79 protein-coding genes and 1 riboswitch are annotated in these 81,105 nt (G+C 38.5%); of the genes, 16 read left to right on the top strand and 63 right to left on the bottom strand.

Going from position 1 to position 81,105, the window contains the following annotated elements; all coding sequences use genetic code 11:
• Nucleotides 1–106: 106 nt before the first annotated feature.
• From ACFSFW_RS07105 to ACFSFW_RS07015, 19 genes are all read right to left on the bottom strand, one after another.
• Nucleotides 107–553 carry a DUF6376 family protein gene (locus ACFSFW_RS07105; RefSeq protein WP_388036576.1) on the bottom strand — a complete coding sequence of 149 codons (447 nt, stop codon included), beginning with the start codon at nucleotides 551–553 and terminating at the stop codon, nucleotides 107–109.
• Nucleotides 554–652: 99 nt separating this feature from the next.
• Entirely contained in the window at nucleotides 653–940 is a 288-nt protein-coding gene (locus ACFSFW_RS07100; RefSeq protein ID WP_388036573.1) for a nucleotidyltransferase domain-containing protein, read from the bottom strand.
• Between the two features lie 252 nt (nucleotides 941–1,192).
• Nucleotides 1,193–1,366 (bottom strand): XapX domain-containing protein, encoded by a 174-nt coding sequence (locus ACFSFW_RS07095; RefSeq protein WP_099353743.1) that lies wholly within the window; start codon nucleotides 1,364–1,366, stop codon nucleotides 1,193–1,195.
• A gap of 39 nt (nucleotides 1,367–1,405) precedes the next feature.
• Nucleotides 1,406–1,996 carry a class II aldolase/adducin family protein gene (locus ACFSFW_RS07090; protein WP_304212445.1) on the bottom strand — a complete coding sequence of 197 codons (591 nt, stop codon included), beginning with the start codon at nucleotides 1,994–1,996 and terminating at the stop codon, nucleotides 1,406–1,408.
• 16 nt (nucleotides 1,997–2,012) lie between these two features.
• Nucleotides 2,013–3,248 (bottom strand): 3-oxo-tetronate kinase, encoded by a 1,236-nt coding sequence (gene otnK / locus ACFSFW_RS07085; RefSeq protein ID WP_388036569.1) that lies wholly within the window; start codon nucleotides 3,246–3,248, stop codon nucleotides 2,013–2,015.
• A gap of 52 nt (nucleotides 3,249–3,300) precedes the next feature.
• Nucleotides 3,301–4,224, bottom strand: a complete 924-nt coding sequence (locus ACFSFW_RS07080; protein WP_304212449.1) for an NAD(P)-dependent oxidoreductase — start codon at nucleotides 4,222–4,224, stop codon at nucleotides 3,301–3,303.
• 77 nt (nucleotides 4,225–4,301) lie between these two features.
• Nucleotides 4,302–4,970 (bottom strand): aspartate/glutamate racemase family protein, encoded by a 669-nt coding sequence (locus ACFSFW_RS07075; protein WP_388036566.1) that lies wholly within the window; start codon nucleotides 4,968–4,970, stop codon nucleotides 4,302–4,304.
• Nucleotides 4,971–5,033: 63 nt separating this feature from the next.
• Entirely contained in the window at nucleotides 5,034–5,846 is an 813-nt protein-coding gene (locus ACFSFW_RS07070) for an energy-coupling factor ABC transporter ATP-binding protein (protein ID WP_388036563.1), read from the bottom strand.
• Nucleotides 5,843–6,706 carry an energy-coupling factor ABC transporter ATP-binding protein gene (locus ACFSFW_RS07065; protein WP_388036560.1) on the bottom strand — a complete coding sequence of 288 codons (864 nt, stop codon included), beginning with the start codon at nucleotides 6,704–6,706 and terminating at the stop codon, nucleotides 5,843–5,845. Before ACFSFW_RS07065 ends, ACFSFW_RS07070 begins: the two co-directional genes overlap by 4 nt.
• Nucleotides 6,703–7,452: an energy-coupling factor transporter transmembrane component T family protein gene (locus ACFSFW_RS07060; protein WP_304212462.1), complete on the bottom strand. Its 750-nt coding sequence runs from the start codon at nucleotides 7,450–7,452 to the stop codon at nucleotides 6,703–6,705. The genes ACFSFW_RS07065 and ACFSFW_RS07060 overlap by 4 nt, the downstream gene beginning before the upstream one ends.
• A 190-nt stretch (nucleotides 7,453–7,642) precedes the next feature.
• Nucleotides 7,643–8,254 (bottom strand): ECF transporter S component, encoded by a 612-nt coding sequence (locus tag ACFSFW_RS07055; RefSeq protein WP_304212465.1) that lies wholly within the window; start codon nucleotides 8,252–8,254, stop codon nucleotides 7,643–7,645.
• A 15-nt stretch (nucleotides 8,255–8,269) separates the two neighbouring features.
• On the bottom strand, nucleotides 8,270–9,802 hold the full coding sequence (locus tag ACFSFW_RS07050; protein ID WP_388036556.1) for an amidohydrolase family protein: 1,533 nt from the start codon (nucleotides 9,800–9,802) through the stop codon (nucleotides 8,270–8,272).
• Between the two features lie 90 nt (nucleotides 9,803–9,892).
• Complete coding sequence (locus tag ACFSFW_RS07045) at nucleotides 9,893–10,867, bottom strand: nucleoside hydrolase (RefSeq protein WP_388036554.1); 975 nt, start codon at nucleotides 10,865–10,867, stop codon at nucleotides 9,893–9,895.
• A 153-nt stretch (nucleotides 10,868–11,020) separates the two neighbouring features.
• Nucleotides 11,021–11,845, bottom strand: a complete 825-nt coding sequence (locus tag ACFSFW_RS07040; RefSeq protein WP_388036551.1) for a BtpA/SgcQ family protein — start codon at nucleotides 11,843–11,845, stop codon at nucleotides 11,021–11,023.
• An 81-nt stretch (nucleotides 11,846–11,926) separates the two neighbouring features.
• Complete coding sequence (locus ACFSFW_RS07035) at nucleotides 11,927–12,754, bottom strand: BtpA/SgcQ family protein (protein WP_388036548.1); 828 nt, start codon at nucleotides 12,752–12,754, stop codon at nucleotides 11,927–11,929.
• Nucleotides 12,755–12,895: 141 nt separating this feature from the next.
• Complete coding sequence (locus ACFSFW_RS07030; protein ID WP_388036545.1) at nucleotides 12,896–13,735, bottom strand: SDR family NAD(P)-dependent oxidoreductase; 840 nt, start codon at nucleotides 13,733–13,735, stop codon at nucleotides 12,896–12,898.
• Nucleotides 13,736–13,941: 206 nt separating this feature from the next.
• Complete coding sequence (locus ACFSFW_RS07025) at nucleotides 13,942–14,712, bottom strand: MBL fold metallo-hydrolase (RefSeq protein WP_388036542.1); 771 nt, start codon at nucleotides 14,710–14,712, stop codon at nucleotides 13,942–13,944.
• Nucleotides 14,713–15,269: 557 nt separating this feature from the next.
• Nucleotides 15,270–16,283: a LacI family DNA-binding transcriptional regulator gene (locus ACFSFW_RS07020; protein ID WP_388036539.1), complete on the bottom strand. Its 1,014-nt coding sequence runs from the start codon at nucleotides 16,281–16,283 to the stop codon at nucleotides 15,270–15,272.
• Between the two features lie 153 nt (nucleotides 16,284–16,436).
• Nucleotides 16,437–17,135 (bottom strand): polysaccharide deacetylase family protein, encoded by a 699-nt coding sequence (locus ACFSFW_RS07015; RefSeq protein WP_388036536.1) that lies wholly within the window; start codon nucleotides 17,133–17,135, stop codon nucleotides 16,437–16,439.
• 88 nt (nucleotides 17,136–17,223) lie between these two features.
• Here ACFSFW_RS07015 and ACFSFW_RS07010 point away from each other — a divergent pair, with 88 nt between their 5' ends.
• Nucleotides 17,224–17,508, top strand: coding sequence for a hypothetical protein (locus ACFSFW_RS07010; RefSeq protein ID WP_388036534.1), 285 nt, complete (start codon nucleotides 17,224–17,226; stop codon nucleotides 17,506–17,508).
• 148 nt (nucleotides 17,509–17,656) lie between these two features.
• Here ACFSFW_RS07010 and ACFSFW_RS07005 read toward each other — a convergent pair whose 3' ends face one another.
• The 12 genes from ACFSFW_RS07005 to ACFSFW_RS06950 form a co-directional block, all read right to left on the bottom strand.
• A complete protein-coding gene (locus ACFSFW_RS07005; RefSeq protein WP_099353760.1) occupies nucleotides 17,657–17,857 on the bottom strand; it encodes a cold-shock protein in 201 nt (66 codons plus the stop codon).
• Nucleotides 17,858–18,112: 255 nt separating this feature from the next.
• Nucleotides 18,113–19,114: a biotin synthase BioB gene (gene bioB, locus ACFSFW_RS07000; protein WP_388036532.1), complete on the bottom strand. Its 1,002-nt coding sequence runs from the start codon at nucleotides 19,112–19,114 to the stop codon at nucleotides 18,113–18,115.
• 20 nt (nucleotides 19,115–19,134) lie between these two features.
• On the bottom strand, nucleotides 19,135–19,734 hold the full coding sequence (locus tag ACFSFW_RS06995; protein ID WP_388036530.1) for a biotin transporter BioY: 600 nt from the start codon (nucleotides 19,732–19,734) through the stop codon (nucleotides 19,135–19,137).
• A 153-nt stretch (nucleotides 19,735–19,887) separates the two neighbouring features.
• On the bottom strand, nucleotides 19,888–21,525 hold the full coding sequence (locus ACFSFW_RS06990) for a S8 family peptidase (protein WP_388036527.1): 1,638 nt from the start codon (nucleotides 21,523–21,525) through the stop codon (nucleotides 19,888–19,890).
• 587 nt (nucleotides 21,526–22,112) lie between these two features.
• Nucleotides 22,113–23,678 carry an FAD-dependent oxidoreductase gene (locus tag ACFSFW_RS06985; RefSeq protein ID WP_388036525.1) on the bottom strand — a complete coding sequence of 522 codons (1,566 nt, stop codon included), beginning with the start codon at nucleotides 23,676–23,678 and terminating at the stop codon, nucleotides 22,113–22,115.
• A 621-nt stretch (nucleotides 23,679–24,299) separates the two neighbouring features.
• Nucleotides 24,300–25,577, bottom strand: a complete 1,278-nt coding sequence (locus ACFSFW_RS06980) for a plasmid pRiA4b ORF-3 family protein (protein WP_388036523.1) — start codon at nucleotides 25,575–25,577, stop codon at nucleotides 24,300–24,302.
• Between the two features lie 112 nt (nucleotides 25,578–25,689).
• On the bottom strand, nucleotides 25,690–26,586 hold the full coding sequence (locus ACFSFW_RS06975) for an Rpn family recombination-promoting nuclease/putative transposase (RefSeq protein WP_388036520.1): 897 nt from the start codon (nucleotides 26,584–26,586) through the stop codon (nucleotides 25,690–25,692).
• 128 nt (nucleotides 26,587–26,714) lie between these two features.
• Nucleotides 26,715–27,815: an ABC transporter permease gene (locus ACFSFW_RS06970; protein WP_388036517.1), complete on the bottom strand. Its 1,101-nt coding sequence runs from the start codon at nucleotides 27,813–27,815 to the stop codon at nucleotides 26,715–26,717.
• Nucleotides 27,816–28,688: an ABC transporter ATP-binding protein gene (locus ACFSFW_RS06965; RefSeq protein ID WP_388036515.1), complete on the bottom strand. Its 873-nt coding sequence runs from the start codon at nucleotides 28,686–28,688 to the stop codon at nucleotides 27,816–27,818. It abuts the gene before it with no gap.
• Nucleotides 28,672–29,484, bottom strand: coding sequence for a hypothetical protein (locus ACFSFW_RS06960; RefSeq protein ID WP_388036512.1), 813 nt, complete (start codon nucleotides 29,482–29,484; stop codon nucleotides 28,672–28,674). The genes ACFSFW_RS06965 and ACFSFW_RS06960 overlap by 17 nt, the downstream gene beginning before the upstream one ends.
• Nucleotides 29,456–30,028, bottom strand: coding sequence for an RNA polymerase sigma factor (locus tag ACFSFW_RS06955; protein WP_388036509.1), 573 nt, complete (start codon nucleotides 30,026–30,028; stop codon nucleotides 29,456–29,458). The genes ACFSFW_RS06960 and ACFSFW_RS06955 overlap by 29 nt, the downstream gene beginning before the upstream one ends.
• 171 nt (nucleotides 30,029–30,199) lie before the next feature.
• Nucleotides 30,200–30,511 carry a hypothetical protein gene (locus ACFSFW_RS06950; RefSeq protein WP_388036506.1) on the bottom strand — a complete coding sequence of 104 codons (312 nt, stop codon included), beginning with the start codon at nucleotides 30,509–30,511 and terminating at the stop codon, nucleotides 30,200–30,202.
• Between the two features lie 276 nt (nucleotides 30,512–30,787).
• On the opposite strand from ACFSFW_RS06950, the gene aspA reads away from it, so the two are divergent.
• Entirely contained in the window at nucleotides 30,788–32,206 is a 1,419-nt protein-coding gene (gene aspA / locus ACFSFW_RS06945; RefSeq protein WP_388036503.1) for an aspartate ammonia-lyase, read from the top strand.
• 34 nt (nucleotides 32,207–32,240) lie between these two features.
• Here the strand turns inward: aspA and ACFSFW_RS06940 are convergent, their stop codons facing one another.
• The gene (locus ACFSFW_RS06940; RefSeq protein ID WP_388036500.1) at nucleotides 32,241–33,026 is read right to left on the bottom strand and encodes an SDR family oxidoreductase; all 786 of its coding nucleotides are present in this window, start codon (nucleotides 33,024–33,026) and stop codon (nucleotides 32,241–32,243) included.
• A gap of 424 nt (nucleotides 33,027–33,450) precedes the next feature.
• Between ACFSFW_RS06940 and ACFSFW_RS06935 the strand changes: the two genes are divergently transcribed.
• Nucleotides 33,451–34,128 (top strand): hypothetical protein, encoded by a 678-nt coding sequence (locus ACFSFW_RS06935; protein WP_388036497.1) that lies wholly within the window; start codon nucleotides 33,451–33,453, stop codon nucleotides 34,126–34,128.
• A 213-nt stretch (nucleotides 34,129–34,341) separates the two neighbouring features.
• Here ACFSFW_RS06935 and ACFSFW_RS06930 read toward each other — a convergent pair whose 3' ends face one another.
• The 4 genes from ACFSFW_RS06930 to ACFSFW_RS06915 form a co-directional block, all read right to left on the bottom strand.
• Nucleotides 34,342–35,265 (bottom strand): DMT family transporter, encoded by a 924-nt coding sequence (locus ACFSFW_RS06930; RefSeq protein ID WP_388036494.1) that lies wholly within the window; start codon nucleotides 35,263–35,265, stop codon nucleotides 34,342–34,344.
• A gap of 119 nt (nucleotides 35,266–35,384) precedes the next feature.
• A complete protein-coding gene (locus ACFSFW_RS06925) occupies nucleotides 35,385–35,990 on the bottom strand; it encodes a TetR/AcrR family transcriptional regulator (protein WP_304212520.1) in 606 nt (201 codons plus the stop codon).
• Between the two features lie 12 nt (nucleotides 35,991–36,002).
• On the bottom strand, nucleotides 36,003–36,719 hold the full coding sequence (locus ACFSFW_RS06920; RefSeq protein WP_388036490.1) for a GTP pyrophosphokinase: 717 nt from the start codon (nucleotides 36,717–36,719) through the stop codon (nucleotides 36,003–36,005).
• A gap of 262 nt (nucleotides 36,720–36,981) precedes the next feature.
• Nucleotides 36,982–38,283 (bottom strand): MFS transporter, encoded by a 1,302-nt coding sequence (locus tag ACFSFW_RS06915; protein WP_304212526.1) that lies wholly within the window; start codon nucleotides 38,281–38,283, stop codon nucleotides 36,982–36,984.
• Between the two features lie 257 nt (nucleotides 38,284–38,540).
• On the opposite strand from ACFSFW_RS06915, the gene ACFSFW_RS06910 reads away from it, so the two are divergent.
• Both ACFSFW_RS06910 and trhO read left to right on the top strand, forming a co-directional pair.
• Entirely contained in the window at nucleotides 38,541–39,773 is a 1,233-nt protein-coding gene (locus tag ACFSFW_RS06910) for a helix-turn-helix domain-containing protein (protein WP_388036487.1), read from the top strand.
• Between the two features lie 109 nt (nucleotides 39,774–39,882).
• Complete coding sequence (trhO, locus tag ACFSFW_RS06905) at nucleotides 39,883–40,788, top strand: oxygen-dependent tRNA uridine(34) hydroxylase TrhO (RefSeq protein WP_388036484.1); 906 nt, start codon at nucleotides 39,883–39,885, stop codon at nucleotides 40,786–40,788.
• 82 nt (nucleotides 40,789–40,870) lie between these two features.
• Here trhO and ACFSFW_RS06900 read toward each other — a convergent pair whose 3' ends face one another.
• A complete protein-coding gene (locus ACFSFW_RS06900; RefSeq protein ID WP_388036482.1) occupies nucleotides 40,871–41,416 on the bottom strand; it encodes a histidine phosphatase family protein in 546 nt (181 codons plus the stop codon).
• Between the two features lie 136 nt (nucleotides 41,417–41,552).
• Entirely contained in the window at nucleotides 41,553–42,218 is a 666-nt protein-coding gene (locus tag ACFSFW_RS06895; protein WP_388036479.1) for an oxidoreductase, read from the bottom strand.
• Between the two features lie 298 nt (nucleotides 42,219–42,516).
• Between ACFSFW_RS06895 and ACFSFW_RS06890 the strand changes: the two genes are divergently transcribed.
• On the top strand, nucleotides 42,517–43,779 hold the full coding sequence (locus ACFSFW_RS06890) for an ATP-binding protein (RefSeq protein WP_388036476.1): 1,263 nt from the start codon (nucleotides 42,517–42,519) through the stop codon (nucleotides 43,777–43,779).
• A gap of 15 nt (nucleotides 43,780–43,794) precedes the next feature.
• Here ACFSFW_RS06890 and ACFSFW_RS06885 read toward each other — a convergent pair whose 3' ends face one another.
• A complete protein-coding gene (locus ACFSFW_RS06885; RefSeq protein ID WP_388036473.1) occupies nucleotides 43,795–44,286 on the bottom strand; it encodes a hypothetical protein in 492 nt (163 codons plus the stop codon).
• 17 nt (nucleotides 44,287–44,303) lie between these two features.
• Nucleotides 44,304–45,221, bottom strand: coding sequence for a ParA family protein (locus tag ACFSFW_RS06880; protein ID WP_388036470.1), 918 nt, complete (start codon nucleotides 45,219–45,221; stop codon nucleotides 44,304–44,306).
• A 170-nt stretch (nucleotides 45,222–45,391) separates the two neighbouring features.
• On the opposite strand from ACFSFW_RS06880, the gene ACFSFW_RS06875 reads away from it, so the two are divergent.
• Nucleotides 45,392–46,162, top strand: coding sequence for a class I SAM-dependent methyltransferase (locus ACFSFW_RS06875; RefSeq protein WP_304212550.1), 771 nt, complete (start codon nucleotides 45,392–45,394; stop codon nucleotides 46,160–46,162).
• A gap of 51 nt (nucleotides 46,163–46,213) precedes the next feature.
• Nucleotides 46,214–47,287 carry an NAD(P)H-dependent flavin oxidoreductase gene (locus ACFSFW_RS06870; protein WP_388036466.1) on the top strand — a complete coding sequence of 358 codons (1,074 nt, stop codon included), beginning with the start codon at nucleotides 46,214–46,216 and terminating at the stop codon, nucleotides 47,285–47,287.
• An 88-nt stretch (nucleotides 47,288–47,375) separates the two neighbouring features.
• Here ACFSFW_RS06870 and thiD read toward each other — a convergent pair whose 3' ends face one another.
• The 4 genes from thiD to ACFSFW_RS06850 form a co-directional block, all read right to left on the bottom strand.
• Nucleotides 47,376–48,161: a bifunctional hydroxymethylpyrimidine kinase/phosphomethylpyrimidine kinase gene (thiD, locus tag ACFSFW_RS06865; protein ID WP_388036463.1), complete on the bottom strand. Its 786-nt coding sequence runs from the start codon at nucleotides 48,159–48,161 to the stop codon at nucleotides 47,376–47,378.
• A complete protein-coding gene (gene thiE, locus ACFSFW_RS06860; RefSeq protein ID WP_388036460.1) occupies nucleotides 48,161–48,808 on the bottom strand; it encodes a thiamine phosphate synthase in 648 nt (215 codons plus the stop codon). Before thiE ends, thiD begins: the two co-directional genes overlap by 1 nt.
• Nucleotides 48,795–49,619: a hydroxyethylthiazole kinase gene (thiM, locus tag ACFSFW_RS06855; protein ID WP_388036457.1), complete on the bottom strand. Its 825-nt coding sequence runs from the start codon at nucleotides 49,617–49,619 to the stop codon at nucleotides 48,795–48,797. The genes thiE and thiM overlap by 14 nt, the downstream gene beginning before the upstream one ends.
• 61 nt (nucleotides 49,620–49,680) lie before the next feature.
• Nucleotides 49,681–49,790, bottom strand: a riboswitch (TPP riboswitch).
• An 87-nt stretch (nucleotides 49,791–49,877) separates the two neighbouring features.
• Nucleotides 49,878–50,576, bottom strand: coding sequence for a YetF domain-containing protein (locus ACFSFW_RS06850; RefSeq protein WP_388036454.1), 699 nt, complete (start codon nucleotides 50,574–50,576; stop codon nucleotides 49,878–49,880).
• A gap of 171 nt (nucleotides 50,577–50,747) precedes the next feature.
• Between ACFSFW_RS06850 and ACFSFW_RS06845 the strand changes: the two genes are divergently transcribed.
• The 3 genes from ACFSFW_RS06845 (at nucleotide 50,748) to ACFSFW_RS06835 (ending at nucleotide 52,507) form a co-directional block, all read left to right on the top strand.
• Complete coding sequence (locus tag ACFSFW_RS06845) at nucleotides 50,748–51,095, top strand: PadR family transcriptional regulator (RefSeq protein ID WP_099353797.1); 348 nt, start codon at nucleotides 50,748–50,750, stop codon at nucleotides 51,093–51,095.
• A complete protein-coding gene (locus ACFSFW_RS06840) occupies nucleotides 51,082–52,083 on the top strand; it encodes an HAAS signaling domain-containing protein (protein WP_388036451.1) in 1,002 nt (333 codons plus the stop codon). The genes ACFSFW_RS06845 and ACFSFW_RS06840 overlap by 14 nt, the downstream gene beginning before the upstream one ends.
• A gap of 100 nt (nucleotides 52,084–52,183) precedes the next feature.
• Nucleotides 52,184–52,507 (top strand): hypothetical protein, encoded by a 324-nt coding sequence (locus ACFSFW_RS06835; RefSeq protein WP_388036449.1) that lies wholly within the window; start codon nucleotides 52,184–52,186, stop codon nucleotides 52,505–52,507.
• A 46-nt stretch (nucleotides 52,508–52,553) separates the two neighbouring features.
• On the opposite strand, the gene ACFSFW_RS06830 is transcribed toward ACFSFW_RS06835, so the two are convergent.
• Both ACFSFW_RS06830 and ACFSFW_RS06825 read right to left on the bottom strand, forming a co-directional pair.
• Complete coding sequence (locus tag ACFSFW_RS06830; protein WP_388036446.1) at nucleotides 52,554–53,255, bottom strand: gamma-glutamyl-gamma-aminobutyrate hydrolase family protein; 702 nt, start codon at nucleotides 53,253–53,255, stop codon at nucleotides 52,554–52,556.
• A gap of 15 nt (nucleotides 53,256–53,270) precedes the next feature.
• Nucleotides 53,271–54,320: a DmpA family aminopeptidase gene (locus tag ACFSFW_RS06825; protein WP_388036443.1), complete on the bottom strand. Its 1,050-nt coding sequence runs from the start codon at nucleotides 54,318–54,320 to the stop codon at nucleotides 53,271–53,273.
• 789 nt (nucleotides 54,321–55,109) lie between these two features.
• Between ACFSFW_RS06825 and ACFSFW_RS06820 the strand changes: the two genes are divergently transcribed.
• A complete protein-coding gene (locus ACFSFW_RS06820; RefSeq protein ID WP_388036441.1) occupies nucleotides 55,110–56,105 on the top strand; it encodes a zinc-binding dehydrogenase in 996 nt (331 codons plus the stop codon).
• A gap of 66 nt (nucleotides 56,106–56,171) precedes the next feature.
• Here ACFSFW_RS06820 and ACFSFW_RS06815 read toward each other — a convergent pair whose 3' ends face one another.
• The 4 genes from ACFSFW_RS06815 to ACFSFW_RS06800 are packed head-to-tail and all read right to left on the bottom strand — an operon-like array spanning nucleotide 56,172 to nucleotide 59,650.
• Nucleotides 56,172–56,915 (bottom strand): hypothetical protein, encoded by a 744-nt coding sequence (locus tag ACFSFW_RS06815; RefSeq protein WP_388036438.1) that lies wholly within the window; start codon nucleotides 56,913–56,915, stop codon nucleotides 56,172–56,174.
• A 48-nt stretch (nucleotides 56,916–56,963) separates the two neighbouring features.
• Nucleotides 56,964–58,232 carry a kynureninase gene (gene kynU, locus ACFSFW_RS06810; protein WP_388036435.1) on the bottom strand — a complete coding sequence of 423 codons (1,269 nt, stop codon included), beginning with the start codon at nucleotides 58,230–58,232 and terminating at the stop codon, nucleotides 56,964–56,966.
• A gap of 13 nt (nucleotides 58,233–58,245) precedes the next feature.
• Complete coding sequence (locus ACFSFW_RS06805) at nucleotides 58,246–59,391, bottom strand: GNAT family N-acetyltransferase (RefSeq protein WP_304212591.1); 1,146 nt, start codon at nucleotides 59,389–59,391, stop codon at nucleotides 58,246–58,248.
• Nucleotides 59,392–59,449: 58 nt separating this feature from the next.
• Entirely contained in the window at nucleotides 59,450–59,650 is a 201-nt protein-coding gene (locus tag ACFSFW_RS06800; protein ID WP_304212593.1) for a hypothetical protein, read from the bottom strand.
• Between the two features lie 147 nt (nucleotides 59,651–59,797).
• Between ACFSFW_RS06800 and ACFSFW_RS06795 the strand changes: the two genes are divergently transcribed.
• Nucleotides 59,798–60,115: a hypothetical protein gene (locus tag ACFSFW_RS06795; RefSeq protein ID WP_388036431.1), complete on the top strand. Its 318-nt coding sequence runs from the start codon at nucleotides 59,798–59,800 to the stop codon at nucleotides 60,113–60,115.
• Between the two features lie 202 nt (nucleotides 60,116–60,317).
• On the opposite strand, the gene ACFSFW_RS06790 is transcribed toward ACFSFW_RS06795, so the two are convergent.
• The 13 genes from ACFSFW_RS06790 to mnmH all read right to left on the bottom strand — a co-directional run bounded on the left by ACFSFW_RS06790 (nucleotide 60,318) and on the right by mnmH (nucleotide 76,953).
• Entirely contained in the window at nucleotides 60,318–61,568 is a 1,251-nt protein-coding gene (locus ACFSFW_RS06790; protein WP_388036428.1) for a M20 family metallo-hydrolase, read from the bottom strand.
• Nucleotides 61,569–61,588: 20 nt separating this feature from the next.
• The gene (gene ald / locus ACFSFW_RS06785; protein WP_388036425.1) at nucleotides 61,589–62,692 is read right to left on the bottom strand and encodes an alanine dehydrogenase; all 1,104 of its coding nucleotides are present in this window, start codon (nucleotides 62,690–62,692) and stop codon (nucleotides 61,589–61,591) included.
• A gap of 90 nt (nucleotides 62,693–62,782) precedes the next feature.
• Entirely contained in the window at nucleotides 62,783–64,135 is a 1,353-nt protein-coding gene (locus tag ACFSFW_RS06780) for an aspartate aminotransferase family protein (RefSeq protein ID WP_388036422.1), read from the bottom strand.
• A 212-nt stretch (nucleotides 64,136–64,347) separates the two neighbouring features.
• The gene (locus ACFSFW_RS06775; RefSeq protein ID WP_388036419.1) at nucleotides 64,348–65,814 is read right to left on the bottom strand and encodes a CoA-acylating methylmalonate-semialdehyde dehydrogenase; all 1,467 of its coding nucleotides are present in this window, start codon (nucleotides 65,812–65,814) and stop codon (nucleotides 64,348–64,350) included.
• A 171-nt stretch (nucleotides 65,815–65,985) separates the two neighbouring features.
• Complete coding sequence (locus ACFSFW_RS06770) at nucleotides 65,986–67,593, bottom strand: PucR family transcriptional regulator (RefSeq protein ID WP_304212609.1); 1,608 nt, start codon at nucleotides 67,591–67,593, stop codon at nucleotides 65,986–65,988.
• A 174-nt stretch (nucleotides 67,594–67,767) separates the two neighbouring features.
• Nucleotides 67,768–67,980, bottom strand: coding sequence for a hypothetical protein (locus ACFSFW_RS06765; protein WP_304212611.1), 213 nt, complete (start codon nucleotides 67,978–67,980; stop codon nucleotides 67,768–67,770).
• Nucleotides 67,981–68,013: 33 nt separating this feature from the next.
• Nucleotides 68,014–69,330 carry a solute carrier family 23 protein gene (locus ACFSFW_RS06760; protein ID WP_304212615.1) on the bottom strand — a complete coding sequence of 439 codons (1,317 nt, stop codon included), beginning with the start codon at nucleotides 69,328–69,330 and terminating at the stop codon, nucleotides 68,014–68,016.
• 137 nt (nucleotides 69,331–69,467) lie between these two features.
• Nucleotides 69,468–70,886: a dihydropyrimidinase gene (hydA, locus tag ACFSFW_RS06755; RefSeq protein ID WP_388036416.1), complete on the bottom strand. Its 1,419-nt coding sequence runs from the start codon at nucleotides 70,884–70,886 to the stop codon at nucleotides 69,468–69,470.
• Between the two features lie 31 nt (nucleotides 70,887–70,917).
• A complete protein-coding gene (preA, locus tag ACFSFW_RS06750; protein WP_388036413.1) occupies nucleotides 70,918–72,201 on the bottom strand; it encodes an NAD-dependent dihydropyrimidine dehydrogenase subunit PreA in 1,284 nt (427 codons plus the stop codon).
• A gap of 30 nt (nucleotides 72,202–72,231) precedes the next feature.
• A complete protein-coding gene (locus tag ACFSFW_RS06745) occupies nucleotides 72,232–73,602 on the bottom strand; it encodes an NAD(P)-dependent oxidoreductase (RefSeq protein WP_388036410.1) in 1,371 nt (456 codons plus the stop codon).
• A gap of 325 nt (nucleotides 73,603–73,927) precedes the next feature.
• The gene (locus ACFSFW_RS06740; RefSeq protein WP_388036408.1) at nucleotides 73,928–74,287 is read right to left on the bottom strand and encodes a hypothetical protein; all 360 of its coding nucleotides are present in this window, start codon (nucleotides 74,285–74,287) and stop codon (nucleotides 73,928–73,930) included.
• A 147-nt stretch (nucleotides 74,288–74,434) separates the two neighbouring features.
• Nucleotides 74,435–75,721, bottom strand: coding sequence for a DUF5667 domain-containing protein (locus ACFSFW_RS06735; RefSeq protein ID WP_388036406.1), 1,287 nt, complete (start codon nucleotides 75,719–75,721; stop codon nucleotides 74,435–74,437).
• Nucleotides 75,722–75,888: 167 nt separating this feature from the next.
• On the bottom strand, nucleotides 75,889–76,953 hold the full coding sequence (mnmH, locus tag ACFSFW_RS06730; protein WP_388036403.1) for a tRNA 2-selenouridine(34) synthase MnmH: 1,065 nt from the start codon (nucleotides 76,951–76,953) through the stop codon (nucleotides 75,889–75,891).
• Between the two features lie 155 nt (nucleotides 76,954–77,108).
• On the opposite strand from mnmH, the gene ACFSFW_RS06725 reads away from it, so the two are divergent.
• The 3 genes from ACFSFW_RS06725 to ACFSFW_RS06715 all read left to right on the top strand — a co-directional run bounded on the left by ACFSFW_RS06725 (nucleotide 77,109) and on the right by ACFSFW_RS06715 (nucleotide 81,038).
• Nucleotides 77,109–78,218 carry a CdaR family transcriptional regulator gene (locus tag ACFSFW_RS06725; RefSeq protein WP_388036400.1) on the top strand — a complete coding sequence of 370 codons (1,110 nt, stop codon included), beginning with the start codon at nucleotides 77,109–77,111 and terminating at the stop codon, nucleotides 78,216–78,218.
• Between the two features lie 88 nt (nucleotides 78,219–78,306).
• Nucleotides 78,307–79,719 carry a glycolate oxidase subunit GlcD gene (glcD, locus tag ACFSFW_RS06720; protein ID WP_304212644.1) on the top strand — a complete coding sequence of 471 codons (1,413 nt, stop codon included), beginning with the start codon at nucleotides 78,307–78,309 and terminating at the stop codon, nucleotides 79,717–79,719.
• A complete protein-coding gene (locus ACFSFW_RS06715) occupies nucleotides 79,716–81,038 on the top strand; it encodes a (Fe-S)-binding protein (protein WP_388036397.1) in 1,323 nt (440 codons plus the stop codon). Before glcD ends, ACFSFW_RS06715 begins: the two co-directional genes overlap by 4 nt.
• Nucleotides 81,039–81,105 lie beyond the last annotated feature (67 nt).

Below are 81,105 nucleotides of genomic sequence, written 5' to 3'. Positions count from 1 at the left end.
TGGTACGACTCTATAAGTTTCGTTTGCACACACGCAGAGCGTGTGGTTTAAAAAGACTAATAAAAACAGGCGCTACCTCTATTAAAAGAGCTGCGCCTGTTTATGTTTAATTACCTAATTGTTGGATCTGATCAATTGTTTTTGTTACGTTCTGCAACGTTTGGAATAACTCACTATTTTCAAGAAGAGCTGGGTCAAATTGTCCATTCTCGATATTATCAAGATACAAATTAACGCCTTCTTCTGCCTGTTGGTTATAATCAACTATTTGCTGATGAAGGTCCTCTGCGACTCCTGGTGGTTGAAGCGCGTTAAATGAATTCATGTCTTCCTGCATTTCAGTTAACATCGTTTCAAGATCCGCTCTTGCTTGTTCATCGGTAACAGCCTGTTCTGCTAGGCTGGGAGCCTCGTTAACAAATGTACTTACTTCATTGACATAATCCGTTGCCTCATTCACATACGTTAATGTATTATTAACATCCTCAAGGACGGAACAAGCCCCAAGAAATAGTAACCCAATTAAAGAAAAAACTAAAAATCGTTTCTTCACTATATCCCCTCCTGTTTTGTAAGCATACTTTATATACGATACAAAACAAGAAAGGTTTCAATGTTCTTACTGACCCCTTGTATTCAACCTTCAATTATACTATTGAAATGAATCTTCAAAAAGAACAATATGCTTGCGATTCCCAATTCCCTCACCATTCAAATCCCAATACGGTAAGAAATCAACTTTGATATGGTCGATATAAAAAGGCTCCTCCATAAGATTATGAAAAACATCGTCTTCTCGTTCAGTTCCACTGTATTCGATGACAATATCTAAATCACTTTCTTCATGAACATTACTGTATAGACGACTCCCGATAATGGCAATCTTTTTCACTTCAATATCAAAATCAGCAAGTGTCTCGTCAATATGAGACATGATCATTGATGTTAGTTCACCCTTGGAATATTGACTTAACCCGTACACCTCAACAGTACCCAGAATGACACCTCTATTCTTCTTTTAAATAATGTATACACCTTTAGTATTAACCGTGTGTCCCAATATTTAAAAGAATGTCATTATGGGTGACTGTCATTATCCAAATTTTCTTCTTTACAATAGTTGTTCGGGGAATCATCATCATGCAATTTAATGGAAAAAGACCTTGCGGAACATCCGACAAGGTCTTTTTGCTTATAACTTTGTTATTACAGGTAAGATAGATAAATAGATTTTATATCCTAAATAAATACCTAGAATTCCTCCAATACCAGATAAAGTTGGTGGTGCTGGAATCGGAAGTTTCGTCAGTCCAAATAAAAAACCAATCAGTAAACCAGCAAAAACAGCTAATATAATATGCAACATTATCTTCACCTTCTTCTAAAGTGTGACAAAATTTTTTAGTCACTCTGTATTAAGTTTTTGAAGCTCCCAAGCAATGTGCGCACTTTCCTCTAATTCTTCTAATGCAAAAAATGCTTCCATGATATCTTTACCTGGTACAACCGGGCCGTGATGGCTCAACAGCCAGCCATCACTAGCATTTACGCGTTTTTCAAATACGTTAAACAATTCTTGACTGCCGGGTTTTTCATATGGAATTAAGCCCACAGTTCCCAATTTCATTTTCAAATATGGAGTATGATCCGGCATACAATCTGATTCATTTAGATCAGGTAGACAACTCCAAAGCACACTATAAGTGCTATGCACATGAAGAACTGCTCCAGTATCTGGTTTAGCTTTGTATACGGACAAATGTAACGGCCATTCCTTGCTTGGTTTTATTTCATCATATTGAATTCCATCCAAGTCCATAACAGCAAACTCTTCTGGTTTCAGAGTTCCAAAGCATGTTCCGGTCGCAGTCACATAAATTTTATCTTCATGTAGAAAGCTTAGATTCGCAACACTTCCACTTGCTTTACCCCGCTGAAAGAGACTTTTGGCAACCCAAATAGCATCTTCAATCTTCTTATCTAATGTTTGATCCATTTTTACCACTTCTCTCTTATGTTAAAAATAAGGCTTGAAGGAAAAAATCAGATTTTCCAAAGTTTCCACTTTTAAACACCATTCGAATTCGATTATCTTCTATTGGTATCATGATGGGTACTCCAGGCGCGATACTATCTCCAATATGGTATCCATTATACCCAAGCCTTTTTGCTACAGCTCCACTCGTTTCTCCACCTGCAACAATGATTCTATGAAACCCAGCTTGAACAGCAAGTTCTGCTAAATCTGCAGTTGCCTTTTCTAATTTCCCAGCAACATCTTCTTTGCCTTGTTGCTGAATCCGTTTCACATTCTCAGGTGTATCGCTGCTATATACTAAGATTGATTCTTCTTTGTTTTTAGAAATCACATTCCAAATCTTCTCGACCGTTTCTTCACCTGAAATCAATTTAAGTGGATCCAAAAAATAGGTTTTACCACCTGATTTTTGATATTCAACAATCTGGCTTCGAGTCACTTCACTGCAACTTCCCGCTAATAGTAACGCTGGTGAATTAGATCGTTCAAATCCATCCGCTTTCGCATTTTCCTTATACATTTTCGCCAATGGGTATGCAAGGCCACTACCACCAGTTATAAGTTTGAGTCCTCCAAATAACTGAACCAGCTTTTCCGCATCTTCTTCTATCTCGTAATCTGGCACGATATAAAAATGTGAATGAGGACTTTGTGTTGTTATTCTTGTAATTAGTTCATCTACTTCTTCCTTGTATAAAGCATCTGACATTTTCACACTTGGAAATCTGCTTTGTGCATCCATTAAACGAACTAGATCACAATCCCACATTGGTGTAAGCGGATGATCCTTCATCGGACTCTTATGCAATGGAACTCCATTTACATATAAACATCCTTCTTTTACAGTACGTCCATTTACGGGAAGTGCAGGACAAAGAATCGTATAAGGAACTCCTAGCTCTTCCATTACAGAATCACAAATAGGTCCAATATTACCCTCAGGTGTAGAATCAAATGTGGAGCAATATTTTATATAAAACTGTTGTGCACCTTGCTCTTTTAACCAGCCTATCGCCTCGAGTGAATCTTTGACAGCTTCATTACGCTCTTGAGTACGTGTTTTTAACGCTATGACACAGACCTCTGCCTGGGGAGCCTCCTCCCCTTTTGGTACTCCATTGTATAAAACCGTACTCAGTCCACCTTTTACAAAAAAGGAAGCGATATCACTTCCTCCGGTAAAATCATCTGCAATAACTCCAAACCGCATTTAGATTCACCCCTTTTTATTTATTCCAAGATGATTTTTCTAATCATGACTGTTATTTAACCAATTGTGCCTCTTCAATATTCTTTTTACGTACTTCCACGCCCAACATATCTTCAAAGTAACGAATCATTGCATGCTTGTAGTAATCACCGTGTCCGTTTTGTAATGCAAGTTGATATGTTTGCATGGTTCCACTCAAGGTTGGTAGTGGAATTTGGTATTTCATTAATACTTCGTTCATACTTTCCATATCCTTATATGCTCTCTCTAGTGAAAAACTATGTTCAAAATTTCCTTCTAATATTTTAGGGATCAATGTTTTTGAAGCAAAACTTGATCCTGTTGCCGTCATTAAAACGTCACCAAGTTTTTCCGGGTCTAAACCAAGCTTTACACCAACAGGTAATAGTTCACTAAAGCTAGCACAACAAATATTTAATACACAGTTATTAATCATTTTCGTCAGTTGTCCTGCCCCGATTTCACCCATATAGAGAATTTGTTTTCCCATACGATCAAGCATAGGTTTTATTTTGTTAAATAATTCTTCGTTACCACCACACATGATACTAAGCGTTCCATCTACAGTTGTTCTCGGATGTCCAGAAATAGGACAATCCATATATTCAATTCCGTTCTCTTTACAGGTTTCTGCAATTTCGATGGCTCCTAAATAACTAATCGTGCTAAAGTCAACAATCTTCTGACCTGGTTCCATATATTTTAATAAGCCGTTTTCGCCTAATACAACACTTTTTACAATCTCTAAGTCTGGTAGACAGAGAAATACATAATCACTATCTGCTGTATCCATCACATTCGTTGTGGTTTTAATCTCTTGAGCCTTGAATTGCTCTAATGCATTTGGATTTGCATCACACACTAGATAATCATACTCACCTTCTTTTTCACCTTTTGCAAGATTAAATGCCATTCCTGTACCCATTACGCCTAATCCTATAAAACTTACTTTCATTGAAAATCTCTCCTTTTACTTGAAGTTTTTGCAGTTCTATGATGAAACTCGGATGGTATTGCATAAGTTCGTACTCACTAACTATTTACTTCTTCTCGCTCTAAAGCACCCATAACTGCATTTACTGCTTCTTTCGGACTTGTCAACACTGGAAGTCCTAATGTACTAGTTTCAGACTCTGCACATGCCTGTGTAATCTGAGCAAGAATAATCACTTCGCATCCTCTTTTTTTCAATTCGTCTGCCGCAAGACGATTAAGATGATTATGTTCTTCCTCATTACCAGCTTTTAATTCTGTCATAGCTTGCGTACTAATTTGTGTATCTACTACAACTTCTTTACCCAATTCGTTGGCAAGCTTCTCTAATTGTGCTTTTGTTGCTGGTCCCGATGGCGCAGTCGTTGCAACAACGCCTATTTTTTCGTAATGAGTAACTGCCTTTTCTAACATCGGTCGATCCACCGCAAAGATAGGTACAGATATGAATGGCTTAACCGTATCCACTACAGGGGTCAGTACGGTGCATGCTACAATAATCGCATCTACTCCCGCTTCTTGTGCTTTATTTGCCATATTGACAAAATCTCGAAATAATTTGTCATCGAGTCCATTAATTTGGTTTGCATGGTACTGAATATTTTCATCAACAAAGTTTAAAACCGTTACTTCTGGTGCTAATTGTTTGAATGCTGCATTTAAAGGTGGTACAGCATTACACGTTGCATGAATAATACCAATTTTCATCTCTATTCACCTCAATTTTTAGTAGTTAAAGTGTTTCATAAAGTCTACTCTATTGAGCAACCTCTACCTTACCTGATGTTTTTTTAGTACATCTATCATTTGATTTATATCTAATACTTTTTCATTAAGATTTAATGTATTACTTAATCGACTGATATGAGGCTGTTTTAACATCGCTTCTTCCAAAACACCAAGATTCCAGAAAATTTCTTGCTTATGATTATCCTCAACTACTCTTTTATTTGCCATCACGATGACACGTTCAAAGTTATTAACGACAAATTCCATATCATGTGTAATGGTAATAATTGTTTTCCCTTCTCGAACTAATGAATCAATAATGAACCCTAATCTTTCAATGGCTAATGAGTCTTGACCAGCTGTTGGCTCATCTAAGATAATGGTGTCTGTATCCATCGCAATTACCGAGGCAATCGTGACAAATTTCTTCAGAGAATAAGGTAAGTTATACGGATGTATATTTAAGAATGGCACAATTCCTGTCAATTCTGCAGCCTTCATTACGTTTTCTTCAATTTTCTGCTCCGAAAACCCAAGGTTTTTAGGTCCGAACCTGATCTCGCTTTTTACATCTTCATGAAAAATTTGATCATCAGGGTTTTGAAAAACATATCCTACCTTTTTAGAGATTTGAGCAGTAGTATAATCTTTTGTATTCAAGCCATCTATGATGACATCACCTTGTGTGGGCTTAATTAATCCATTCATCATTTTCACTGTTGTTGTTTTCCCAGCCCCATTTTGTCCAATTATGGCTACCGATTCGCCTTTTTCAAAAGACATGCTGACATTTTCAACAGCTTTAAAACCATTTGGATAACAATAGGTAACGTCATTTAAAGTTAAAAAGCTCATGATCTCACCCCTTGTAATTCCATCCATTGTTTCATCACTTGAACGGAGTCTCTTTCAGTAATAGGAATTCTTTCTGTATTCATATTATGTTTTCTCATTTGTAAATCTAATAGTGTATACTGGGTTAATCCTACACCATAGTCCTGTGTATCTTCTTCAGAAAGCACATCTTCCGTTCTTCCTTGTCTCTTAATATGTCCATCCTGAAGAACGACTACATAGTCTGCATACTCAGCAATTAATTCGATTTTGTGCTCTACTAATATAATTGTTTTTCCTTTTTTCTTCATAATATCGATTGTTTTAAATATTTCCTCTGTACCTTGTGGATCCAATTGTGATGTCGGTTCATCAAATATGAGAATATCTGGCTCCATAACGATAATCGATGCAAGGGCCACTCTCTGTTTTTGTCCACCTGATAGCTCATTCGGGTTTTTGTGTTGGATATACTCAATACCCAGCAAGCTAATGATGTCTTGAACTTTCTGTTTAATAACGCTAACTTCAACCCCTAGATTCTCCAGTCCAAAAGCGATCTCATCAAAAACAGTTTCCTTCACACCACAGATTTGGGTAAAAGGATTTTGGAAGACAAAACCAACCTTCTGCGCAAGATCACTTGTATCCCAATCACTAACATCCTTACCGTCAATCAGCACTTCTCCGCTTCTATCTCCCTTAAAAAAATGTGGAATAAAACCTCGAATAACATTACAAAGTGTTGTCTTTCCCCCGCCATTCACACCAATGAAGGCATAAAACTTTCCGCTTTCTATTGAAAGATTAATATCATGCAAGACCTTTTCACTTCCAGTAGGGTACTTGTAAGATAGATTTCGGATCTCTATTCCACTCATAAGAAAAACCTCCAGATTAAAATGGAAACAAATACAATCAATAATATTGCCCTTACTAAATTATCACTCTTTGTTTTTTCTAATTTGTGTAAACTTGTCTTTTTGGTCCGGGCTGTAAAAGCCCTAGATTCTAGAGTAATAGCTTTCTCATCTGTGCTTGAAAATGATGATAATATCAGTGGGGTTAATGCAGGGATAAATGCTTTCATTCGTATACTTAGATTCCCTTCCGTTTCCACACCGCGAGTTCTTTGTGCATCCATAATTCGTAATAAATGCAGCCTCATCTCTGGAATAATATTAAGTGCGGATGAAAGTACATATGTAGCTTTTGGCGAAACTCCTAATATTTCTAAAGAACGGGATAAATCATTAATTTTTGTAATCTGAAAAAATAAAACAATTGCTGATCCAACCGCTAATATTTTGGATGTTAGTTGTAAACTGAAATCAATTCCTTCTTGTTTAATGGAGAATATGCTCCATGACCATAATATGGTATCTCCTGGATAGAAAAATGATTGCAGAAGAAAAATCATAACAACAATCGATATCAATCCCTTAAAGACGATGTCTACATATAGTTTTGTTTTTCCAGCTACCATCGCAATAATTAAGCACAACACGGGGGCCAAATATGAATATATATAACCTGGTAAAAGTAATGGAGTTATCATCAAAAAGACGGCAAAAAAGAATTTAGTAGTTGGATAAAGATTTAGAATAAAGCTTCTTAGTTTTTTCATATGTGTATCTCCCCTTTCATATTAATGTTCATTTTTTCGCTGATTCATTGCAAAAAATTGGGTTAATACTCTCAAGCCCTCTTATATTCCTAAAATATATAAGGATAGTAGAAACACGACATAATGGGGTGAGTGGTGCAATGACCGTAGATTTATAGACATTTTCACCCCATGCTCTTATGAAATTCTTTTAAGCTCCAAGTTTATTATTATTGTTGTTATTAATGTATAAGTGACCATAGTTTTGTTTAGATAGATATTGATCTGACATCTTCCGAACAATCATATAGGCAACCATTATCGAAAGTATTTTATCAATACTTTCAACAAATATCTTTTGAGTAATAACTGCTGTCCATATTTCTTTGCCTGAAGCTAAAAGTACGGCAGTGATCGTATCTGATCCAGTTCCAGATGCTCCACCAAATACAATAACCGTTGTCGGAGTCGCAATTAAAATTGCAACAATTGCTACAATGAAACCTGTAATAGCAACCTTCCAAACATTTTTTGTCATCCCCTTTTTTGCCATGAGACCCACAACAATTCCTGAAGCCATAGCAACCGGCATAAACGCCAACTGAGTAGGGTTGAATATCCCAAATATTAGTTTTGAGACCCCACCTGTTACTGCACCAACCCAAGGACCAGCTACCATCGCAACAATCATCGTGCCAATTTGATTTAAGAAGAGAGGAATTTTTAGTAATTCAACCAATTCCCCTGCAACTACATTGACTGCAACACCAATGGGAATGAGCAAAATGGCAATAAGTGTAAAATCTTTTTTTATACTTTTCATATTTCGTCCTCCTTTTTATATGGGTTTTACAGAGTTATTTTCTTCAAGAATTCCATGCTCATTAGTAGAATCCAATCTACTACTAGCTTTTTTCTTCTCACCCAAGTTATGATGAATTTTTTCATACATTTTAGTGAAGTAAGGTTCATATTCATTCGCCAATTGAAGGCTTGCTCTACTTTTTTCAACAAGGGATTCATATTTTTCTTTTACTGATTGCAGGACCGCCTCTTCATCAAATGAAGTAATTTTACGATTCTTAAGGACCCATTCTCCCTTGACCATTACCGATTCTATTGAACTTCCATTCTCGTAATACACAAGCTGAGAAATGAGATCTGCATTCATTGCCAAAGCAGGTGATTGTTTGGTTAATAGCACTAGATCCGCTTCATAACCTTGTTTAATTTTCCCTCGCTTTTTCTCTTCACCTAGTAAGTATGCTCCGCCAGTTGTAGCCATTTTAAGCACATCTATTGGTTTTAGCCATTCGTTGAAGTTAGATTGTTCTTGTCGACTATGCATAACAGCTATCCTCATTGCTTCAAAAAGGTTATGAGAGATCCCACAATTGGAGGAATCTGTTCCCAAGGCTACATTAATCCCTTTTTGTAGATAGGATGAGACTTTTGCTCTCCCACTTCCAAGCATCATATTACTAACCGGATTATGAACAAGAGAAACACCATGCTTCGCTAAAATGTTTAGCTCATCATCTTCAAGCCAGATAGAATGGGGAGTGGACAGTCGTTTTGAGAGCAATTGCTGCTCTTGTAGTCTGCCTACTATTCCACCCGAAAACTTAGCATCCCCGATTTCCTTTTGAATTCTCGTTTCCAAAAGATGAGTATGAACATATGCTCCATGTTGATCACTTAATTCTTTACTTAACGCAAGCATTTCCTCCGAACATCGCTGCGGTGCATTTGGACCTATTAAAATTTGAATTCTATTATTCTTATCTTGCCACTTGTTAATTAGAGATATATAAAACGCTCTCATTACTTCGACTGATATTGGTGGCGTTTCATCAAGTTTCCTCTTCATTTCTATTGGTAACTCAACTGGAAGAAAATGATGATCTGGTACATCATGCATCATTGGTGCAAATCCAACTCTGATTGATGAAGCCTCATATGCTTTAAGTGCTGCTTCTGATCTTTTTATATGTGGAAAATGGTCAATACAACTAGTAACACCACTTTTGATCATGTCTATTAAACCTAAAAGCACCGCATTGTATATATCTTCATCATCAAGCGAATAGCCATATGCCGTTGTATATAGAGACCATATTTCTAATGGAAAATCGCTAGTTGTCCCTCTCAATAGATTCGAATAGGAGTGATAATGTGCATTTGTCATACCAGGCATTACAATCATTTCAGACCCATCAATTGTTTTATTGACCTGGATTGTTGGTTCACTCCCAAAGTCGTGTGGGATAACTTCTTTTATGAAGCCATCTTCCACCAAAATGCTGCCCTGGATGATATTGGCATGATCGTCCATCGTAATAATTGTGGCGTTTTTAATGAGAGTCGACATTATGCCACCCCTTTTAAGAACTTATCTAATAAAATGAATAAAGACGAAAATTTAGGTTTGTGACTGCTTTTTGAAAATTTTAAGATCAATTTACTTATAAGGCTCAACATATTGTGTTTCTAAAGTAGATATACGTTCGGCAAAACGTTTCGCCACACTCTCTCCGTCAACATCCATTAGGATCGAGGTATTGTGTTCTGAATGACCCCACTGTCCCGTAAACTCAACAACAGTCTGACCAGCTGTACGTTCCCCCGCTGTCTCAATCGAAACAAAAGCCGACTGTACTTCGAAGAGTTCAGGCCAAAGCGCATAGGCAACTGCTGGTACGTCATTAAAATAAACACCTGTCTCCGTTTCTGAAGATTGTTTGGCGGCAATGTATGCCTTACGTCGGAATTCAGCCGCCTCTAGGAGGAAAGCTCCTGGACGAGTATTCGTAACTCTAATGCGATCAAGATTTTCTTGTGAAATTCGCACCTTTGTACATACATCAAGACCTACCTGAACGATTGGCGCACCGGATTCATACATTACTCTTGCAGCCTCAGGATCACTTGCTAGGTTAAAGGACGCTACAGGGGAATAGTTTCCGGCAACACGGACTGCACCACCCATAACAATGATTCTTTTCACCTTCTCTGCAAGACTAGGGTCTATTGACAGAGCAAGAGCAACATTAGTTACTGGCCCCAACGCTAAAATTGTAATTTCATTTGGTGCTTCATTACAGCGCCTTACAATCTCCATTGCTGCAAACTCACTCGCCTCGGAAACAGTAGGGCTCGGGGCCTCTACGCCACCAAATCCATTGTTGCCGTGAATGTGCTTGGCGAAGTATGGTTGACGTATGAGAGGTTTGCTAGCTCCGCGGTAAACGGGAATATCAGTTCTTCCGGCTAATTCAAGTAATGAAAGTGCATTATGCGTTGCGGTTCCCACCTCAATATTTCCATACACTGTTGTCAAAGCTTCAACACGTAGCTCCGGAGACGCGAGCGCAAGATAGATTGCGGCAAGGTCGTCAACACCCGGATCAGTGTCGATAATTACTCGTTCCACCATAATTTTTAATCCTCCTTCTCTATTTTTTATAGAAGAATACCGAGAGGACACACATTAGCACTAATCCACCATTGGAAAGAGGTTTTGGTGTGTATCAGGGGCCTAATCGGCCCCGAACCTTCGATACTCTGTTTCTATTAAAATTGCGTACTACTAAACCAATTGAGCGTTTCTTTCTCTGTCTACACCTTCGCAAAAGCGACGTGTTTTGTCCTCATCTACTGGGTTCGTCATGATATCATCAATTTTTGCCCCATATCCAAAGACTGCCCCATCCGCATATTTTAGTAAGTGAGCAGTTTCAACTTTCATTCCACTGCCGATAATGATTGGAACATCAGGGACTGCATTCCTTACTGCCTCTAAATTCTCAATTGAAGGAGGTTGAGCTGATTCCTCTCCGGCAAGAATGATAGCGTCTGCCATCCCACGATAAGCCGTATCACGAGCCAAAACATCTATAGGCCGAGCCGCTAATGGAGCCGCATGTTTTGTTTGAATGTCAGCGAAAATCTTGACTTTATTCTCTAAACCAAGAAATTTTCGATATCTCGCTACTAAGTGCGCCGTACCATTGATTAGACCTTGGTCGGTCACGTAAGCATCTGTTAGGACATTAAGTCTAATAAAATCAGCCCCAACTGTTCCTGCCACTGCTAACGCAGATTTCCAAGAATTTCTTAAAATATTAATACCCATTGGTAGCTTTACTTCGCGGCGAATTTCGTGTGCAATCATTGTCATCGCTGCCACTGTTTCAGGTTCCTCTGTTTCAGGGTAAAATGGGTAGTCATTAAAGTTTTCTACCATAACAGAGCTTGCTCCGCCCTTTTCCAAACTTTTCGCATCACGAATTGCAGCTTCTAATACTTCATCGATATTCCCTTTATATAGGGGTGATCCAGGCAGTGGTCCTAAATGAACCATACCCAATACTGGTTTTTCTACTCCGAAAATATTTGTAAATGACGATTTCATAACAAATTCCTCCTCATTATTTTTAATTTTTTATTCTAAACCGAAGCAATAGACACTTTGTTAATTTCGAACAATTTCTTACTATTTAACTAATAGAGATGTCCTTTCTCTTTCTACACCTTCGCAGAATCGACGTGTTTTGTCCTCGTCAACTGGATTCGTCATGATATCGTCAATTTTTGCCCCATATCCAAAGACAGCTCCATCCGCATATTTGAGTAAATGAGCAGTTTCAACTTTCATTCCACTGCCGATAATGATTGGAACATCAGGAACTGCAGCCCTAACTGCCTCTAAATTCTCAATTGAAGGAGGTTGAGCTGATTCCTCACCTGCAAGAATGATAGCGTCCGCCATTCCACGATAGGCCGTATCACGAGCCAAGACATCTATAGGTCGAGCCGCTAATGGAGCCGCATGTTTTGTTTGAATGTCAGCAAATATCTTGACCTTGTTCTCTAAACCAAGAAACTTTCGGTATCTCGCTACTAAGTGCGCCGTACCATTGATTAGACCTTGGTCGGTCACGTAAGCATCTGTTAGGACATTAAGTCTTATAAAATCAGCCCCAACTGTTCCCGCAACTGCTAACGCAGATTTCCAAGAGTTTCTTAGAATATTAATTCCCATTGGTAGCTTTACTTCACGGCGAATTTCGTGAGCAATCAATGTCATCGCTGCCACTGTTTCAGGTTCCTCTGTTTCAGGGTAAAATGGGTAGTCATTAAAGTTTTCTACCATAACAGAACTTGCTCCGCCCTTTTCCAAACTTTTTGCATCACGGATTGCAGCTTCTAATACTCGCTCGATATTTCCATCGTATAGGGGTGAACCAGGTAGTGGTCCTAAATGAACCATACCCAATACTGGTTTTTCTACTCCGAAAATATTTGTAAATGACGTTTTCATAATAATTCCTCCTCATTTTTTTCTTATATTTATCATGAATTTAACATGGTTGACTTCTGGTCATATTCATTGAAATCCATTTATTTGTTTATTTCTATGAATCTTCTAGTAGTTAAAGTTGAATGTCGTACGGGGATACATTTATTCTTTGACCCCTGTTGAAGCAATTCCTAATTCGATTTCGTCGATAGAGAGTGCGACATCGGCATCCATACTTGGCGCTCGAAGTTGAGATGTAAGTCCACCATCAATGGCTAAGACATGGCCTGTAATGTAAGAAGCCTCAGGTGATGCCAAGAAACGAACTCCTTGACCTACGTCATGAGGCATTCCGAGCCTACCAAGTGGAATGAGAAGGTCAGGAGAGGACTCTTCCCCAACTGCCGTGCGGTTTTCAACCCAAATGGCACCTGGCATCACTGCATTCACTCGGATTTTCCATGGAGCTAGGTCAAGAGCCATTGCTCGTGTAGCCGCCTCTATTGCACCTTTTGTTGCGTCGTATGCGACACGATTTCGATGTGCGCGTGTAGCTCCCCCTGAACTCATATTGATTATGACCCCGCCCTCACCTTGGTGAACCATGGCTTTTGCCGCCATTTGGCTACAGTGGTAAAGACCATTAACGTGGATATTCATTAGGTTCTCCCACATAGCGTAGTCAGTTTTTAGAAAGTGTCTTTCTGAGAGTGGCCCGTGACCAATACCTGCATTGTTAACGAGCACATCTATACCGCCATGGAATTGGTGGGCTTCCTCAAAGAGTCTCTTTACATCGTCACTTGACGCTACATCCGTATATACGAATAGACCTTCGCCTCCTGATTCGATGATTTCCTGCACACAGCGCTCACCTGCGTCTGCGTCAATATCAGCAATGACTACCGACGCACCAATCTCAGCGAAAGCTAGGGCTATTCCTCGGCCGAGACCCTTAGAGCCACCGGTCACTATAACACGTTGCTTTTTTCTATCACTCAATTGTTTTCACACCCCATCTAATTTCAGTTATTAATTACGTTTGGGTAAAATTCTGAAGATAAACGACATACTTGATACACGATCATCTTTATTTCTACAGAATTTAAATAAAACGCTAAACTGCTAATTTACAGGCCACCAATATGTAAACCTTTTCATTTTATTTACTTAATCACCCCCTTAAATTTTTAGAAGTTAGGGTAATCTTATTTTGTATGATTAGCTAACATTGTTTCCTCAGCCAATTCTATAGTAGTATAATCCTCTAATGTATCGGAAACCCAGTATTGTAAATCTGCTTCCCTTTTATGGAGATAATTAGGGTCCCCATTAACTAGTTTCATAGGTATATCGTGTCCAGGTACTAAAATGCTGTTCTTCTTTTCTTTCCACATACTCCATAAATAATCAATTGAATTTTGGCTATCAGAGAGATTTAGTGTCATATCTACATTCCTTGATAAAAGCTCAGCCCTATTTTTAGCGGCATCTCCACTAAATATCAAATCATAATCACCATTGTTTACGCTGTATGCCAAATGACCTGGTGAATGTCCTTTAGTTTGATGCGCAACAATTCCAGGAACAATTTCTTCAAGATGGTCGACTAACCTTATTTGTGTCGAAGAATTTAATTCCTTAACATACAATTCAGGTACATGCCATCCTCCAGGTGGTTCATTTAATGCCCAATTCATATCCACTCGCCCCACTACAATGGTTGCGTTAGGAAACAATGTCCAATTTACACAATGATCCCAATGCGTATGGGTCAATAAAACCATAGAAATATCACTCGGAGACAAACCTTTGTCTCGTAACTTATCTAAGATTAGTGGCCTGACTCCGAAACTGCCGACATCAATAATAATATTTTGGTCATTATGGGATAACAAGGTAACTGTACTCCATCCAAGCCCCCCATGGGTTGAGGACTTTCCGGGAAATCCTTGAATAAATATGTTGTAGTCGAACATTACGATCCCCTTTCTTCTTAGTAATAAGTTTTATACCTTGAAAAACTAGCAAGAGATTGAAACAAAAAATGTTAATTGAAAAATAAATGTTATCTTTTAATGAAGATTAATACTAAAATTTCTGGATTGAACTATGTAAGTAAATGAACAAGTAAATAGTCCTAAAGGACTATTTCTGGAAACGTTTCCAGAAAAACCCACCTCCAACCAATTCATTATTGAAACTTACGATTTGCATAATTGAGGAGAAATGAAATACTGTTTGTTATAGATTCATGAAGGTGTCTATACATGTGAGGTTTCTTCTGCAGTTGGTTAATTGCACATATTCATTGATTGTTTATTTGTGTAAATATTGCAAATTTTTTCTCAGTAACAAAAAAAATGATTTAAATAGGTGGAAACGTTTCCACTTATTTAAATCAAATTATACATACTTGATAGAATACTTTCAAGACTTTTTTGAAAATTTATAAAATTATATTAATATAAAAATTAATTTCGAATCTATCAATATTATTCTGAATCATCTTTGTTCTGTTTTTTCACTCGATCACTCACTTTACCTCTATTTTCGTAGTTGATTCCCTTACAATAAGAGTTGGATAAAAAAGAATCGTTTCTTTATTTATTTGCTTTTCCTTAATTGTTTTAACAATGATTTCTATTGCCCTTTGACCCATTTCTCTAATAGGTGTACGAATGGTTGTCAGCATAGGAGACAAAATTTCTGCATATTGGGAATCGTCAAAACCAACAACAGATAATTGTTCGGGAATATTAATATTAAGTTTCCTTGCAGCTTTATAGATCCCTACAGCAATACTGTCGCTTCCCGCAAATATTGCTGTAGGTCTATTATTTTTTTGTAATAATTTCAACGCATTATTGTACCCGCTTTCAATATAAAATTTGTCAAAAATAACAAATTCATCATTTATAGGAACTCCACTTTCATTCAATGCTAATTTGTACCCTTGGTGTCTTTCAATTGACGCATAAGATTCAAAATCCCCACCAATAAATGCAATATCCTTATGTCCTAATTCTAGAAGATGTCTCATCGCTTTAAGTGCTCCATCGACATTATCAACTACTATTTCATTAAGAATTAAGTTCGGAAATTTGCCTCCTAATATAACAATAGGAAGTTCAGGATACCTTTGCTTCAATTCTTTAATATTTTCATCATCTACTTCTGGGGATGAAAAAATAATCCCATCGACTCCCTTAGCAATCAATAGGTGTATATACTCTGCTTCTTTTTGTAAATTGTTATCAGTATTACATAAAAAAATGTTAAACCCATGACTATTTGCTCGATCTTCTATTGCTCTAGTCAAATCTGAATAAAAAATATTTTTTATGTCAGGTATGATTAAACCAAGAGTTAATGTTTGTTTCTTAATCATTGCAGCAGCTACCAGACTCCCTTGATAATTAAGTTTCTTAACTGCATTAAGAACCTTTTCTCTCGTTTTTTCACTTGTATACCCACTCTTATTAAGTACTCTCGATACAGTAGAAATTGATACTCTAGCTTCTTTAGCGACATCCTTTATTGTTACCATCACAACACATCCTCATGGAAACGTTTCCTCATATTTTTCATACCTATTATTATATATAATTCTACAAAGTTTGTCGTTTTCCTTTTATTGCAAAAAGAACCATTGTAAATAAATAATGGTTTTTCTTAAGGATTTAATTTATTTCAAGACGAATTACATCCCCTGCAACTCATTAACCGTCACAAACCTATAACCCTCATCCTTAAGTGATTGGATGATTCCCTCAATTTCTGCTAAAACTTTATCGCTATCTTCATACATAGGGTGCATCAAGATGATGGAACCCGGAATTATTTGTTCTTTGACGAACTGGATCCGATCATCCGTTTCGGTGTAGAAGGTATCCGGTTCAATATTCATGGTGATTGTGTCTTTCTTTTGCTTGTAGAGATAGTAAGGTAATCCTACGAGCTTTTTACTGTTTGGTGGGCGGAAGTCAATTTCCCCTTCATACCCTGCTGTACGGATAAGTTCATCTGTTTTTTCAATTTCCTCTTTGATAAAGGATGGGGATTTGAAAATCATGCGGTTATGGGAATACGTATGATTCCCAAGCTGATGCCCAACTTCAGCGATTTTCTTTGCTTCCTCTTGATGGTTCTCGATATCTTGTCCAATTAAAAAGAATGTTGCCTTCACATCATATTTGTCCAAAAGCGGTAGGATTTCGTTCACATTTTCAGTCGGACCATCGTCAAATGTCAATGCAACCACTTTTTGATCCGTCTCAACTTGCTGCGTAAGACCGCCGAATAATTGGAATGACCTTGAGTTCATTAACTTGTAGCTGCCGAATAAAGCAAGAAAAATAATGATAATAACGAATCCACTTATTGCTAATTTTCTTTTCATCGTTAACTTCCTTTTCATTTTATTAAACTTCTATTATAGTAAAATTAACAGGATAATAGAAACCAGAATTTGGAATAGGAGATCTTCTATGTTTAAAAAGTTTGTTAAATCCTTTTTTGAAAAAGGCAATGAGATTCGAATCGAATTAGATGAATGGTATAAATGGTACGAAGAACCAAAGAAGTTCCATGATGCAGTTGTTGATTATTTAACTCATCAAGGTAGAAACGTAGAGACTTTATCCATTGTTAATTATGTAACGAGTACGAAAATTGCGGAGCTTATGGTTGATGGGGTAAGGTACGAGCTTACTATTTTAGCACCAAACCGAATGGCGCCTGCGCAAACTGTGGTTTTAAAGAAAATCGATTAAGCAAGGAGTCTGTAAGCGCGGACCGCGGGGACGGTTCTCTTGGTTCTCAATTATTTAGGGACCAAAAGAACCGTCCCCGTGGTTCTCTGGAACATAAAAAAGGGATATACCGAAATCGGTATATCCCTTATCTTTTTAAACGCAAGTATTAAGCTTTACGAACGTTAGATGCTTGTGGACCACGTTGTCCTTGTTCAACATCAAATGTTACACTTTGACCTTCGTCTAAAGATTTGAAACCTTCGCCTTGGATTGCTGAGAAATGTACGAATACGTCTTCTCCGCCTTCACGCTCGATGAATCCAAAACCTTTTTCTGAATTAAACCATTTAACTTTACCTTGTTCCATGTAAATTGCCTCCTAGTGTGATTGCCACACATTTGTTACTATCCTTGTTCGAATACCTTAGACGAAAAACAAAATGAATCTTTAATCTGAATATGAACAAAAATAATTCTTCCTTAGAATAACAGATATAAAAGAAAATAGCAAATGTTATTATGAAATGTTTTTTTTACAGGTCTTTATAATCGATTATTATCAACCAAAAATTAGGTACTTCCTGAACAAGAAGTACCCAATTTAGTCCAAATACTTTCAGCCCTAATTATAAGACAGTGCACTTATATCCCCTGTAACATCAATTTCAAATCCTAGGTCTTCTAACATTTTATGATCAGCTGAGCCTTCTTGGCCAACAGTTGTGAGATAATCTCCAACAAAGATTGAGTTGGCTGCATAGAGGCCAAGCGGTTGAAGGCTTCGCAGATTTACTTCCCTTCCTCCTGAGATGCGTATTTCTTTCGTTGGATTGATAAAGCGCATGAGGCAAAGTACCTTCAGGCAATAACGTGGGTTCAGCTCGTTTGTCCCCTCCAGAGGTGTTCCTTCAATCGCATGCAAGAAATTGACCGGTATGGAATCAGCATCTAGGACACGTAAGCTTTTTGCCATATCGACAACATCTTGCTTAGATTCTTTCATCCCCACGATGACTCCAGAACAAGGTGAGATTCCCTGCTCTTTAATCGTTTCCACGGTATCAACCCGATCTTGATAGGTATGTGAGGTTGTAATACATTCATGGTGATTTTCAGATGTATTAATGTTGTGATTATACCGATCAACACCCGCGTCTTTTAGTTTTTTTGCTTGATCCGATTTTAAGATACCTAGACAAGCACAAATTTTCAAATCATATTTTTCTTTGATTTCCTTTACGGCAGATACAACGTGATCCACTTCCTTGTTACTTGGTCCGCGTCCACTTGCTACGATACAATAGGTACCAACTTGCATTTGATGAGCTTTTTCAGCCCCTTTCAAAATTTCTTCCTTATCCATCATTCGATATTTCTCAATCGGCGCAGTTGAAATACTAGATTGTGAGCAGTACCCGCAATTTTCCGGACAAAGCCCAGACTTTGTATTAATAATCATATTTAACTTCACCTTATTGCCATAGTAATGATGACGAATCATGTAAGCACCATGAAGCAACTCTAATATTTCTTCATCTGGAGAATTTAAGATATCTAACGCCTCATCATTCCTCAATTCATAGCCATCAATCACCTTTAACGCTAATTGCTTCCATTTACTCATCTATTTTCTCCTCCATTTTTCTAATTAACCGATTTCTTCAAATTTGCAAAATAGCCCCGACTAACAAGTGTCCGTTCAAAGCGATGTGCAAATAACGCTGCACCAATCGCGAGGACGATATCTTTTGGTAACGGGACAATCATCCACAACCATGCCATAGAATATGTAAATCCTTCTGGGGCAGCCGCCCATAATTGATAGGAAAAATACATCCAGTTCGTTCCGAAAAGATAATTAATGGACATCCCAATGAGTGATGCAATGATGTATGTATGTAGCGCCTTATTTTTTTCGATGATTATTCCTGTGATATATGCCGTTAAAATAAATGAAACAATAAAACCAAAAGTCGGACTCAATAAATGAGTAAATCCTCCGCTAAACTTAGCAAATACAGGAACCCCTACTAAGCCTACAAATGCATACACACACATGCTAATCGCACCAAGACGACTACCTAAAATCGCACCAGCCAAGATGGCGAAAAAGGTTTGCAATGTGATCGGTACACCGCCAACAACCATAAATGGCGCAATCGACGTAACATTGGCACCGATTGCCATTAACGCTACAAACATTCCTACTAAACTAATATCAATCGTTGATAATTTCCTTTTCAATTCCTTAGCCTCCTTCTTTTATCTATATAATTAAAATAATGAGAAAACGGTTTATTTGTCAACCTATTTTTATTTTTAGTTAACATATAAATAATAAAAATAGGAGTCTCTAATGATGAGACTCCTTAAACATAGACTAGCTAAGGCAATTAATTAGTAAACTCTAAACGTTGTAGAGCCAGTACTGCTTGAATATCCACTCTTTGAAGCAGTGGCGTCAAGTCGATATGTTCCAGTTGCTGTGTAATAGTTTGTGCCAATTGACCAGGTTGCTACACCCGATGAATTTGTTGTTGCAGTTGATGTTACCGTTGTTCCATTTGGTCGTGTGATTTTAAAATTCACGGAGGCATTTGCAAGCGGAGCTCCATTTGAATCTTTGACTGTACTTGTAACATAGACGGTTTCGCCACGATAATAATAGCTATAGTTAGTAGATACCGTTGTAACTGTATCAGTTGAAGATGGTGGTGGAGGTGTAGTTCCGCCGCCCCCAGAAGCCGCTACAACTGCTGCATGTGCATCAACAATTCCATATCCGTATTGCGTGGAGCTACCAGCCTCTTGTGCTGTATCTCGTAAGATTTGTCTTGCTTGTGAGACTGAAATATTCGGATTCGCCGCTCTAATTAATCCCGCTACCCCAGCCACATGTGGAGTCGCCATTGATGTACCTGATAATGTAGTATAGCGACTATTTGGATAGGTGCTATAAATATTCGATCCTGGTGCCATAAGCTCTAAGCCAGATCCGTAGTTTGAAAAGCTTGAGCGTGTTCTGTTCGATGTTACCGATCCTACCGCGATTACACTACTATAAGCCGCTGGATACGAAATACTCGATGCCCCGTCATTACCAGAAGCTGCTACAACAATCGTTCCTTGCGAAGTTGCGGTTTGTACCGCCTCATCCATACTTTGATTATAGCCTCCGCCGCCAAGAGACATATTGATAACGTCTGCATCAATATTCGCCGCATATAAAATTCCCTGTGTAATTCCATATAAAGAACCTGACCCATCATCACCGAGTACCTTCACTGGGATTAAGGTTGCATTTTGCATAACACCAGAAACAGATCCATAGCTTGCAATCGTTCCTGCAACGTGAGTTCCATGACCTTGAACATCCATCGTTGTTCCACCGACAAAGGTTCTTCCTAAGCTCGTGTTCACAAAATTTGCTAGACTAGGGTGGTTATGGTCGATTCCAGTATCCAACACCGCAATTTTTACAGCACTTGAACCATTCGTAACTGACCATGCTTGCGGAGCCTTAATCATGTCGTAATGCCATTTTTGATTTTGATGAACAGCTTGAATTGTCGCTGTCCCTTCAATGGCCATCATCTTATAGTTTTCGGAAATATATCTAACTTTGAACCCGAGATTCATTAGCTCTTTACGTAATTCTTTTATGGCCATATTACTAGATTTGAACTGATCCGGAGAGTATTTGACTAAGTAGACTAAGCCCATTTTCTCGACTACTTTTTTGTTAAAATTATTATTTAGGAGTGGTTTGACTGAAGTATCTTCTACATGGAGAGTGTCTATGATTGAGAATCCTTTTGCTTTCAACGCATCATCCTGGCCTGTTAGACTATCTGCGCTCTGGATTGTGGAGTCTGAATTGCCCTTTTGTTTCGGTTCCACTGAAACGATTAGTTCGCCTTCAACAAAGTCTTGGTTCCCTTTTCCCGCATTGTCGGGCTGTTCGGCAAAAGTTACACCTACAAACATCGTTAAAACGAGTAAAAGCACAATCGCAAAACTGACTAATTTCTTCATTTACATACCTCCGCTTTTAGTTTTGAAAAACAACTCGTATGATATAAGTCAGTGGCACGCTCCCTTCTATGTATCGTGTATATACAGAAAAAAAGTAAATAAAGTCGACTTGTTGACCTTATTACCTTTGACTGTCAAGCTTATGTATTTCCAAGAATCGTTGATAAGGAATTGTTGAGAAAATGTAAATTGCGTTTGACGTTTGTAAAAATTGAAATGTCCTCTGCCTCCATTACACTACAATCTTCCAGTTGTGACCGTCAATATCTTTTGCAATATTCAGTTATTTACTACCACAAAATAATTTTCACACCAAACATGTACAAGCCAAAATATCTAATTTAACTAGTATTTTAGTCTTTCACATAGAATCACCGCTTTGGTGCGGTAATAGAAAAAATCAGGTAACCTCCCGAAGGAAGCACCTGATTCTTTTGGGGAACCATGGGGACGGTTCTCATGGTTCTCAACTTTTCAGGACCACAGGAACCGTCCCTGTGGTCCACCTAGTCTTTCACATAGAATCACCGCTTTGGTGCGGTAATAGAAAAAATCAGGTACCCCCCCAAGGGAAGCACCTGATTCTTTTAATAACCTGAATCCTCTGATGTTAAGTTATCAAGCATTGTGTAATCGTATTGCTGTAATGGCTTTTCTGCCGGCCCTTCTAAAACTTCACCCGTATAAGAGAAACGCGACCCATGACAAGGGCAGTCCCACGATTTTTCACTATTATTCCAATGACATTCACAGCCAACATGGGTACAGGTTGTATCAACAATGTATAGTTTCCCACTTTCGTCTTTGTAAGCCCCTTTTCGCTGACCATTCATGGAGATTACGGCACCTTCCCCATTCTGAATGTCATTCACATTTTTCTGAGGGATTTCCATTTTTCCTTGTACTAAATGCTTCACCACTTTCGCATTGTTCACAAAGAAATTTTTCAGAGAAGGATGTGCATAGAATCGAGCTGGTGAGTAAAGGTCACGATATGGATTATCTCGTTTTATAATAATATCTCTAAATAGTAAGGCAGCTACTGCACTGTTTGTCATTCCCCACTTACGGAAACCAGTTGCGACCAGAATGTTTGGTTCACTGGTTGTTAACTCCCCGATATATGGGATTTTGTCCAGTGTCTCAAGATCTTGTGCTGACCAGTGGTATTGAATATCCTCTAATTCAAAAACCTGTTCACTAAAAATACGTAAGGAATTGTAATCTTCCTTTGTGTCCGTTCTTTCACCCGTTTGATGACCTCCGCCTCCAAGGATAATGTACTCTTCTCCATTCGTTGAAACAGATCGAATCGAACGGCTTGGCTTATCGACACTTAAATACATGCCACCCGGGTAACTCTCCTGTGCTTTAACAGCAACTGCGTATGAACGCGATGCTTTCATTCTTGCCGAATAAAGCCCTGTCCCTTCGTAAAATGGAAAATGAGAACACGCAAGGACAAAATCACCGCCTACTCGTTTATTATTTCGAGTAAGTACGGTCGTTTTTTGCCCTGTTTCAACATCGACCGCAACCGTATGTTCAAAAATGAGTCCACCTTGTTCTTTAATGATTTTGACAAGTTGAGCTAAATATTTGACTGGATGGAATTGTGCCTGATTTTTCATCACAATTGCGTTTTTTATCTCAATGTCAAAAGGAATACTGTCTACGAGACCACCATCAATTCCAATTTTTTCATAGGCTTGGGCTTCGTTCTCAATTTTTTGTGCATACTCATCCGTAGTGGAGTAAAGGTAGGCATCCTGTTCTTTAAAATCGCATTCAATTTGGTGCTCTTCTACTGTTTTTTTGACAAAATTTAATGCATCCGTGTTTGCTTCATAATAAAGCCTCGCTGTGCTTTTTCCGAAATTTGCAATGAACTCATCATAGATGAGGTCATGCTGTGCTGTAACTTTTGCAGTCGTGTGTCCGGAAGTACCATTGAGTAATTGATCCGCCTCTAATAAGGCAACTTTCAACCCCTCGTTTACTAAGACATACGCGGAGGTTATACCTGCAATCCCCCCACCTACAATCACAACATCTACCTCAAGATTCTCCTCGAGTGGAGGAAACTCCGGAATGTCAACATCGGCTCTCCATAAAGGCTCAGGTGCTTCGGGAAGCTTTTTCTCATTTGCCACAATAAACCCTCATTTCCTAAATAAGTAAGTTTGGGTTTAGGTTTTCCAGTAATTTGGGTATCATGCATGGGGCGTCATGAAATTACGGGGGTTTTAGCAAAATTGGGATAGTCCTGAAATCGTTTTGTTGCTGATGAAGGGGTTTCGCGGGGTTTTTCTGCGAAGTTTTCCTCTTCATATCGCTTAAGAAGAGGATCCGTCGATCTTTTCCGCGAGGTTTTCCTCTTCATTACGCTTATGAAGAGGACTCGTCGAGCTTTTCCGCGAGGTTTTCCTCTTTATAGCGATTATGAAGAGGATTCAGCGAGCTTTTCCGCGGGGTTTTCCTCTTCATACTGTTTATGAAGTGGATTCGGCCAGCTTTTCTTCAGGATTTTCCTCTTCATACCACTTATGAAGGACTCAACTGACCGATCTCCACTTCGTTCGGGACTTCATCCACACTATGAAGGACTCTACAAACTTAACTCCGCTGCCTTCGGGACCTCATCCACACTATGAAGGACTTTACAAACTTAACACCACTTCATTCGGGACTTCATCCACACTATGAAGGAGTCAAATGACCGATCTCCGCTTCCTTCGGGACCTCATCCAACATCCCAAAATAAATTGGGAAAATCACACCTCATCACATCCATATTGAGCCGGGGCTTCACCTCCCCAATCAACTATACATGACTTAGCATTATGTTTTCCTTCTTCGATTTTCAGTACATCTATATAAAATTCCCATTCATCGCCAAAATCAAATAGATAAAGAAATTTTTTTCCTTTGCGAAGTTCGAGTTCTACCAATTTCACCTCATTAGCATAGGGCCCCTCAAAATCCACTGGTGAGTTATAAAAGTTTTTCCTACTAAATTTTTTCCCATCCATAAAAAAGGCGTAAAGATGATCATCTTCAAATTCGAATGCTTCTTGGATTAAATGATGTACATCCAATAAAGTATGTGAATCTGAAAATTGTAACGTCCGCCAGCATGACTGGTTTATAGACACTTTAAATAAATAGGATACCGAACTATTCTTTATTTCATTCTCAAGGAAGTTCTTAGTGACCTCACCTTCTACAAATAATGGCTGTAATAAGGGAAATAGAGATTCTTGTAGAATCCTTTCTGGTCCTTCACTACTAAGCTCTTGATAATAGGAATTAAGACCCAACATATCAATAAATGACCGAGAACCAATCTCATCATTTGACTGAGAATCCCAAGTATCTAGTAATGATTCTTGTACACGTTTAAACAATGGAGTTAACATTATCGATTTTGCTGCACGATAAGTCGGACTGACCTTTTTTGTTTCTTCCTCATCAAACACAACTTCCCAGAGCCCAAAATAATGAAAATAATATAGAAAGTTCTCAAAATCGAATAGTAGTCGCCTTAATATGTCATGCGTATTTATGTTAATGATTTTATTAACAGGATACTCATCAAGTCTCTCAAACAATATATCGATTTTACGAGGTTCTGTTTGAAAATAACCGCCTGATAAATAATCCCATTCAACCTTCATCCAAAATGCTTCTAACAATGCAATATATTGCTCAGAAGTTGTTAGTTTCAAAAATTCTTCATATCTTTTTGATTGTAATGTAACTGTCTTTTGTGAATGCAAAGGCTCTTTTCGAAGTAGATCTAACTCTATGCTCGCAAGAAAAAATAAATGCAAAAGTGGATATCCTGGTTGATTGTTTTTTAATGGAACATCAAATTTCGGCTCAGACATTAAGTCGTAAATTGCAATTAAATCCTTTCGAGGGAGATACTCATTTGCTTTTGTTAACTTTATTTTGTTGTTGGCTATGTAGTCTAAGAATTGAATAAAATCCCTAATAATTGGAGTAGGATATTCGTCTGTAATCCGTATTCTCGCTTCCTTTTTACTCATATAAAATTCTCCTTATTTCTTAGAGAACTGTTTTAATTACCCAAGTTTATCGCTTATTCCTCTAAGATTAATTAGGTTATAGCTTTAATCTTTTAAAATTGAAACATTGCTTTTACATTCTCTTCATAATTTCTAATACTTCTTCTACAGGTATTTTTGTTATCTTTGAAATAACAGATGCTTCGAAGCCTTCCGACATCATACTTTTTAAGATTTCATGTCGCTCTAATTCCCTGCCTTCTTCTCTAGCTCCCTTTAGTCTACTTAATTGGTCCCGCAGTTCCTTTAAACGCCATTCATACTCCGCTCGATTTTCTTTGTTAATGCTTAATTTTTCCCACTCTTTAAGGGCTGTTTTTACCTCTTCGTAATTCATCGCCCATTCCTCCAACTCATTAAGAATTTCAGAATCAACTGTGTCTTTTTGATTGTCTGCCGCTGTTAACAATAATAGCCAAGGAACAGCTTTCGTATCCGTCTTCCAATCCCTGCGATATTTCTTCCATTGTATCATGAATTGCTTCAAATCTATTGTATGAAATTCCAGTCTATCGCTAAAAGGAAAATAGTTGGATGTTTCAAGCACTTGGAATTTTGAATGGAATATATCGGTTTCATGTTTGAAGAGAGAGAAATTTAAAATGGAGATTACTATAGTTACAGGAAGTTCTTCATAAGATTCTCTTTCTTGGAGAGAGGCGGTGTACATTTTCCACCAGTAAAACAACATGCGTTGTGGCATATTATTTGGATTTGCAAGTTGAATCTCTACATTAATTTTTTCACCTGTTGAGGTTGATACAAGGAGATCAAGTCTAGAGGATTTTCCTTCAGAAGTATCCTTTATTAAATCTGTATTTTCAAAGGATATATCATTAATGCGGTCAATTTCCGGTCTACCTAATAAGTCATTTAGAAAAGCAATTGTAATTTGTTTTCGACTTGGTTGTCCAAATAATTGTTTGAACATATAGTCTACTTTCAGATCAAGAAGTTTAATTTCGTTCATTAATACTGTCCTTTCTTTATTGGATATACAAATCAGGGGAATAAGCGATGACAACACTATACTTCGACATAACTTGATAAATTCCTCTTCATAAAAAAATCACCCGCCCACTGGACAGGTGAAATAACCTAAGAAGTAACTTCCTTATTTTTCACAACGCGTGATGTTAAAATTGGAATCACAACGAAAACCCCAATCATTACAACAAGCGCAACAATTGAATAAAGGACAGGGAATCCAAACAGATTGATTGTATTAAAATCATCAAAAAATGGCTCAACGTTCAAGTAATATATAAACGAAAATTGGAAGATATCCTCCACCCAATTAGGGAGTTGAAGTGTTTCTACTAAAAAGTATGGTATCGCAAAGATTGCACCATTGATGATAAGAGAAACCAAAGCATTTTTACATAGTGACGAGATCAGCACAATCATAATGGCAAAACTACATGCCCCGAGCAAATGGAACCCTAATTGCAGTAAATGGTACTCTAGCAATGAAAAACTATAGGGAGAAAAATAGTATTTAAAGGTATATTGGATGGACGTATCCCAGCCACTATTCCCATATTGAATCAGGTTCCACCCAATGTTAAAAATCTCCCACCCTACCACAACAATAGCGGTATATATTAAGGCTGCTCCAATTTTAGCACCTAGTAATGATCCTCTACCCTTTTTTGAACTCAGAATATAGTTGTCCACCCCAGAGCTATATTCCTGGGTGTACATACTAGAAAGCCCCACCAAAAGCATGGCTCCAGTGATGAATACCGAAAAAACACTTGCATAATCGATGATTTCTGACGGTCCTTTGTTATAAGCGAAATAAGAGGTATCAATCTCCTTTAACATGGATGCTTTAAGTTCAGTATTATATTTATTTTCCCCAGCAAGCTCTTTGATTTTTTCCTGAGCATTCAATTCCACTTGATGTCCGTAGGCGATATTTTCGTAAACTCCCATCAATGTCCATTCATCTTCAGACAACCACTGATCGGTTTCTATCATTTCGTCTTGCTTTTTCATTAACTCTTCATTGCCCTTGACAACAACTTCAAGTTTTTCCTCGGTAACTTTCCCTTCCCAATCCTTATAGATTGCTCTTTCTTGATCAGCACCAGGATAATACGTAAATCCCGTCGAAAAAACAATCAACAAAAGGAACGCAACGTACACCATTCTTTGCTTGAAAATTTTATATAACTCAAATTTCAATAGCTCCATTTATGCGACCTCCTCATCGAAATAGTAGAGATATAAATCCTCTAGATTCGGATGTTCATTTACAGCATTTAGATGAGGTTTAATATCACTTAAAATCCGTAACTCGAATTTATCCCCAACACGAGCAATGTTGCCTACCTTATATATAGATTGAAACTTTGTAATTTCAGATTCAGTATCAACTGTGACAGACCACACCTTTTCTTCGATTCCTTTTAATAACGATTGAGGTGGCTGCTTTTGAATCAGTTTTCCTGACTTTAAAATCAAAACTTCCTTCGCAATGAATTCGATATCTGACACAATATGTGTGGATAACAATACAATTCGGTTTGTTGAGATTTTCGATAATAAATTTCGGAACCGGATTCTCTCTTTTGGATCAAGGCCTGCAGTTGGTTCGTCTACGATTAGAATTTTCGGGTCATTTAACAGAGCTTGCGCAATTCCGACACGTCGCTTCATTCCGCCTGAAAACTTCCCTACTTTTTTCTTCGAATGCTCAACTAATCCTACTAATTCCAATGTCTCCGCGACCTTTGCTTTTGCATCTTCCTTTGAAAGACCTTTTAATGTTGCAATATAAAGCAAAAACTTTTCAGCTGTAAAATTTTTGTACAGCCCCACATGCTGAGGCAAATACCCGATGACATCTCGATACCGATAATCCAAAACCGAAATATCTTGACCATCTAACAAAACTCTCCCGGAGCTAGGCTTCATGACACTAGCAAGAATGCGCATCAATGTCGTCTTCCCTGACCCGTTTGCTCCTAAGATCCCGTACACCCCTGTTGTGAATTCTAAATTTATGGAGTCCAAAGCCTCTCGATCGTCAAAGACTTTGGACACATTTTCAATGGTTAAATTCATATGAAATACCCCTTTTGTAAATTCTACTCATTTTAATCAAGATAAAAATCGTTGCAACTACAGTTACCAAAATATATACCACCGCTGAAACCGTTTCGATTCTTTCCATTACATCTTGTTGTGCAAGAAAAACAGCAACTACGGTCCAAACGACTAGTCCACCTGTTAACGTGTATACTCCACGAGATTTTGAAGCTACCACTAACATGATCGCTGCAATGATGGTAAATGGTGTTGCCCAATAAAGAATTAATTTTCCAATCATCACCTCTGGGATAAGGACTGCAAAACTAATCGTTAACAGGATATTAAGGGTAATATTAAAGGCCCCGACGACAACCATTCTCGATAAAATAATTTCTTGGAGGCTAAATTTAAATGTCATCTCTAGTTCAGCCATCTCGGTATTTCCACTCTTAAACACCTCGATTAATCCAATGAATGTTGGGAGTGGAGCCACATACAGCATAATGAGATATGGGTCTACCTCGTAAAAAAGAGTTGAAGTTACTCCGATTAGTAAAAACAATAGATTTAAACCCCAAAACAATGGTGAAAAATAAAAGACTTCCCTCGTTGAATGTCTCAGAACGGTTGATACATTGGCAACAAGTGTTTCCCATTTATTTTCTTTTTTAGGAACGTGAGGACGAAGTGCATCAACTGTCATCATGATTTCAGATTCACTTGGAAATTCGACATCAAACTCGTCCAAAGACATTCCTAATTCCTGTTCCAATTCTAAAATCTCAACATCGATCTCAAATTTATTGTTTTGTCTGTCGTTTTTGCCCATTTCCCTCACCTCTCTCTAATGCTGTTGCAAGTTTCCCAAGGCCTTGCTTCAATCTTGATTTAACGGTCGACACATTCGCTTTCGTGATGTCGGCTATCTCCTGAATTTTCATGCCATGATAGTATTTCAGAATCACGGCTTCTCGTTGAATATCTGGTAGACTATTAATGGCAACCTTTACTTGCTCCCTTGTTTCCTTCCGTTCAAATATGTAGGGGACATTACTGTTTTCACTTTTGATTGTTTCCTGAAGCTCCGTTTGCGTAGATGTCTGCTTATAGTCAGCACTTCTCCAATAATCGCGGCAATGATTGACGGCAATTGTGTAGAGCCAGCTTTTAAAACTACCTTTATTTGAATAAGATTTGATCCGCTGCATCATTTTTATGAAAATTTCCTGTGTTAAATCGTACGCCATTTCCTTGTTTCCTACTTTTCGATAGACAAAAGCGTAAATCGGTTTATAATACTTCCTTGTCAAAACCTCCATCGCCGCTTTGCTACCCCGCAAGATTTCTTCAATTAGCTCTTGATCCTCAGGCATTTTAATCACCTCAATTATGTAAGACGAAAAGATTTGAAAAAAGATTTATTCCGTCAAAAAAAAGTTTCTGCTTTGATTATCTATTTAGAATGAGATGTCTGCAACGGGAAATGATCATTACGTAAAAAAGCACCTATCCAAAAAATGGATAGATGCTTAGTAAATTTTGTTCTACATAAAATAATTCAGTACAAAAAAAACAATCAAGCAAAGGATAGATCCTGTTAAAAATGGACTAATTCGGAGTCGTACTTTTTCATGCTTTCCTCTGTAGCTACCGAGAAATGTATTAAAAACGGCCATTTCTGAGTTTTTTGTAAAAATATCGCCTGAGGAGCCCATTATGAATGCGACTATAATAAAGAAACAAGAGCCAATAAACAAGGTAGTTAACGTATTTGCATCTAAATAGAGGGAAACTCCAAAGAGGATTGCTACCTCTACAGCAGTAACAAGGAGTGCAAATGTCATGTATCGTACCATTGTTCATCCCTCCTTCCTCAAACTGCTGATACCGTTTATTACGAATGAGCACGAGAAAAGTTTCGGAATACTTAGTATATCCTATTCAGCTATTTCATTATTTAGTCCGGACAACCCATAGCCTGGACTTTATCAATTAATAGATTATTTAAATTGTAAGCGGTTTTAGTTGGTAAGTAAAAAATACATGTTATAATGAGGTGGATGACAGTTGCAAACTAGTAGCAAAGCGAATTTACTACTACTAGAATGTATATGTAAAAGGGAGAGGACATCATGAGCCAAGTTCGAATAGAAAAGGATTTTCTTGGAGAAAAAGAGGTTCCAGTTGATGCCTATTATGGCGTCCAAACGATACGTGCAGTTGAAAATTTTCCGATAACTGGCTACCGTATCCATGAAGAATTAATTATCGGATTAGCAATGGTTAAAAAAGCCGCAGCCTTAGCAAACATGGATGTGAAGCATCTATATGAAGGTATTGGCAAGCCAATTGTACAAGCGGCCGATGAAATCATAAATGGAAAAATGCATGACCAATTTATTGTAGACCCTATCCAAGGTGGAGCAGGTACATCTATTAATATGAATGCCAACGAAGTCATTGCTAATCGTGCACTAGAGATCCTTGGTCATGAAAAAGGAAAATATAATGAAGTAAGTCCAAACAGCCATGTGAATATGTCTCAATCTACAAATGATGCATTTCCAACGGCACTTCATATTGCAACACTAAACTTAATAGAGAAATTATTAAAAACAATGGAATACATGAAAGAGGTTTTTCAACAAAAAGCGCAAGAATTTGACCATATCATAAAAATGGGAAGAACTCACCTTCAGGATGCAGTACCGATTCGACTTGGACAAGAGTTTGCTGCATATGCCCGCGTGTTAGAACGCGATATAAAGCGTATACAGCAATCCCGTCAGCATTTGTATGAGGTCAATATGGGAGCGACTGCTGTAGGAACCGGGCTTAATGCTGAACCACGTTATATCGAAAATGTTGTTAAATATTTAGCGGAAATTAGTGGGCTTCCTTTAGTAGGCGCTGAACATCTAGTCGATGCTACTCAAAATATCGATGCCTATGCCGAAGTTTCAGCTGCATTAAAAATAAATATGATGAGTATGTCAAAAATCGCAAATGATTTACGGTTAATGGCATCAGGTCCGCGTGCTGGACTCGGCGAAATCAGCTTACCAGCAAGACAACCAGGTTCATCCATTATGCCAGGTAAAGTAAACCCTGTTATGCCTGAAATGATAAACCAAGTTGCTTTCCAAGTATTAGGGAATGATCATACAATCTCCTTAGCTACGGAAGCTGGCCAACTTGAGTTGAATGTAATGGAACCGGTTTTAGCATTTAACTTATTGCAATCACTTAGCATTATGAATAACGCATTCAGAGCATTTACGGATTACTGTCTATCAGGAATCAAAGCAAATGAAGAGCGTTTGAAGGATTATGTAGAAAGAAGCGTCGGACTGATTACGGCCGTTAATCCACATATCGGATATGAAGTCGCCTCTCGAATTGCAAGAGAAGCTATCTTAAATGGTAAACAGGTACGTGAACTTTGCTTGCTATATGATGTGTTAACCGAGGAGGAATTGGATCTTATTTTGAACCCATACGAAATGACAGAACCAGGGATTTCCGGTTCATCATTGTTACAACGAGCATAAACAAAGAGGACTGGCGACAGTCCTCTTTTTCATGTTAAATCGCCTTCACCATTCCACCGTCAACCAAGTAGGCTTGCCCGGTCATATAGGAGTTAGCATCCGACACTAAGAACGTAACAAAATTGGCGAATTCTTCAGGTGCGCCATAGCGTTTTAAAGGAATGGTTTCTTTGTACATTTGTTCAATTTCTTCAATCGGCTTTCCTAGTTTTTCGGCATTGATTTGGTCCAAGTGTGCCACTCGGTCTGTTGCAATGCGTCCGGGTGCGACCGTATTGATGAGGATATTATATGGCGCTAATTCGTCAGCTAATGTTTTGGATAATCCGACAATTCCTAGTCGAAAAGTATTAGAAAGAATTAGACCAGGAATAGGCACTTTGATAGACGAAGATGCAATATTGATGATTTTTCCACCATTTTCTTTCAAGTATGGTAGTGCGCCACGAATCATGCGAACATAACTTAATAGATTTAATTCAAATGCCCCCTGCCAAGCTTCATCATCTAATTGTTCAAATGTTCCTGCTGGTGGCCCTCCCGCATTATTCACGAGAATATCAATTGTGCCAAACGTATCAACTGTATGTTTTATGAGTGCTTCGATGTCTTCTTTAATGGTAATATCCGTTTGATAATAAGAAACTTTCCCCTTGTTGAACGCTGAAAGTTCGGCTTGTACTGCTTTTAGTTTGTCCTGACTTCGACTTGCCAGCACTACATTGGCTCCTTCTTTTACGAGCTGGGTTGCAATTGCTTTTCCGAGCCCCTGGCTAGATGCTGCAACGATAGCTGTTTTTCCGATTAAATTTAGATCCATTTGTCGTTCCCTCCTTAAACTTCTGGTTATTCTTCTATTCTAGCTCAACTTTATTCATTTTTCGTGATTCTTCCGAAAATTTTCCCCTAATATGTATTCAGTGCAATCCCCGCTAGTGATTCTTTTAAGTTTTCGTCTACTCCTCCTTTTAATTTCTAGTGTTGCTACAATCCCTAATTAAGGTAATTAAATTATTCTATTAAATTAGCCCGATGATAAACGATACTTTTTTGGTATAAGTAAATGTGTGTTCACATCCTATCAAAATGTGTGAATAACTAATATTAATCCAATTCCTTTTTATTCTATTTTCCATATAATGATATTACATTCGTTCTCGTCCAAATAATTTATTACGCTTTTTAAAGATAATCCTTATTTTTTGGAACGAAAAAAAAAATAGTTTGAAAGAGGTGGTGAATTTATGTCTTGTTCAGATTTCTGTTGTAGTGGATTCCACTCTAAAAGTCATCAAAAACATGATGATAAGGGGAAAACTTCAAGTGTAGGAAACATTGTTAATATAAACGTAAAATGTGATGATTGTAGAAAGAAAGAGGAAGAAATTCAATCTGCATTTAGAGCAAATAAAATTGATGTGCAACCAATTAATGCGAATACCCCCTTATTAGTCACTTTCACAGATGAAGACTTCGATTTAGGCAATGAATATAATGGGATTTCAACTTTTATTCCTAGACAAGATGGTGTTTATCAAATTAATGCCAGTGTTCTTTTTCTGCCTTTTGATTTTGTAACACCTTATAGACTTGAAATGTATTTACAGGTTGATGATGGAATCAAAAATGAAACAATTGCTGCAGATGCATTAGGAGGTACGTTTCGAACTATAGTATCTGTGTCTAGTATATATAGATTAAGGGCTGGAAATCGCGTGACTGTTGTAGTCTTCACTAATATTAATGGCCAATTAATATCCTTTGCTAATACAATAACCTCGCATTTTGATGCCGCAAGATTTCCTTTTAAGACTTCGTTTCCTCCTAATTTTAGCCAATTCTCCCAAACTTCAAGAACTGACAATGAAAACAATCCAGCTTCTTTACAATACAATTTCAATAATCTAATAGACAGTAATTAAATAGTGAAAAATGTAGACAAGGGACATTCGTGTCCCTTCTATATACCTTCTACCTTTGGTGTTACTACTCAACTATTTATGCAAGTAGTAACGATACATTATTTCCAATCATTAATTCTTATAGTTCCTTGTCTATTCTATTTCGGCTTCCATTAATCTCTTAATTTTACATAAAAAAGGGCCAGCTCCCACAAAAAGAGCTGACCATCCTATCTATTTCGACACCGAAACCTCAACCTGCTTATCGATCCTAGGTTTCCGTTCGAAAATACCAGTTCCTAATAACACGCCACACACGATTAAAACGAAGCCAACTAACTGAATCAATTTGAATACTTCATTTAAAAACAACACCGATCCGATCAGTGAAAAGAATGGTGCAAGGTTTAAGAAAATGGCCGTTTCGCCTGGTCCAATTTTGGAGATCGCGAAATTATAACACAGGTTTCCGATACCCGTTGAAATAATCGCAGATGCAGCAAATACGACCCACACATAGGCTGGAACGGCTCCAGTTGTAGTGATAGACTGCCCTTCCAACGCGAAGCTTAACATGATTAAGAAGCCCGCCCCCATTAATAAAGCGTAACAGGTAATCGTTTTTGCATTTAATGTATAAGAGGCTTTTCGAATAAAAATAAAACTTACCGCCTGCGCAATGACGGATAAAAACACATAAAAATCCCCGAGGGCAAGCTTCGTAAATGACCCTCCACCCAGGATTAAGATAAAGTAAATACCGGTGATTCCTAAAAACACACCACTGATTTTTAAAATTGTCATTTTTGCTTTTAGAAAAAGGACCGCCAAAATATTGGTTACGAGCGGTATTAAGGCTAGAATGGATGCACCATTTGTGGCACTCGTGCCCGTTAAGCCGACAGAAAGTAATGCTTGGTGGCCAAGAATTCCAGTCAAAGCACTAAGTGAAACATACCCAAACTCGTGGAGATTCATTTTTTGGAGATCTTTTTTCACATATAAAAAGACAAAAATCACAAGGCCAGCTGCCAAGATTCGTAGACCGGTAATGGATACAGGTGGAAAATTATCAACCAGTATTTTGATTGCTACAATATTTAGCCCCCACGCAACCATGACAAATAACAGAATGCCGTATAAATAAAGTTTTCGCACAATCACCCATCCATTCTGATGTGAACCATCTGTTCATTCATGCACTCTATTATACTCCATATCTGCTAAAAAATGGCTCGAAAAATAAAAGCCCGGTGAGAAAACACAAATCGTATCTTCTACCGGACAAGTCCTTTTTTCAAAAGGTTCATTTCGATTGTAAAGCTTCTTAATGCGGATTCTGATGATAAATCATAGGCAAAGGCATGGATTAAATTGCGCAGCATCACAGATGTAATGATTTGCATCGCATGAAACAATTCCTCATCATTCGAAACATTCAATTTACTTTTATTAATTCGAGAACTTAGCTTCATAAAGTTTTCGTTCATTTCGACCTCGCCCGTTATTCTGTCAAACGTACGCTCAATCTTATGGGTCATGTTAAGCAATGCATTTTTTAAAAAGGTGAATTCTTCTTCATCTTCCTCTAAGAACAATTCGAAAAAGTCAACCATCGTTTGAAACAAATCACCATCATGCTTTTCTAACATGGATAGAAACGCAACTTTCTTTTCTTTCGCGTATTCACTTAATAAAAAGAAAAAGACATCTTCTTTATCCTCAAAATATTGATAAAAACTACCGCGTGGAATTCCAGCGGATTTTATAATATTGGAGATTGAAGCGTCGAATAACGGAACACTTGAAAATTCCTGCTTTGCCGCTTCGAGCAGTGTCCGTTTTTTGTCGTCGGGTAAATTAAAGAAAGTAATCTTGGGCATTTTCACCTCTCCCTATTTGTCGAAGGATAAAAAGTCATAAGGAAGAAGGATTTTATCATCCAAATTATAAAGCTCTTCCGTTTTCGTTGATTCCTTTAGTTTGTTCATTTCTCGTTGAAGTTTTTCCATTTTTTTATCTAATTGCGCTGCTGTTACAGCTGCTTCCTTTAATTCATCCTTCATATGCTGAGGGATTTCTTTATTGTATTTATAGTAAATTTTGTGCTCCAAGCTTGCCCAGAAATCCATGGCGATGGTTCGGATTTGGATTTCAACAAAAATATGCTCTTCACGGTCTGACATAAAAATTGGAATCTGCACAATTAAATGTAGACTTTGATATCCATTTGGTTTTGGATTTTCAATGTAATCCTTGCACTCGATTAAGGTAACGTCCTTTTGCTTTTGTAGCATTTCACTGATTTTATAAATATCGGAAATGTAGGCGCATGTGATCCGAATCCCCGCAATGTCACGGATATTTTCTGTGATGGACTCAAAACTATAGTCATATCCCTTGCGTTGGATTTTATTCAATATACTTTCTGGTGATTTCAGTCGAGATGATACATGCTCAATTGGGTTGTAATCATGTATATATTTAAACTCCTGTTTTAAAATATTGATTTTGGTCATCATTTCTTCAAGCGCAAACTTGTATGACATCATAAATCGTATCAGTTCTACTTTCATATCTTTAAACTGATTCATTCTAATTCCTATAGACATAATTCGTCTCCTTTAATGTGAAGCTATTGGTCTCTTAATGATCGAAGCTTTGACACCAAGTGATTGCAGTTTTTTTGCAAGCTCTCGTAGTTTCATATGGTTCAATTCATTTTTAGGTTCTGACTTTATCATGACATCATGTCACCTCACAATTTCATTGTAGATGACACCATGTCACAAGTCAATTAATTATGACACAATGTCACACTATGTTCACATCCATAGAAAAAGCCTTCCTCATTTAAGAGAAAGGCCTAAACCGTTACAAAGCGGTACTTGTTTTTTCCACAACAGGCTTCTGTGCATTCAATTCCGGGTGAGCTTTTCTCACAACACTTGGTCTTGCTAGAACAAGGATCACTCCGATTAAAATAACAGCTGATGTGATGAGAATATATTGGCCAGGCAATACATCGTATAAGTAACCAAATATAATCATTCCAAGTGGCATTAAGGCAACAGCCATTGATTCTAAAATCGAGAATACGCGCCCTTTGAAGTCATCATCAATCATTTTTTGCATCATGACTTGAATCGGTGTATTTACAACAATAATCATCGAACCGAACGTAAACATCGCTACAAAATAATACACAAACACTGACCAATACGATAAGGAAATCAGTAATGGAACAGCCATAGCCCCCATAATGACCCCTAATCCTACGATTCCACGCTTTGAAACAAGGAATGGAAATTTCACTTCTTTTCGAATCGAGAAGTAAATCGAGAATAACAGCATCCCTATCGCAAAGGCCCCTTGTGTAAAGCCAAAATGTTGTGATTCCAGCTTTAATTTTTCAATTAGGATAAATGAGTATCCGACCTCAAAAGCACCGAAAAGGAAGTTGATTATTAATGAAATCCAGATCATCGTCATTAGTACCTGTTTTGTTTTTAAATAGGTAATACCTGCTTTAATGCTTTCCCACATTGTCTCCTTCTGTTCCGATTCTTCTTTCGCCTTGCGGTTTGAGAACAGATTGAAATTCATTGTGGATTCTAGTAAAACCGCAATGATAGAAGCTACGATATACATTCCTAAGAATAATTCCATCGATACTGTACCATATAACAGTCCACCCACCGCCGGGCTACCAATGGCTGCAAAAGACATTGAAATCTGGTTCAGTGACATTGCTCTTTGGATACGATTTTCATCCACCAAACCGGTAATCGAAGATGTAAAGGTTACACCAGTAAATGAGGTTGCAATTGATAATACGACGGTTGTTGTGTAAATCGCAATCAGCGATAAACCATAGGTCATGCTAACAAAAAGCAGTCCGATAATGGCTAATGTCGTAACGAGCTGTGAAATAATTACGATTTTTTTCCGAGAATATTTGTCTGCTGCATATCCTGCTAGCGGTGCTACAAGTGCCCTCGGTAAAAGATTACAGATTAGATTTGTCGCAAAGCTTGTTGCTGATCCTGTTAGTTGAAGTATATAAAAGCTGATTGCAAATGCGTATACTTGTGCGCCGAATGAGGAAATGATTTTACTAATTGTGAACGTAAACAAATGATAAGATGCCCTTTTAAGCTTTTGTTGTTCAGTCATGCTAATTCCTCCAATTTTGGAAAAGTTTAATTTGATTAAACAAATCATATCATCATATTACTTTCTTTTCAACAAAAAGTTTAATATAATTAAACAAACCAGAAAAGTGCAAGGCACCCGCTTATCGGCGACAAGCATAAGACAAGCGCTGACAGAAGGTGCATTTTACCTTCAGAAGCGATTGGCTTAGACCAGAGAGCCGATGGTGCCTGGAACTAGACAATAATAAATAAAAATAGGGAGAGTGCCTATTTCTCATGCTAGGTGAACGCATACGTAAATTACGTAAACAGAAGAAATTAACATTAGAAGAACTTGCAGGTACAAAACTGACAAAAGGCATGCTCAGCCTAATTGAAAATAATAAAGCAAATCCATCCATGGAGAGCTTAACCTATATTGCAGAGAGACTAGAAGTTGATTTGTCACAGCTTTTAAACGAAGTCAATTTCGATGAGCTACAAGACATTTTGGATCAAGCGGAAAAAGTTTTCATTCTGGATTCTAGCCAGAATCAGGATAAATACAAAAAACTGATTCCCCTTATTGAGCCGGTTGTTCCTCAACTTAATCAGGGATATGTAGCGGCAAGATTACTGGAATTGTACGGATATAGTCTGTATTGGGAGAAGCATGGGGATTGGAAACAGCCACTTGAGCAGGCTGCAAACTTATATGACCAAATGAATGTGACCCAAAAAAGAACAAGCATTGGCGTTTTTCGAGGGCTTGTTCATTTCTTGGATTATAACTATGATGAAGCACTAGCGACCATCCTACAAGAACGGAAGGAAATTGAAAAGAATCATGTTTTTATTGATCCCGTTTCTCGATTAGACCTTGATTATCAAGAAGCAATCCTTTACTTTGCAGTTGGCGATATTAAATCGGCCAAGCGTGTGATGGATGAAGCGATTACCTTTTCACAAAAGAATAAGATCTTTTATTTAATTGATGATTTATACAGGCTTGCTGCCGCATATGCCATGATGGCTGAAGATCACGACTTACATGAATACTATTTGACCAAGTTAAAGCAGTATGCTGAGTTTTCTGATGATAAAATGTCGAAGATGACATCGCAGCTTTTTTATATTGAATCGCTTAATACGGTTAAGCATGATTACAAAACAGCCCTTGAAATCATTGATAACTATGTCACAGATCCGGAATTTAATCATCAGTTCAATGAGTGGTTTTATCTCGAAAAAGGAAAAGCCTTACGTGGACTTGGGCATTACGAAGAGGCGATTGAATATTTTGATCAGGTTAAGATCCCTGAATACCATCGTCACCCTTTTGACCTCTCACAATTTTATTTAAAAGAAACCTACAAAGCACTCTGCTGTGTCGAGCTCGGCAAGCTTGATGAAGCCATATCTGCAGCAAAGAAAGCGGTAGAGTTGTTTGACCACCTACCTGATTCACCTTATAAAGAATATAGTTTGAAAACGTATGAACAAATAAAAGAAACAAGGGCTCGTTTCTGAGGGTAACAACTTTACCCTCAGGAAATAAAAAGTACTTTTATTTAAACCCGAATTTTTGATATTATACATAGAGGAAAATGCAAAGCATGAATAGAAACAGGTGAATAAATTGGATTATCAAGTTTTACTTTATTACAAATACATCGAAATTGATGACCCGCAGGCTTTTAGAGACCAACATTTTGAATTTTGTTCTTCCCTTGGTTTGAAAGGCAGAATTCTTGTTGCGACAGAGGGTATCAATGGTATTGTGTCAGGTACGGTGGAGCAAACGGAAAAATACATGGAGTTTATGCGAAGCGATGTCCGCTTTTCGGATATGGTTTTCAAAATGGAGAAAAGCGAAGGACATGCTTTTAAAAAGCTCAAAATAAAGGTGAAACCAGAGATTGTGAATTTAAGTCTGGATGAAGACTTAAATCCTAATGAAATAACTGGTAAGCATCTTTCACCAAAGGAATTCCTTGAAACGTTGAAACAAGACGATGTCATCATTCTTGATGCGCGTAATACGTATGAGTACGATCTTGGTCACTTTAGAGGGGCCATTCGACCAGATATCGAAACCTTTCGGGAGTTGCCAAAATGGGTCGAAGAAAATTTAAGCGAACATAAGGATAAGAAAATTTTAACCTATTGTACAGGAGGAATTCGTTGTGAAAAATTCTCTGGATTCCTTGTAAATGAAGGCTTCAAGGATGTTTCTCAGCTTGAAGGTGGCATTATTACGTACGGATATGATCCAGAGGTAAAAGGTGCGCTTTGGGACGGAAAATGCTATGTGTTTGATGAACGCATTTCTGTACCAGTCAATCGAACTGGCGAGGAAACAGTGGTTGGAAAATGTCATCACTGTGGGAAACCAGAAGAACGTTACGTAAAATGCGGAAATCCAGAGTGCAACAAGCATCTCCTGTTATGTGAGGACTGTGAACATGAACACTACAGATCTTGTAGCCAAGAATGTAAAGACCACCCACATAATCGCTATGTGAAGGAACATCAATTGGTGTAAATATAGCTAAAAAAACGCTTTGAGTTCAAAAAACTCCGAGCGTTTTTTAAGTCTTATTTTGATATTACATTTTGAGTAGAAGCTAACTCCCTAATTTACTTAAATCAAATAAAGAAAATCGACCAATTACTTCATAACCGTTTCCTCTCCCTTTAGGTTTTACAATGACTGTCCCCATATTTGATATTTCACCTAAACCAATTCCTTCGGGGAAACTGTGGGCAATGATCATATTATTTCTTCCCCCTGCTGGCTTTGATTCTAAAACTGACTGAAGACTATTCAGTATTCTTTGTTTGTCTCCACTTGGTACATTTCCACTCAACCGATATACATCAAACCAAAATGGATTAACTTGAACATTTCCACTTCCAAATGCTAACTGTCCAGTTTCAATCGTCCTACAAAAAGGACTTGTTTCAACTGGGTAATTAAACGGTATTCGGAGGTATCTGAGAATTTCGCCATAGTAAATAGCTTGTCTTCGTCCTCTTTCAGAGAGACCTTTTTGAGTTAAACAGTTTTGAAAATTTAAATTGGGTAAATCCATTCCAACAGTTGCTTCCCCATGCCTCGCATAAAAGATAAATCCACCTTTTCTAAGGGAATCAAGTAAGGATCTCTTCAAACCACCCTTCCCCCTTCTAAGTCATTTTTTGGTTTATTGCTAATGTATGCTAAGCTATTCAACATCGGTCATTAACCAATAAAAAAACAACCGGTATAATAAGACCTTTTACCGGTTGTTTTTCAGACATTTTTCATCACCATTTTGCTATTTTTTCTATCTCTTCCGAAGCATAAACCACTTTCCCTTGTTCTTTTTCCTGAGCCACTTTGGACATCGCTTTTGCTACTGTTTTTCCTTCGATTGCCCTATATTTTTGAAGGGGACCAGTAAAGATAAACTTTAAGCCTTTAAACAAGACAGCCGCCATTTCCTCTCCAAGACGAAATTCGCCTCTGTTTCCAAGTAGAAGTGACGGACGAAAAATAGAAAGGTGTTCAAAGTTAAGTTGACGAACCTTCTCTTCAAGCTCTCCCTTCATTCTGGGATAAAAAAGTTTCGCATTACGGTCTGCATTCATTGAACTAACCACTAAATAATGTTTTGCGCCAGCCTCTTTTGCAATCCGACCAATTTCAACTGGATAATCTACATCTACTTTGTACATAGCTTCTTGGGTCTTCGCCTTTTTAATGGTAGTGCCTAAACATACAAACACATCATTCACTGCGAAATATTGTTTATATTCATTAAGACGATCGAAATCGACGATTACTTCTTTTAATTTTGGATGATTCATCTTAAGTGGATTTCGAACTAGAACATACACCTGTTTATATTCAGATGTCTCTAGCAATTTATGTAGTAGTTCATTCCCAATTAAACCAGTAGCCCCAGCAATAAGTGCCGTCTTCTCTTTCACTTTGCCAACTTCCTTTCGCATAAAGAAACGCTCATTTCCCTTCAAGTATACCCATTTTTATTTCGTTTGGCATGTTACTAATCTGTTGTAGGACTTTCTTACGAAAAAAGTATAGTTTTATAGAGATGATAATGGTAAAATTAGGAAACAAGTACCATGTTTCATTCTTTTTCATCTAATTTTACCAAAATTTTCACTCAATTAGACACAAAAGTAGTTTCATCTGTATTATAATAGAATCAATACTATTATCTAACTATTTACTATATTGTAAATTTTTATTACTTGAAGGTGAACCATGGAAATTACTAAGCACATTTTGTTTAACCTTGCATTATTAATCATTCTTTCATTTATAGGTTTAATTTGGTTTGAACGAAAACGAAATCTTACACTTTCAAAGTGGGAAGCGTACATAGGGTTGGTTGCGCTTATTTTGACTTGCTTTATCGTATCATATCAACCTACCCCTTCTTACCATTTTGATCTTCGTCTTATTCCTGTATTAATAGGAGGGCTATATCTTGGAATTGGTCCGATCCTGTGTCTGACAGTTATTATTATAAGAGGGTTCTACGGCATTAATTTTGGTTTTTACGCGACAATTGCCCTTTATCTTCCATTGGCTTTTTGTTTGTGGAAGCTATACCCGTTGTTTTGGAAACAGAGTTCCAATAAGCGTGTGTGCATATCCGTGCTTTTGACCTTTGTTGTATCCGTCCTTACAGCGGCTGCACTTCAAATTTCAAAACCAAATGTTAATACTTTCGATGCTTGGTTTGCCTATATTGTCATTCCAGCGATTGGTTTAGGCATTTTATCTTACTTAACTGAGTTTTTTCGTAATAATATCCAATTGCGACAAACTATTGTAAAATCCGAGAAGCTCCACGCAGTCGAACAAATGGGAGCGGCGATTTCTCATGAAATCCGAAATCCTTTAACGGCAGCAATGGGATTTGTACAATTGTTGATGTCTAATACTCTACCAAGACATAAGCAAAAAGAATATTTGACGATTATAAAAGAAGAGTTGGCTTCTGCTGAACATGTTATTCAAGAATATCTATCTTTTTCAAAACCAGCATTAGATACGGTTGAACCCCTCCAAATCAAACGCGAATTGCAACAAGTGATATCTATTTTAAAGCCTACAGCAAACCAGCACTCGGTAGAAGTCATTACGAATTTTTCTTTGATAGGCTCGATGGAAGGCGACCGACAAAAGTTCCATCAATGCTTTATCAACGTCATGAAAAATGCGATTGAGGCAATGCCCGGTGGTGGAAGATTATATGTTGAAACCAGTTATGACCGATTCAATGTAAGCATTATCATACGTGACACAGGAATGGGTATGACTAAAGAACAAATTGAGCGACTTGGTGAACCTTATTACTCTACTAAAGGGCCAAAAGGAACAGGTCTTGGAATGATGGTCGTTTATAGTATTGTAAAAGCAATGAAAGGTACAATCAAAGTATCAAGTACTGTTGGCGAAGGAACTGAATTCACGTTTCAATTTCCATCTGTCCTTTCCACAAATGAACCCCACGCCTGAAAACGTGGGGATATCTTATGCAAATTCTAAAAAAGCTTTTCCTCTTTTTTTTGCCCTAATATCGCGTTTTATCGCCTCGTAAACTTCCTGTTTTGTTCCTTTCACTTCTTGTTTTTGTTCGGTAAGCAGACAGTATAGAAGCTTTAAATCTAATGCAGTCGTATCCTTCATAACTTTCGTTTTAGAGGTATTATCAATAAATGCGACAATCTCTACCGGTGTCCGAAACTCAGTATAATTCAATTTTGTTCCCACCAAATCACCGTACTTTTCTTGAAATAATGAGTCAATCATTTCAGAAAACGATGGCTTGATTTTCTTGCTAGAGCGTTTTTCTGTGTTAGCTTTTACGATTTCATCCTCAAGCGTGACATCACCGAAACGATGAAAAATCTCAATTACTTTCTCAATTTCCTTTATTTCCTTTTTTGGTAATTGAAGTGTTTCATAGATTGTTTTTAATTTTCCCAAATGATCTGCAACCTTTTGATAGGTAATGGTAGTCATCTATTTCGTTCCTCCACTTATACAAGACTGTTAAAGATATTTGGTTCGATACAATATAATATTTCATCTGTCAACGCTGCATATTCGGAACGTTTCTTTCCTTCTGCAGTATCGCGTGCGATTGCTTCATAATGTTTAATTACCGTTTTGAAAAAGTAATTTCCCTTTTCAAATTCTGAGAGTATTGAATCAATATCTGCTTCTATTAATTCCCTTTTTAAATCATTTATCACATGATCATTGTTAACATTTGTCTTTTTCAGCGTTTCAAATATCCCTATTAATTTAGGTTTCTCCCCAAATAATAACTTTGCTACCATCGCTTTTTGATGGTCTACACAATGGGTCTTGTAAATTCTTTCAACTATTTTGATATAATGGCTTACCCCGCGAATACTCATTGTTTGAATAATCGACGGAATTAAATAATAATCTGATAGGAGAAATGCGCCTTGGGTAATCACATTGTTACTTGGTGGACAGTCAAATAATATATAATCATACTTACTTTCAAGCTGAGCCGTCTGGAAAAATTGCTGGAGCACAACAAGGTCTTCAAAATCATCTCTTAATCGTGAAGCAAGTTGATCGAGGCCACCATTTGTATAAAATAGATTAGATGGAATGAAGTGAATTTGTTCAGGGGTTTGTTTGATTAAATTTGTCGTATCAATGGAATACCTCAAATTAGGAAACGGTTTAAATTTCAACCACAAATCATAGACAAAGTTAAGGCTTTCATCGTTCTTAAGCTGTTCAAGGTTTCGATCAATTCTAGTAAGACAAATTTCACTCAGTGAGCATTGTGGGTCTAAATCAATTAATAGCACTTTCTTTTTTGCTTCTACTAGGTGAAGTGCAATCTGATAAATACTCGTAGTCTTGCCTACTCCCCCTTTGTAATTTCCAACAAAAACCTTTTTTCCTTCAGCCAATTGTTGACCCCCTAAGAAGTATTCATTTTAATGTATTAGCGAATGAGGAAAATATGCTTATTTTGCATTATCATAACCTTTTCTTATATTAATTTATAAAATATTTATAATTTTCTTATACCAAATATTACTATATGATAAAAGTAACAATCGCAATGGAGGAGAAAAAAATGGACATTAAATCAGATGTAAAAAAACAATTTGGGCGCAGTGCTGCCTCTTATGTAACGAGTGAAGGTCACCGAAAAGGTGGAGATTTACAAACATTGGTCGCATTGGCCGGTGCCACAGGAACAGAGCTAGCCCTTGATGTTGCTACTGGTGGCGGACATACTGCTAATGCCCTTGCTCCTCTTGTAGGAAAGGTTACAGCATTGGATCTAACACCAGAAATGTTAGCTGCTGCAGAGAAATTTATTAAAGGGAATGGCCATGAAAACGTTGAATTTGTTGAAGGCGATGCTGAAAAACTACCATTTTCAGATGAAACATTCGATATTGTATCTTGCCGGATCGCTCCTCACCATTTTCCTAACATTACAAGTTTCGTAAGCGAAGTATCACGTGTGTTAAAAACAGGTGGGCAGTTCTTGTTAGATGATAATGTTGTTCCTGAAAACAAGGAATTTGATGAATTTTATAATACCGTCGAAAAAAGAAGAGACTACAGTCATTTCCGTGCCTGGAAAAAGTCAGAATGGCTTCAAATGCTAGAAGATGAAGGTTTTGAAATCCAAGAACTCTATCGTTTTGACAAGCCATTTGATTTTGAAAGCTGGTGTAACCGCATGCATGTGTCAGACACCGAAAAGGCCGAACTGAACGACTATATGCTAAACTCTTCCGATAAGGTCAAACAGAAGTTTCGTATTCAAATAGAAAATAATACGATCATCTCCTTCCAAGGGGAAGCCGTTGTTTTAAAAGCTACAAAACTATAGGATAAAAGTGGGGAATTCCTCCACTTTCTTTTCATTTAGGAGGTCATCGTTTTGTTTAAAAATAAAGTTACTGAACTGTTAAAGATTGAACACCCGATTATCCAAGCTCCGATGGCTGGTGGAATTACAACTTCAGAATTAGTTGCGGCTGTCTCAAATGCTGGAGGCTTAGGAATGATAGGTGCCGGCTATATGACGCCCTTGCAACTAAAGGAACAAATTAAGGAAAATAGAAAGCTATCCTCCCATTCTTTTGGCGTTAATCTATTTGTTCCAACGCAATTTCATGCGAAAGAGAATGAAGTGAAATCAGCAAATCAATTACTCAACCCGATTCGTGAAAAATTGAACGTACCACCAAAAGAACATGTTGAAATCCCTTCATTTACGGATGCATTAAAAAAATTCAATGAGCAAATCAAAGTGATCATTGATGAAAAAGTTCCGATTTGTTCTTTTACATTTGGCCTTCCTTCTAAAGCTCTGATTGCCGAATTAAAACAACATCAAATGGTGTTAATGGGAACGGCAACATCTGTTAAAGAAGCCATTGTAGTCGAAGAATCAGGAATGGATCTAGTTGTTGTTCAAGGTAGTGAAGCAGGCGGACATCGTGGAGGATTTATGAATAACGGGCACGAGGGCTTAATCGGCTTAATGTCACTTATACCACAGGTGGCCGACAGTGTTAAGATACCTGTTATTGCCGCTGGTGGAATCATGGATAGCAGAGGTTTAATGGCCTCTATTTGCTTAGGCGCACAGGCGGTTCAAATGGGGACAGCTTTTTTGACCTGTATGGAAAGTGGGGCACATCCTGTACATAAAGATGCCATTCTAAATGCTTCTGATGACGAAACGGTCGTAACCCGTTCATTTTCTGGTAAATGGGCACGAGGACTCGTCAATCCCTTTATTGAAAACATGAAGGAACACGAAAATGACCTCCCTGAGTTTCCTGTTCAGAATTCACTGACCCAGGATATCCGGAAGGCCTCAAGTTCACAGAATAATAAGGACTTCATGTCGCTTTGGTCTGGACAAAGTCCAAGATTAGCAAAGAACCAAAGCGTTGCAAACTTAATAAAATCAATCATTTCCGAAGTGGAGGACATAAAATGTTAGTATTGTCCTCGGCTTCAGACACTGGCTTGCTTGTTCAACGGTGCCTTGTCCGAAGTTGACACAGCCGCTTCGGACACTGCTCCTAAAATCAGTTCTTTATGGCATAACAATGATTCAACGGTCCACTACCTTTTCCAAGATCAAGTCCCGCTTCTATTGCTCCCGTAATATATTGTTTTGCTTCCTGTATACTTGTTTTAATATCATGGCCTTTTGCTAAGTTACAAGCAATCGCTGATGAAAGCGTACAACCTGTGCCATGTGTGTTCGGGTTACTAATACGTTCTCCTGGGAACCATGTAAACTCGCCATTACTATATAATAGATCATCCGCTGTATCTTCAAGATGGCCACCTTTAATTAAAATGGCACCTTTATAGGTTTCGGACAATTTTTGGGCAGCCACTTGCATGTCTTCCTTCGAGGTAATCTCCATCTCGCCAAGCGCCTCAGCCTCATGAATGTTTGGTGTAATAATCGTAGCTAGCGGAATTAATTGACTAATCAAGGCGTCCATTGCCGATTCACTCAAAAGTCTACTTCCACTTGTTGATATCATGACTGGATCGACTACTATATTTGAAGGCTTATATTCTTCTAATTTTTCCACGATTTTATGGATGATTTCAGGTGATGACACCATCCCAACTTTTACACTATCAGGAAAAATATCAGTCATGATGCAATCCAGCTGTTGCCCCACAAATTCAGGAGTCGAATCAAGAACTCCGTATACGCCAGTTGTATTTTGAGCAGTAAGAGCCGTAATGGCACTCATTGCATACATATTATGGGCAGTAATTGTTTTAATATCTGCCTGAATACCCGCTCCCCCACTACAATCAGAGCCAGCAATCGTCAATACCTTTTTCATTATCCTTCACTCCCTAACATCTTAGCTGAAAGCTCTTGTAATTCCTTTGTTGCAGCAAGGATATCGGACTGTGCAAAGATTGCCGATACTACCGCAACACCGTCTACCCCACTTCCAGTCAACTCTAAAATATTCGTTTTATTAATCCCACCAATTGCAACAATGGGAATCGAAACGCTCTTACAAATTTCTTGAACAGTTTCGAATGTCATCGGTTTCGCGTCTTTTTTTGTACCTGTTGGAAATACTGAACCAATTCCAAGATAATCTGCACCCGCTTTTTCAGCAGCAATCGCTTGTTCTACATTTTGAGCCGACACACCGAGAATTTTATTTGGCCCAATCATTTCACGTACCTTTTCAACCGGCATATCCTCTTGCCCAACATGCACACCATCTGCATCACAAGCTTGCGCAATTTCAACATTATCGTTAATAACAAAAGGAACATCATAGAAAGCCGTTAACATTTTAAGTTCAATAGCTTCTTGTAAAAAATGATCATACCCCAGATTTTTTTCTCTAAGTTGAAGGAATGTGATGCCACCTTTTAATGCTGTTTCCACTTGTTCAACTAAGGTTTGGCTGCCTGTCCAGGCACGGTCTGTTACTGCATATAGTTGCATACATTTTTTATCGATTTTCAATGTTCATACCACCTTGTAATTGTGTAAAATCTAGTTTACTCATCGCATCAATCAAGTACATACGGAATGATGAAGTTCCTGAGTTCGTTTCTTCTACTTTTTGATGGGCCAATTCACCGCAATATCCCATCGCACTCACCGCTGCGGCTGTACTGTTTAAAATGTCACCAGGATTCGCTCCACCATAAGCAGCTACAACAGAAGTAAGCATACAGCCTGTCCCTGTGATTTTTGACATCATTGGGTGACCGTTTCTGACCGCAAAAGCATCATCCGTATTCGCAACAATATCAATAGCACCTGTGATTGCAATGACTGCACCTGTTTGTTTACTTACCTGCTTTGCAAACTGAACCATTTCATCGAGATTACCTTCGTTGATGACGTCTTCTGCAGCTGCATCCACACCTTTTGTATTCCCACTACCTGCATGTACTGTTTTTATTTCCGATAAATTTCCTCTGATAACAGCAAATTGTACCTCATTTAAAAGTCGATAGACAGTATTGGTTCGTAAGCTAGACGCACCTGCTCCCACTGGATCCAAAATTACAGGATGCCCTAGTTTGTTTGCTGCTTTCCCTGCTAAAATCATAGATTCTATCGTTCTCTCATTTAAAGTACCGATATTAATCACAAGCGCATTGCAAATGCTTGTAATATCCGCCACTTCTTTCGGATCGTCCGCCATAATGGGTGAACCTCCACATGCAAGGACGATATTTGCCACATCATTAACCGTCACATAGTTTGTAATATTATGGACAAGCGGCGTATGTTGCCTAACGTTTTTTAAGATTTGCTCAAACATGGTTATCCTCCATTCAAATAAAAAATGCGGTATACCTGAAAATAGATATACCGCATGAATCGTCATACTTACACACATTCCCTACGTTGGCATTATCCAAATCAGGTAAAGGGTCAAAGCTACATTTCGCTTACTCTCAGCCCACAAGTGTGAGCTCCCCTACATTTATTCAATTTGAGTCTATTATAACAGAACCACGGGGACGGTTCTAGTGGCTCCCTCGAAAATCAGGGACCACAGGAACCGTCCCTATGGTTCTTAATGCAACATATTGTCGTCTTTGTTGTCTATGTAAAGAGTCCCATCTTTCTGTAGTTCTGCGTAGAAGACTTCAGATACATCCGTCACTCCTGCATTTTTTAATTGTTGGTTTAGCCAGTTCGTATCTAAATTTAGTCTGGTAAGATTCACATTGTTTATCGTACCGTCTGATATAACCTCGGTAGAAATTGGGTACACAGAGGGGTTGCTCTGAACATGAGCATCTTCTTTTGTGAAAGGCATTTTATGTTCGTAGGGCATCACCGAAAGTTGTCCACTAGTTTCAAAAATGGCATAATGAACATCTTTAATTGAAAAGTACCCTTTTTGTCTTAATAATGAATTAAGAGCATCCATATCTAATCGAGTCGAACGAAGGGAATTCTCCATTACCTTTCCTTCTTTTATCACAATGATTGGTTCCCCTGTTGTTATTTTCCTTGCTTTTTTAAACTTTATATCAATAAAACCCATTGCAATTGTAAAAACACTCCACCCTATCAACGCTAATATTCCATTAGATATACTAAGATCTGAACTAAGCACAAAATTGGCTGCGATGGAACCAATTGCAATCGCCGAAACAAAATTAAAAAACGTCATTTGACTGATTTCTTTTCTTCCCATTATTCTTGCAAGTACAAACAACACCACAAAACCAAGAGCGATCCTTAGTATCACTTGTGAAGCATCCATCTAAAAAACTCCTTTTTCACTTGTTGAAATTTATTTTATCCCTAATAATGCGATTTAATGAATACACCTAATTTTAAAAAGAAGAATTGCTTTCGTCACCACAATAGTGTACGATACATAGTATAAATCAAATACTGTACATCATATAGTATTAAAAAATGAGGTGGGTGAATGAGTGATTTATTTAACTCATTAATGACTGAACTTAGAAGAGGAACGTTGACACTAGCTGTTTTGAGTCAATTACGAACCCCCCAATATGGATATTCCCTAGTCCAATTATTAGAGGGTTCAGGTATCGCCATTGACCAAAGTACGTTATATCCTTTGCTTCGCCGTCTGGAAAAACAGGAGTTGGTGACAAGCAGCTGGGATACATCTGAAAGCAGACCACGTAAGTATTATGTCTTAAGTGAGTTCGGTCTTGAAATCTTTTTACAATTAAAAAAGGAATGGATTCAAAATTCGAAAGAGCTATATAGATTATTAGAGGGAGAGGAAGATTATGAATCTGATTGATATCTACGTTCAGGAAGTCACTCGAAGACTGCCTGAAAAAAATCGGAAGGATATTGCACTTGAGTTACGGTCGACCATCGAGGATATGCTGCCTGACGATTACAATGAAGAAGATGTAAAAACCGCGCTAGAAAAATTAGGGAGCCCCGCAAAATTGGCGAGTGGGTATCTCGACCGGCCCATGCATCTTATTGGCCCACGTTATTTTGATGTGTATGTTACCTTATTAAAAATGATAATACCGATAGCAGCTGTGATCTCACTCATCGCAATCATCCCTGAGTATTTTCTTGGGCAACAAGATGAGGAAACTGTTATTAATATTGTACTAGAAATTGTCGGTTTCGGCATTTGGAGAATGGTTGAAGTATCGATACAAACATTCTTCTGGCTGACTATTGTGTTTGCCATTATAGAGAGAACCGATAAATCAAAAGATGACCAACCATTAACAGCAAGTCTAAAGAAATGGACTCCAGATGATTTAAAAAATATCACGTATATCCCTAAGAAGAAGGCCATTCCCAAGTTTGAGGTATTCGGTGGACTACTATGGACGGCTATCTGGGCAACTCTATATTTTAAAGCCAATCAGCTTTTAGGTATATACGAAGGCGGAAGTGATGGTCTTGAATTTGTGGTTCCAGCCCTAAACCAAGATGTTTTGTTACAGTTCTGGCCAATCGTTCTCGTTGTGATTGTTACAGAAATTGCACTTGCTATTTATAAATTAATCAAGGGACAATGGACGAAAGCCTTGGCCATTTCCAATACAGCCGTGGAACTAATTGGAGCCATTGTATTCATCGTTATATTCCTATATCCGAATATCATGAACCCTGGCTTTATCACCTATATGACCGAAGACCTTTTCACTATGAACCCAGATCACTTTAACTCTAGAATGATTATTGGTGTGATTACTATTCTCTTAGTATCTGCGGCTATCAGTATTTATGATGGATTCCGTAAATCCCGTATTCAATAACTTGTGTTTAGCCAAACTCCCGGTTGGATTAGTTGTCCTATTCTTTTTCTCAATTGCATATAGATGAGTAATAGATATGGAACAAAGGAGTTTGGTGACCTTGAATAAATTTTTGATCGCAATCGGGATTCTAGCTATTATATTTGTGACCGGTGTAATTGAATCAGATGATGTCTATGAATACAAAAATGCAATCTCTGTATCTGGTATGTCTTCTGACGAAGAAGTGACGGCAAACCCGGAAGAGGATACTTCAGACGAGGAACTAATGCCAGAATTGGAAATGCAGTATGTTGACACAGAAATTGTCGATGGAAATAAAGTTGAAATCTACCGAGAATATGAGATTTATCGCAATGATGCGAACGAAGTAATTAAAAGAGTTCCCACCGACAATTATGAGTATTTAGAGTACTGGAGATAAGGAAAAGGAGTTAAGTCCCATGTATAAGGCTTAACTCCTTTTTTTCTTAGCAACTTTCTACAAATCTTTTAAAAATACGCTTTGCAATCTCATCTCCATTGACCGCCAAACCTTCGGGATGCCATTGCACACCTAACACAAAAGAATGTCCCTTACTTTCGATTGCCTCGATGATTCCATCTGAAGCAACCCCTGAAACCTCAAGTGGATATGGTACATGGCGAACAGCCTGATGATGATACGTATTCACCTTAAACTCAGAAGTCCCTGCAATGGATTCTAGCAAACTCCCTCCCTTCGCTTTCACAAAATGAGCAAGATGATACCTTGTTGCCTTCTGGGAGTGCTGAAGAAGCACTGTTTCATGCTGATCATAAATATCCTGATACATATCCCCACCAAGCGCGATATTCAAAATCTGGATTCCGCGACATATCGCAAGGATTGGCTTATTTGCAGTTAACATCTCCTGAATGATAGCAGGCTCAATATGGTCTCTTCCAGGTGAAATCGTTCCGAGCTTCGGATGTGGCTCCTCTCCAAATAAGGTTGGGTCAATATCCCCTCCCCCTGTTAGAAGAAGCCCATCTAACTTACTGACAATCTGTGAAACATCTTCATCAATGCCAATTGGTAAAATAACCGGAATTCCTCCGGCTTCAATCACAGCTTGAATATAATCATTCGACAGCGTATGTTTATAATCCAACTCAACATGTGAGGTCACACCAATAATCGGTTTATTCATGTTGATTCCCCCTCATTATGAAATAATCTCACCCATCAGTTCAGCCAACGAATAAAGGGTAGTTCCATTTCGGCCTGTTGTCGTTTTCGCAGTTAGTAATGACTGTAAAATCGCTTCCTCCGTGGCGTCTGCTGTTGCTAAAAAGGCTTGATCCAGATCATCTTCGTGGATGACTTTTATGTTTTGTAGTTCCCCTTTATTTTCATGACTGATTGTGTTTGCGGTTGAGAAACCGATGAAAACATCCCCACTCCCATTACCAATAAAAGAACCTGTTCTACTAAGTCCCACCGATGCACGTTTGATGATTCTCTTTAATTGACGTGAAGTCACCGGCAAATCGGTTGCGATAATAATCATGATGGAGCCTTTGTCACCCGTTTCGCTTTTTGTCGGGAGCTTCGTCTTGATGATTGGCCCAACATGAATTCCGTTTAGGCGAAACTGATCAATCTCCCCAAAATTGGAAAGCACCAATACGCCTAAGGTGTATTTTCCATGAGGATATGTAAGGATGCGAGACGAAGAACCAATCCCCCCTTTTAGCCCAAAACATTTCATTCCTGCCCCTGCTCCGATACTGCCCTCTTCGAAATTGGTTGTTGCTGTTTCCAAGGCTTCCCGGACATTCATTTCTGTGATTGACTGTTTTCGGATATTATTTAAAAACATATCATTGCACTCGCCAATGACAGGATTTACCGTCCCGGTTGTATCACCGATTTCCTCATTTTGCTCAAGCATATACCCGATGAGGTGATTGGCGACACCCCCCACGCTTAGCGTATTTGTGAGCAGAATAGGTGTTTCAATCGTGCCTAGTTCATCGATTTGAAGAGTTCCCATCGTCTTTCCGAACCCATTCATAGCATATGAAGCAGCAACCACTTTATTGTTAAAAATATTTGTGTCATGCGGGATGATGGCCGTCACCCCTGTCTGGATATCCCCGTTTGATATGGTGGAGTGGCCGACTCTTACGCCTTTTACATCTGTAATTTTATTTAAAGCCCCTGTTGGTAAGTTGCCGATTTTTATCCCGTAATCTTTTAGTCTTTTTTTCATTTTTGTGTAACCCTTTCCGATTGGTATTTGTTATTAGTATAGGTTAGATGGGCGGGTTGAGTATAGGTGGGGAGGGATATTTTTGTTTTATGGAATTGAGTGATATGGTTTGGGGTGTTGCTGGTTCGCTGTTTCCTAATTTTATCCAGATACGGGCGTCTTTCGCGGTGTTGCTGGTTCGACGTTTCCTAATTCCATCCAGATACGGGCGTCTTTCGCGGTGTTGCTGGTTCGGTGTTCCCTAATTTTATCCAGATGCGGGCGTGTTTAGCGGTTTTGCTAGTTCGGTGTTTCCTAGTATTATCCAAATACAGGTGTCTTCCGCGGTGTTCCCCGAAGCATATCGGTGTTAGTACCGTCCTTCATCGGCTCCTAGTGCCAAGGCATCCACCGTGCGCCCTTCATATGGTTCGCATTCTCCTAATTCCATCCAGTTACGTGCGTCTTTCGCGGCTTTGCAGGTTCACATTCTCCTAATTTTATCCAAACAGTGACCTCTTTTGAGTGTTCAGTAGGTTATCTAGCTACACTTTTGGTCTTTGCGTTACTCTTTTCCTCTACTATTCTATCAATCGAGCACGTATCACTCGCTTACGGTCCCTATCCCCACTCCTAATCCAACAATCAGGCACGTATCCCACACTTACGTTCCCTTTTCCTACTCCCACTCCAACAATCGGGCACGATCTCACACTCACATTCCCCTCTCCCTCAATCCAATTAGTTGAAATGTTCTGTAGAATTCCTTTAGAATTGAACTATCGTTTAGACAATTTAGGAGGGGAAATTATGAAAGCGTTTGTACATTATAAAGTTCCTGGAATGGACGGAACATCCTATTCGGATATTGATGAAATTGAACCAAAACAAGGTGAGGTGAAGGTTAAGTTAAAGAGTGCTGGGCTCAATCACCGTGATTTATTTGTTTTACATAGACATAAAGAAACAGATCCGCCATTAGTAATTGGGTCGGATGGTGCTGGGATTGTTGAAGCGGTAGGTCCTGGTGTCGAAAGTGTTCAGGTCGGAGATGAAGTCATCCTCAATCCATCTTTAGGCTGGAAAGAAAAAAGTGATGCTCCACCTGAAGGTCATGAGATTCTTGGCTTACCCGATCACGGAACCTTTGCCGAAAAGATCACACTCTCTGCGGATAATGTTGGTCCAAAGCCAGCACATTTATCATGGGATGAAGCTGGTGTCTTATCTCTTGCAGCGATGACTGCCTATCGCGCCTTATTCACTCGTGCAAATGTAAAACCAACTGATACCGTCTTATTACCTGGAATCGGAAGTGGCGCCGTTACGTTCCTTTTACTATTCGCGAAAGCAATCGGGGCTCGTGTTATCGTTACTTCTCGCTCTGAAGCGAAACTAAAACAAGCGCTTGAATTAGGTGCTGATGTCGCGATCGATAGCAATGGCAACTGGAATGAGGCGTTAAATGGCGAAAAAGTAGATATCGTGGTTGAAACAGTTGGAGCAGCCACCTTCCATAAATCACTTGGACAGCTTCGAAAAGGTGGAAAAATGGTAACATTCGGTGCTTCTGCTGGTGATTCGGTGGATTTCAATCTTCGTGAATTCTTTTATGGTCAATATACATTACTTGGCTCCACCATGGCGAGTACAGAAGAGTTTAATGAGATGCTGCAATTTGTAAATCAACATAAAATTAAACCTGTCATTGATAAAGTGTACCCTATCGAAGAAACTAAAAAAGCAATGCAGCGTATTGATGAAGCTGAACAATTCGGAAAAATCGCGATAAAAATCGCAGAATAAAAAGGAAAGCGCAAGTCGCCTAAAGCTAGACAACCCGAACTGCACCTAAATAAAGGTGCAGTTTTTTCATCCAAAATAACCCGCTAATTTTTTCTTCATTTGCTCCTTGTTCTCAGCAAATTGCCTGTGTCGGTGCCCATTTCCACCTGATGTATGTGGAAATCCATAAACAACGCTATCTGGTGATACATAGCCATTTTCTGCAAGATGGTTAAACACTGCTGTCACATTAACCCCTAGAGGAATGATAAGTGGATTTTGGATACGTACTAATTCTTCTGTAAAACTATCCATAATATGCTTCTTTAACAGTTCTGTTTTTAACATCTTTGGAGTTGAGCCACTGTAGTTTTTACCCTTATAGAATACTGGATACCTAATAACAGAAGCGGTTTGAACAAGATGACTGGCAGACGTAAAAAGCTCGCTGGTAGATTCGATTTCGAGGTATGAGTGTAACCCAAGTTCATCGAGCATCCCAATCAGATTTTTCCTCATCGGCCCTTCAAAACTGGAATTCTTTTTCACCTCGTGTAGGAGTTGCTCATCAGAAAGGTCTCTGTTTTTTGGATCAAGGATTGTTGAATATGATTTTTTCATTTGATGTAGTCCTGGTGTGATTCCGACAATCATGACTTTTGCAGACTCATTCACATATTCAAATGGAGCATAGTAGATTTCGAGGTGCTTTTTTTCATCCTTGTCTAATAAAAATGTCTCGCTCTTTATGTCTTCTTCCCGATAGTCCATGGGCAAGGATAAAATTTTTTGTTTGTATGTTTCGAACTTTGAACCGGCTACGATTGCCACATGAAATCCTCCCTTAAGCTGTAAAAGGTATACCGGATTGGTATACCTTTAAGCTACTACATCTCGTTCATTTTTATATTTTTCGTATTGTTTTTCGTCCATTATTGTTTTTAACATTTGAACAACTTTCCAAACGTCCTCATAGGAATTATACAGGGGCACTGGTGCAAGTCGAATGATATTTGGAGCCCGAAAGTCTGGAATCGCTCCATTTTCTTTGAGCGCCTTACAAATTCGTGCTGCTTCCTTATGCTCAAGACTGACGTGACCGCCTCTAACAGAACTGTCACGTGGTGAGCCAATCGTGAATCCCATCCCTGTTAGTTCAGTATCGATCAGTTCAATTAAAAGATTAGTCAATCCAAGAGATTTGCTCCGAATATCGTCAATCCCTGCCTCAGCAAACATTTCAAGTGAACCAAGTAAAGGAGCCAAACTTAACACATGAGGAGTCCCAATTTGAAAGGCCCCTGCATTGCCTGCTGGTGTAAACGTATGCTCCATATCGAATTGCTTTTCTTTATTTGAACCAAACCACCCAGCTAAGCCCGGCAACACACCAAAATGCTTACGATTCACATACAATCCTGCAACCGCGCCAGGTCCACCATTAAGATGCTTATAATTGCACCAAAAGGCAAAATCAACATCCCATTCAGAAAAGGAGTGTGGAATGGCACCGATTGAATGACAGCTGTCAAACCCGATTATAATTCCGCGCTTATGTGCCTCATCAGTAAGACGCTTCATATCTAAAATTTGACCACTCCGATACAATACGCTTGGCAAAACAACCAAAGCCACCTCGTCGGTCATTGCAGCAATAATGTCATTTTCAGCTACGTAACGGCCCTCATGACTTTTTACCCGAATAAGATATTCTTCAGGATTAAGCCCATGAATTTGCAACTGACTTTGAAGGGCATAAATGTCAGATGGAAAATTTAGTTCATCCGCTACAATCTTTGTACGTATCCCGTTTGGCTTATAAAAGGTCGCAACTAATTGATGGAGATTCACCGTCGTGGAACCCGTTACCATTACTTCCTCAAGTGATGCACCAATAAGCGGAGCAAGTAGTTCGCTTGCCTGTTCAGACATATAAAACCAAGGTTGCCTCCCTTGTGTCCATCCATCAATCCCATATTCTTTCCAATCCTCTAATGAGCGAAGTAATGAACGTTCGGCCCGCTTTGATAAAAGCCCAAGTGAATTCCCATCCAGATAAATGGTATCTGGTTTTAGATAAAATTCATCACGGAACGTTGCTAACGGATCCTCTCTATCAAGCTTTTTTGCATGTTCTAAAAAATTCAAAACGTTTTCCCCCTTAAAAGAAATCGTACATATACGCAGGGCGATTCGGAATCATTTTTTCAAATGCTTCTATTTCGCTTTCTTCCCCTGCAATCATTCCAGCTGCGAAAAGTTCGTTCGGGCGTTGATGACCGAAGAGTGCCGTTGATAATGCATTAATCGAAAGTTTAATCGCTCCATCTGTTTCGTCGGTAATGCGAACTTCGCCATTTTTTATAAGGAATGTTTTTTCATTCCATGGTGCAAATGGGTCTGTGATTTGAAGCTTAATCGTCTCGTTTCCAGCAAATTTGTATTCTTGTAGAAATGACTCTACATCAACAATTCGCACCATAAAATACGGACTAACTTCACGTTTCACCGTCTTTTGTTTCTTTAGAGCGAAGAATAATGGTTCTTTTTCAAATGTAATCATTTCGAGCTCAGAAATCATTGAATCATGCTGACATATAAAATTCCATAAGCCTTGTCTGGCCTCGACATTAACAGGGACAAATTCCTCAACCGTCATCTTACTGTCCTTAATTTCATAAAGGACATAACCAGTTGGCTTATTTGCTGGATCGTAATAAACCGCAATATTCAGATCATCAACCACGTTTTTCCACCAATCGTCCTCCCGAACAAGCATCCCTGAGAATGTAGTTGCATACTGCGCATAGATCTGTTTAAGCTCTTCCAGATTGGCGTTTTCAAATTGATAACGCGTGATTTTACCATTTGCAGGTTCAAACATAGTCAAATCAGCTTGTTTATGAAGCGTTTTAAGGCGATTGCTAAATAGTTCCCAGCCATATTTTCGGTAAAAATTCACATCAAATGGATGCAACATCGAAACGGTAAATCCCTCTGTCTTCATAGTTTCAAGCGCATACGTAAGCAATTCCTTTACATACCCTCTTCTTCGGTATTCCGGATACGTCGCAACACCTGCTATTCCACCCATTTTAAACGATTGATCCCCCACATATGTGGTGAGTGGTATGAGATGTAACTTTGCAGCTAACCTATCATTTTCATAGATTCCATAAATTTGATGTTTTTTCAGTTTTTTAGGTACCTCATCAAGCTGTTGTTCTGAAAGCTTATATGTAAATGCATACTCTGATAAACGCACAGAATCTAAAAATTGCTCTTCTGTAAGTCTTTCGATTGTCATGGCCTATCAACTCCTATTTAGAAAAGAATCAATCCTATTTTTGGACCAATACTAATATTTACTCGCAGCTAACTTCGTCTAGACTAAAGATATTCTTCGCTTCAAAAACAACAGTTCCACCTTTGTCCATACACGCTTCTGCTATCTGTGTGTTGATTTTGTGGTTATCTCTAATTTCTAGTATTCTTACAACCCCAAACGTTACAATCACAAGACTCCCAATGATTGCAATGAGGAGATTTCGTTTACTTTTACTCATCACTTCACCCCTTCTTTAGGGTAACATAGTTACCACATTTTTCAATTTACAAAATGAAGTTTCGCAATTTTTGTAAAATTATTTTTGTGGATTTTTCAGTTCATCGGGTGTAAGATAGTAACATTAACAATGGGGAGATGGTAGAAAATGAGGAAACGATTCGTTCTAGCCATCATCATGTTTGTTGCGATCATGTCTTTTTCAGCTACAATCGCACATTCCCATGCGTTTAAATCACCCGACATTCAAGAAAACACCGTAACCATTAGCAGTGTCTCGATCGACAATTTTTCTTCCAATGATGATGGTAAACCAAAAATTTCTTGGGTGCTTTTTTCAATCACATCGGGTTTTATCGTCCTTCGAGGTGTTTTTAAAAACATCGAAGTCAACAAAACCTTCCGAAAATTTATCTGGATAACACCCATTTTTTATCAATCCAATTATGTGGTAAAAGCTCTTTGATTTTTTACATCATTTTAAAAATCAAGGAGGAGAAAATTATGTGGTTTAGATTTATTATGATTGGATTGTGTTCATTTACCGTAACTAGCCTATTCATCTTTCAAGGTATCGAGATTACACAAGCCTTTAAAGACTTCTTTACAAATAAATAAGATAAAAAAACGAATGTAGAAGTAAGCTCTACATTCGTTTTTTATTTGACCTATTCCTGTGCCATTCTTACCGTTGTGCGATACAGTAACTCCGTACCTAGTGAGATATCTTCAAAGGTTGAAAACTCCTTAGGATTATGGCTGATTCCATCTTTACACCGGACAAAGATCATTCCATATTCACATTCGTATGACATGGCTAATGAGTCGTGAAAAGGGCCGCTCATTAATTCCATTGGTTCCAAGCCTATGCTTTGCATTTCATTACGCATAATGTCTTTGATTCTTTCTGCACAATAACGAGGTTCGCTATTTGTATCTTCGGTAATTTTACAACGTAGCCCGTGCTCATCGGTAATTTCCTTAATCTTTGCATGTAATTGGGCTTCAAGTTTGTGACGTCTATTTAAATCAATATCTCTTAAGTCAACCGTAAAACTCACCTTTTCAGGAATGATGTTACGTGAATCCGGGAAGACTCTTAAACTTCCCACTGTACCAACGGTTGGCGCACCAGGCTCTTGGCTTGCTATCTCATTGAGCGCGATGATGATTTTTGCTGCACCTACAAGGGCATCTTTCCTCATTGGCATTGGAACGGAACCGGCATGCCCAGCAAAGCCCTCTAATTCAACTGTTAACCATAATGGGCCTGAAATACCTGTCACAATTCCAACTGGTTTGTTCATATTTTCTAGAACCGGTCCTTGTTCAATATGCATCTCAAGGAATGAACCAATGCTTCCTTTTGGATACTCTGACTCTTTAAATTTTGAAGGATCACAGCCAAATTCAATGAGAGCCTCTCTTCTTGTCACGCCATCCTTATCCTGACGTTCTAACTCATCGTCTTCGAGCTTCCCTAGGATTCCCCTTACACCAAATAATCCTTTATTAAAGCGGCAACCTTCTTCATCTGAAAAAGCAACCACCTCCATTGGACGATTTGGAACAATATGATTCTCTTTCATTGTTTGAATGACCTCAAGTGCCCCTAATACACCAATTGTTCCGTCAAATCTTCCACCATAAGGCTGGGAGTCAATATGCGAGCCTAGCATTAAAATCGGGGCATCCGGATTTTCCCCTTCTATTCTTCCAATTAGATTTCCAAAGTGGTCAATTCTAGCAGTTAATCCTGCTTCCTCCATCCAGCCTTTAACCGTTTCCACAGCTTGGCGATCTTCCTTAGATAAGGTTAGGCGGCACACTCCCGTTTCACCGATTTTTCCAATTTTTGATAACTCTGTAATTCTTTCTTCCAGTCGTTCCTTATTAATGGTTAGTGTTTGGATATTCATAGAATCAACCTCCTATTAATTCAAATGCTAGTTACATACGGTAGATTATGAGCTTTTGCAACCCCTTCATAGACAACCTTTCCATCAATCACATTTAATCCTTTGTGTAAGGCTCTATTTTCTGCAAAGGCGCGTTCATAGCCTTTATTCGCAACCTGTAGAATATAGGGTACCGTTACATTCGTAAGTGCAATCGTAGATGTTCTTGGAACAGCACCAGGCATATTTCCTACTGCATAATGAACGACTCCATGTTTTGTATATGTAGGATTTGCATGTGTTGTAACATGGGTAGCCGTTTCGAATATACCCCCTTGATCAATTGCAACATCGACAATCACTGATCCTTCCTCCATTAACCGAACCATTTCTTCTGTTACCAATTTCGGAGCTTTAGCCCCTGGAATAAGGACAGCACCAATCACAAGATCCGATTCCGCTACCGCTTGGCCAATCGTAAAAGGATTTGACATCAAGGTTGTGATGGAATTTCCAAATATATCATCTAACTCTCGCAATCTTGTAGCACTAACATCTAAAATCGAGACTTGCGCACCAAGGCCAACTGCAATTTTTGCAGCATTCATTCCGACTACGCCACCGCCAATAACAGTGACTTTTCCTCGACTTACTCCAGGCACGCCACCTAGAAGAACACCTTTTCCACCTTTTGTTTTTTCAAGAAAAGAGGCTCCAATTTGTGTGGCCATCCTTCCTGCAACTTCACTCATTGGTGTGAGTAATGGTAGGCTTCTATCCTCTAACTGCACGGTCTCATATGCAATCGCAACAACATTCTTTTGAATTAGGGCCTCTGTAAGCTCTCGATCTGCGGCGAGATGCAAATAAGTGAATAATAGCAATCCATCATAAAAATATTGATATTCCTCTTGGATTGGTTCTTTTACTTTTATCACCATATCGCAAGCCCATGCATCTGCAGCAGTTGGCACAATCGTTGCTCCTGCATCAATATAAAGTTCATCAAAAAAGCCTGAGTTCATGCCCGCTCCCGTTTCAACAAAAACCTTATGATTATGTTGAACCAACTGCATCACACCAGCAGGAGTTAAGGCCACACGATTTTCATTATTTTTTATTTCCTTCGGTACTCCAATTCTCATTTCCATCCACCTTTCTTTTTTCTTGGGAAAAACACCCGCAATCTATTTTCTTTATGAAAATAGATTACGAGTGTTGATACATACCTTTTTTTACAATGACTTTATTACTTCAATTAGGGTTCTTTGGACAAATTCTAGGTCTTCCTCAGAAATTGAAAGAGGTGGTGCGAGGGTTAAGACATTATTGTACCCTGCAACTGTTGCTCCATTTTTTCCGATAATTAACCCCCTTTGTAGGCACCCTGCGATCACTTTATTGACTTGACTTACTTCAAGTGGTTCCTTCGTTTGTTTATCCTTGACGAGTTCAAGCCCAATCAATAAACCTTTTCCTCTAATATCACCAACATAAGGATGGTCCACTAAAGCTGCTATAAGGCCATCTTTTAATTTGTCACCGAGGTGCTTTGAACGATCAAAAAGCTTTTCTTTTTCCATAATTTCTAGGTTTTTAAGTGCCAATGCACATGCTGCTGGGTTTCCACCAAACGTATTAACATGACGGAAATAGTCATATTCCTCTGACCCTTTAAAAGCTTCGTATATTTCTTTTTTCACGGCTGTTGCTGATAATGGAAGATATGCACTTGTAATGCCCTTGGCCATTGTAATGATGTCTGGTTTAACACCGTAGTTCATAAACCCAAACGGTTTGCCTGTTCGCCCGAACCCGCATATAACTTCATCAACAATGAGTAGGGCACCATGCTTTTCACATACTTCCTTTACTCCTGCCATGTATTTATCAGGTGGAACAATGACTCCTCCACCCGTAATGATTGGTTCCATGATTACGCCTGCTATTGTTTCACTAAGCTCCCATGTCATCACACGATCTATTTCCTGAACAGACTGTAAGTCAGATGCTCCTGCATCAACCTTGTCATCAGATCGATATAGGTCAGGTGGTGAGACATGGAGGAAGCCTGGTGCAAGTGGTTCATATTTATATTTACGCTGAGCTTGACCAGTTGCAGCTAGCGACCCCATGGAATTACCATGGTAAGCACGATAACGTGAAATAAATTTGTAACGGGAGTGTTCCCCTTTTTGCTGATGGTATTGTCTAACTAATTTAAAAGCCGTCTCATTCGCTTCCGACCCACTATTAGAGAAGAAAATAACATACTCGTCTCCAAGCATTTCATTTAGCTTTTCAGCAAGTTGAATCGCTGGTTCATGGCTTTGTGTTAAAGGATAATAGGCCATTTGCTTGAGCTGCTCATACGCAGCCTGCGCTAACTCTTCTCTTCCATATCCCACATTTACACACCAAAGCCCTGACATGCCATCAAGATACCGTTTCCCATTATGGTCTGTTACCCATGACCCTTCTGCTTTTGTAATGACCAACGTAGAATTTGGATTATATGGTTTCATAGCATGCCATACATAATCCTTATCCTTTGTTAAAAGGTCTTCACTTTGTGTAACCTTTGTCATACCCGCCTTCCCCCCTTATCCTTAATAAAATGCGCCTCGGCGTATTTGCGCCCAGAATTTTTAGGCCCACATGATGTGGGTCACAAAGACGTTGCCACAGGACGTGGCGCTCTTAGTCTTTGATCCTATGCTAGAAAAGCTTCCTTTGAAAATCTGTGGCATCCGCCGGAGGCAAACTTTATTCAGTAGGGTTAAAACCCTACTGAATAAAGTTAATAATCAAAACGAGATGTAATCATTTTTTTACGCGTATAAAAATTGACTCCATCCTTCCCATTCACATGGAGGTCACCATAGAATGAATCCTTCCAACCAGAGAATGGGAAAAAGGCCATTGTCGCTGGTACACCCACATTGATGCCAAGCATTCCCGCTTCTGCTTCTTCTCTAAATTGCCTTGCCGCCCTAGCATCCTTTGTATAGATGGTGGCGCCGTTCCCAAATCGGGACTTTTGAATATATTCAAGACCTTCGTCTAAATCCTTGGCACGTAATAGACTTAAAACGGGTGCAAAGATTTCTTCTTTAGCAATCGTCATTTCTGGGGTTACATGGTCAAAAATGGTTGGACCCAAAAAGTTTCCTTCTGGCATTTCATCCATTTCTTTTCTGCCGTCTCTAATAAGTTGCGCACCTTCTTCAAGCCCTTTTTCTACATAACCAAGTACTTTATTTAAATGTGACTCGCGGATAACAGGTGTTAAGAGCACCTCGTCATCCATACCATTTCCAATCGTGAGACGGTCTGCAGCATCCTTTAACGCAGATACAAACTTTTCTCCATCTCCTACAACGACAACGGCACTACAAGCCATACAGCGCTGCCCTGCACTACCAAATGTAGAGCTTATGATATTGGCTACTGCTTTTTCCATATCGGCATCTGGCATCACAATATGATGGTTTTTTGCACCTGATAAAGCTTGCACGCGTTTCCCTTGTTGCGCTGCACGTTCATATACGTATTTCGCAACTGGCTGTGAGCCTACAAATGAAATGGCACTGACATTCGGATGATCTAACAAACCATTTACAACATCATGTGCCCCATGAACAACATTTAAAACGCCATTTGGTGCACCCGCTTCTGTAAATAATCTAGCAAGCTCGTTAGCTAGCATTGGCGTCCGCTCTGATGGCTTTAATACAAACGTATTTCCACAAGCAACCGCCAATGGGAACATCCACATTGGGACCATCATTGGGAAATTAAATGGAGTAATTCCGCCTACTACTCCTAGTGGATATCGGAACATTTCAGAATCGATATCCTCTGCAATATTTGATAATGTCTCGCCCATCATTAAGGTAGGTGCACCTGCTGCAAATTCAACACATTCAATCCCTCGTAGAACTTCACCATGTGCCTCTTTATATGCTTTACCGTTTTCTTGGACAACAAGTCTTGCTAGCTTTTCATGATTCTCCATTAATAAATAGTGATATTTGTATAAGATCCTTGCCCTTTTCGGAACAGGAGTATTTTTCCATGTTTTAAATGCTTCCCTAGCCGCTTTTACAGCTAAATCTACATCTTCCTTTGAAGAAAGCGGCACACGTACTAATGTTTTTTTTGTTGCTGGATTGGGTACCTCAAGTGATTGGGTTCCAAGGGCGTCCACCCATTCCCCATTTATATAATTTTTCAGAACAACTGTTTCATTTTTGACTACTGACATTTTTTGTACAGCCTCCTTTTTCGTATTTCAATATTCGTTAATCCTTAACCTATATGTAAATTATCCCTCATAATGAAAATGCTTTCATTAGACATTCTGTAAAATAACTGCTTGTTATTTTTCCACATTATGAATACTCCTTGCACGAAAAAACCCACTAACTCTAGTGGGCTATAAAACTTGCTTTTTCTCTTTTAGTTGATTTGATGAAATTAAAAACTCATATGATAAAATCATAAATTCAATCGCGAGCCGTTTTTCGTGATTCATAAAGTCTGAGCCTAGTAGCTTTTCTAGTTTTTGAATGCGGTGATATAATGTTTGCCTTACTACAAATAAACGCTTTGCCGTTTCTTGTTTCGAGCCGTTACATGATAAATAGGTTTTAAGTGTATCCATTAGTTTTCCATTATATTTTTTATCGTATGCGATAACCGGCTCCAAATACTCTAATACAACCTCCTGCAAATCGATATGTCTGTTAAGTAACGAAATAAGCCTAAAAATATGTAAGTCATCATAAAAATAGCTTTGGGCTGGTATCGACATACGGTTTTGAATTCGAATTGTTTCTATCGCAGTTTGATAGCTTTTATGTAGATCTGTCAGCTCTTCTATAAATTTTCCAACGCCAAGTATTGGTTTGACCTTATCATTACCAAGTTGTGATTCAGAGTCCATTAACCTTTGGATTCCATCTTGGACTCTCGCTTTCCACGTCACATGACTTCGTTCATTGAGAAGGATAAAAACAATTGTGTTTCTTTTATCTGCTACGTAAAGGGAAAACCCCTGTTGTTCAAAAACGGCACGGGTAAACATTTTGAAATAAGTTAAATCACTTGTGGAATAATCTTCAATGGAATCTATTTTACAAATACATACAACCGCTCCTTTTGGTTTACTAGTTGAAGTAAGAGCTAGATAGTCTTTTATCGATTCTTCGTTTTGTTCACCTTCCAACCAATCATTGATCCATTCTGTTTCTTCTACTTTATGTTTTTCCTCTACATAAAGATTACGAAGAAAAAGCTGTGCAAGGGCAGTTGCAGTTCGATCCAAAATGAGTTGATCAAATTCGGTTAGCTCTCTATCCTCAGAAATGATTGCAAGTTCTGCATAGCTTTCACCTAGCAAATGGATCGGAATTTTGGCTATATAAGTCGAATCTTCAGTCTGGGATTGCAGGTTTTCTAGTAGTTTCTTTCGTTTTTGCTCGGTTGCTTCTGGAATAAACTGAGTTTCCCTGTTCGTAAAGAGGATAATTACTTGGACTTGGAGATAGCTTCTAATAAATTTTAGAATTTCAACATAATGATCGATGGTTAATAATCTTTTATTTAGTGCCTGTGAGTAACTTTCAAGATTGGAAATCATTTGATATTGGCTGTTAATAAGTAGCCCATGGATGTCTTGCGTAATTTCAACAAATGGTACTTCCTTCAAAAAAAGGATAATTGGAAATTGAGACTTGTTTGCGAGTTCAATGATTTCTGGTGGGATCGATGAGGTGTATATTCCTAATTCAATACAAATACCTGCTGCCTGTGAATCAATTAATTGCTTGATGACTGAGATAAATTTCTCCTTATTATCTCTCCAAGCAACTCCGGTTGAAAGAATTAATTCATGTCCATTTAAGAGATTCTTAATATTTACGATTTCAACAACGTGGACCCATTTTACTTGTCGCCCGAGTCCCTCTTTACCGGCGATTACTTTAATACTTTCAAAATGCTTTCGATTTAAAATATCATCAACTGTAATATATGATTTCAATCTACAGCTCTCCTAAATTGAATTTTCAGATTAGTTTTATTATACGCGATAACTTGTCATTAAAGGAGTGTTTTTCCAAATATTTTTATACTTTCCTGTTAAAATGGCGCAAAAAAGCCGGCACTCTTTCACTGGTACCGGCATCCAACTATTTTTATATTGGAACAAGAAACTTTATGCACCTTCCTTTTGTTGCTTAATAAGCATGACCGCAAAGTACTTACGCCCTTCTGGGGTGATAATGTGTAAGGTTTCTTTTTCATCTTTTTTCTCAAAATCTACGAACGCTCCACTTAGGTTTTCTATTACATTAGTTATTTTATAGCCTTTTTGAAGGAAATAATCCACTTTGTCTCTCTCTTGCAAAAATACTTGATACTCTGACATGTACTGACACTCCTTTGTTTATTGTTTCAGGTACTATGCAGTCGTTTCTTTGTCGATTTCCGCCTCATAAATATTGGTGTCTTCTTCGACAGTCCCTCCAGGTAGAGCCCAATTTAATAAAACTCCCAAAATAGCTGAAAGTGCCATCCCATGTATTTCAAAGTTTGCTGAAAACTTCATAATGGCTCCACCGATCCCCACAACTAAAATAACGGATGAAATAATGAGGTTACGCTTATCACCCAAGTCTACTTTACTATCAACAAGCATCCGTAATCCAGATGCAGCGATAATCCCAAATAAAAGGAGAGATATACCACCCATTACTGCTGTTGGAATTGAGCTGATGAGAGCTGTAATTTTACCGATAAACCCAAATAGTATCGCAAAAACAGCTGCCCCTCCGATAACAAAGACACTAAACACTCTCGTGATGGCCAATACACCAATATTTTCTCCGTACGTCGTATTCGGAGGACCACCCATTAACGCGGCTAGCATTGTGGCAAGCCCGTCTCCCATTATCGAACGATGTAAACCTGGCCTTTGAATGAGGTCTTTTTGAACAACTTTACTTAATACCATTTGGTGTCCAATATGTTCAGATAATGTGACAATTGAAACAGGTACCATGAGGGCAATAATACTTAGGGTTACAGTGGGAGAATAATGTACAAATGGAAAAAGAAAATCAGGTACTTCGAAAATTTTTGCCGTCATAACACCGGATAAATCCACTAAGCCAACAATGGCAGCATAAATATATCCTCCAACTATTCCAATTAAAACGGGAATTAAATTTAAAAAGCCTTTAAGGAAAATGGAGCTTAAAATAACAATCGCTAAGGTCACTAATGCAACTGTAAAATGAAGGAGACTATATTCACCATTTGCGTTATTCATTGCCATACCAACTGCTGTCGGCGCAAGACTAAGTCCAATCACGATAATAACAGGCCCAACAACTACTGGTGGAAGTAATTTTACCAGCCATTTATGGCCTGTAGCTTTTATAACTAAAGCAACGATCCCATAGACAATACCGGCTAGAAAACTTCCAATCATTGCCGCACCAGGACCATCTGCTGCTGTTGCCGCAATGATCGGGGCAATAAATGCAAATGACGAACCAACATATGCTGGAACTTGACCTTTGGTTATAATCAGAAATGTGAGCGTACCAATCCCACTTGAAATAAGGGCTACACCTGGACTCAAGCCTACGAGATACGGAACTAAGATGGTTGCACCAAACATGGCAAACAAATGCTGGATGCTTAAAATCAAAAACTTACCTGGTGGCGGTGTCTCGTTTATCCCCAAAACAACCTTCGAATCTTCACTGCTCATACCAAATCCCCCTTTTCATTTGTTATTGTTGAATGCTATATTCTTAATATTCTGAATTATATTGGCAGATACTCACCTCATTTCTTACTTTAAACGAAGGAAGGAGTTACCCCCTCCTTCCTAGCACAGCATATGAATTATATTGTAGCCGTTTTATCTTTTACAACTTCGTAATTTTCTCCGTACTTTGCACGCTTAATAAATTGACCTGCTCCTAATTTTCCAACAAACTTCTTATCACGGACAACAAATTCTCCTCTAGATAGAACAGATACTGGTTCTCCGGTAAATTTCATTCCCTCAAATGCACTGTAATCAACTGCCATATGGTGAGTCTCGGCAGAAATCGTCCGCTCGATATTCGGATCAAAAATGACAATATCGGCATCTGCACCAACCGCTATTGTGCCTTTCTTTGGATATAACCCAAATAGTTTTGCCACTCTGGTAGAGGTTAGATCCACAAATTGATTCAGTGAAATCCTTCCCTTTTTCACACCTTCTGAGAATAAAACCGTTAAGCGGTCCTCAATCATTGGACCTCCATTAGGAATTTTCGAGAAGTCACCTAACCCAAGCTCTTTTTGTCCTTTAAAATCAAACGAACATTGATCTGATCCGAACGTTTGAAGCTGTCCGTTTCTTAATGCATTCCACAACACTTCTTGGTTCCACTTTTCTCGTAGTGGAGGAGACCAGACGTACTTAGCACCTTCAAAATCTGGCTTTTCTAAATAGGTTTGATCAAGGACTAAATATTGAGGGCATGTTTCTCCCCACACATCAAACCCTTTTTCTCTTGCTGCTGTGATTGCTTTTACAGCATCAGCACAAGTAACATGAACAACATAAAGTTGAGAATTTGCAAGTCCTGCAAAGGTCGCAGCCCTTTCTGTAGCCTCCCCTTCGATTTCCTGTGGTCTAGTTAACGCATGATAGATTGGATCTGTTTTTCCTTCACTTAATGCCTTTTTCACAAGATAGTCAATGACGTCACCATTCTCCGCATGAACCATGACCAGTGCTCCTAAATCCTTTGCCGCAATTAATGTTTTAAATAAAGTTTCATCATCTGCCTGTAGCACATTTTTATATGCCATAAATACTTTAAAGGATGTGATTCCTTCATTTTCGATTACGGATGGAAGCTCATTTAAGACAGCATCCGTTACCTCTCCGATAGATAAGTGAAAGCCATAATCAATTACTGCTTTCCCTTTTGACTTCTGATGCCATGTTTGAATGGCATCCTTCAGAGGTTCCCCTTTATTCGATAAGCAAAAATCAATAACCGTCGTTGTTCCTCCAAAGGCAGCTGCAATTGTTCCAGTTTCAAAATCATCTTTAGAGACTGTTCCTCCGAACGGCATTTCTAGATGAGTATGCGGATCAATTCCGCCTGGAAAAACATAGCAACCATTTGCATCAACTACTTCTGCACCTTCAGTCGAGAAATTTCTCCCAATTTGACTAATCACACCATTTTCCACAAGAATTTCTGCTTGATACGTATCTGTTGCTGTTACAATTGTTCCATTCTTGATCACTTTTTTCATCCAAAGTCCCCCTCAAAGAACGAAATAGCTTTTATTTTACAGAGTCAATTTTACAACTAACTGCACCGAGTGCCGCCTGACGCTCATTCCATGTCATTGGAGGTAATCCACTTGGTACTTCAACCATATCAATCGCCCCATCAACAGGACATACAATCGAACATAAATTACAGCCGACACAGTCTTCCTCTCTTACCTTTAAAATGTTGTAGCCATTTCCATCCTTAAGCATGTCGATACATTGATGGGATGTATCTTCACATGCAATATGACATTTATTACAGTTGATACAAACATCATTATTGATTCGCGCTACAATTTTATAGTTAAGGTCAAGGTCACCCCAGTCAGAATATCTCGGCACTGTTTTTCCGACGATATCCATAACTGAAGCAATCCCTTTATCATCCAGATAGTTATCTAACCCTTCAATCATATCCTCAACAATCCTAAAGCCGTGATGCATAGCAGCGGTACACACCTGAACCCCAGAGGCTCCCATCAACATATATTCAACTGCATCTTGCCAAGTTGATATTCCACCAATTCCTGATATTGGAATGTTAATATGGGGACTTCTTGCACATTCAGCAACCATATTAAGGGCAATCGGCTTTACAGCTGGACCACAATATCCACCATGCGCACCTTTACCCCGGACATGTGGAATCGTATTCCACGTATCTAAATCAACTCCTGCTAAACTATTAATTGTATTAATCATACTGATGGCATCGGCTCCCCCTCTAGTAGCAGCCTCTGCAGTAGCCGTGATATCTGTAATATTAGGAGTAAGTTTCACAATAACCGGTGTTTGCGCAACTTCTTTTACCCAATAAGTTTGTTGTTCTACCAGTGAAGGTACCTGACCGGATGCAGAACCCATTCCTCTTTCTGCCATACCATGTGGACATCCAAAATTGAGTTCTAGTCCATCTACACCTACTTCTTCCACTCTCTTTACGATTTCGTGCCACTTTTCTTGTTTTGGTTCAACCATTAGTGAGGCAATGATTGTATGATTAGGAAAGAGCTTTTTCGTTTCTTTAATTTCTTTTAAATTCACCTCTAAAGGACGATCAGAAATTAATTCAATATTGTTAAACCCCGCTACTCGTTGCCCATTAAAACTAACAGCTCCAAACCTGGAAGTGACATTTAATATGGGGTCACCTAATGTCTTCCATACTGCTCCACCCCAGCCTGCATCAAATGCCCGTTGCACTTGGTAACCAGAATTTGTTGGAGGAGCAGAAGCCAACCAAAATGGATTAGGGGATTCTATACCTGCTAAATTTATTCGTAAATCCGCCATAGATAAGCCTCCTTATCACCTTTTCTTTTTTTACACAATCTCGGAAACTGCACCGAACATGACCTTGTGAATCGCATATGCCGCATCTTTACCTTGCTGTGCGGCTGAAACAACCATTGCTTCTCCTTGACCCTTTCCAAAAATCACGTCACCACAGGCAAAAACCTTCTTATTGGATGTCTGAAGGGTTTCTTGATTGATTTTTACAACTCCACCATTATGCTCAAGACCGAATTGTTCAATAAGCTCTGTATATCTCGTTTGACCAATGGCTTTAATTACCGCATCAACCTCTAAGATGAACTCAGAGCCCTCAATTGGTACAGGACGTCTCCGCCCATCTTTACCCGGCTCACCAAGCTCCATTTTGATGCATTCGATTGCTTTCACACGTCCTTGTTCGTCACCAACGATTTTCTTAGGTGCTGTTAGCCATCTAAATTCAACACCGTCCTGTTTTGCAAATTCATATTCAAAATCATAGGCAGTCATTTCTTCAACCGTTCTTCTATAAAGGATTTTTACATTTTCAGCTCCTAATCGGACCGAACATGTCGCTCCATCAATAGCCGTATTACCTGCACCAATGACAACAACCTTCTTCCCTAAGAATTGGTCTGAAATTGGCTTTGTTTTGGTTTCTTTTACAAAATCGATGGCATCGTAAACTCCATCCAATTCTTCACCATCAATACCAAGTGAAGGCACCTTTGACATTCCAATTGCTAGAATGACGGCATCAAAGTTATGAAGAATATCATCTACCGAAATATCCTCTCCAACTCTCGTATTGGTTCGGATTTTAACATCTAAGCTCTCTACCTGCTTAACCTCCCAGAATGATATATTCTGCGGAAGTCTAAATGAGACAATTCCGTAAGTGTTTAAGCCTCCAGCTTTTTCCGCTGCCTCAAAAATAGTAACGTCATAGCCGAGTAAACCAAGTTCTCTTGCTGCGGACAGTCCAGCAGGGCCGCCCCCAACAATTGCAACTGTTTTTCCATTTTTCTTACCTGGTTCGAAAAGTACCTGTTCATTTCGTATGGCCCAGTCGGTCGCATATCTTTGTAAATCACCAATCATGATAGGTTTTGTGGAATGATTTAAAACACAAGCACCCTCACAAAGTTCCTCTGTTGGGCAAACTCGAGCACAACTAGCTCCGATAGGATTGGATTTCATAATCGTTTTTGCTGATCCTTTTACGTTTCCAGAAGCAATTTTTTTAATAAAGGTAGGGATATCAATACCGGTAGGGCAAGCAGTAATGCAAGGGGCGTCATAGCAATAAAGGCAACGATTCGATTCTTCAATGGCTTCGCGGTTGGTTAATCCAGGGTTCACTTCATTGAAATTCATTTTTAAATCCTGATATGAAATTCTAGTGTTTGAAAGACTCATAGATTTACCTCCTTGATATAGTGGAAGTTGCAATATCATAAGGCCACAACATTGCAACTATATAAACCCACAAATAGAAAGCGTTTTCAATTAATCGTAGTATTAACTACTCTTTTTTATGACTAAGTAGGAGCAGTTGTCCGAAAAATACGAACTTTATGTCTATTTTACTTATTACCTAGTACGATTGCATTATACAGAGTGTTAAAAGATAAAAGCTGTTTTCTACTCATAATGTAAAAAACAAAAAAAGAGCGAGAGATTTAAGCCACATTGACTAGTAGCTTTAAACCTTCGCTCTGTTTTTTTAATTTACAATCTATATCTACTTAAAATCTGAATTCTTGTAGATCAATTTATTTACTTTTAAATTATAATCATTAATAAATTCATTCTGAAACGATTCCCATTCACCTAGAGAATCATAATATTTAGCCATCGTATTTTTCTTACCTACCTTTTTTCCTCTAACTATAAAATCCTTTGGAGCATAGTAATGAACATCTCCGTTTTTTTTCAGCTTGATTGGAATGATAACGGAAAAATCAATACCCATTTTTTTGTCACGAACAACCATTTTCTTGGTAACACTGTTATCTGTCCTGTCAATCACTTGTGTCAAACAGTAAGCACGCTCATTTTCGAATGAAAACTTGTTAACTCCGTTACGTTTTACGGTAGTCATTTATCCGTCCTCCTAAGGTAAGTACTTCTTTAATCATAACACATTAATCATTTAAAGCTAATTTTTGGAAATATCAACGAATGAGACAAAAATAAAAGGGAAGAAATCGATTTGATTTCTTCCCTTGAATAAATAATCCGTTAGCTATTAGTTTTGTCCGTTTCCGTTTTTACCTTGGCTGTTACCATTGCCTTGACCTTTACCGTTGTTTCCTTTGTTTTGGCCATTGTTTTTGTTCGCATGCTTATTTTGTTTTTGTTCTTTTACTTCTTGTTGTTTTTCAGTCTTTTTAACTTGTGCTTGTTGCTTTTTCTCTTGTGCTTTTTCTAGAGCTTGATCACGCTTTTCGTTTACTTTTACTTGTTTCTTTTCTACTGCAGGAGCAGCAACCACTGGTTGTACTTCTGTTTCAGTTGTTTCTTCCACTACTGGCTCAACCGCTACATCTTCAACTACTACTTCTTCCTCAACAACTGGTTCTTCAGTTGTTTCTTCAATTGCTTCTTCTTCATGCTTAGCTGCAAATTTTTGTGCTTTTTTCTCTAGTTTTGCAAGCTTCTTATCTAATTTTGCAAATGATTTTTGGATATTTTTCATTAACGCTTTTTGAGCAGTAGGATTTTTTACATTCGCTAGTGCTGCAGTTAATGCGTCAATGTTATTTGCAAGCTTCACTTCAACTTCGGTACCTTCTGATTCAACAGCAACGTCCTCTTCTACTACTACATCTTCTTCTACAACTTCCTCTTCATTTGTTACTGTTTCTTCTTCAACAGCATCTTCTTCTGTTGCTTCAGTTTCTTCGTTAGCAATTTCTTCAGAATCTGTTAGCGTTTCAGTAGCAGCTTCTTGCGTTTCGATTGCTTTTTGAAGTAACTCTTCAGCTTCTTCTGTTTTACCTTCGGCTAATAAAGCATTTGCTTCTGCAATGCGCTCTGCTGCGAAATCAGCTAACAGTTTTGCTTCTTTATAATCATCAACTGTTACTGCAAGACGTACTTTTTCAATCATTTGTTTTACAAAATAAAAGAAATCTCCAGGTACTAAAGATGGTGCTTCTTCAGCTTGAACTTCCTCTTCAGTTGCCTCTTCTTCAGCCATTTCTTCATTCTCTTCTGATTCAACTTCTTCAGTATTTTCTTCCTCTGTTACTTCTTCACCTTCGATTACTTCCTCAGTAGCTTCTTCCTCTACCACTTCTTCGCCTTCGACTACTTCCTCAGTAGCTTCTTCACCAACGTTTCCTTCTACAACCTCTTCTTCAGAAGTACCGTAGTTTACTGGAATTTGTTCTACAACCGTTTCTTCCGTAACAACTGTATCTTGCTCAGTGCCTTCCTCATTTGCAAAAGCAGCTGGTGTTGCTAAAGATAAAATAAGTGCTGATGCTACTGTTCCGCTAACGATAGACTTTTTGAAATTTCGTTTCTTCATTTATGATTTCCCCCTATTTATGAATTACGATAAAAGCATTCGACGAAAGCTGACAGATATATGTCCGTTTATTACTAAAAAAATAATATATGATTCTTAAGTCTAATGAAATGCTAAAAAATTGCCAAAAGACCTAGTGCGATTGGCACTAGGTCTTAGTTACTTGTTTAGGACTTTGTTGGTGACTTCGACATTTTTTCTGTAATAAACTCTTTAATTAATTGGGTGGCTTCTTCTACATTTTTCACATGCAGTACTTTGCTTCGGTCCTCTGATATTTGTTCCGCTGTATAGTGATACCTTGGATCATAATAATATTCTAATAGTAATTTCACGGCTGAATGATAATCTCCGGATTCAAGATCTTTTTCAATCTGTGTTGCAATTGGAGTATGAATTCTCTTTTTGATTCGTTGGAAGGCAGCCATACAATCGTTTGGAAATTCCCACGGACGGTAATCTTCTAAAATGTTTAACACGCGCTCCTCCATCGGCAGGTCAACAAAAATATGGTATCCTTCTTCCTTTAAATTCAGTAAAAAATCAGGTATAGTCGCTCGACCAACACGTTTGCTTTCAGCCTCCAACAGTACATATGGTGATTTCTTTATCTGTAGAGACCGTTCTACAAGCATCAAGTCAAACACTTTTTGATTATGCGGTTTTTTCCCAATCATCCCAAAAACCGATCCACGATGATTGGCCATTCCTTCTAAATCAAGAACAGGATATCCTTCATCCTGAAGCTCGTTTAAAATTTTTGTTTTCCCAGAACCTGTGTATCCATTGATGACCAATGCCTTTGGTTTAAAATCAGTCGCAAGCTCTTCTAGTTTTTCTACGACCCATTCTCGATACCCGCGGATTCCTCCAATTAGTCGTTTTGAATTGATTCCCATTAAATCAATAAGGGTTGCTGAGGTCTTACTGCGCATCCCTCCGCGCCAACAATAAACAATCTTTTCCTCTTCTGGGAGTTTCGAGAACTCTCTTATAAAATTGGGAAGCTTGGCAGAAACAATTTCAAGTCCTTTTTCCTTTGCCGCGTCAGGACTAATTTGTTTATAAACGGTTCCTATTTCTGCACGTTCTTCATCCGTAAAAATGGGGATATTTACACTACCAGGTATATTAGATTCAGCGAATTCAGAAGGGGAACGCACATCAACAATGGCTATTGGTTTCTCCTTCTGTAATTCCCGTAATTCGTCTACAGATATATCTTGAAACATCTATTTTCTTCCCTTCAAAGTGTCTATCTACACTATTTCCACATTCTCTCTCCCCTATTATAAATCAGAAAAACTTTTTTAGCTTAAAAGATGCAATTACATTCATTTTTTGAAATGATAGAATGAAGATAATGATTGATTTCGGAGGAGTCTTTATGCTTATACCATCCCTGGCAAAAAAAATTATAAAAGAAGTACGTAGATTAATTGATGAGGATATTATTATTGTAGATGTTTCGGGAACGATTATTGCAAGTACGGATTCAAGTCGAATTGGAAGTTTTCACGAAGGTGCCCTCCTTTCAAGTAGGAATCAAAAGAAAATGATCATCACAAAAGATATGGAAAATGACTTAAAAGGAGTAAAGGCAGGCATCAATTTACCGATTCTTTATCAGCACAATGTTGTTGGGGTTATTGGTATAACTGGAAACCCTGAAAAAGTATCCTCATACGGAGAGCTCTTGAAAAAAATGACGGAGCTTTTAATCCAAGAGAGTTACTATGCTGAGCAAATGGAATTAGAGTCTCGTGCACTCGAAACCTTCGTCTTTGATTGGCTTCATATTAATGAAGAAACCCCGGAGTTTGTTAAGCGTGCAGAGCATTTAAATATCGATCTTACTCTTAAACGTCAAGTGATAATGGGCTTCATTAAAAGTGAAACAGAAATTCCACTCCGGGATATATCCAATCACTTGCAACAAAGTTCATTTTTAAATGAGAACGAAATTTTTGTCAGATGGGGAAATGAACGATTCCTACTCCTGTTAACTGACCGTTCAAAAGAGCAAACACAAAACAGCCTTCACTTAATTAAAAGAAAATTAGAAGGTAGTTTTACTGTAAAGATATCGTTTGGAGTGGGAAGTGAGGAACCCTTGCTAAAAAAATCTTTTGAGGAAGCTGAACGCGCTCTTAAAGTTGCAAAACGGACGGACTCTATACAATTTGATGAAGAACTCATTTTAGAAATGCTTGTTCATGAAACGAGCGGACAAGTGCAATCAGATTATGTGAAACGTACCATCATTAAGCTCTTAGATGAGGATGGAACACTAGTTAAAACCTTAGTTGAATTTATATTAAAAAATCAGTCCATCAAAGAAACTGCTGAGTCTCTTCATATTCATGTGAATACTCTTTCTTATCGTTTTAATAAAATTGAAGAGCACACCGGCTTACACCCAAAAAACTTTGTCGATTTGGCAGCACTTTATCTCGGGATACTATTATTGGATAAATCTACAAAAGTTTTTGATTAATACCTCAAATATTTGTGGATTTCTATATAGCGGAACTATCCGCTTTTTTTTATGCTTATAAATAAGAAGATTTTTTGGAGGCGTTCTCATGATTGATACAAATGCAAAACAGCAATTTATAAAAATTGTCGGACCTGAAAACTATGATGATTCAAAAACAGGTCGACTTGTGTACTCGTATGATGCGACACCACAGTTCCAGTCAATGCCTGATGCAGTAATTTCTCCTCGAAACAAAGAGGAAATATCAGAAATCGTCAAGGTGTGTAATGAATACAAAATTCCGATTGTCCCTCGCGGCTCTGGGACAAATCTCTGTGCAGGCACTTGCCCAACTGAGGGTGGACTTGTCCTTCTTTTTAAACATTTAAATAAGATTTTAGAAATTGATGAAGAGAATCTAACGATAACAGTCCAACCTGGGGTAATTACTCAGGAAGTGACAACTGCTGTAGAGGCAAAGGGTTTATTTTATCCACCAGATCCTGGTTCAATGAAAATATCGACAATCGGAGGCAATATAAATGAGAATTCAGGCGGATTACGCGGCCTTAAATATGGGGTAACACGAGATTATGTCATGGGGCTTGAGGCTGTCTTGGCGAATGGCGAAATCATTAAAACCGGAGGAAAGCTAGCGAAAGATGTTGCTGGATATGACCTCACTCGCCTCTTTGTCGGCTCAGAAGGTACTCTTGGCATCATTACGGAAGCCACACTTAAGCTCATTCCAATGCCTGAAACAAAAGAGACCATTCTTGCCCTTTATCAGGATTTGGATTCTGCTGCAAAGTCCGTTTCGAAAATTATCGCAAGTAAAATCATCCCGATTACGTTAGAATTTCTCGACCAACCTACTCTTGAAGCAGTCGAAGCCTTTGCAAAAATCGGACTTCCAACTGATGCAAAAGCAGTCCTTCTTATTGAACAGGATGGTCCTGCAGAAATAGTAAAACGCGATATTGCTAGAATCAAAGAAATTTGCAAGGAAGAACATGCTGTATCTGTGAAATCTGCGGAATCTGAGGAAGAGGCGGAGGCCTTACGAACAGCAAGGCGGGCTGCACTTTCTGCTCTTGCACGCTTAAAACCGACTACCATTTTGGAGGATGCAACTGTCCCCCGCTCTGAAATTGCAAACATGGTACATGCAATTGGAGAAATCGCCAAAAAATACGACTTGAATATTTGTACCTTTGGTCATGCCGGAGATGGAAATCTTCACCCTACCTGCTTAACAGATGTCAGAGACCGTGAAGAAATTGAACGTGTTGAAAAAGCGTTTGAAGAAATTTTTGAAAAAGCGATCGAGCTTGGCGGTACGATTACTGGCGAACACGGTGTCGGCGTAATGAAAGCACCTTATCTTGAAATGAAGCTAGGTGCCGCAGGGATTGCTGCGATGCAAGCGATTAAAACGGGGCTTGATCCTAACAACATCATGAATCCAGGCAAGATGTTTGCAAAGGATTCTAGAAAACGTGTGGTGGTTTCAAAATGACAACGATTCAAGAACAACAAAAAATCCAACAAGAATTCCAATCTCGGATGGATCAAAATGAACTATTAAACTGTATGCGTTGTGGATTCTGTCTTCCTACTTGCCCTACGTATATCGAATCCGGCTATCAAGAATCTCACTCACCAAGGGGAAGAATTGCCTTAATGAAAGCAGTTGTGGACGGACTCATTGAACCCGATGAGGACTTTGAAAAATCATTAAATATGTGTTTGGGCTGCCGAGCTTGTGAACCTGTTTGTCCTTCTGGCGTTAATTACGGGCACCTTTTAGAAGAAGCAAGAGATATCGTTCATCAAAACAAAAAGCATTCGCTACCCGTGAAAGCCATCAGAAATACGGTTTTTGAAGGTCTTTTCCCCCATCAAAATCGGATGCGTACACTAACAGGTTTACTTGGCGTCTACCAACGCTCTGGCATGCAAAAAGTGGTTCAAAAAAGCGGGCTTTTGAAGTTTTTACCTGAGAGCTTTGCGACGATGGAACGCGTACTTCCAGACGTACCCTCCTTAAAGGAACTAAAAAATAGACCATACCATCTTGAACCAATTGGTGTACGACAGAAAAAAGTCTCCTTTTTCACAGGTTGTTTAATGGATACGATGTTTATGAAAACGAATGATGCCACCATGAAGCTCCTTCAATTGGCGGGTTGTGAAATTGTCATTCCAAAAACACAGGCTTGTTGTGGGGCCTTACATGGACATAGTGGAGAAAAAAACAAAGCAAAGGAACTGGCGAAACAAAATATAGCGGCCTTTGAAGAGATTGAAGCTGATTATATCATCACAAATGCGGGCGGTTGCGGTGCCTTTTTAATCGATTATGATCACCTTCTAAAAGATGACCCCCAGTGGGCCAAACGAGCGAAAGCATTCTCGAAAAAGCTAAAGGACATCTCATCTGTTTTGGTAGAATTAGAGTTTCATAAAAAAGAACTTTCCCTTCCTTCACAAGTTATCACATACCAGGATTCATGCCATTTGCGAAATGTAATGAAGACGGCATCTGAACCTAGAACGCTACTTCAATCTATTGATGGCGCTACTTATATGGAAATGAAAAATGCGGACAGCTGCTGCGGCTCTGCTGGCATCTATAATATTGTAGAGTCTGAAATGTCGATGAAAATATTGGATTCAAAAATGAAAAACGTTAAAGATACACAAGCAAAAACAATTGTCACAGCGAATCCCGGCTGTTTGCTGCAGATGAAGCTTGGCATCGAACGGGAAGGCTTGTCGGATCAAATGCGAGCTGTCCATATTGTTGATTTATTACTTGAAGCGATTGAAAAATAAGATAAATAGAGTAGGCGCATGAATTACTCATGCGCCTCTCACAGATCCGTACGTGCGGGTCATCGCA

Source organism: Ferdinandcohnia salidurans (genome assembly GCF_042680725.1).
GTDB classification, from domain to species: domain Bacteria; phylum Bacillota; class Bacilli; order Bacillales; family Bacillaceae_L; genus Ferdinandcohnia; species Ferdinandcohnia salidurans.
This window is presented reverse-complemented; position numbering and strand designations above follow the sequence as displayed.

What these genes read in the sequence shown, in the direction of transcription:
- ACFSFW_RS07075 (WP_388036566.1), bottom strand. Translation starts at nt 4,970, where the DNA reads ATGAAAATTGGTATTATTCATGCAACGTGTAATGCTGTACCACCTTTA.
- ACFSFW_RS06765 (WP_304212611.1), bottom strand. Translation starts at nt 67,980, where the DNA reads ATGTCAGAGTATCAAGTATTTTTGCAAGAGAGAGACAAAGTGGATTAT.
- ACFSFW_RS06885 (WP_388036473.1), bottom strand. Translation starts at nt 44,286, where the DNA reads ATGACTACCATTACCTATCAAAAGGTTGCAGATCATTTGGGAAAATTA.
- ACFSFW_RS06970 (WP_388036517.1), bottom strand. Translation starts at nt 27,815, where the DNA reads ATGGAGCTATTGAAATTTGAGTTATATAAAATTTTCAAGCAAAGAATG.
- ACFSFW_RS07010 (WP_388036534.1), top strand. Translation starts at nt 17,224, where the DNA reads ATGTTTAAAAAGTTTGTTAAATCCTTTTTTGAAAAAGGCAATGAGATT.
- ACFSFW_RS06910 (WP_388036487.1), top strand. Translation starts at nt 38,541, where the DNA reads ATGCTAGGTGAACGCATACGTAAATTACGTAAACAGAAGAAATTAACA.
- ACFSFW_RS06745 (WP_388036410.1), bottom strand. Translation starts at nt 73,602, where the DNA reads ATGAGTCTTTCAAACACTAGAATTTCATATCAGGATTTAAAAATGAAT.
- ACFSFW_RS06850 (WP_388036454.1), bottom strand. Translation starts at nt 50,576, where the DNA reads ATGGATGCTTCACAAGTGATACTAAGGATCGCTCTTGGTTTTGTGGTG.
- ACFSFW_RS07100 (WP_388036573.1), bottom strand. Translation starts at nt 940, where the DNA reads ATGATCATGTCTCATATTGACGAGACACTTGCTGATTTTGATATTGAA.
- ACFSFW_RS07065 (WP_388036560.1), bottom strand. Translation starts at nt 6,706, where the DNA reads ATGAGTGGAATAGAGATCCGAAATCTATCTTACAAGTACCCTACTGGA.
- ACFSFW_RS06875 (WP_304212550.1), top strand. Translation starts at nt 45,392, where the DNA reads ATGGACATTAAATCAGATGTAAAAAAACAATTTGGGCGCAGTGCTGCC.
- ACFSFW_RS06920 (WP_388036490.1), bottom strand. Translation starts at nt 36,719, where the DNA reads ATGTCTATAGGAATTAGAATGAATCAGTTTAAAGATATGAAAGTAGAA.
- ACFSFW_RS07045 (WP_388036554.1), bottom strand. Translation starts at nt 10,867, where the DNA reads ATGGTGGAACGAGTAATTATCGACACTGATCCGGGTGTTGACGACCTT.
- ACFSFW_RS06715 (WP_388036397.1), top strand. Translation starts at nt 79,716, where the DNA reads ATGACAACGATTCAAGAACAACAAAAAATCCAACAAGAATTCCAATCT.
- ACFSFW_RS06890 (WP_388036476.1), top strand. Translation starts at nt 42,517, where the DNA reads ATGGAAATTACTAAGCACATTTTGTTTAACCTTGCATTATTAATCATT.
- ACFSFW_RS06955 (WP_388036509.1), bottom strand. Translation starts at nt 30,028, where the DNA reads ATGCCTGAGGATCAAGAGCTAATTGAAGAAATCTTGCGGGGTAGCAAA.
- otnK (WP_388036569.1), bottom strand. Translation starts at nt 3,248, where the DNA reads ATGCGGTTTGGAGTTATTGCAGATGATTTTACCGGAGGAAGTGATATC.
- ACFSFW_RS06760 (WP_304212615.1), bottom strand. Translation starts at nt 69,330, where the DNA reads ATGAGCAGTGAAGATTCGAAGGTTGTTTTGGGGATAAACGAGACACCG.
- ACFSFW_RS06795 (WP_388036431.1), top strand. Translation starts at nt 59,798, where the DNA reads ATGAGGAAACGATTCGTTCTAGCCATCATCATGTTTGTTGCGATCATG.
- ACFSFW_RS06950 (WP_388036506.1), bottom strand. Translation starts at nt 30,511, where the DNA reads ATGGTACGATACATGACATTTGCACTCCTTGTTACTGCTGTAGAGGTA.
- ACFSFW_RS06925 (WP_304212520.1), bottom strand. Translation starts at nt 35,990, where the DNA reads ATGCCCAAGATTACTTTCTTTAATTTACCCGACGACAAAAAACGGACA.
- ACFSFW_RS07080 (WP_304212449.1), bottom strand. Translation starts at nt 4,224, where the DNA reads ATGAAAGTAAGTTTTATAGGATTAGGCGTAATGGGTACAGGAATGGCA.
- ACFSFW_RS06775 (WP_388036419.1), bottom strand. Translation starts at nt 65,814, where the DNA reads ATGTCAGTAGTCAAAAATGAAACAGTTGTTCTGAAAAATTATATAAAT.
- glcD (WP_304212644.1), top strand. Translation starts at nt 78,307, where the DNA reads ATGATTGATACAAATGCAAAACAGCAATTTATAAAAATTGTCGGACCT.
- ACFSFW_RS06940 (WP_388036500.1), bottom strand. Translation starts at nt 33,026, where the DNA reads ATGGATCTAAATTTAATCGGAAAAACAGCTATCGTTGCAGCATCTAGC.
- ACFSFW_RS07095 (WP_099353743.1), bottom strand. Translation starts at nt 1,366, where the DNA reads ATGTTGCATATTATATTAGCTGTTTTTGCTGGTTTACTGATTGGTTTT.
- ACFSFW_RS06990 (WP_388036527.1), bottom strand. Translation starts at nt 21,525, where the DNA reads ATGAAGAAATTAGTCAGTTTTGCGATTGTGCTTTTACTCGTTTTAACG.
- ACFSFW_RS07005 (WP_099353760.1), bottom strand. Translation starts at nt 17,857, where the DNA reads ATGGAACAAGGTAAAGTTAAATGGTTTAATTCAGAAAAAGGTTTTGGA.
- bioB (WP_388036532.1), bottom strand. Translation starts at nt 19,114, where the DNA reads ATGAGTAAATGGAAGCAATTAGCGTTAAAGGTGATTGATGGCTATGAA.
- preA (WP_388036413.1), bottom strand. Translation starts at nt 72,201, where the DNA reads ATGGCGGATTTACGAATAAATTTAGCAGGTATAGAATCCCCTAATCCA.
- ald (WP_388036425.1), bottom strand. Translation starts at nt 62,692, where the DNA reads ATGAGAATTGGAGTACCGAAGGAAATAAAAAATAATGAAAATCGTGTG.
- ACFSFW_RS06935 (WP_388036497.1), top strand. Translation starts at nt 33,451, where the DNA reads ATGTCTTGTTCAGATTTCTGTTGTAGTGGATTCCACTCTAAAAGTCAT.
- ACFSFW_RS06830 (WP_388036446.1), bottom strand. Translation starts at nt 53,255, where the DNA reads ATGAATAAACCGATTATTGGTGTGACCTCACATGTTGAGTTGGATTAT.
- ACFSFW_RS07050 (WP_388036556.1), bottom strand. Translation starts at nt 9,802, where the DNA reads ATGTCGACTCTCATTAAAAACGCCACAATTATTACGATGGACGATCAT.
- ACFSFW_RS06845 (WP_099353797.1), top strand. Translation starts at nt 50,748, where the DNA reads ATGAGTGATTTATTTAACTCATTAATGACTGAACTTAGAAGAGGAACG.
- ACFSFW_RS07070 (WP_388036563.1), bottom strand. Translation starts at nt 5,846, where the DNA reads ATGAGCTTTTTAACTTTAAATGACGTTACCTATTGTTATCCAAATGGT.
- ACFSFW_RS06965 (WP_388036515.1), bottom strand. Translation starts at nt 28,688, where the DNA reads ATGAATTTAACCATTGAAAATGTGTCCAAAGTCTTTGACGATCGAGAG.
- ACFSFW_RS06915 (WP_304212526.1), bottom strand. Translation starts at nt 38,283, where the DNA reads ATGACTGAACAACAAAAGCTTAAAAGGGCATCTTATCATTTGTTTACG.
- ACFSFW_RS07035 (WP_388036548.1), bottom strand. Translation starts at nt 12,754, where the DNA reads ATGAAAACGTCATTTACAAATATTTTCGGAGTAGAAAAACCAGTATTG.
- ACFSFW_RS07020 (WP_388036539.1), bottom strand. Translation starts at nt 16,283, where the DNA reads ATGGTAACAATAAAGGATGTCGCTAAAGAAGCTAGAGTATCAATTTCT.
- ACFSFW_RS07090 (WP_304212445.1), bottom strand. Translation starts at nt 1,996, where the DNA reads ATGGATCAAACATTAGATAAGAAGATTGAAGATGCTATTTGGGTTGCC.
- ACFSFW_RS06840 (WP_388036451.1), top strand. Translation starts at nt 51,082, where the DNA reads ATGAATCTGATTGATATCTACGTTCAGGAAGTCACTCGAAGACTGCCT.
- ACFSFW_RS06800 (WP_304212593.1), bottom strand. Translation starts at nt 59,650, where the DNA reads ATGAGTAAAAGTAAACGAAATCTCCTCATTGCAATCATTGGGAGTCTT.
- ACFSFW_RS06805 (WP_304212591.1), bottom strand. Translation starts at nt 59,391, where the DNA reads ATGACAATCGAAAGACTTACAGAAGAGCAATTTTTAGATTCTGTGCGT.
- ACFSFW_RS06960 (WP_388036512.1), bottom strand. Translation starts at nt 29,484, where the DNA reads ATGGGCAAAAACGACAGACAAAACAATAAATTTGAGATCGATGTTGAG.
- thiM (WP_388036457.1), bottom strand. Translation starts at nt 49,619, where the DNA reads ATGTTTGAGCAAATCTTAAAAAACGTTAGGCAACATACGCCGCTTGTC.
- ACFSFW_RS07040 (WP_388036551.1), bottom strand. Translation starts at nt 11,845, where the DNA reads ATGAAATCGTCATTTACAAATATTTTCGGAGTAGAAAAACCAGTATTG.
- ACFSFW_RS06725 (WP_388036400.1), top strand. Translation starts at nt 77,109, where the DNA reads ATGCTTATACCATCCCTGGCAAAAAAAATTATAAAAGAAGTACGTAGA.
- ACFSFW_RS06735 (WP_388036406.1), bottom strand. Translation starts at nt 75,721, where the DNA reads ATGAAGAAACGAAATTTCAAAAAGTCTATCGTTAGCGGAACAGTAGCA.
- ACFSFW_RS07025 (WP_388036542.1), bottom strand. Translation starts at nt 14,712, where the DNA reads ATGTTCGACTACAACATATTTATTCAAGGATTTCCCGGAAAGTCCTCA.
- ACFSFW_RS07055 (WP_304212465.1), bottom strand. Translation starts at nt 8,254, where the DNA reads ATGAAAAGTATAAAAAAAGATTTTACACTTATTGCCATTTTGCTCATT.
- ACFSFW_RS06780 (WP_388036422.1), bottom strand. Translation starts at nt 64,135, where the DNA reads ATGACAAAGGTTACACAAAGTGAAGACCTTTTAACAAAGGATAAGGAT.
- ACFSFW_RS06975 (WP_388036520.1), bottom strand. Translation starts at nt 26,586, where the DNA reads ATGAACGAAATTAAACTTCTTGATCTGAAAGTAGACTATATGTTCAAA.
- ACFSFW_RS07060 (WP_304212462.1), bottom strand. Translation starts at nt 7,452, where the DNA reads ATGAAAAAACTAAGAAGCTTTATTCTAAATCTTTATCCAACTACTAAA.
- aspA (WP_388036503.1), top strand. Translation starts at nt 30,788, where the DNA reads ATGAGCCAAGTTCGAATAGAAAAGGATTTTCTTGGAGAAAAAGAGGTT.
- ACFSFW_RS06790 (WP_388036428.1), bottom strand. Translation starts at nt 61,568, where the DNA reads ATGAATATCCAAACACTAACCATTAATAAGGAACGACTGGAAGAAAGA.
- ACFSFW_RS07015 (WP_388036536.1), bottom strand. Translation starts at nt 17,135, where the DNA reads ATGAAAAGAAAATTAGCAATAAGTGGATTCGTTATTATCATTATTTTT.
- ACFSFW_RS06825 (WP_388036443.1), bottom strand. Translation starts at nt 54,320, where the DNA reads ATGAAAAAAAGACTAAAAGATTACGGGATAAAAATCGGCAACTTACCA.
- thiD (WP_388036463.1), bottom strand. Translation starts at nt 48,161, where the DNA reads ATGAAAAAGGTATTGACGATTGCTGGCTCTGATTGTAGTGGGGGAGCG.
- hydA (WP_388036416.1), bottom strand. Translation starts at nt 70,886, where the DNA reads ATGAAAAAAGTGATCAAGAATGGAACAATTGTAACAGCAACAGATACG.
- ACFSFW_RS06740 (WP_388036408.1), bottom strand. Translation starts at nt 74,287, where the DNA reads ATGACTACCGTAAAACGTAACGGAGTTAACAAGTTTTCATTCGAAAAT.
- ACFSFW_RS06980 (WP_388036523.1), bottom strand. Translation starts at nt 25,577, where the DNA reads ATGAGTAAAAAGGAAGCGAGAATACGGATTACAGACGAATATCCTACT.
- mnmH (WP_388036403.1), bottom strand. Translation starts at nt 76,953, where the DNA reads ATGTTTCAAGATATATCTGTAGACGAATTACGGGAATTACAGAAGGAG.
- ACFSFW_RS06820 (WP_388036441.1), top strand. Translation starts at nt 55,110, where the DNA reads ATGAAAGCGTTTGTACATTATAAAGTTCCTGGAATGGACGGAACATCC.